Consider the following 108,035-nt stretch of genomic DNA (forward strand, 5'->3'; position numbering starts at 1 on the left):
AACGTGAGGTGGCCTGAAGTTTCTGGACACAGATCCTATTCGGTCTCTGCCCGGAACCTCAGGGCACCTCAGATGAGGTTCAAGCTATAAGCAGGCGGAGGCCGAGGTCTGCCGCGTCGAGGTCGGCGAGGTCGCTGTTGCGCTCGGCCCACCGGCCGGAGTCGAGGTCGTCGCTGAGGCTTCGTACCGCCCGCTGCTCGGCCTCCGGCCCAACTCTCGTCCACACCGACATCGCACGGCGCACGTGATCCTCCAGATACGCCGCCGGTCGGCGCCAGTACGCCTCGAACAGGCCGTCAGCGCAGTCCCACGGGATGGGCACCGGCTCAGCGCGGGCGCCGATCGCGTCGGCCATCCTGGCAAGCGAGGGAAATTCTGCGAGGACGGCGGCGAACTCGGGCAGGTAGTCGCGGGTAAGCCAGAACCGGTCCTGCCATCCGGGCTCGTCGGTGTCGAACGTGAGCACCACCACGCGGCGGGCAACGCGCCGCATCTCGCGCAGCCCCGCTATCGCGTCCCCCCAGTGGTGCACGGTGGAGACTGCCATCGCGACGTCGAAGGAGTGGTCCTCGAACGGCAGGTTCTCCGCGGCAGCGGCCACGCACGGCGCCGAGCCGGGAGGCCGATGCCGGCGCATGACCGCCGATGGCTCCACCGCGGTCACCTCGCGATCAGCTGGCTCGTAGGAGCCGGTGCCGGCCCCGACATTCAGCACCGTCCGCGCGTCCCCGAGCGCGTTCCAGATCTGTGCAGCGATCCGCGGTTCGGTATGCCGTGTCGCGGTGTAGGCGCCGCCGATCGCGTCGTACAGCCGTGCACCGAGCATTTCCAGTTGCTCCTCTGGTGTCACCTTCAGTCCCTTCGCCCGGGCCTCAAGTTCCCTGTCGATGGCCGCCACCATGGCGTCAGCACGATCACGCCGCTCCAGTAGCAGGCCACGCAGTCGGCGCAGGTGCGCGCCTGCGTCGGTGGACGGGTCGCCGACCAGTTCCGCAACCTCCCGCAGCCCGAAGCCCAGCCGCCGGTAGGCCAGCACCTCCCGCAGCCGCTCCACGTCGCCCGCCGAATAGGCCCGGTACCCACCCGCGGTCCGCGCCGACGGACGCACGAGCCCGATCTCGTCGTAGTGATGCAGTGTGCGGACGCTCACGTCGGCCAGATCGGCCACGCGTCCCACGGTCCAGTGATCCTCCACGGCACCGACTATGCAGCCTGACGCCACGTGAGGGTCAAGGGCCTCACTCACGGCAGCAAGAGCCGAACGCGAAGCAGCGGTCCGAGGCGACTCCTACGAGCCAGAGCGATGGTCTGGTTCAGAGAAGCAGGCGTTGTCGGTGGCGCCTGTCATCCTGTCCGGCGTGTACTACGCGCAGTTTCGCGGTGCTTCTGCCTCATCTCTCCGGTGCCGTGGTGGAGTTGGTCGAGCGATCGGTCGGCCGGATCACGATGCATGCCCGTGTCCGTGCGGCCGACGCGCCGTGCCCGCATTGCCGGAGCACATCGGGACGGGTGCACGGCCGGTACTTGCGACGGCTGTCTGACGCGGCGATCAGCGGCACCCGGGTGGTGATCGAGCTGCTGATACGCCGGTTCTGGTGCCTCAACGCCGCCTGCGCAGCCGTGACGTTCGCCGAGCAGGTCCCGGCTTGACCAGCCCGCATGCCCACTACACTCCACACTCCGCTGACGCGCCGGGCGCTGCCCTCGATCGCGCTGGCGTTGGCCGGGCGGGCTGAAGTTCGACTCGCGGTCGCGCTGGGGGTCCCGGTGGCGAAGGACACCCTGTTACGCCTGCTCAGAGCCCTCCCCGAGGAGCCAGTCGGGCAGGTCCGGGTGCTGGGCGACGACAATTTCGCCCTACGGAAGGGCCACTCGGACGCCGCCGTCCCGGTCGACCTGGAGCGGCGACGCCCCGTCGACGTGTTACCGGGACGCGAGGCGGAACCGCTGGCCGCCTGGCTCCGTAACCAGCCTGAGGTGGAGGTGATCTGCCGGGAACGGGCCGGCTCCTACGCGAAAGGTGTCCGCACTGGTGCCCCGCAAGCGGTGCAGGTAGCCGATGCGTGGCACCTGCGGAAGAACGTCGGCGAGACGGTGCAGAAGACGGTCGGTGCTCATTTCGCCTGCGTGCGGACCGTGTTGGAGAAACCGCCAGCCCCCGGCCCCACCGACGCGCCCACTGATGACGAAGGCCCGGTGGCGGCACCGGTCGGGACAGTCGGCACCCTGGACGTCTGCGAACGCGAGCGCCGCCTGGTGGTCCGGACCCGAGGACGGTTCACCTTCGCCCAGGACCTGCCGGGCCAGGCGCCTCGCTGGAGTCGATCTGCCACCGGCTCCAGCTGGACCGTTCCACCGTCCGCCGCTTCGCCCGCGCGACCAGCGTCAACGAGCTCGTGGTCAAGGCGGTCAACCGGCCAACGATCCTGGACGAGTACCGGCCCTACCCTCACCAGCGGCGGAACGAGGGCTGCCACGACACCGCCCAACTGCACCGCGACAGCACCGACCTTGGTTTCACCGGAAGCATCCAGGCCGTCCGCCGCTACCTGCGAACCTTCACGCCCTCGGCTTCCGCGCCGGCGCCCAGGCCCGCGCCACGGCCCGCCGTCGTCCGGTGGACCATGACCAATCCAGGCAACCTCACCGACGAGGGCGCCTTCACCCTCAAGGAGATCCGCGCCGGCTGCCCCGCGCTCGACGCGGTGACCGACCACATCCGCGACTTCGCCGAGATAGTGCGCGACCTACACGGCGACCAGCTGCCCGGCTGGATTGAGGACGTCGAGCAAGACCCCCTGCGCGCGTTGCACTCCCTGGTCAACGGACCTCGCCGGGACCAGGACGCCGTCATCGCCGGACTGTCCACTCCCTGGAGCGCCGGCCAGGTCGAGGGACAGAACATGAGAGCCAAGCTCGTCAAGCGGACCGGATTCGGCCGCGCCAACATCGACCTTCTACGCAAGCGGATCTTGTACCGGACCTGACCGCCGATCACAAGATCAGCGGCAGAGCCGAATTACGTGACCGTCCACAGGCAGCGTGCAGATGGCTACACCTGCTCCTGGTGGACCGTGATTTGCGTGGGCTTCAGCATGCCGATCGCGGCCCACACGGGCTGGTTCCTGACTGCCTGGGCCCACCTCTCCAGGGAGTCGTTGGAGTCGTGGAAGTACCAGGAACTCCAGTTCCCCAGGGTTTGCAGGGCAGGGAGGGGCCGGTAGCGCAGCTCGCAGTGCACCTGCATGTAGTGATCATGATCTCCGTCGCTTTCGACGGCCTCGAACTGCCGGGCGAAGTCCAGGGTGAACGTCGCGGGGCTGTCGAAGGCGTAGATCCCGTACTGCACAAGCAAACCGTCCGCGTCGGGCGTATCAGCTGTATTGAAGCGGAGCCGGCCGAAGCGCAGGAAAGCACGCCAGACATCTTCCGCGTCGAGAACGGAGCTCGTCTCTCGCCCTGCAGTGCGCAATTCGCGCTCCAGCAGCCTCAACGCTTGGCCCGTCGCGGGCCCTGCCGTCATCAACGCCCCCTCACTCGCCACCGTGTGCGCTCAGCGTACGCATCCCGGCCGACGCCTCCGGCCAGAGAACCGGCCGACGGTGACGGGATGGCGCCTACCACCTGGCCAGCAGTCGTCAGGCCCACGATTTCGACGAGGTCCTCGGCTTTGCCGACGCCCCAGAGCTCTTCGACGAGACAGGTCCGGCATCCAGCCCACCTCCACAAGATGGTCAGGCAGCGGCATGGAAGGTCTCGGAAGACCGAGCCCCTGCGAGGATGCCGTCATGGACGACGCGGATCTTCTTGAAGTGCCTCTGAACTCTCTGGTCGGCGAAACGAATGTGTACGCACGCTGGTGCTGGAGTTCCGGAAGCAACCTTGCCCACCACGTCCACGCCCTCGCGAAGGCCGCCGAGGCCGGACTGGGCCCATGGACCTCCTGGGCGAGCTCTGCAACACCACTGCCATGACCATCAGCCGCGCAGCGAAAGACGTTCGCCCTCCTGGAAGCCCGTGGCGTTCACATCCGTGCATCGACCGCTCGTTTCCGCACATCAGCTGACATCGCGAGGTTCCTCGACACTGACAACACCAAGATCAAAGCGGCGTGTTGGTTCCCGGCGGGCCCTTAGAGGTGCTAACAAAAGTGCCGTTGGCGCGACTATCGGTCTGGGTGCTCATTGGTCTGGCCATGAGGATGAGGGAGTCTCGTCCGTGAGTGGTTCGAACGAACCGTGCTCAAAATTCGACCGTTCGGCTCAATGGGGAAACGATCCTTTGGGTGCCTGGGCTGCTGCGATGGCTGGAGTGTGAGGCCACCCTGCGAGTCTGGAAGAACGGGCCCGGGAACCGTCCGCATCGGTGATCTGTTGCGCGCGGGGCTGGGTGAGCTGAAGCGCGAGTCGACCCGCTCTCACCACGCTGCCCGAGCGCCGGCATCAGAAGGTCGTCGGGGGTGCGCGAGGGTGGCTTCGAGTGCGTCGAGTTCGGCGAGCCAGCGGGTGGGTAGTGCGTTGAAGCCGGGCAGGCTGGGATCAGCGACGGCGGCCAGGTGCGCGGTTCCGGCGTATTCGCCCAGGCAGACCGACAGGTGATGTCCTGCGGGCAGGAACATCAGCGGCAACAAGGTACGGATGCTGTGACCGTGGAGTTCGAGGGGACGTGCGGGACCGGGGACATGGGTGGCCACCATGGTGGTGCGCCGCGGATGTAGAACCCGCGTCAGGGCCCTGCCATGCCAGCGGGTGGGCAGGACCTCGAAGAGGACGTCTGCGTTGGGATCGCGGCGGCCGTTCCGGATGTTCGCGGTGGCCAGGTGCGTGGCGGCCAGCCGCTCGGCGGCGGTGGGCAGGTGACAGGGCAGGACGACGGGGACGCCACGGTGGAAGTTGCCCAACGCGGTGCTGTTGCCGCCGCGAGTGCTGAGGGGGACCATCGCCCGCACGGTGCCTGTGGCACGGTCGGGCACCCCGGGCCGCAGGGCGCCCGCAAGGGCGGCCAGGTAGACGTCGTTGAGGCTGGCCCCGCCCGCCCGCGCGATGGCCTTCATACGAGGCAGAGGCGTGTCGACCCACATGCGTCGCGGTGGGCCGGTCGGGGCCTGGACGCGACCGGGGCCGAGGCTGATTGCGTTCGCGGGCAGCGCGATGCCGGCGACCGCTCGCATCAGGGCGCGCACGCGAGCGGTCGTCCAGGAAGGTGGGGGCACCGGGGGTGTGCGGCGGCGCGCGAGGCGGGGTGCGCCCAGCGCGGCGAGCGTGATACCGATCAGGGACATGCCGTCCAGGAGGCCGTGATGGGCGCGAAGGAGCAGGGCGAACTCGTTGTCACGGTGGCCGTGGAGCAGGGTCATGCCCCAGGTGACGTCCGTAAGCGGCCGGCGGCACACACGCTCGATTCCTGCGTGCAGTGCGACGTCACCGCCGTGCACGGGCAGCACGACCTCCTCGAAGTGGTCGGACGGCTCGGGCGGGCCTGCCGCATTCACGCCCCGTGGGCGGGCCCGGTCGAGCAGCGGCGGGTGGGCCGCACGGACCAAGTCGATCAACGCGTGTAGTTCGACGGTCGAAGGGGCGGGGCCGGCGACCACGGCTACCCCTCCGATCTCCATGTTCGTGTGCGGGTGTGCCGCCGCGTAGTCGAACCAGCGTTCGCCCGCTGCGCTCGCGTCGTCATGGTCGTGCACGGTGTTCTCCGCTCCATGTCGTTCGCGTGGCGAGATGGGGATGTGCGCTTGTGTCCACGAGGCGTGTCATGACCTGGGGCTTGCTCACGTCTCCGGTCCGCGGCCTCCCGGGGGCGTGGTGTCATACGGATGCGTTCTCGGTTACCGGGCGCCTACCGAGGTCGTCGGCGACGTTTCGGATGACGCGGGCCGGTCGTCGGGGACCGCGGCGGCGATCTCGCGCACCAGCGCCCAGGCGTTGCGTACGGAGGCCTGGGACGCCAGGCGTGAGCCGAGGGCCGCGCGCAGGATGTATCGGCCGTCGACGGTGGTGGGTGTCACGAGGATCTGGTGGGTAGCGTCGAGTTTGGCACGCAGGCGCTCGGTGCGGGCGTTGTCACCCGTGAGGCGGAAACACACCAGTCCGAGTGAGTGTGAGACCAATTCGAAACCGGGGCTGTCCCGGACCAGGTCGGCGAGCAGCTCGGCGTGGGAGAGCTGCTCGCGGATGTGCGCGCGCAGGCCCTCGACGCCGTGGGTGCGCAGGACGAACCACAGTTTCAGGGCGCGGAAGGGGTGCATGAGCGGCACCTGCCAGTCGCGGAAGTCGGTGACGTCGCCTGAGTCGCTGGCCTGGTTGCGCAGGAATGGCGGGCGGATGTCCATGGCGGCGGTGAGGCTGTTCCGGTCGGCTACCCACATGGCGTCGCAAGGCGGCCCGGTGAGCAGCCACTTGTGGCAGTTCACGGCGTAGGAGTCGGCGTGCTCGACGCCCTCGTTGATCCAGCGGTTCTCTGGGCAGACGGCGGCCGAGCCGGCGTAGGCGGCGTCCACGTGCAGCCAGACCCCGAACTCGCGGCACACTGCGGCGACGGCGGCGACAGGGTCGATGGCGCATGTGCCGGTGGTACCGACGGAGGTGACTACGATCGCGGGCACCAGGTCGGCTGCGCGATCGGCTGCCAGTTGCTCGTGCAGGGCGCGCGGGTCCATCTCGCAGGTGCCTGGCAGGGTGGGGATCTGGGTCGGTTCCCCCAGGCCGGCGATGCGTGAGGCTTTGGGGATGCAGGAGTTCGCCTGGCCGGTGCAGTACAGGCGGTAGCGCCCCTCGGTGCCGCGCTCGCGCCAGCGTCCCCCTGAGGCGCGGTACAGGGCGGCGGCTACGGCCACCAGGACCGCTGAGGACGCGGAGTCCTGGAGGACCCCGCCGCCGTCCCCGGTGCTGAGAAATCGCTCCGGCAGGCCCAGCGCGACCGCGAGGTGGTCCAGGACCGCCTCCTCGAGTTCGGTGGCGGCCGGGCCCGTCGACCACATCATGTGTTGGACCGCCAGGCCGGAGGCCAACAGCTCGCCGACCACCGACGCGGGGCTGGTCTGGGTCGGGTAGTAGCCGAGGAACGAAGGGTGCTGCCAGTGGACGAGCCCGGGGATCACCACCCGCCGTACATCGGCAAGGACCTCCCGGATCGGCTCGCCGTGCTCCGGTACGCCGTCCGGCAGCATCGCGCGTACGTCCCCGGGGCGAAGGTCCGGCGTCACTGGTAGGCGTTCCTCGCGCAGGTCCTCCCAGTAGTCCTCGATGATCGAGGCGACCTCGTCGATTGCGCTGCGAAACGAATCATCACCAAGAGTCACTGACATGTCGGGTAACGTACCGCATAAAAACTAGTGAAACGGCCCAGATGACACGCGAATCCGTGCTGTGGCTCGCCCCGCCCCAGCACCTGCCCCACGGCCTGGGGGCCCTGCGCGAGGCCGCGGACCGACCCGACCGTCCCCACACACCCCCAGACCACCGCCGGCTCCCCGAACGCGACCCCCGCGAAGCCGCGTTCGACGAATACTTCGCGGTCGCACGATGCGCCTGCGCCCCCGCGCCCCTGTTGATCGACGCCCTCGACGACACCCTCGCCACAGTGCGGGCCTTCTCCCGTCACCCAGACGGATCTTTGACGGAGCCCGACCTCGATCTCGCCGCGCACGCGGCCGGCCTGACTGCGAAAACCGGCCTCTACGAGCCCCGGACGCAGGCCACGGTGCGCCAACGCTGGATTCAGGGGCACCGGCTGTTCTTCGCCCTCACCCAGGCGACCGTGGTCGCCCTGCGGCACGCCCTTCGCGCTCCCTCGCCCGCAGGCTCCGCCCGCGGCTTGGAGAGCGCCGCTCACTTCCTGCGCGCCAGCGCGTCCGCCCTGCGCATCACCGCGTCTTTCGACGCGCAGGACTATCACGACACTGTCCGGCCCTCGATGGCACCACCGCAGGCTCCCCGTGGATTCTCCGGCCTGTGGTCGGCCGATCACCGCGTCCTCGTGCAGAGTCTGCGCGAATGGGGGCTTGCCGCACCGGCGAAGTCCTCCAGCTTGCGCCCCGCCCACCATCAGCTGGTCGAAGTCCTGACAGATGTTCACCACGCCCACGTGGGCGTCTGCTCGCGCTTCGTCCCCTCCGGACCCTCCCTGCTCCGCGGCGCGGAACCGGGGGTGCAGGTCCTGGACCGCCTGTGCCAGCGGCGCCGCACCGCTCTGGACGCCGCGCCCGCCAGCACGCCGTCCCAACTGCCCGACGCCCGCAATGAAAACCTCACCATGCGCCCGTGACCCCGCACGTGACGCGCCGTGGGCGGGCGGGGGAAGCAGCCCGGCCCGACCGCTGAGTGGTCTTCCCACCAGCAGCAACATCACTTGTGTGCGCCTTGATCGTTAGTGCTGGTATGCCAGTACACAGCGAGGACGGGACAGGGCGGGGTGCATGGTCGGCTTCCCGAGCCTGGAGGGTGGTGGTGTGCGCGGCGGTTGCCCTGGCCGCCGCGCTCCTGAGCCTCCCAGCAGTGTCCGGCGCTTTCGGCGCAGGAGGGACCATCGCCACAGGCACCGAGTCAACCAGGGCTCAGACTCAGGCTGAGGTACTAGGGGTCGGCACCCCGGACCTGGTGCTTGCCGTGACGGTGCGCGACGGGGGCGCACGGCCGGCGATTGCAGCCGGTGCCGGTGCCGGTGTCGTTGCCCGTGTGCTGGCAGGCGAGCCGGCTGTGCGTACGGTGCAGTCGGCCGCCACGGGAGATCCGTGGCTGATGTCGCGGGACGGACGCACCGGCCTGGTGACGGTCTCGTTGTCGGGCAGCGACGCGGACCGCAAGGAAGCGGCATTGCGTCTCGTGCCCAAGGCGCGGGCGGCGGTGCCGGGGATGCGGGTGGACGCGAGCGGCGTCTCATGGGCGACGGCCGAGATCGACCAACAGGCCAAGGCCGATCTGCTGAAGGCGGAACTCTGGGCTGCGCCGCTCATCATGCTTCTCCTGCTGCTGACCTACGGTTCGTGGGCTGCGGCCGCGCTGCCCCTCGTGGTTGCGATGCTGGCCGTCGTCTGCTGTGTACCGCTGCTGGGTCTGCTGGGCCACGTGAGTGATGTGTCAGCGTTCGCCGTCAACGCGGCCGCGGCTATCGGCTTCGGTCTGTCGATCGACTTCACCTTGTTCGTCCTGGCCCGCTACCGCGAGGAGCACGCGAAGGGAAGGCCGCGCGCCCGGGCACTGGACGTGGCGCTCAATACATCTGGTCGCTGCGTGTTCTGTTCGGCTGTGGTGATCTCGTCATGCCTGGTGGCGGTGGCCTTCATCCCCGTCCCGCTGCTGCGCGCGCTGGCTCTTGCGGGTGTGGCGGTGACGTTGCTGGCGGCGCTGGCCGCGTTGACGGTGCTGCCGGCCGCGTTGACGCTGCTGGGTGATCGCGTCGATGGCGCCGACCCGCTGCGCAGACTGCGCCGGGCTCCGGTCGCAGGAGCCAGCCGGTTCTGGCGGGAGCTCGCCCGTCGTGTCATTGCCCGGCCCGTGGCGGCAGGCCTGGGGACGCTCGCGGTGCTGGTCGTGGTGGCTTGGCCCGCAACGGGTCTGCGGCTGGGCGCGATCGACGAACAGACGCTGCCGTCGGCGGCCTCGGCCGCCACTGCGGCCGCGGACCTGCGCGGGCGCTTCGACGTATCTCCGGAACGCGTCCAGGTGGTGGTCCTTGAACGGCCGGGCGCGAGTCTTGGAAACTACACGGCCGCCGTGGCCCGGCTGCCGCATGTCGGTGCGGTGCGCATTGTGCCCAACACTGCGGCGGATCGGCCCGGACAGGCGGCGCAGCAACAGCGCCCGACAGTGGTGCTGGTGGCGGCAACGGTGGGACCTGACACGCCCCAGGCGGAGCGCCTGGTCGATGGACTGCGCAAGACTCCCGCGCCGGGCCCGGTCCTGGTAGGCGGCCGTGCCGCGCAGATCACCGACACCACAGACGCGGTGCGTGGCGCGCTGCCCTGGGTGGCAGTGGCGATGTGTGTGTTCCTGCTGGCCGCGCTCACCGTGTTCACCCGCAGTGCAATGGCCCCTCTGAAAGCGCTCGCGGTGGCCGTCATCAGCTTGGCTGCCGTTACCGGGTTGATCGTGTGGACCTTCCAGTACGGACACGGGGCGGACGTGCTGGGCGGGTTCACGGTCACCGGCACCCTCGACGCAAGTCTGCTGCTGTTCACCCTGGCCGTCGCGTTCGGCCTGTCCATCGACTACGAGGTCTTCCTCCTCGGCAGGATCAGGGAGGAGTTCGACCGCGGCCTGGACAACCAGGCGGCCATCATCAAGGGCATCTCCCGCACCGGACGGCTGATGACCTCCGCCGCAGCTGCCCTCGCCATCTCCACCGCTGCCATCACGACTTCCCACGTCACCATCCTCAAGCTCATGGGCGCGGGCATCGCATCGGCAGCGATCCTCGACGCCGTCCTGGTCCGCGGAATCCTCGTCCCCTCAGTCATGGCACTTCTCGGTCCCGCCAACTGGTGGAGGCCGGCACACGTCGGCCGACGGCGTGGTGGCGGCCCGCGCCCCGCACAAAGTGAACCCGCGAAGGGCTGACCGCCCGGCTGCCAGGTCACCACCCGCACCCCACCGCCTGGGTCACGGGGAACGGTGACGGCAACAGGCTGGTGCGCGGGTGGCTCCAGAACAAGCCCGGCATCCGAGACGGTCTGATACCGCGAACGGCAACCGCATCGGGGCTGTGGAGGGACATTACGAGGGGAGTGTGTACCTGCGCCCCGACCACCACACGTGGCCGCGAGAGCAGGCGTTGGGGTGAGTGTCAGGAGCATGGCGCGGGGTGTGGTGTACCGGTTGCTGCGTCACCCGGACAGCGAGGTGACGATGACGGCTCGCTGTATGTCGGGGGAGGGGTGCTGGTGGGAGCTGGCCGCGACCACGGACCTGGACGCGGCGGGTGTCGAGATCCTGGCGCACACCGCCGCGACGGGGCACGGGATCTTCACGCGCAGGGTCGAGGACATGGCCGCCGTTGTCCTGACGAACCGTGAGGAGCAGGCCCGGCGGGTGGAGGTCCGCCGCCTGGAGCACGCCGCGCGGGAGCGGAACGCCGACCCTGCGCTGCCCCGCCCCGCTGTGCTGGCGGCTGGTGTACGTCGACAGCCGCGACTGCCCAGCCGTCCATGACTGGATCTACCGCCCGTACGGCTTGTGCGGTCTGTCCGGCGTGCGCGTCATCGGTCACGCCCGTACCGACTCCCGCTTCCTGGTGAGGTCACGCCGCATGGGTGCGTGATCTGTCCCGACCAGGGAACGGGGCAAGAACCCCCGTTCCGGTCACGGTTGGAAACCTGTTCCTGAGCCGCTCATGACAGTCACGGCAAGATGCTGATGGGGCGTCTCACTCAAACGGGTGAAGTTCGCCATGGTCGTGGCTGCCACGATGTCCATGATCAGGAGGCGGGCTCGGGCCGACCTGCAACGTCAAGGTGAGGACGTGCACATGCCGGACGACGCGGTCGTTACGTACCAGTGCCAGGTGGAGCTGGGCGGACTTCGAGTGGAGACGCTCAAGAGCGTCTCGCCCATCACGGCGGACCAGGAGTACATCGACGTGGTGTCGATGACCCCGGACGGGAAGGCCCTGTGGGATTATGTGCACGGGCTTCCGGGCTGGAAGAACGTGACGCTGACCCGCGGCTCGGACAAGAGCGAAGCGTTCACGCAGTGGATCCAGGAGGCCAGGGATCCCGCCTCGAACGGCGCGGAGCAGGACCTCATCCTGGTGCTCGTCAACGCGGTGGCCGCCTCCATCCCAACTGATTCTGCGTTTGGTCGGCTCCGCGGTTCACCGGGGCTGTCCGCAGAGCCGATGTGTGTTGCATCCATTTGCTGCGGCCCTGCGTCTGCTGGGTGTCGTCCGTCCATGTTTACGATCAAGGTGCTTTCACGGATGTGGAGGCGGCCTCCCGGAGCAGGTTGACGTACCGGAGATTTTTGAGAGGCCCAGGTCTCCGCCGGGTCGTGTGGAGCGGGCACGGAGCGAGGAGTGCGGGCGTGTACGAGCGGCAGGAGCCGGGGCGGCGGACGGTGCTGGGAGCCGCGGCCCTGAGCACCGGAGCGGTGGTCCTGGCCGGTTCGGGTCAGGCGAACGCGGTAGGTCGGACGTCGTCGGACCGGGCTGCCCGGCCGGCGGCGGCCGGTGGGTACGCGATGCTGCCCGCACCGTTCGTGATCGGCCACCGAGGTGCCAGCGGCTACCGTCCGGAGCACACCTTCGGCGCCTACCAGCTCGCCCTCGACATGGGCGCGGACATTATCGAGGCCGGTGACCTCGTCCCTACCAGGGACGGGCACCTGGTGTGCCGGCACGAGCCCGACATCTCCACCACCACTGACGTCGCCGACCACCGCCAGTTCGCCGGACGCAAGACCACCAGGACCGTGGACGGGGAGAAAGTCACCGGCTGGTTCACCGAGGACTTCACGCTCGCCGAGCTCAAGACCCTGCGCGCCAAGGAGCGCATCCCCCACATCCGCCAGCACAACACCTTGTACAACGGCTGCTGGGAGGTACCCACCTTTGCGGAGGTCCTTCAGTGGGCGGAGCGTGAGGGACGCCGCCGTGGGCGTCCTTTGTGGATCTGCCCCGAGATCAAGCACCCCACCCACTTCCGCAAACTGGGCCTGGCCATCGAGGAGCCGCTCGCCAGGCTGCTGCACCGCTACGGCCGGCACACCGCGCACGCGCCGAACCTCGTGCAGTCCTTCGAGCCCAGCAGTCTCGAGCGCCTCAACGAGCTGGGTGTGCAGTGCCCGAAGGTTCTCCTGCTCGACGAGCCGTCCATCCGGCCCGCGGACTTCGTCGAGTCCGGCGATCCGCGGACCACGGCCGACCTCCTCAAGCCCAAGGGGCTCAGGTGGATCGCCGGCTTCGCCCAGGGCATCGGCCCCTCGCTGACGCAGATCATCACGCAGGACGCCAAGGGCAGACTCGGCAAGCCCACCACACTCGTCCGCGACGCACACGCCGCGGGACTGTTCGTCGCCCCGTATACCTTGCGGAACGAGAACAGCTTCCTGCCGCTGGACTTTAGAGTCGGCAAGAACCCCGGCGACTACGGCAGGTCGCTCGCCTACTGCAAGGCGCTCTTCGCGACCGGCATCGACGGCCTGTTCTCCGACGACCCCGATACCGCGCTGCTGGCCGCCGAGGAATTCCGCCGGCACTGACCCGCCCGCCCCCGGCCAGCACCCGGATTCCATCCGCCCGGCTGAGGTGGAGATGCCCGTGCGGCCCTCCAGGCGGAGCTGGTCCAGGTGGAAGGCTCCGGCGAACCGGCAGTCGCTCAAGTCGATATCGGTCAGCACCAGATGGGCGGCGGTCCACGCCGTGTACCGACGACACCTTGACCCGTGCCTGCCGACCCGACAACAGCACTTCGTCCATCAGGCCCGGCGGGCGGTCGGGGCAAAGGGAGCAGGGAAGGCGGGGGAGGTGGTGACAGCCACAGGGGCCGACCACAGCGCGTCGCTCAGGTCGACGGTGGCGTAACGCAAACGCAAGATCGCGGTCGCCTCCCACCGCGTCCGCCAACACAGCACCGCAGCCGCCGCGATCTCCAAGGTCACAGCTTCCTCGAACGCACAACCGGAAAGGCCGAGCGTCCCGGAGCACACCAGCGGCCCCACCTTCGATGCCCGGGAGAACGTCGCACCGCCATAGGCAGCCGCGGTGCCGTGGAAGGTCGCACCACCGAACGAGACGACCCCGGCGAACGTCACCGCGACGAACACACTGGAACCCCATCAGGACGGCCCGCCGGTCGGGACGGATGGGTCATCGACAACGCCGAGCTCACCCCCCGACGGTGGCCGAAAGGCTGGCGACCGCAGCGGCGTGAATGCTTCAGCCGGCAGTCAGGAAGCCGGCCTCGGCCTCTCACCGCTGGGCGCGGCCAGGTGCTGCCGTCGCAGCCGGAAGGCTGAAGCCGTGGAAGAGGTCGTCCAGGGCACGTTGCAGAGCTTGGGGGGCGGCGACCTCGCCTGCCGTCGGCTCGGGGACAGGCTCACGGTTGGTCGACCCCCTGAACGTGCTGTCGCGCTAGGTTGGTGCCAAGCCGACTGGCACTCCTGCGGAACAGCCCTGATATGCGGCGACCGTTTCAACCGGAGTAGTAGACAGCGCCGTCTGGGCGGCGCCGGCATGCTGCCTGTCGCGGCGCTCCGCCCGGGCCGCGCATTCGGCGCCGGGGTGCGGTGCTGGGCACCGGTGTGAGCCGCCGAAAGAATGTGGGCGGCGGTGTCGATTCCGGCGGGCTCTGTTCGACGTAGGGGTAAGAGAAGAGCAACCACACGAGAGGTGAGGCCATGCCCAAGGTCCGCGTACACAACGTGACGATCTCCCTCGACGGCTTCGTCGCCGGCGTGAACCAGCGACTGGACGCCCCGTTCGGCGACGGCGTCGGCTGGGGTGAGGACCTGCACAGCTGGTTTGTGTCCGCGTCGGAGGATTCGGCCGCAGGCAGGACCGGAATCGACGTCGACTACTTCGTCCGGGGCGAGCTGAATATCGGCGCCACGATCATGGGGCGAAACATGTTCGGACCGCAGCGCGGGCCGTGGGAGGACGAGTCCTGGAAGGGCTGGTGGGGCGACAACCCGCCCTACCACCACGACGTTTTCGTGCACACCCACCATCTACGCCCGGCGCTGGAGATGGCCGGCGGCACAACCTTCCACTTCACCGACGAACCGCTGGAGACGGTGCTGCAGCGCGCCTTCGACGCCGCGGGCGGCAAAGACGTCCGGATCGGCGGCGGCGCAGCGGTCATCCAGCAGTATCTGCGCGCCAGGCTGATCGACCAGCTCCACCTGGTAATCGCGCCGATGCTCATCGGGCGTGGAGAGCGGCTGCTCGACAATCTGGCGGACGGAATCGACGGCTACCGGGTCTCTGAGCTGGTCGGCTCGCCGACCGTCACACACGCGGTGCTGGTCCGCCGCTGATGCGCGGGTTCAGGGTTCGCCGCGTCGTGTGTGCTGCTGCGCACGCTCCGGTGGTTCGTCATCGTAGGCGTGCTCTCGTGCCAGCTCACATCAGAGCATGGCAACGTCCGCGAGGCAGTCCCCGCCCAGCGCGCCAGGACGTCGCGCGAGATGCGCGGTGCATACACAATGGCCTGGACGGAGCCTGCCCCCCGGGTGCCTGCGAGGAGTGGCGTGTCGCCGTATCGGGATGAACCTGGGGGGCGCAGGTTCTCACCTAGGCGTGGGGGACGGTGAAGTCCCGCCCACCTTTCTGCCTTGACCGCCCCTCCTGCGGCAGTGACCGGTCTGCTGCCCGACCTGCCCCGCCCGGAGGCACTAGTGGCCTGGCACGCCAGGCGGGTCGGCCTCCGCGAGAGCGCATCACGGCCGGGCGTGAGCGGGAGGCGGCGAAGTGCCGCGCCCAGGAGCGGCGCCCGCCCCCGGACTGCATCGCCTGGTACGGCATTGGCACAGGCCCGCCCGATTCACACGACACTGAGAACACCGCCGCGCAGCGCTGGGCTCGCGTTGGCACAGCCGCGCTGCGCACCGCCCCTCCCGGTGGCGGGGCCCCGCGGCGAGCGGCCCGCGCCCTCATATCGAGCCTGTCCTCAGGCGACCCCCCGTGCGTAAACACCTGCACCTGCCGCTTCTTTTGCGGCGCTGGTGGCATGGTCTCCAGCGCCGCAAACGGCCAGGCGTTCGAATGGAGGGGGCGCGTCCGCCAGGGTGGGCAGTTCGCCTGGCGGACACGCGCGGTCGTCCCTGATGTCAGGTGACGTACCCGCCGTCGTGCATGGTCCTGCCCGCGCGCACGGCGCCCGTCTGGCAGAGGTGGGCGGTGACAGCTGTACTCCTGCCTGAGCCGTAACCCGCGCACCCTGAACCCGGGGAGTTGCTACTGCTCCTTGTGTACCGCCGCGCAGGGATGGTTGAGGAGCCTCGTTCTGGTCAGACTGCGGCTGGCAGGCGGCAGTCAGGGCGCGGTCGGGCCCTTGGGCGACAGGGGCGGCGTGATGGCCGGGACGGCGGTGGGCCTGGCGTTTAGCTGAGTTCAGCCCGCCGGGGTCTACCCTGAGCATCATCTGGCAGGCGGCGTAGGGCGGTACTGGCGGCTGCCGGTAGTCGCCAATCGGCACCGTGAATGCGGGTCGACGGGAGTGACGGGCCCCTTCACGCTCCGCATCCATTCCGCTACCGTCCGGCGTGAGTGTGGTCAGGCAGCGGCCAGTTCCGGACTGTGTGCCGTCTGGAGACGAGGGTGTCCTTTTCGCCGCTGACGTACCGGCCGACCGGAAGCCAGGATCATGAGGGTCTACGAGATCCTGAGCATCGCCAACGTCCGCCGTGCCGGAGGCGAGCTGCTGGTTCTCGCGAGGAGTCGCTGCGGCCCTGGTGTGCTGGGGGCCTCTTGCCGGCCGTCTGACGACCGCTGGCGTCGGGGTCCTGGAAGTCCACCCCGACCTGCCCAGGCTCTATGCCGTAGTTGGAAGCCGTAGTCTCCCGGTCGGCGTCCCGCGGCGGACTCCCGCCTGCCGCGCGGGCACAGGGCCGGGTCCGAGTGGGGCGGCGCGGAGGGGAGCCGCGCGGCCCCGCACCCTACAGCCACCGCTTCAACGGCAGCGGTGAAGGCTTCGTCGCACCGTCGACGGCCACGAATGAGAGCGTTGGTCATCAACTCAGCAGCGCTGTGCCTACCTCATGCCTTGTGCGGCAGGACGGGACTAGCAGACCGAACACCGGGCAACCGCTGGCTCGGGGGTGACCTCATCCGCCCTGCCCTGCGCGAACTCCGGACCGCCCTGCGCCTCTACCGCGACGGCACCCACGACCAGGACGTGGGACGCGAGCTGTTGCTGCAGATCGGCGAGTTGGCCCAGAACGCGGGGTGGATCGCCAGCGACGCCGGGCGGAGGCGTGGGGTTCAGTGTTGGCTGTTGAGGAAGCCGATGGTGACGGCGCCCCACCAGGCGCCTTGTGAGACGGCGGCTGTCATGGTGCTGCGGATCAGCAGGGGGCGGCTGGGTTCGCCGCTGGTGGCGGCCAGCCGGCGGTGCAGGGCGGATGCCTGGATGCCGTTGAGAGCGAGGACGAGGACCAGGACGAGCTTGACGCAGGTCAGCGGTGAGGTGAGGTCGGGTTTCAGGAAGGCACCGCTGAAGAGCAGGCCCGCGAGGCCCAGCCACACGGGCGTATGCAGGGGTGCGGTGAAGTCGAGGACCTCGCGCAGCGTCTTGCGGCCTGTGAGCCACAGGGCGCCGTAGTAGTCGATGGCGAGGACCGCGCCGAAGCCCAGGACGAGGCAGGCGAGGTGGGTAAACAGGGCCGCGGTGTGCAGGGTGGCGTCGGCTTTGAGGTGCTGGGCGATCCATATCGTCGCGGCCCAGCCCGCACAGACCGCGAGGGATGCCGCCGCCGTCTGGCACCAGCGGGGGAGCTGGAGCAGGTCCGTGTCCTGGCCGGGTCTGTGCGGGTTTGCGGTGGCGTCGGCGGCGGACATGGCTGCTCCAGGATCGTTCTGCAAGTCGGGGGCACACTCCGACGAGGGGCGGGCGAGGTAAGGCTCGCCTAAGTAGTGATGGCCGTCAAGGTGACCGTCCGCACAGTGGTCCCCTTGACCGGTGCGTCCTTTTTGTGCATCCGGAGCGGGAGGCCTTCCCTTCTCCCTGGGCACGCCTGGTCTCTCCGGGTGCGGGGCAAAACGGAGCCGGCCTCGGCTCGTAGTGGGTGCCGCCAGCGGGAAGCTGACCGTTTGAGGGGTTCGCGTCGTCATGCGAGGCCGTCCGCCGGTCCTGGACCCGTCCGGCTGCGGTCACGTAGCCGAAGGCGCGCGTCCAGCCCGCAGAGCACCCGCGCAAGCCGCGGCGGCCGAGGGCTGCGGTCGGTGCTCGCCCCCGCTGCCTGCGGAAGGTCGGCATGCTAGAGCCGCTGCGGCGACCACAGCGGTCTAGTCTCCTTGTGCGCTCACCCCTCAACCCCCACCCCCGGATTCAGGGACATGGAACACATTGCTCCGGAACCCGACGCCACAGGCTGCAACGACATCGCGACCGCACCGCTAGCCGCAGGATGGCGGCCCTTCGGCGTACGGGGACAGCCTGCCAGGGGCCGCGTACCAGTGCCTGTCCGCTGACGGCCGCCGTGGTGGTGCAGTCCAGTCCGTAACCCGCAGGACGACCGCGTCGCGCTGCTGCTCGCTTGCAACCCAGGGATACCTGAACGCTACGCCGCATCGAGCCATCAGTCCGCACCGGCGTCGACCGTTACTCCATCCCCTTTTTCTTCGGCCCACACCTGGACACGGTCGTCACTCCGATTCCGCTGCCGACCGAGCTGGCCGCACGGCGGACGGACCACCGACGGTGCCGACGGCCCGCACCTGACCGCATTCGGCGAAAGCGCACTCGAACGCTGGATGCAGGCCCACCCGCAGGTCGCCGAACGCTGGTGCGCAGATGTCCTGGAAAAACGGAAGGCCGCTCAGTAGCTGGCGTTCCTCGCACCGCACGTCACCTTAGCCCGGAGAGCAAGGCCAACGTGCAGGGCTTGCCGATAGAGAAGCAGCGGGACCTCGCATTGAGGTGGGCGTCGGGCGAGGGAATGCTCTATGGGGAGGGCACAGAGCATGGTGACGTGGCAAGGGCCGACGTGGGCACCCGCGCGAACCGGCCCGTCTCACAGCAGCGCCTCGCAGCGGCGGCAACCTGACTGCGATACCCGGAGTCCTCGGGCTCACTGATCCTACGAATGGCCAGCGTAGGCACGAGCCAAACAGGACAAGCTCAGAGCCTGTCTTTGACCCCTGTTACGACCGGGTCGGCAGGGACCCTGGGAACTTGGGGAGCTCAACCCCGGGGATGTCGGGCAGCTTGATCTCGGGCAGCTTGATCTCGGGGATCTGGGGGAGGGGTTCCGGGGGAAGTGGCTCGGCGTGGGCCGCGGTGGGGCCGAAAAGACTCAGAGCACTGGCCAGGGTGATGACGGTGATAGCAGTGCGCATACGCGTGACATACCTCCGGTAGCAGGGAAGGGGCGTCTTCAGCACACCTGCGCAGGCGCCCACGTGCATGCCCTGTTAAGCCGGTCGTGGGACGAAAGGGATGGGCCCTGCGGGCGCACGGCGGGGTAAAAAGACAGGTACTCAGGGCAGGTGCCGCTTGTCGTCGACCGGTGGCCGACCTCTGCCCTTCTCGCGACGGAACTGTCTGGATGGACCTGCATCGGAGGCCCTGAGCGATGCCCTGTCGGGTCCGTGCCGAGCCTGTGGCGCACTTCTCGGCAGTGGCGGAAGCGTAGAGCTGGGAGCGTCACCGCCTGAGCGGAGGCCTCCCCGCCGTGACCAAGTGAAGGCTTCCAGACCGGTAGTCCTATTTATGAGTTTATGTCCACCTTACGGGTAGGTGGGAGTCAACCACTCCTTCTCTGGAGGCCATCATGACGTCAACCCACCGCACGCCCATCGAGGAGCACCCCGACCTGATGGAACTGCGTGCCCGGCACGACCGCGCGGCCGCCACCCCACGTGCTCAGATGGTCGAGGCCCTGGCTCTGCTCACCGGCCTCTTCCTCGCCGCTTCCCCGTGGATCGTCGGCTTCAACGGCTTCACCACCCTCGCCGTCACCAACCTCATCGCAGGTATCGCCTACATGCTTCTCCTGGGAGGGCTGGGCAACTCCTACGAGCGCACCCATTCCATGGCCTGGGCGGCGGCCGCCATAGGAATCTGGACCTGCGTGGCCCCATGGGTCGTCGCGGGCGACGTGGCGCATACCCGCTCGATCACCAGCAACCTCATCACCGGCGCCCTCGCCACCCTCCTCGCCCTGGCCGCCGCGTCCGCCGCCCGCGACAACACCAGCCGCCGCGGTTCCGGTACACACCGCCCCATGCCCGGAGCCTGACAGGGGCCGGAAACCGGCACGTCCCGTTGCCGCCCCGGCCTGGCCTGGGGCGGCAGTCCTACGGGCCCGTGCTGCCGTCGCTCCTGGGTGGCGGTTGCTCGAGCCCTCGGACCAAACGCTGCGAAGAGGGCTCGATTATCCTCACGCCGAACAACGCATTCAGCAAAGGAACTTCGATGCCTTTGCTGAATGCCCCAGCGGCGGCACCGGGCACCCCGACGTCGACGAATAGCGTGGACGGCCTCGACCACACGATTACCTGCCGTCCGCAGCCCCCCACAGAAGCGATCCGCCGCGCGCGCCTGCCCTGGACCCTCCACCTCCACCCCAATGAAGGCGGTCCAGAAATCGTCCGGACGTTCTTCGGCGCCGTGACAGCTCGCCGATGGGCTTCCTTCGCCACTCGCACGGAGAAGGCCTCCGAGCTTGCACCGGCCTCCTAAGGGCCGACAGCCGCCGCCCCTCAGGAACGCGCGAGGTGGGGCTGGCTACCAGCTGTCGAGCTCGCTAGTCTGTTCGGCATCACGGTGAAGGGCCTCTGCGCCTTGGCCGGCAGCAGTGCGCCGCGCGGGTCGGCAGACCTTCCGGCGCAGTGAGCCCTACAACGCCCTTAACAGCCACAGCGGCAGGGCGAATCGGAGGGGTTGTTTCTTCGAGAACGGTCGCTGGACCAAGGGCAGCCAGTGGGGGATCACCGAACAGAGGTTGAGCCTCAACGACCGGGCCGACTGCATCAGCGTCGGCACCTTCGCCAGCACCGGCGCGCTGCGCCCCCGCGTCGACGCGGGAGTGTGAGAGCTGACATCCCGGCGGAGTGCGGTCGGAATCCGGCCGGTCGCCCTGGTCCTGCTGTGCGGCAAAACCCGGCGGCCTCTCCTGGGCACCGGTGCAGGTCCTCGTTGACTCGGCCGGTGCAACAGCACGAAGGCTTCGGTGGCGTCGACATTGGCCAGCTGCTGGAGCAGGGCATTGATTGCCGGATCGTCACCCGCTCGTACGGCCTCGCCGATCCGCTCGATCAGCTGGACGGCGTCCGGCAGTGTTGCTGCCGGACCGGCCGGGGCCCAGCCACGGCCATGTGGTCTGGCACCAGGGGATGCAACCTCAGGACGGCTAGTGAGGCTCACGAGTTCAACGCTCCCGCTCAGACCCAGTCACCCGGTCGCCGTTCCGCCCCGCCGCGCGCGGCATGCCGCCAGGTCCGCTTGCGGACGAGCGTGACTGCGCCCCGGGCGATGTCCTCCTCGTGTCCAGGCCTGCCAGGGTCCTGAAGCACGGACGGCACGGTCCTGCCCAAGGTGCTCAGTCCGTCCGCTCCGGCAACTGGACCGGAGGATGCCTGATCGTGCTCGTTGCCGACGTGTAACTGCTGGACGTCTTCACCTTTCACGATGGCCAGCCCTGACCATGGGCGGCGCCCCTGCGCTGGCAGCCTCTTACAAGGTTCTATACCAAGACAGCTGCAACTGCGGCGGCCACGGTGACTGCGGCGACAGCGACCATGAGGGTCCGGCCGGCGGGAAACGGCCGCAGCCCCGTGCCGCCCTCACACTCCTTCACACGGTGCTGATCACCGGACTCAGATTCCAGTCCCAGCCAGTAGGCCCCCAGCAGGGCCGCAAAAGGCACAGCGTCGTCACCACGATCATCCACGACCGGGATAACGACTGATCAAGGAATCAGCAACAGCGCCGCTCAGCCTGTGGGACCCCTAGAGGACCTTGGCTTGGGGGTCATTGCCGCTTCGCCCGGGATCTGGATCAGCGCGCGGGGCCGGGGGCCTGATGGTGGGAGGCGACCGCTGCGGACAGCGCGGTTTCGATGCTTTCCAAAGCCCGCAGGGCTTCCCCGCATTGGTGCGGGCTCAAGCCGGTGGTGGAGAGTCTTTCCAGCCGGCCCCGTAGGTCCTCAACTTCGCGGCGCAGCGCGTGGCTCGCGGGTGTGGGCTCGATGATGGCCGCCCGCTTGTCGGTCGGGCAGGGTCTTCGACGCACGAAGCCGGAGGTCTCCAGGTGGCGGACGGTGCGGGGCATGGTGGCTGCGTCGGAGTCCAGGAGGCGGACGAGATCGGCCTGGCGCTGCGGCCCGAGTTCCCATAGTTGCATCATCACCAGTTCCTGGCCCGGGTGCAGGCCGACGTGGCGCAGCAGCTGGCCGGCAAGCATGCGGTGCAGTCGGGCGACGCGGAAGATCGCGTGGCCTCGGTAGCGGCCCGCACGGCGGGCAGGAGGAGGGTGCAGGTGGTGCGGGCGGGGCAGAGCGTGGTGGCTTTACGGGCCTGTTGTTGCCTTGGGGGCTGGGGTGGGGGGCAGGGCGCCGGGGTTGAGGTGGGTGACCAGGCGGTGGAGGAGGCGGTGGACGTCAGCTTGTTCCTGGGGTTCGAGGATGGCCAGGGCCTCTTCGTTGATGTGCCGGACGACAGCGCTGGCCTGTGTGAGCAGGCGGGAGCCGTCGGGGGTGATGTGCAGGCACAGGACGCGGCGGTTGGTGGGGTGGGGTGAGCGCGTGATCAGGCCGCGTTCGGTGAGGCTGCCCACGGCGGAGCCCATGGACTGGGCGGTGATGCCTGCGTGGCGGGCGGCGTCCGCGCTGGAGATGCCGGGTTGGCTATCGGCGTGCTGGAGGGCGTTGTACTGCGCGAGGTTGAGCTCGAGTGCGCGCAGTTCCTTCTCCAGGCGGGCGCCCATGGCCTGGGCGAAGTGCCAGGCCAGGTAGCCGGTGTGGATGGGCTTGTCGTTCACGTGGCTCCCCGGCTTGTAAGGCAACTTATGTTTTACTGCTGTTGTTATCAGGCAGCTTACAACTTCTGGACGGTCCCCCCTCATGCCAGCCCCGACCCCACTCCGCCCGACCGACGTCTTGCCGGACACACACGGCGACATAACCGACCCCGCCCCGGAGCCCCATCCTCGTTCCGGTCTCAAAGGCGTGCTGCTTCCCGTCGCAGTGGTGCTCGCCATCGGGACGATCTTCGTAAGCGTGTACCTCGCCGCGTTTCACGCCCCCCGCCCGCATGACCTGCCCGTTGCGGTGGTCGGTACCACCGCCGAGGCGCACCGGCTGGAAGCCGGCCTGGAACATGCCATATCTGGCGGTTTCGACGTGCGGCCCTACGGCGACGAGGCAGCGGCCCGCGAGGCGGTCGAGCGCCGTGAGGTCTACGCCGCCTACGTTCCCGACCGCGGCGCGGGGAGGGGGAAGCTGCTGTACGCCGGCGCCAACGGCCCTTCTGTGACCGCCACCCTCACCGCCGCCTTCGCCCAAGCCGGCCCCGAGGTGGGCCCGCCCCCGGCCGCCCAGGACATCCTCGCGGTGTCCACCGGCGACACCCGTGGCCTGTCGGTCTTCTACGCCGCGTTCGGCCTGGTCCTGGCCGGCTACCTGTTCGGCATGATGACCTACCAGGCCGCACCGGCCCTGCGTTTTCGCCAGCGCATCGCCAGTCTCACCCTTTTCGGGGCCCTCGGGGGCATCATCGTTGCCCTCCTGGCCGGCGACACCGGCTTCGGCGCCCTTCCCGGCCCCTTCGCCGGCACAGCTGTGGTGACCGCCCTGATGGCCATGGCGGCGGGCGGCGCGACCATGGCCATCGTGAAATGGACCGGATCCGCCGGCGCCGCCATCGCCTCGGTCGTTCTGCTCATCCTCGGCAACGCCACCAGCGGCGGGGTCATGCCCGCCTCCTACCTGCCCGACTGGCTGCACCCGCTCTCCGGCGTGCTTCCCGTCGGCGCGGGGGTGCGCGCCCTGCAGGGGATGTCCTACTTCCACAATGACGGCCTGTGGTCCGGCCTCGCCGTCCTGGCCGCGTGGTTCCTCGCCTGCGTGGCCCTGCTCTACCTGCGCGATCTGCGGAGCGCCCGCAAGGATCGGCCGCACACCCCGTAAAGAATCCTGCCGGTCCTCCCTCGGCGGCCCCGCGATCCTGCTGATGCTCGCGGGGCTGCTCACGCTCCCGGGGCAGGATGGGAGGGCGCGGGACGGCCACCAGGACCGCTCCGGCCACGTCCACTGCCGGCGGATCGGCCTCGGAGGACTCCGGCACGAAAACGAGCGTGCCGAGGAACGCTGCCAGTGCGAGTGCGACGTTGAGCAGGAACACCGCACGCCAGGACCACAGTTGCAGAGGGCTCCTTGTGGCGAGCAGTCAAGCAGGTCGGGGCCCTACTCCTGCGGCAGGGTGAGGCACTTGACCTACGGTCTGTCGGTCAGGGGGAGAGTGCTGAGCGTGCGGCGGGGACGACTTCGTGGGCGAAGAGGGCCAGCTGGCGTTCGTGGTCCTCGCTGGGCCAGTACACGAAGCCGTTCATCCCCCGCTGTGTGGCCAGGGAGATGGTCTGGTCGATCCACTGGCCTGCGGGGCCGTGGAAGTCGCCGCGCTTGGTGGGAGTGATCAGGCCGCCGAGATTGTAGACCTTGCGGATGTGGCCGGGGTCGCGTCCGGCGCCGTGGGCGGCGTCGTCGATTCTGGCGGTCGCGTCCGCAGGGGCTTCCAGGCCCAGGTAGGCCAGGGAAGGCAGCCAGCCCTCGGCCTTGGCGCCGGTCAGTGCCAGCATGCGAGGGCCGTAGGAGCCCAGCCAGATATCCAGCGTCGGCGACGGCGTGGGGCCCGGGTGCACTCCCGCGACGCGGTAATGGGCGCCGCCCGCTCTGGCCGACCGCTGCCCGCTCCACATCGCACGGATGACATCGATGGCCTCCGCGAGAGCGTCGACGGCCTCCCTCTTGCCCCGACGGGGTCCGCCCATTGCCTCGATCGCCTCCCAGAAGGCCCCTGCCCCCAGTCCCAGCCGCAGGCGGCCCCCGGAGAGGACGTCGAAACTCGCGGCAGCCTTGGCCAGCATCGCTGGCGGCCGCAGCGGCAGATTCGCCACCGTGGGGACGAGTGTCACCCGCTCGGTGGCCGCCGCGAGGACATAAGGGTCCAGTTGTCGTAGTGGGCGCTCTGGTACGGATGGTCCTGGACGGTGATCAGGTCCAGGCCGTCACGCTCCGCTTGCGTCGCCAGCCGAAGCGGCCGGCCCGCCTCGGCCCACAAGGGGTCGACGTTGGCGCCGAACAAGACAGGCAGTGCCATCGGGTTGCACCCTTCCTCTGCATCCCAGCCCGGCACGCCCGGCAGGGACTTTCCATGGGTCGGCACAGCACATGAGGAGCCGCAGGGACTCCGCCGCGTATTTGACACGTCAGACGGCGAGGGTGGGGTAGTCGGTGTAGCCGCGCTCGTCGCCGCCGTAGAAGGTGGCGGGGTCGGGGGTGTTGTAGGGGCCGCTCACGGCGAGGCGGGCCGGCAGGTCGGGGTTGGCCAGGAACAGCGCGCCGAAGGCGATCATGTCTGCCGTGCCGTCCTCGATCAGTTCCAGCGCGTTGGGGCCGGTGGTGTCGGGATGGGTGAAAGGGTTGAGGATGAAGGCGGCCTGCCATTCCTTGCGCAGCTGGAGCGTGAGGTCGCGGTGTGGGCCTTCGAGCATGTGCAGGTAGGCCAGGTCCAGCGGGGCCAGCTGCTTGACCAGCGCCGCGTAGGTCACGGCGAAGTTGTCCTCGGCGATGTCGTTGTAGGGGTTGCCGGGCGAGACGCGGAAGCCGACCCTTCCGCCTCCGATCGCCTCGGCCACGGCGGCGGCGACCTCGACTGCGAAACGGATGCGGCCCTCGACGGAGCCGCCCCAGCCATCGGCACGCTGGTTGGTGTTGGGGGCGAGGAACTGGTGGATCAGGTATCCGTTCGCACCGTGGATCTCCACTCCGTCGAAGCCCGCAGCTATCGCATTGCGTGCCGCGGCTGCGAAGTCGGCGATGGTTGCGCTGATCTCTGCCTCGCTGAGTTCCTTGGGTGTGACGAAGTCCTTGGGGCCCTCGTGGGTGAACACCTGCCCCTTGGCTGCCACCGGCGAAGGCGCCACGGGGTGCAGTCCGCCGGGCAGCAGGGCGGGGTGGCTGATGCGGCCGGTGTGCATCAGCTGGGCGAAGATCACGCCGTCCTCACGGTGGACTGCTTCGGTCACCTTGCGCCAGGCCGCCACCTGCTCCTCGGAGTGCAGGCCCGGAGTGTCGGGGTAGCCCTGACCGACCGCGGAGGGCTGGGTGCCCTCGGTGATGATCAGCCCGGCGGCCGCGCGCTGCGCGTAGTAGGTCGCCATCGCGGGCGTCGCGCTCGCACCGGGGCCGTAGGCCCGGCTGCGGGTCATCGGCGCCATGGCGACCCGGTTGGCCAGTCGCACGGATCCCAGGTCGATCGGGTCGAATGCAGTAGTCATGTCGTTCCTTCACCAGCGGGGGCGCCCGGGCCGTTCCACGGTCCCCGACGCGTTTACTGTCCGAACAACTAAAGCATGGAGGAGCGGATTCCCTGAGGTTGTAGTGACCCGCATCACAGTGTAAATCTACAGGTGAAGCAAGGTTTCGAAGAAGGCTGGGCTCTGTCATGGCAGACTGGGCCTGTCACTGCTCGGGCAAGTTTCTTTGGGAAGAGTGCGTAGTCATGACACATCCGCCTTCGGGTGAGGCCGACGCCCGGGCGGCAGGTGCGGCGGCGGTGAGCGCGGCGACCGTGCCGGTGCCGGCATCCGCCCACGCGGGCCCGATCAGCCACGCCGTCTTCCGCGTGGCCCGCCTGCACCGCATGATCGCCGGGCAGCTTCTGCGCCGCGTCGGGCTGTATCCGGGCCAGGAACTGGTGATGATGCAGCTGTGGGAACTCGGCCCCCAGCGCCAGGCCGACCTCGTACGTCTGATCGACTCCGACGCCGCCACCATGACCCGCACCGTCCAGCGCCTTGAGAATGCTGGCTTTGTACGCCGCAGCCCCTCGCCCACCGACAAGCGAGCCGTCATCGTCGAACCCACCCCTGCCAGCCTCGCCCTGCGCCGGGAAGTCGAACGGACCTGGTCGGAACTCGAAGCCGCCGCTACCGGCGACCTCAGCGCCGACGAGCGCACTGCAACCCTGGAGGTGCTGCAGCGACTGGAGCACAACCTGGCCCTGAGCGCGGCCGCGCTGGAGGAGTAGACAGCGCACGGACAACTGCCGACTTCAGGCCGCACGCCAACGGCTACGGACAAGCGACCAGGCCCAAAGCAGGCACGAGTGTGCCGATGGGGCAACAGGTGGCGGTGCTGCCGGACTAGGACGGCATACGCGTGATCGTGTGCACGGGAGAGTTTGACCAGGACACCCTGCCTGGACTCGACTCGCCAGGCGCCCGCGTGATCCTGACCGCCGCACCCACGCTGGCCGATGCCGCCAAGAGTCGGCCAGGAAGCGGGGGGGGGGCGACCCGCCGGCCGCCTCCTCTGGGCGGGGACCGAGACGAGGGGCCATAGGTACGCCGATCGGATCGACAAGGACAAGGAACAGCGGCAGTCTGCGGTCGCCGACCCGAACCCGGCGACGCCGATGCGGGAGACCGGTAGCGGGGTCGCGGAGGGCATCGAGAAGGGGTTGGGTAAAGGAGGTGCCGCGGTGGTCGATGTCAGTGCCGGGGCCCAGCCCGTACCGATGTTCCCGAGGTCGAGCCAGGCCCAAGGCGGGCGGCACCCCGCCCTTCCGGCCTGTGTCTTGATTGCGTGCGAGGGCGTTGCTGGCGTGGTGTGGATCGGGTCGGGGAGCCTGAGGTTGTGCACACGGAGCTCTCGGGTGCGTACTCGCTGGAGAGTTCGTGGCATGAGTCGCCAGGTGGATGCTGGTGCGGATCTGGGGTCGGCGGCGTCGCGCTGGGAGAGGCTGCGGTTGGTGATGACGGGCTTGGCCGTGGGAGCGATCGTGGCGGCAGTGGCCTCACACCATGGGGAAGATTGACCTGCGCACTGCGGGGCTGAGCTACCAGGCGGGGGTGGGGCGCGAGGCGGTGTTCCGTCACCGGCCACACACCAGTCGCCCGCCCCGCGCCCGGGTCGCCCTATTGACCACTGCGACCATCGCGGCTTGGCCTGTCAGGTGCTACAGCTTTTGCGCGCGATGGATGATCACGGGGCCGGCGCCGCGCGTGGGCTTTTGGTCAGTTCTGGACCTGGGCGGGGTCCATCCACATGTACTCCCAGGTGTGGCCGTCCAGGTCGTCGAAGGCGCGGCCGTACATCGTGCCGTAGTCCTGGACCTTGCCGGGCGTGGCGCCGGCGGCGATCGCCTTGTCGAGGATCTCGTCGACCTTCTCGCGGCTTTCGGCGCTGAGGCACAGCATCGTCTCGCTGGTCTTGGCGGAGTCCGCGATCTCCTTCTGCGTGAACTGGGCGTAGTGCTGCTTGCTCAGCATCATCACGGTGATGGTGTCGCTGATGACCACGCACGCGCTCTCGTCGCCGGAGAACTGCGGATTGAGGCTGTAGCCGAGACTGGTGAAGAATTTCTTCGACGCCGCGACGTCGTTCACGGCGAGGTTCACGAAGATCATCTGCTGGTACATGGGCGTCTCTCCCGGTGAGTTGAGTGCAGCGCGTCCGTCGTACGCGTGTGCCGTACGGAGGGTTAGACGGCGGCCCGGCACCGAACTCATCGCTCCTCGGGCCTTTTCTCGCACATTTTTTCAACGGGCGAGCGGGAGCGTCGCCGGCTTCGCGACGCCCAGGTCAGCGGGGTCAAGACAGCCGTCAGCGCGCCTGCCCCCAGCGCCGCCGAGCCGCGCAACACGGTCGCGGGCGCCCCCGACCACAGCGGCGCCGCCGTGGTGTCGGCGCGGGACTGCCGGGCTTCGACGGCCGCCGTGAGAAGGGTCAGCACGGCACAGCCTGCCACGAGCAACTCGCCGAGACCGGCGAGCGGACCGATGCCGGGACGCGGCCCCGCGTACAGCAAAGCAGAGGTGTACGCGCCTGACGTCACCGCGCACAGAACTGTGTGAGCGCACACGGCGGCATAGGCTGGCTTGATCTCACCAACGGGACAGTAAGCGCCTGCCGACCACAAGCGCCATCTCATCGTTCCACCCGTGAGCAGGTGCGCCAGGACCGGGTTGGCCGCGACGAGCCCCACGGCCTGGCAGGCGCCCCCGGCCGATCTCCGCGGCCGTGACCAGACGCCAGCGCGCGGCGGTTGGCCTGCCTCGCCAGTTTGACCGTCAGCGCGATCAGCCGGGGCAGCCGCACGATCATGGCCGGCAGATTCAGCTCCAGGAACGCCTGGTCATGCTTGTTCCAGCCCAGGTCATAGCGCAGCGACCCGCCGAACAGGGTCTCTTCGGAGGCAGGTACCGGTGGAGCGAGTCGGCGGCTTGGGGCTTGCGGGGGAGTCCACGGGCGGACACCTCCCGCCGGCGTGGTGTTGGGTGGCAGTTCTTCCAGGTAGACCCGCGCCACAGCGGCATCGGCGGCTGCGCGGACGGCCGCCACCAGCCGCCGCGCGTTCGTCGCTCCCGCTGCCTCGGCCGGATTCCACCAGTCCCAGCCAAGCAATTTCCGCTCGGGCACGGTCAAGTGGACCCCGGCCCTCACAACGGGCCTGGAGACCTCGGCGGCCAACCTGCCGGTGTCGCTGGCGACGACGACAGGTGCGGGCGTGCTCAAGTAGCAACCGAGACACGCGAGGGCCGGGAGACCACAAGCCCCCGGCCCTCGCGTATGCGTGCCGCGCGGTTCGCCGCGCCACGGACTGTGAGGGGGCGCCTACGGCCGCAGCTGGGCCGCGAGTGTCTCGGCGACCTTCCTGAGCGACTCGCCGGCCAGGGCCGGGTCCGCCTTGGTGACGGGCCATCCCTGGGAGACCACGAGCGCCAGGTCGCCCTTGCCCGCCACCGCCACCCGTGCGACGGCGACCGCGCCCCGGCCCGGGGTGACTCTGGTCTGGCCGATCGCGGGCTTGTCCTTGGAGAACGCCATCACCTCGTCGGAGCGCAGGGCGCCGAGGCGGGCGATCTGCGGCAGCGCCAGGTTCACCGCCACACCGCCCATGGACGTGGCCACGAGCTCGATCTCCAGCGGGGCTTGCGAAGCCGTGAAGCTGCAGACGACGGACGCGTGCGGCGGGACGGCGGGGTTGGAGGGGAGCCCGAACGGCGGCGTGGGCTGGCCGCTGGGCCAGGCCTCAGCCGGGCGGCCCGGGTCGACGGTCCCCTGCGCCGCGGGGTGGCCGCCGGACGCCGCCGGGGTGACGGTCCGTTGGGCACCGGCCGCCTTCAGCGCCGCCGCCGGGTCGAGGCCGAACGGGCAGGCCGACGTACCCGTCAGCTGCTTCGCCGTCGAGGCGACCCGGCCATAGGACAGCCTCTCACCGCCCGAGGCTGCCGCGCCGGAACTCCCGGACGAGGAGCAGGCGCTCCCGGCAAGGGCGATCCCGGCCGCGCCGGCCAGGGCGAGGATGCGGCGGTGCCTGGCTGCTGTGCGATCAGCTGTCATCCGGTCAGCCTAACCCTGCAACCGCATCCGACGTGGCGGAGGTGACCCGGAGGCGGCCAACTCACGGTAGCCGCAGCGGCCTTGGCGCGAAGGTGCGTCGGCCGAACCGTCCCGTGGCCGGACGACGACGAGGGCGGCTGGCGGCCTGCCGCCCCGGCCCACACCGACCAGGAGCCGACGGTCGCCGTCGATAATGAAGCAAGGCGGGTGAATTCATCCCGCGATGAGGCAGCTTTACCGGGTGTGACATGCCGTAAGTAGGTAAGGAGGGGGGAACGAGAGGAAGACTGGAGTGCGGTCTTCGGCTGACCAGCGACAGAGGAGGTCCCCGTGTTCGAGGTGGAGGACATCAGGGAGTGGCGCGGCCATGATGTGGTCGACCACGAGAGGCACAAGATCGGCGTTCTGGAGGCGGTCTACGTCGACACCGCCACGGACGAGCCGGCGTTCGCGACGGTCACGGTCGGTCTGCCCACCCGGCACCGGCTGGTGTTCGTCCCCTTGACCGGCGCGACCGTCGGTCCGGGGTATCTGAAGGTTGTCTACGGCAAGAAGCAGGTCAAGGACGCGCCGTCGATCGACACGGACGGCGAACTGCTCGCGGAGGCCGAGAAGGCCGTCTTCGCGCACTACGAGCTGGCCTACCGAACGGGTGCGAGCGGCGAACGCCGTCTCGCCCGCCGCTGATCCTTACCAACTTCCCCACCACGAGGTGACAAGCATGGCTCTCTTTCTCCTGCTGGTCATTGTGGCCATCGTGCTCGGCATTGTCGGTGTGGTGGCGAAGGGCCTGTTCTATCTGCTGGTTATCGGCGTACTGGTGCTGGTCGCCGACCTCGTGCTCCTCGGCCTGCGCCTGGGCCGCCGCCGCAGGCACCTTCCCCGGTGACCCGGTTACCCGGAGCAGACACCCGCCGTGGCTGCCCGAGCTCCGCTGATGAGGGTCGCTGTCTGCTCGCGTCAGCGCTGCGGAATGGCCGGTCCTGCCCCTGAGGGTGCGGAGGCGTCGGCGAGGTCGGCGCCGTTGTCGGCGTCCCGCTGGGATTGGCCGACGCCGTGCCAGTCCAGACACATGACGGTCGCGTCGTCCTGGAGGTGGCCCTCGCTGGCGTCGACGATCGCCGCGATGAGGGTGCGGGCGGCCTCGCGGGGATGCAGCGCGCGGGTGCGCACGATCAGATCCGACAGGTCGAGGCTGTTGGCGTTGCGCTCCAGCATGCCGTCCGCCACCATCACCAGCCGGTCGCCCGGCCGCAGGTCCAGGGACTGGACCTGATAGCCGTGAGGGGCGCTGAAGCCGAACGGCATATCGACCTTCGGAGCGACGAACGCGTCCGGGTGTTCAGGCGTTCAGCGAGGCTGTCTCATATGCCGATGATCAGGCGGCTGACGACCCGGGCCTTCGCCGGTACGGCCGAGGAGGTGGCGCAGGTACCGCCCTCGTGCTCCCACGTCTCGTTCGGGTCGGCCGGCCGGTGGGCCGTGGAGACAGCGTATCCGGCCCGGTCCGCGGCGAGGAGCAGGCTCGCGGTCAGCGCGGGACCGTCGTAGTCGGACGCGGCCGCCATCAGACGGGCCGCCGACTCCGCATCGGTCTCGGGCGGTATGACCAGCAGATCCCAGCGCCCGGTGCCGTAGGAGAGCAGCAGCAGTTTGTGCGGGTCCATCTCGGGCGTGAACCAACCGGTCTTCACCACGTGGCCGTTGACGGGCACTTTGTGCGGGATGATCGGCCAGTGCTCGGGGTTGACGGCGATACGGGTGATGCGGCCCCAGACGGTGTCCAACACATCGGTCAGCGCGGGCAGTTCGCGCAGCAGGTCACGTGAGCGGGGCCACCAGGCACCGTCGAGGAGTCCACGGGAGGGACCGTCCGGCTTCAGGGTGAGACGGGCGGGAGGGGCTGCGACGGGTGTGGGCCGCGGCAGAGTGGCTTGGAAGGTCGCGGTCATGATGCGGACCCGTCTCCGGGCCGTCCTTGTGAGTAACGGCCCGGGTTTCATCGCTCACCGGGGACGACCCGGCGGGGAAGCCGGTGTGCGAGATGCCCTCGGTCTGTCCAGTCTACTCCCGTGCCCCTTGCCGCGGGGGCCATCGCACCACGGAAGGAACGCGGGAGCGGCCGTTTCGGGCAGCCACAGGAGTACGCTGACAACTCGAGGGTGCGCCGTACGCCGGTGTTGGGGCCGGTGGTCTCGTCCTTGCTGCGGCCCTTGGGAACGGGGACGCGACCGCATCCCGCGATGGGCTCCTCACGCGTCATCGGTACGCTCGGCTCCAGGGGGCGCGCGATGATCGTCCGCCCCGGGCGGGACCGCGCAGCGGTCCACCGCCCACGCTCCACGTCCTGTCCAGTTTCCTCCATCCGCTCTCCGTGCGACTCGCATCCGCTCCCGGCGATGCCGTCCGCACGCACGTCGAAAACTCGCAGCCCAAGACCCCGGCCGCACTGTCGTCACCGAGGTCAAGGACCGCGTATGTCTCTTCAGCTCTCCCCTCACGTCTCCCGCTCCGCTTCCGCCGTCCCGCCGGACGGCACCCGGCCGCTCCCGGAGTACAACGGAAATGCGGCCTTTCCGCGTGAAGGAACGGCCGGCGAGCGCACCGGCAGCGAGCGGTTGTCCCTGGCCATCACAACGTTGATCGTCTTCCTCCCGTTCCTGGCACTCGGTCTGGCCTTCTGGTTGCTGTGGGGGCGCCTGATCCATCCCGCGGATGTCCTGCTCGCCGCGGTGCTCTATGTCGTCACGGCCCTCGGCGTCACGGTCGGCTTTCACCGTGGCCTGACCCACAACAGCTACCGGGCCGTCCGGCTGCTGCGCACCGTGCTCGCGGTGGCCGGGTCGATGAGCTTCCAGGACGACGTGATCGGCTGGGTCGCCACCCACCGCCGCCATCACGCTTTCACCGACCGGCCGGGCGATCCGCACTCCCCGTACCGCTACGGCACGTCTGTGTCGGGACAGCTGCGCGGACTGGTGGATGCTCATGTCGGCTGGCTGTTCCGCAACGACTCCACGTCCGCTGCGCGTTACGCTCCCGATCTGCTGGCCGACCGTGACATCCGGACCGTTTCCCGCGCCTTCCCGGCCCTGTGTGGACTCAGCGCCCGTTCCGTACCCGCCGCCACGACCGCGCCACCAACCTCTGGCTCCTGGCGCTGCTCTCGTTCGGCGAGAGCTGGCACAACCTGCACCACGCCGATCCCACCTGCGCCCGGCACGGCGTCGACCGTGGACAGCTGGACCCGTCCGCCGCCGTGATCCGTCTCTTCGAACGTCTCGGCTGGGTCGGGGACGTGCGCTGGCCTCGTCCGGACCGTATCGCCGCCCGCCGCAGGTGAATCCGAGCGACCCGGTCCCGTACAGGAGTTGCCATGACCCTCGCCCCGCCTCCGCCCCCGCCCGTGCCGCCGCCGGTACCTCCGCCCCCGTCGCCTCCGCTCGCCCCGTCATTCGCCGTCCGCCTGCGCCTGGTGTCCCAGCCGGAAAAAGCCCACGTGCCCCGGCGTATCGACGGTGCCTGGTGGCCCCGCTCGTCCGATCTGGTGGCCGAGCTGCCCAGGCTGCTGAGTGCACTGCCGCACGCATGGGGACAGGTCACCAGCGCGCTCGTGGACGCGGCCGTGTGGTCCCCGTTCCCGGGTCGGTTGCTCGTCGCCAACCAGGCGGTACGCCTGCGCCGGACAACCACCCAGCGGTCCCCGTCCACCATCTGCCTGCTGGCGCCCGGCCGCGGGCGGTGGGACCTGCTGGTGGTGCCGCCCACGGCCACAGATGCGGAGGCCGGGCGGATCATGGAGATTGTGGCCAGCACTTTTAAGAACAGCGAGGACAGCAGGGACAACAACGAAAGCGCGGATTCGGGAGGCGCAGCCAGTCCGCCGGGGGTGGCCTTCGGACGACGCCCGGACCCCGCCCCCTGACCACGGAAACCAGGAAACTTCAGGAGACTCCTGGAAGTTTGCTCACCGGACTCGTCCGGGGCAGGCGTCATGGGACCGGCTCTGGGCCTGCAGGTGACGGCCTGCCGCCCGCTGACCGAACGAAGTGAGCGCGAGGGGGAGCCTGTTGGTGTCGATGCGACGCGGGCACTCGCCGGGACGTCCGGTGGCAGCGCCCGAAGGCATCCGTGGCCCTGTCGCAGGAGTGCCAGAACCCTCCGGAATTACGGGATCACGAGAAACCGATGTCCACGTAGGCAACGCCGGACCTCCAGATCGCGGAGAGAGTTACTGCTTTCCGCGGGGTCCGGGCGAAGTGGGAAGGTCATGTCTCGCCCCGTGGGTCCGGAGTGGCATGGCCCTGCACCGTGCTGCCACTCAACGCCTGCCGGCGTCTGTTGTCAACGTCCTCCACAGGCACACGGGTTCGGGGTGCGGTCGGGCCCGCACGGGACCGTGTGGATCGGCGGTCCGTGGCGAGGTATACGCGGTCGGTGCATAGGGCTACGCTATGGATGAGGCCCCGGTCCCTGGCAGCGATGTCCCATTCCGCTCTGGGAGGCCCGCGTGTTCGTGCTGGTGTTCATTCTCCTCGTAACCCTCTTCGGCCTCGGCTTCCTCAACGCCTTGTGGTGGTGGGCCGCGGCCGCGTTGGTCTTCGCCCTCGTCCACTACGGCCGAGGCGGCACCGGGGGCTGGCTGCGCGGGAACGACGCGGGGTACGGGGAGTATCGGGACTACCGGGATCGGCAGGACCGGTGGGACCGCCGCTACCGTCATCAGCGCCGGGGGCGATGGATGCGCCAGGACCGCCGGGATCATGAACATCGCAGGTGACCCGCGCAGTTGCCTGTCCAGGCACCCCGGAGCGGCACAAGCCGAGCCGGGGCGGAGGATCTCGGTGAGAGAGGCTTGCCATGCAGCGGACGACCACGATCCAAAAGGAGCGGTGGAATCTGAGGGTCCAAGCCGCGTGGGGCGGCGTGTCCCCCGCGCCGGACGTTGCCGCGTTGCGAAACGAGATCGACCAGCTGCGCCGGATGATGGCCGGCCGCGCAGTCGTCGACCAGGCATGCGGCATGGTGATGGTGCTGACCCCGTGTCGTCGGGCGGCAGCACGGGGAATGCTGGTGGATGTCGCACGGCGATGCGATCTCAGGCTGCGAGAGGTGGCTACCGCCCTGGTCGCCACTACGGAGGGGGAGCCGCTTCCCGGGCAGATGCAGTGCGCCTTGCGCCGCGCGCTGCGGCGCCTCCATGCGGCGGCCCGGCGTTGAGCGTCGCGCAGAACCCACTGCGTTGTGAGGTAGACGCCATGCATCGAGCGATCACATCCTGCGAGGAGCCGAGACTCTTGGCGGCTGAGGATTCAGCAAGAAATGTGGATCTTGTGTCCGAAATCCTCGAACTACGTTCGGAAAACGTCGAGTTGAGCAGGGCACTGTCGAGCCGAGCGGTGATCGACCAGGCGCTTGGCATGGTAATGGCCCTGGGACCGTGCTCCAGCGCGCGGGCCTGGGGCCTGCTGGTGGAGGTGTCGCAGCACTGCAACGTCAAGCTCCGGGACGTGGCTGCGGCCCTGGTCGCCACTACGGAGGACGAGCCGCTTCCCGGGCAGATACGAGGGGAGCTGCGCCGCGCGCTGAGGCGACTCAAAGACCGCCGATGAGGGCGTGTGCGTGCTGAGGCCGGCACCAGGAGCGGTGTTCCCCGCTCGCCGGTGCCGCTGACGGCTCGGATCACCGCCCCGCAGGCAGGTAGACGGTGAGGGCCCGGGCCCTCTTGTCGAGGATGAGGGTGTCGGAGGCGGCGCTGACCTCTCCGTCGCGGGTGTAGTCGCCCGCCATTCCCGCGCAGTCGATCCGCAGGCGGACGGCGGTGGTCTCCTGGTAGACGCGGGAGCGGGCCAGGGTGCCGCTGAGGAAGGCGACGACGAGACGGGTACGGGCGAAGGGCTGCTTGCCGTCGACGATGCGCACGTCGAGGAGACCGTCGTCGAGGCTCGGGCGGCAGGAGGGGGCGAAACCGGGGGGATCGTAGCGGCTGTTACCGACGAAGAGCAGCCACAGCCGTCGGGGCTGCCCGTCGAGGGCGACATCGATGGGGGTGCCGTCGGCGAGGACCCGGAGCAGACCGAGGGCCAGGGCGGGCCATTTGCCCAGCGAGGTCTCGCGGGCTTCGCGGGCCCGGACGAGTTCGGGATAGACGCCGATACTGAAGGTGTTGAGGAAGTACGTACAGTCGCCGTCGCCGTTGACGCGACCGAGGTCGACGGTTCCGCCCCGACCCGCTTCCACGGCCTCCGCGGTGTCCTTCACGGTCGGCAGTCCGAGGTCGGCGGCGAAGTGGTTGAGAGTGCCGCCGGGGAACACCGCGAGCGGCACATGGCTCTCAACGGCCAGCGCGGCCGCCGCGTTGACGGTGCCGTCACCGCCCACGACTCCGAGTGCGCCGCCACGCGCCCATACGTATGCGGCGGCTTCCTGGAGCACGGTGTGCAGATCCTCGCCCGCCTCGCACAGCCGTAGGTCTGCCTTCGGCAGGAGGGCGCGCAGCTCGACTTGGGCGGCGGTTTCGCTGCCCGCGTCGGTGTTGACGACCACCACCAGCCCCTCGCCGGACGGAAGAGCGGGAACCGGGAGCCTGGGCCGGGCGCTGTCGGCGGGCTCGTCGTGGCGCCGCGGCCACCAGTGACAGGTCGCAGCCGCCACCCCCGCCCCGAGCGCGATGTCGCCCAGGACGCGGGTGGGCGAGTGCGTGCCCGAGAGAGCGCGGGCGAGGGCGACACCGGCTACGGCGGGGACAAGGACGACCCCCAGCGCGGGAGCCTCCAGGGTGACGGCCGTCGCGAAGGCGGCAGCACCGGCCGTGCGGTGGGACGGCGACGTCCCGCTCGGTGGAGGCCGCAGCGGTCGGCGGCGATCGAGGGCCTTGGTGGCGACCTGGATGGCGGCAGAAGTGAGGACGAGCGAGCCGGTGCCGCGCAAGGCGGACCGGCGAGCGCTGCGGCCGCGGGTCCGGCCCTTCGCGGCCGCGAGGGACCTCGTGGGTGCACCGGGTGGCGGTTGATGGGTTCGCATGGCGGCCGAGTACCCCTGCCGGTGGTGAACAGGCCGGTGCCCGCCCGGCGCTTCCGGTCTTCGCGCGGGGGTACTCGGGGGCAGGGTCGCGCACCGCGCGCACCACGCCGTGGGGAGGGTCTTGTGACGTCGTCTCAAGCACGGGAAGGGGGCCGGAAGGGCGCTGCACCGCTTCTACCGCCCCGGAGCCGCCTACGAGGCGCAGGGCTTTCAGCGCCGCCAGGCGCATCTCCAGCTCGTCGAGCACGATCGCGGCCAGGTCCGCGAGGGTGGCGGTGTCGGTCTCGGTGATCCGGCGGGGCTTGAAAGAGCTGCCGCTTCTTCCTGCGGCATAGGACACTGACGGTGTTTCAGCGCGAACCCGAGGGTGTGTTCCCTTGATTCTGGGGGAACGGACCAGTGGGTTCGTGGTCAGCTCACGCGGTGGCTTCGGCGGTTTGCTCACAGGTTCACCCGCCAGGCGATCACCTTGACGGCGACAGTGTGCACGTGAGGGGGCGAGAGTCATGTACCGGGTACGGGCAGCTCGCCGGCCGTGTCCCGGTCGTAGTCCATGCGGGCTGTCTGGACTTCCTCGATATGGCACTCGGCCCACGCCTTGATCGAGGCCATCACCGGCAGCAGGCTGCGACCGAGAGGGGTGAGCTGGTAGTCCACCCGGACCGGCACCGATGGGGTGACCGTGCGGGTGAGCAGGCCGTCACGTTCCAAGGCGCGCAGCGTCTGGGTGAGCATCTTCTGGCTCACCCCGGCGATGATCCGGTTCAGGTCGCGGTACCGCAGTGGCCCGTCTGCCAGCGCGTTGAGCGCCAGGCTCACCCATTTGTTGCTGATCCGGTCCAGCAGTTGTCGGGCCGGGCAGGTGGCGAGGTAGGCGTCGTAGGCGGCGCGCTCGTCGGCGCGGCGCTGGGCGGCGGTGCGGGTGGCCATGGCACTCCCGGGTCAGGTACGCACCCTCAAGTGCGTACTTCCCCATGGAGAGTAACACTCCGTAGGTTTGTGTACATGAAAGCTGTGATCGTTCGTTCCTTCGGTGGCCCGGAAGTCCTTGAGGTGGCGGAGGTCCCGACACCTGAACCTGGTCCCGGCCAGGTCCGCATCCGGGTCGCCGCCGCGGCCGTCAACCCCGTGGATGTCCAGACCCGCACCGGCGCGCTCACCGCGGGCGGCCTGCTCCCAAAACGGGAGGTCATCGGCATCGGTTGGGACGTCGCCGGCGTCATCGACGAGGTCGGGTCCCAGGTGGCCGGCTTCCGGCGCGGCGACACGGTCATCGGGCTGTCCGACCGGCTGGCGCTGCCGCTCAAGACGCAGGCCGAGCACGTGGTACTGGACGCGGACGCGGTCGCTGCGGTGTCGGCCGACACCGACCTGGTGGCCGCGGCGACCCTGCCGCTGGGTGGGCTCACCGCCGCGCAGGCACTCGACATCGCCGCGGCCAAGCCCGGCGATACGCTGCTGGTCACCGGAGCGGCCGGAGCGGTGGGCGGCTACACGGTTCAGCTCGCAGCGCTGGCCGGTGTGCGGGTGGTTGCCGTCGCGGGCGCCGACGACGAGGAACTGGTGCGCGGTCTCGGCGCGGAGTTCTTCGTGCCGCGGAGCGCGGACCTGCCCGCTGCGGTGCGCGACCTGGTGCCCGGCGGCGTGCACACCGCAGTCGACGCGGCATCGGTGGGCATGCTCGCACTGGACGGGGTGCGCAGCGGGGGTTCGCTGGTCAGCGTGCTGGGCAACGCGCCGATGCCGCTACGCGGCATCCGAGTGAGTAACGTGTGGATCCGCGCGGACGGTCCCCGGCTCACTGAGTTGGCCGCCGTCGGGCTGCGCTGCAGGGTCGCCGACGTCCTGCCGCTGGACGAGGTCGCCGAGGCGCACCGTAGGCTGGAGGCGGGTGGGCTGCGCGGTCGGCTGGTGCTGGTGCCCTGATTCTGGAAGACAGACCGTGGAACCCGTGTGTCCACGGTCAACGCGCTGGACCAGCACGCGTTGTGCACCCATCCCGCGTCGGTCCTCACCCGGTACCAGGCTCTTGAGTGCCCCTCGGCGCGTACTCCGTCGTGCGGCTCCAGCAGGCCGAAGCTCGCATAACGTGTCCCGGGGCCGGACCGCAGATGTATCGCTCCGGTGGGGTAGTAGCCACACGGGTTGCCGCCGAGGGTCAGTGCTGCGGCCGTGGGAACGGCGCCGGCGGTGAGGCCAGGCAAGAGGGGTGACGAGGGGGCCGATGAGGAGGCTGGTGGAGCCGAGCACGGTGGAGGCGCCTCGGGGCGTGGCTGGTGCGTTGGCCTGCCGGGGTGGTGCGCGGGCTGTATGCCTGGTGCGTCGGGAGGCCGGTGGTCCGGGCCTGCTGTGCTGGCGGGCCCGGCGGGGGAGGGGGGCTCAGTGCGGGCGGTTGACCCGCTGTTCGATGTCGAGGGTGAGGCGGAGCGCGTCGAGTGGGGTGCCGGGTCCGATCTGGTTCTCGGTCTCGTCGCGCAGTACGGCCATGACGTGTTCGATCATGGCGGTGTACTGGTCGGCCGGTTGCAGGCCGAGTTCGCGTGGTCCCTCGGCGGGTTTTCAACCGGGACGTCCTCTCAGGGCCACTTTGATCGGGCAGGCGTAGCGCACCGCGCCCCACTCCGGGCTTCTCCTCAGCCGTGGGGACGGCGGCAGCCGACTGCCTTCGAGTTGCCGCTTGAGAGCGCGGGGCCGGACGTTCAGCACGGCCGCGAGCGCAGCGAAGTTGCCGCCGAACTGGACGAAGAGGAAGCCTGCCTGCGCGCTTGGGTGCCCACGGGCATCACCCGGCCGCAGGCGTACGCCGTCACCCCCCGCCGTCCCGTACCACCACGCTCCCGCCCCACCCCCGGCGAGCCCGACCGCCGGCTCGTCCCCTTTCCCGCGGCCTCCGTCCGTGGCCGGGATGCGGCTGTTTCTGCTCCGGATGCACGTGTGTTCCGGCCAAACGCGGGGTCCGGCACATGTCGTCGGTGACCGCGGGGCTGGACGTGGCCACACTGGTTGCGGAGAGGCAGCAACCCCACCCGGCCCAGGAGAGATCACGATGCGAGTCGCTCGTACGGTCGCAGTGCTGACAGCCACCACCGCCGCGCTCGGGCTGAGCCTGGCGACCGCCGGCTCCGCCTCGGCTGCCGCCGGCAGTTGGAAGGCGTACGGCAACACGAACCCGATCACCTCCAGCTCCGCCACGTGGGGCTGCCACGGGAGCGTGACGATCGCGAGCAGCGTGCTCGCGCAGGTCTGCGCGATCAGGTCGGCGGGCGGAGGCGCAGTGCAGGCGGCGGTGATCGTGCGCAACAACCGATCCACCCTCTTCAGCGTGTCGGCCAAGGCCGACCTGTGGACCAGCGCCGGTCCGCTCGGCGACTGGGCGTGCTCGTCCTCCGGGGTCGGGGCGAACTCCTGGTCCGTGTGCTTCGGGAAGACCCTCGCCGAGAGCGCCCGGGTGAACTCGGTGGGCACGGCCAACGGCGTGACCCTCGGCCAGTCGTCGCCCGTCTGAACCGGAGCCGCCCCCGGGGCGGGCCAGGCACGCCCGCATCCGGGCCGCTACCAATGGCGTTGATTCGATGACCGGCAGCGGGCCGTCGTGGTCGAGCCAGGCGGCCCGCTGGGTCAGCCGCGGGTGCTTCGACGCCTGGCGCGCGTCCGCCTGCCACCCCTGCCAGGAACCATGCGGAGGCGTTCGCCCGGCTTGTAGCAGACCAGAGCGGCGATAGAGAAACGGCGCCGGGAGCGTCCCCGCACCCGGATGACCGGGGTTTGTCCGCGCCGGCCCAGGTGCGGGCGGTGGGCGGCGTCATCGAGAATCCGGCCTCGTGCTCGAAGCACAGCCAGGCCCCGAGCGCCGCCACGGCGTTTCCACCAGCGGCCAGGTCTCCTTCACCCAGCCGGTGACGACTTCGTCGTTGCGCTCCACCGCGCGGCGGGCGGGGACCTGGTGGCTGAAGCCGTGCCGGTGCAGCATCTGCGCAACAGCGGACAGCGTCAACCGCCCCGTTGCCGTCTCCCTGGGCGTAACTCGGCCGCCTGCATCCGGATGTGCCCGCGAAACGCACGTCGCCCCGCGGTCAGCCCGCCCTTTGCGGATACCTCATATGTCCGGCCTACTGCCAAACCCGTCACCTGTCAGCCTCGCGACATCACACCAGCGAGGTCAGTAACGAGTGGCTTTGCCCGCGGTCTCACGTAGCGGGATCCACGTTCCACGCCGCGGGCAGATCGCTCTCCCACAGAAGACGCAGACGAAGTCGTCCTCACGCACGACGTTGTCTCGGCACCAGCCCGGGACCCCGGTCTCTGCTTCCTCCCCCCAGGGCTGCGGCAGCCCTGGGGCCTACCCCGTCCATGCATGTCCCGGCCCGTGCCGCCCGACTACGCCGAAGCTTCGGCCCCTGCGCTGGGGGCGAACCCACTCCCCTCCTCCGCAAACACCTTGATCGCGGAGCCCAGGAAATCCACCATCCCAGGGTGGTAGGAATTGTGGAACGCCCTCATGGCCTCGTCCTCCGCGTAGAAGAGCGACATGCCGACGTAAGCCTCCCTGGAGGGGGTGTAGAACCGGCAGGCGATGTCGAAGTGCCTGCGGACGAGCTCCTGGATCTCCTGGTCCCCTGGCAGGGAGCCGCCGTCCAGAAAAGCCGTGATCTCCTGGTACAGGACGTCCCAGTCCTGGTGGACCCGCTCCCTGTCCACATGTTCCCAGTTGTTGGTCTCGGCAAGGCTCTTCGCCTGCTCTGCGGCCAACGACCGGCGACACTCGTCCTCGTAATTGTTCCCCACGACACCGCTTCCCATCGTTTCGTCACCTCTCCAGTGGATCCTCGGGAGGCCGCAACATTGTCGACATCGACCGGGCCGCCGATGATCAACTGCCGGTCCAGGACGAACGGTGACACACAGCCACCGGGTCGGCAAACCCTTTCTTGGACTCTCCGGCGCTCCGTCCCGGTCAGCCAGCGGCGGAAAAGCGCAGCTCCAACGGCGAGCCGTCGGGCGGGGGGCCCAGCTGCTCGACCGCGCGTCCCAGATTCCCGCGGTTACCTTGCGCGGTAGGAAGAGCTCGGCCGGCGCCGGTCCGGTTCCATGACGGCCGGTCGACCGGTCTCCACGACGGAACCCGGTTCGGAATCGGAACCGTATGCCGTCGGCCAACTGCCGCCGAGGCCACATGGGCGGCCGCCCGCCCTCGTACCCTTCGGCAACAACGGCTCCAGCACTTGAGGAGCGATTGGCCTGAAGGGGGCCCGTTCGCCTGGCTCGGTGGACCGGCGCGCATGAGATCTTTCTCTTCATGAGTACACCACCGGACGGATTGCCTATCTACCGAGTCTTGACCGGCCCGGACGACGCCGCGTTCTGCCATCGTGTGAGCGAAGCGATAGCTCTTGGCTACCAACTGCATGAAGGCCCTGCGGTCACTTTCAATGGTGAGAGGGCCATCGTCGCGCAAGCGGTGGTATGGCCAGCACAGTCGTAGAACTTGCGGTCGCGGCCTGCCCGTGACACGAGAAGGGGCCGCACGGGTTGGGCCAGTTGTGACGCTTGCCTGGGCCCGCACGGCCTGTTCCCATCCTGCCCTGTCCGGGGTCTCGCGTGCACACTTCGGCGAGCTGCTCGAAGAGCTTGCTCCGCGTTGGGAGGCTGCCCGTGAGCCGGCGCTGCGCCAGCAGCGGCGCGGCCAGGACCGGCGTCGGGCGGCAGGTGCCAGACCGAAGCTGTGGTTGGTCTTCGTGGACCGCCTGCTGGTTACGCTGGTGTACCTGCGGCCTGGGTTGCCGCATGCCGCGCTCGCCGGGCTGTATGTGGTGGACCGCTCCACCTCTCGAACGCGGTCCGTGAGATCCGGCCGCTGTGGGCAGTCCGCGGCTTCGCCGTCCCCGACCGCCCCGGTATCCGGTCGCGCACGCTGGATGACCTGTTCGCCTACGCCGACGCCGAGGGCGTCGAGCTCCGGATCGACGGCGCCGGGGTCCAGGTCCGCCACCCGACAGCAGGTCGTCCGGGCCGCAGGGCCTTCGTGTCCGGCAAGACGAAGCAGAACACGATCAAGACCACGGCCTTCAGCGACGGTCAGGGCCGCACCCTGTTCACCGGTGTGGTCCGGCCCCGGCCGCATGCCCGACCAGACCGCCGCGCGCGGCGAGGGCATCGCCGAACAGCTCCGTCAGTGCCCCGATGTCAAGGCCAAGCTCGACGAGGGCTACCGCAGGCTGGCCAGCGAGTTTCCTGACCAGGTCGACGCCCCACAGAAAACGCCCAAGGGCGACGCCCCAGTGGGTGAGCACCACGCCTGGCGCGAGCGACGTCGCCGGCAGGCGCCTCGGCACGGATTCATGTCGAGGACACCAAGCCCAGTACAAGCAGTGGCGGCTGCTGCAGCGGTTCACCGGCCGCCGAGAGACCTACACGCAGACCCGTCCCGCTATCGTCGGACTGCTCTTTGACCGCTCTGCCCGCAGGCCCACGCGACGCAAGCCCGGCACCGAACTCGTCCTCGCGCGGAAGGCCTGCGGCGCATGATCGAGTCAGGCACCTGGTAGGCGCCGACCATCTCGACGAGCCGCTGGTCGTGGCGGAGCACGGCTAGCACGATCAAGGCGACGCCTCCCGGCGACAGCTTGCGCCACCGGGAACCGATTCCCCTCAGAAGGGAGGGGCGCGACCATGCGCTTGGGCGGCCTGGGCGCAAGCTAGGTCCGGTAGCGGGGAGCGTGGGAAGCGCGCACCGCGCGTGGCTGGAGCCGATGCGTGTGCAGTACCGGGGGAGCGGGCTGGCGCTGAGCGAGCTCAGTGTGCGGTCTGCCTGTCGAGTTGAAGATCTCCGAGCCGAGCTGCTGCGGGGGGTCGGCCTCTATCTTGTGCTGGGAGATCGTGCTGGGCATCTTCCGGGAACTGGACTTGCCGGACTGGGATTTGTACCGGCTGTGGAAGCAGGGTGCGTTGGAGGTCGACAAGTCCCGCGAGTGGGTGGAGGGCTGCAGCTCCCGTTGGACGCGTCAGATCTCCGTCCAACTCACTCTTGTCGGGGGCAGTGGCTGGGCGGACGATAGGGCCGTGGACCGCGAACTGACGCCCGATGAGGTCATTTCATTAGCAGAACGGTCGCTGAGCGCGGGCGGCGGGTTCCGTGCCCGTCGAGCTGCCGCGAAGCTGTGCCGGGCGGAGACGGTCAGCCTGTCGCGCACCCCCTCCCACGTGGAGCATCTCGTCCGGCTCTTGCAGTCCGCGCCCGATCCGGCCATGGCCGACCAGGCCGCCCGGACCCTGGCCGATCCTCGGGTCAGCGGTGACCCGATGCTTCTTGCCTGGGCCGTCGGTGCCCTCACCGATCACCCGCACTCGTACTTCGGCTTCGACGGCGAGCTGAGCGGCCGCGTGCTGGACCTCCTCCTGGGCCCGGAGCCGGGCCCCAGCCGCTTGGAGACATGCCTGGCCGGCAGCGGCCTTCCACGAGGTGCCGCGGCCTTGGTGGGACTCTGGTTCATCAAGGCTGCCTGCGTGACGGAGGACGACGAGGTACGGGAACGCGCAGGAGCGTTCTTGAGCAGGACCGGCCAACCACACCTGCTGCGAGCGTTGGAGGAGACGGTGCTTGCTGCCATCGGACACCGATTCCACCTGTGGTCCTCGGACGCCGTGAACGAAGTCTGGAAAGAGCGACCTGCCTTGTGGGACGACGACGGCGAGCCCTCGCCGTTGCTCCGTCTCCACTTCACCAACCCTCACCTGCCCCTCTGCCCAGGAGAGGAGAACCCGCTGCCCGACCGCCTCCAGGCCTACAAAGGACCACTGCTGGCCGTCCTTGCGCAGCGCGAGGACCTGATTGCCAGCTATCTGGCCGTCCACAACCCGGAGGTGACGGTGGACGCTCTTTTCGAAGGGGCCGCGCGGCGTGACAGCCCGGACAGTTTCGCCGCCGCATGCCGCGGCGCCCTGCGTACGCTTCCCATCGGCCCCGCCCGGGAGAGGCTGTGCCAGAAGGCGGTGCTTGACTACCGCGACGCGGGGCGAGTGATAGTGAGGGAGACCGGTTGGATCTGGGACGGTGACGAGGCCGCGTTCTGCTGGTTCACCGAGCAGTGGGAACGATACGACGCCCTCGACGCGGACAGCGCCCGTCTGCGGGCCTACGGCCGGGCTCATCGAGACGACGACGAATTGTTCTACCGTGCCGAGGAGATCGCGCGGAAGACCAGCCGTACGAATCCGCTCCCTCCGCGCCCCGATCCCGACCGCACGCCAGCCTCCCCCGGCAAACACGGCCCCCTCGGCAGCTGGCCGACCAGTTACGGCGTGGGCGGTTTCAGCACCCACTGAGACGGGCCAAGTGCGAAGCTTCCCAGGGCAAGAAGACCGGTCGCTGCGAGGGCTGCGATGAACCGGCGAACAGTACTCATGACGGGTGTCCGGTGCAGTCGGAGGCTGCGCCACCGGGTTGGGGTGACCAGCGTGGCGAAGAGTGTGTCTGCAGATCATGCGCCGATGTTGTGAAGTCCTATCTAGCGTTTTCGGCGGGTAATAGTTCGGCCCGGCCGCCTTACCGGCTCCCGTACCCGTGGCTGTCCGCAAGGTCGGGTGTTGGACAGGATGTGAGGCTTCACCCCTCGTGGCTGTGTACGGGGAGGGCACGAGGCGGCGGCACCGGGGCGGCGTTGCGGGCCCCGGGGCAGAGTGGTCTGTTCTCCGCTCCGGGGGCTAGAGGTTCGGTGCGGGCAAGCGCGTGGCGCTGGCCGTCCCGGCATCGCGGCGGTGTTGCTCAGCCGGCTGCGGATTCGTGCAGTGCGTGCCAGCGGAATCGGGGCTGGTTCGCCAGGACGGTCAGCACTGCGGTCGTCCAGCGATCACTGCGCTCTCCGTTGAGGTGGTGGCGCTCCATGCAGCGGATCCCCCTGACGTCGCCCTCGGCGAACAGCACCTCGAAGTCGGTGATCTCGATGCGGAGGCCGGGCTGGGAGTTGCGTTTTTGCCGTAGTCCGTCCAGCAGCTGGGACTTGGTGACGGGGACGCGGTCGATGCTCAGCATCGTGAACGTCTCGGACTGGGTCGCGGCGACGCGGTCGAGGATCTCCGGGTCTGCGTCGTCGGTTCCGAACCAGGCCGCGAGGAGCTGGTTGGCAGCGACGACCTCAGCTTCCAGTTCTGCTGCGTGGGTGTCGTTCATGCCCCGCAGGCTATGCGAAGCGCAGCGTCGTCGCAGTTCAGGATGGATGCGGCCCCGGCCGGGTGTCAGTGGTGCGTGGCAGACTCAGGGCCATGATGCCCAGGTCGAGATTCACACCGCGCCCGAACGTACGGCAGGAGTACACCGAGCCCTTCCCCCCGCCGTCCGAAAGCCGTACGGGGCGGGCAGCCGGGGGCTTCGGCGTGACCGTGAGCGGGGGATGAGATGGCCGATTTCAAGGATGAGCTCTCTCCGGATCTCATCAGGCGTCTCGCGGGCGACCTCGCGATGGTCTCGGCCTCCTTCGACCGGATGGCGTTCGAGCAGCGGGCATGTACCGGCCTCGGTGACCTGGAGCTGAAGGCCCGGATCGACTGGATCGCCCAGGCCCTCGCGGCGACGCTGCCGGCCGGGCCCGAGGAGGCTGACCGGCTGATCCGTGCCGCCCTCGACCGAGGGGGGCTGAGGGGGTGGGCGTCCATGCCCGTCAACGCCTACGTCGCCTCGGTCATGCTGGAGCGGCCCGATGTCGCGCTGCCGCTGCTGGCCGCGCTCACCTCCCACTACACCGCCGAGTTCGCGATCCGCCCGTTCGTCGACGCCCACTACGAGCACACGATGAACCAGCTCAGGACCTGGACCAACGACCCGGACGAACACGTTCGCAGGCTCGTCTCGGAGGGCACACGGCCCCGGCTGCCCTGGGCACAGAGAATCCCGCGGTTCATCGCCGACCCGGCTCCCGCTCTGGCGCTCCTGGAGCCCCTCGCCGACGACGAGTCTCTCTACGTGCGCCGGTCCGTGGCCAACCACCTCAACGACATCAGCAAGGACCACCCCGAAGTAGTCCTGGAGACCGCCCGGCGGTGGTCTGGCAGCAGCACGCACGGTGACTTCGTCGTGCGCCACGGTCTGAGGACCCTCGTTAAACGAGGACACCCACAGGCGCTCGCGATCCTCGGATTCGATCACCAGGCTCCGATCGAGATCACCGACCTCGCCTGCTCACCTTCCACCATCTCCGTCGGGGAAGCGACCACCATCACCTTCACGCTGCACGCCACCGACACGGCAACCGCGGCGATCGACTACCTGGTCCACTACCAAGGGGTGCGCGGTCCCAAGGCGGGAAAGGTGTTCAAGCTGACCGTCCGCAACCTCCCCGCGGGCCAGGCGGTCCACTTCTCACGCCAGCACCGCTTCGCGAACCTCTCGGTCCGCACGATCCGCCCCGGACCGCACCGTATCGAGATCCAGGCCAACGGGCGCATTCTCGGCGCGACCGAGGTCCACATCACCGCCACCCGACCACCACAGGGATCGACCTGACAATGACATGGCGTTCGCAGATCCGGATGATGCGGTGGGTGCGGGCCGCGGTCAGGTCATGGCTGCGACCGGGCAGCGCGGGTGAGACCCACAGCAGCTTGCCGGTGGGGCCGGCGACGACCTGCACGTTCACGCCGTGACGGCGATGCTTGTGGGAAAGGTCGGCCCGGCTGTCGCCGACACGGTCGCACTCGACGAGCGTCCCGTCGAGCAGAATGTGATCAGGATCGGTTTCCCGCAGGATCCGCAGCAGTCCGGGCGCCCGCGGGGAGAGGTGGCCGACGACGGCCGTGACGTAGGCGTGGGCGGTGCCGACGGATATTTCCCGAAGCTGGCGGCGATCTGCGCGAGCGTGTCATGCCGGCGCAGGTAGACCAGGCCGACGAGCGCACGCTGGTGAGGTCGGAGCTTGCAGCGGCGGTCACCCTCACGGGTGATGATGAGCATGGATACCCACTCGACCAGGGCGTGAGGCAGGTCGAGTGCGGCAGGATAGGGAACCAACGAGGCTCCTGTGCTACTGAGTTGAGACGTCGAACACCTCTCTCAACGGCACAGGAGCCTCGTGCGTTGCGGGACACCGGCCGTCACCCGATCAGAGGCCACTCTGAAAAAGCTCACTGCACCCTTATCGGATTCGGCAGGGCGAGGACTCGCTGCCCTCGCCCTACCTGCCTGGCTGCCGGGCGGGCCGCCCAGGTGTGTCAGGGCGCCATGCCGGTGTTCTTCAGGCCGGACAGCCAGAAGACCTCGTGGTAGCCGTTGCCGTCGGAGTCATCGGCGTAGAAGAGGTCGAACGTACCGTCCGGCCGCATCCCGAGACCCGGGCGGTCCTGATCGCCGAACGCGAGCGGGGAGACTCGTGCGTCGGGGAAGCGGCCGGACGTCGAGCCGTCCGCGTTGAAGCCGCGGGCGTAGATGTCGGTGCCGTACACACCTCCGTGGACGTCGTTCCAGGCCACCAGGAACGACCCGTCGGCCGAGACGGCCAGCGACGGCCGGCCCTGGACCTGACCGGCCTCGGCGCCGGCCCCGCCGTCGACCGTGCGTTCGGTGAACCGGCTGCCGAGGGAGGTGTCGAACCCGCCGACGCTGATCTGCCACTTTCCGGTGGCCTCGCCCTGCCACGCGACGACCGCGCGGCCTTGGCCGTCGAGGGAGACCACCGGCCTCTCCTGCTGCCCGTCCACCTTCGTGTTGAGCGTGCGCGGCGAGACCAGGAGTGTCCCGGCACGGGCGTACTTGACGCCGGCGATGTTGTAGGAGCCGTTCGCGTCGGCGTCCTCCTGCCATACGACGAAGATATTGCCGGCCGGGTCCAGAGCGACGTCCGGGACGCCATTGGTGCCGGTGGACGCGCCGACCCGGCGCGAGGCCGGCTGTGCTGTCTGCGTGATCGAGGAGAACTCGCGCAGGCGCACGCCGGTGGTCCCGTTGGGGTCGTTCTGCCACGCGACGACGAAGGAACCGTCGTCACGGGTGGCGACGGCGGGCTCGATCTGGGCGCCCGTCCAGTCGTCGTCGTTGGCCCAACGGGTTCCCTGGAGCTGCCCCGTGGGAGCGTAGCGCCGGACGGCGATATTGCCCTGGCCGTTGCCGTCGGCGTCCTCGGTCCAGACGACGACGGCGTTGCCGTTCGCGTCGATGTCGACGTCCGGGTCGACGTGGCTGCCGTCCGCGTTCTCGGTGTCCATGGACACGCGCGTCTCATACTGGCTGACACCGTCCTTGTAGACGCGGAGCCAGACATGGGTCGGGTGGCCCGCGCCGAGCGTTGCCCGGCTCTCCCAGACGGCCGCCGTCCAGCCGTTGCGGGCCGCGACCGCGGGTGCCCGCTGGTCACCGACGGAGTCGGAGTTGACGCCGGCGGTCAGGGCCGCGTCCGGGAAGCGCTCGGGCAGGAACTTGACGGTGGAGTCGCGCAGGATCTGCCAGTCCGCCGCGTAGGCGTCGTAGATCGCCGCGTTCGCGATGTGCAGCGAGGACTCGTCGGTCTTGGTGAGCGTGGGGCCGTAGAGGTTGGCCGAGCCGGTGTAGACGTGCCGCTCGGGTACGCCGTTAGCTCCTGTCCACTCCAGCAGGACGTACTTCGAGTGCAGGTAGTTGGAGCACTGGCGTCCCGGGCTGCCGTCCAGCTTCGGAGCCTGCGGGTCGCGGCCGCACCCGCCGTCCGGCAGGACGTAGACCGGCACTCCGAGCGGCGGCAGGAACTTCGCGCCGTCCTCGGCACCCGCGCTGATGACGGCTTCGATGCGGCAACCGCTCTGGGCGCGCTCACGCAGCGCCGTCTCGACGAGCGGGCGGTCGGTCCTCCAACTGGCCATCGCGATGCGGATGCGGCCGCCCGAGGCGCATGGGACCGCCGCGATGCGGGCCGCGAGCATGTCGTCCTCGGCGGAGGCCCGCGGGTAGAACCACGCCTCAACGGTGCCGCCGTGCCCGCTCTGATGCCCGCCGTTGGCGTCCGTCCAGGTTTCGTCACCGCCCGCCGCCTCGACCTGCCACATGCGGTTCCACGCCCCGAGATAGGCCTGGTAGATCGCACTGTCGCCGGCGCTGACGAGCATGTCGTTATGCAGTGCGTAGCTGCTCTCGACCATGTTGTACGAGGACTGGGCAACCACGTTGGTCCGACCGTCACTGAGGGCGCTGAACAGCCAGAACTTGTCGTGGTTCTCGACTTGGGTGCGCATGCAGCCCTTCAGGCACCACGTCGTCCGGTCGGTACCGAGACGGTTGTCCAGGTCCTTCTGGACAGGCAGCAGCTCGGAGTCCGCCTCGGGGCAGATCCAGGCGGTCGCCCCCTGGTGGCAGCGTTCCCCGATGACCCGTACGTCGACACCGCGTTCCTTCGCGGCGACGAGGGCGTCGGCGACGGGCTGGCGGTCGATGGCGTAGATCGAGACCCGTACGTCCGAGCCGGGCTTCGCGGCGTCGATCAGACGGAGAGTGTTCACTTCGATCGAGTTGTCGAAGGAGTTGACCGTCGGCCGGCTGAAGAAGGCCTGGAGCGTTCCCGTCGGCGTCGTCACCGCCGGGGACGCCGCACCGGTTGTACTCACCGGTGACGTCGTACCGGTCGCGACCGCCGACGTCGCCGTACCGCTCGTGGAAACCGCTGCCGTCGCCTCAGATCCTGACGTGGACCGGGCCGAGGCCGTGGTCGGACCGAGAGTCGCCAGCATCGTGGTGAGGGCCGCGAGCACGAGCCACGCTCGTGATATCCGCATGCGCCTTCCCCCCATTTTCTTCTGTGGACACAGTGGACCGGGGGAGACTATCCGGCGCCCTGGGGGCAACGGGCCGTCGGACCCGGGAAAAGGGCCTGGTGGGCGGCCTCGAGGCCCGGGCGGACGAACGGCTCGACACCGACCCGTGGCCGATATCTGCACCAGGCAGGTCGATCTGCTTGGCAGATCGCCGTTGCGGCATGCGCCTTCGGACGGGACCTCGGCGTTCTCGGCGCAGGGTTGGGCAAGAGATCCGGGTGAAAGACCCACTCAGCTGAGCCCCATGTGGAAGGCCCTGCTCCGCTCCGTTGTGCACATGGGTCGCCTCGCCGAGGCGGGGATCGAGGGTGCCGCTGAGGGCGTCGTCGAGGCCGAGGCCGAGCTCACCGTGGAACTGCGCACAGGCCCGGCTCACAGCGGACGGAACCGAGAACGCCCGGTCCCTCGATGTGGCCGGGCGTTCTCGGGTGGGGCGGGGGCCGAGGCCGTCGCATGGACCAGGAGGTACCGAGCGGGGTCCACAAAGGAGTTCAGCGAGCTCATGGTCCGCAGGCTTTGGCGCAAAACCGGGGTCGGCAGGCAACCGCACGACCCGATCTCCTGATGCTGTTGGCGTCGGAGCTCCTGGTCAGGCCCTCTCGGCTGTGTGCTGCCGGATCATATGCGCCAGCCCTGATAACCCGCCTTGTAAGACTCGAAGTTGCACTGGTGCAGACGCAGACCATAGTTGGCGCTCATGTCGATGCAATCGCCGGGGACGGCGTCATTCGACCACTGGTACCCATCCCAACCTGTGGACGCCGTCCACCTCTGGTAGCCGTTGTTGTAGGCCTCGGAGCTGCACGTGTGGGTGCGGAGGCCCTGACCGGAGCTGCCGTCAAGGCACCGGCCCGTCGCGACGTTCCTGAGCCTGATACCGCCGCTGGGGTATTGGGTCGCCGTCCACCGCTGGTAGCCGTTCTGGTAGCTCGCGGTGCTGCACGTGTGCACCCGGAGCCCGTTGCTGGAGCTGTCGTCCAGGCAGGAGCCCGGGTACGCGACGTTGATCATCCACTGATCCCACTCGCCGGTCGCGCCGCTGGACGCCGCTGCGGCGCCGGGCGCGGTCGCGAGCGCCCCGATCATGCCGATCACGGCGGCCAGCAGGGCAAAGGTTCTACGCATGGGGAAACGCTCCTTGGTGCGGTGCATTGGAAAGGACTTCGCCGCGCCCCACCCGGTGGTACGTGGCAGTGATCATGATGAGGCCCACGGGCCCCGTCGTCCATCCTCAATTTCCTTGGCTGCTCACCAGTGCATACCGCCTTGAACTGCGCCTTTGCCTCGGGGGACGATGTACACGGTCCACACAACACCGGCCAAGCGACAACGAGGTGTTGTGTCCCCCCAGGGGGGCGCAACACGCGCGAAACGCACCGACGCCGCGCGGTCCCAGCACTGCCCCAGCGCCCCGGCGAGCCTTCCCGGTCACAGCACTAGGACTTGGTGACGTTCTTGACAGACAGCTGTGCCACGGCAGCGGGCACAGCGATGTGGGAGCGTTCGGGCATGGGCTCTTCCTGAGGATGCGACGGGTCTACGGGCAGCAGAAATGGCAGCGGCGGCCGTGCCCGGACTCAGAGAAAGAAGTCGGAACGCACACCCCCAAGACTAGCAAGACGATACGTCTCGCCTCAATGCGTTTCGAAGGACGTCACGAGGCGCCCCCCACCCCACCGCTCTGCCCGCGCTTAGCCCGGCTGTGGCTGCGGCCGCAGAGTGCCACGGGGTGATCGGGCGCCATCACGAGATTCGGTCGCGGTGCGACGAACCCCCCAGGACAGTTTGCGGCAGATACGCCGGGGCCACACGGGGTGATGGGGGAGCGCCGTGACCTCATCGGGGGGACGGCCACGGCATCAACGGAGAAACGCGCACATGGGACAGCCGCCAGCGCGAGAGCGGGCTGGGGGCGACCAGGACCGGGCCTGGTGGGCATACGCAGAAACGAGGACACCGCCGAAGACGGGAAGACCCCCGTCTGAAGCGGCTACATGGCCGATGAAGGAACCCGATGCCCCCCACCGCCAGCACGATCACCGACCCTTATCTCGACCAGCTGTACGAGACGCTGCGTCTGTACCGGCACGGTGCGTTCGGTGTGGCGTGCCCGGAGTGCCGGGCACAGCCGGGGCAGTTGTGCCGGGCTCGGCGCAGCGTGCACCGGGCCCGCCGTGATCACTACAAGGTGTCTCTCGGGGCTTGCGAGGTTGTGCTGGACGTGAGGGGCGCAGCAGGCCGGCCCGTGCTCAGCGGGCAGCCCGTAGCGTCCGCCAGCCGGTGAGCGTAGGCACCGTCCTTCCGCGACCAGGGGTCCTGACCGGTTCGGTGGCTCGGGCGTGCATGAGGGTGGTGGGGGCGAGGCCGTCTGCAGCAGGACCTGAGGTCCGTCGCATGGAGCGTCATCCTCCGATGCTCTGGCACGTCTATGAATGAAGGCAGGCGAAGCCTTATGGGCCCCAGGGGGCAAGGGATGCCCCAGCCTCCCGGGAGCACGGACAGGGACACGTTGATGACCACGGCTGCTCTCCCCTGCGCGCCCCCGTCATGGTCGGCCCCGCCCCGATGATCGGAGAACTGAACACACGCGCTGCCCAAGGCCCCCAAGGCCCCCAAGGCCCCCAAGGCCCCCAAGGCCTCCTGGTCGCCGTCACGCCCCGTGTGGCGGCGCCTTGTGAAGCTGAGCGGCCACAGCCGCAGCCTGCGGGACTGCGCTGTCGATGAATCGGCGCGGGAAATCGCTGCCGGGGGAGTGGCTCCACCACGGCGAGAGGCTCAAGCTGTCCGATCAAGGGCGGGTCCTGGGACGGCCGGCCGCTTTGACGTCGTCGTGCGCGAACAGCCCGGTCGTGACGTTCGTGGTGCTGGGGCTGCCCTTCAGAGGCAGGCCACTACGGAGCTGCCGCCTCAGACGCAGGCCGCCGTGGACGCGGCATGCTGCGCGCCGAAGCCCACGCCCTCGTCCCCGCCTTGGGAGGCAAGGCCCATCGTGTCGTGTTGGGCTCGATCGTGTGCCGGGTCGGGGAGATGGGCGACCGGTAACCTGTGCGAGTGCGGACATCGGGCTGTGGGGGGGGCACGGTGCTGCACCGCTGGCCCCTGTGGCATACGCCCCGACTGGACTGATTCCGGGCATGGGATGACCGGCATCAGCACGGTGAGTGAGGTGGGTCGGTCACCGGTCCGGACTGGGTGCTTTGGCGGGCGCCGTGCAGCCGCTCTCGCGTTCGGCACCCCGGTTCCCTGTCAGTGCCTGCCCGTTCTGGCATGAGAGTGGCATGACCGAAGGCCGCGACGCGTCCCTGTTGTCTTGTCGCATCAGGGTTCTACAAGCTGGTCGGGCCGGACGTCGAACTCGCTCTGGTCGCCTTCGGTGGCTACCGGCCGTCCGCCCGTAGAGATCGTGACGATCTCGTTGCCGTCCGGATCTGAGGTGTGGCTCACGATCTCGCAGATCATCGTGACGGCGATGGGGTACGCCGCTTCGGGGGTCAGGGCATCCCAGTCATCGAAGATCGGCGGCTTATCGAAGAATATCCACTGCCGGCCGTGCGCGTCGGTCAGACGCACCTCGACAAACCCGGGATAGGTACCGTCGTCATACTCAACCGCCCAGCGAGTGGCTTCGCACCGCAACGAGGTCATTCCGCCCTCTTCTCCAATTGACATGTGGCTTCATCCTTATCTGAGCAGCCAACGCTGACTAGCCCCTTTGGCGGGAGCACGGTTCCCCGCTGACGCCGGGCTTGAGGTCCCGTTCGCGGAGCGGCCGCGGTGACCGTCCCGCGAACGGATTCCCAAAGCGCAGTCGATGCCGACACCGGGGTGCCGGGCGGGGGCTCGGCTGGTGTAGCCGTAGACGCGGGCGATCTCCGCGTGCTGGCTGTTGGTGAGGTTCGCGACGAGGTAGTCCTCCGCGGCACGCGCGGTGGTCTTTCCGTCCTGGTAGAGGGCGGGGACCGGCACTGCGGGGAGGGGCCTGTCCGGTGACGGGGACGTCGTCGTCATCCATGCGGGCCCCGGGGGCCAGAGCGCACCTGATCACGCCGCCTCGATGCCCTCCCCCATGCCTCCGACATCACCGCCGCAGAGCGGTGGAGTGACTGACTGATGCACCACAGCTGTGACTGGCGTCCCGCCCGCGGTGCCTCCGAGGAACAGACCGTCGGCTTGTCCACGGCCCCGGCCACTACGAGGGCTGCCGCCAGCTCCGTTTCGGCGGCAGCCCGACTACCCACCGGGTGGGCCTGCGTGGGCAGTGCGCGGATCACAGCATGGCGATCGGCGAGCTGCTGGCGAAGGTGAAGGTTCTCCATCGTGGCCTGGTGTAGGGCACCGACCAGTGCCTCGACGTCGGCCTTTAACCGGGCGCGCGACGCCGGCTCGCAGGCAGCTGCCCGCTGTCTGTATCTGCTGTACCTGACACGCGCCGAGGTCCGAACCGCCCAGCACTGGAAGCAGCAGATGCAGACCATGCCGCCCGAGCCCGGGCTGCCCGACCTGCCGCGCCTGCCCGACCACCTGGAGGAGGCACTGGGAGCCTGGTTGATCTGCGCTTCTCCTCCCCTTGCCACCCAGAACCTCGCGTTGCTGCGGGCCATCTGCAAAGGACAGCCCCAGCCTGGAAGGCAGGAGCGGCCGGCTCTGCCCCGCCCGCTCCAGCGGGCGGTAGCCGCCCTGGTCGCCGAGGAGGACTGTGATCTGGGGGAAGTACTGCGGCCCAGCCCTGAGCTGACGGCCGAGCTCAACAGCTTCCACGGTCGGATCCCCCCACCCGGCTGCCATCGCCCCGCCACCGCTGCCCCGTCTGGCCCAGATGTTTGGCGGGAAGCAGTGACACCCGTCGGCACCAGCGCCCCCGCCCGCAGATATCACTGACGGAGCCAGTCCTCCCGCGACCTGCGGTACGCCGAACGGAGCTTGCGGCCCCCGGTCAGAACGAGGGCCGTGGCGGCCAGAACGAACAGCGCCACCGCGCAGCTCACATGCGGCGTTGACTCTCCGTGGGAAAGGGTCAGGATGCCCCCGCCGACGGCGCCCAGGGCCATGCCCACCGCCGGCGGCCAGCGGTCGGTGACCAGGCCCATGATCACCACCACCATGGTCGGCACCCCCAGCAAGAAGAACGCGACGGCCGACGTCCAGTGGAAGGTGTCCGTCATGCAACCGCCGTGCCATCCCCGCACACAGTCGTCCGTGATCCCCACCGTCACGGGATCGATCCAGAAGTCCACCACGGCCCAGGCCATGGCGAACGTGACGGCCGCACCGACCACGATCCACCACGGCTGCCGCCAGGTGTCCTCGATGTCCCCGCCCCCGGACGGACCCTGACCGCTCATCCTGCCTCCCCCGTACGAGCCGATACCGCGACTATACGAGGGCGCGCTCCCGCTCCAGTGCCACCCCCGCGGCCGCTTCGTAGCCGCCCCCGTGAGGGTCAGCTCGTTTGCCCCGCGGGTATGACGATGACGAGGGGGATCTCGCGGGCGGACCACGCACGCGGTGATGCCGCCGGCCATGGCGGTGCCGATGGTGACGACCTCGTTCGCGGTCGTCTGCGAGCTCTGCGCCGCTGTCCTCTGACATCGAGGCTGGAGGCGCTGGAGCCGGCCGAACTCCGGCGCTTGGCCCTCGCTGCCGTCAACCCGTACACCGACCGCGACGTCCTCGCCCGGCAGGTCGCCCGCGAGGAGAGCAACGCCGCGTCCCGGCCGCCTTCCTGACGGCTGGGACGCGGCGGGCGCGGAGCACCGACGTAGCGCTGGACGTGCGGCCGCAAGCTCAGGCGGGTGCGGGCGCAGGGAGGCGAGCGATGGGCGCCGGCCCTTCTCCACCGTGCACTGCTCCCAATCGGCCTCGGGGTGTTCGGAGGGCACCGCGTCGACGGACGCCGTGGTGTAGAGCGCGACGTCGGCGGTTCCGGCCCGGCTGGTGCCGCATGTCCGCCTGCTGCATGCCGCCGTGGGCAAGGCCCGCCGATGGGTATCGGCGGGCCTTCTCGCTTCACTCCCGGTCAGTTGGGGGCGTGCTGGCGCTGCGCGGCGCCCTCGGTGGTGGCGTTTTCGGCGGGCGGGTTCTGTGGCTTGCCGTGCATGAGGGCGAGGGAGGCGAGGGCGCCTGCGGCGGCGATGGCGGCGGCGGCGAGGAATGCTGCGCTGAATCCGTCGGTGAGGGCGGGCAGGTCGCCGACGGCTCCGGCGCCCTGGGAGGTGGCGAGGGCGGTCAGGGCGGCGAGGCCGAGGGCGGAGCCGACTTGGTAGGTGGTGTTGACGATGCCGGAGGCGAGGCCGGCCTGTTCCGGCGGGGCGGCGGACATTGCCGCCATCAGGGTCGGGATGTAGGCGAGCGCCATGCCCAGGGCTGCCACCAGCGAGGCGGGCAGGACGTCGATGAGGAAGGAGCCGGTCGGGCGGGCCGCCGACAGCCACACCAGGCCCGCGGCCAGGACCAGCAGGCCGGCGGTGATGAGCGGCTTGGGGCCGAAGCGGCCGAGCAGGCGGGCGCTGGCGGTGGTCATGACGAGCATCAGCAGGCCGGTCATGGGCAGTAGCGCCGCTCCGGAGGCGAACGCGCCGTAGCCCAGGACCTGCTGGAGGTAGAGGTTGAGGAAGTACCACATCGGGATCCAGGCCGCTCCCAGCAGCGCCATGGCCAGGTTGGAGACGCCGAGGCCCGGGGTGCGCCAGATGCCGAGCGGCATCAGCGGCGACCGCGCGGACCGCTGGATGAGGACGAACACGGCCAGCAGGGCGACCCCGGCGAACAGCTGGAGGACGGTCTGCGCGCTCGCCCAGCCGGTCTCGGGGGCGCGCACCACAGTGAAGACGATGAGTGCGAGCCCGGCGGTGACGGCTGCCGCTCCCAGAACGTCCACCCCGCCGCCACGGCGGGCGGTCACGGCCGGCAGCAGGCCAGTGGCGAGCAGTGTAGCGATGCCGATCGGGATGTAGATGATGAACACCCAAGGCCAGCTGGCCCATTGGGTGAAGACGCCGCCGAGGAACACTCCTGCCGTGCCACCGGCCGGGGCGGCCGCGCCGTACAGGGCCAGGGCCTTGCCGAGCTCCTTGGGGCTGTGGCCGAAGAGCATCATCAGCAAAGTCATCGAGGCCGGTGCGATCAGCGCGCCGCCCACTCCCTGCACGGCGCGGCCCGCGACCTCCACCCACGCGCTCTGGGCGGCCGCGGCCACGACGGAGCCGGCGATCAGGACGCTCCAGCCGGCCACGAACACCTTCCGGGCTCCCAGCAGGTCGGACAGGCGGCCGCCCAGCAGGAGCAGTCCGCCGAAGGCGATGACGTAGGCGTTGAACACCCACTGCAGGTCTCCCTGGGAGAACCCCAAATCGCGCTGCATCTCGGGCAGCGCCACGCCGATGATCGACGTGTCCATGATCACCATGAACTGTGCGGCGGCGAGCACCCCGAGGGCCCACCAGCGGCGCGGATTGACGGCTTGCATGACCGCTCCCAAAGAGAGAAAACCTCCTTATACCCCCAGGGGGTATGACTTCGACGGCTCGAACGCTATACCCCCCGAGGGTATTTCTCAACGGGTAAGCCACCAGGCCCCTCACTTCGCTGGCCAGGAAGGGGCGGGCTACTGACGATGCGGACACCTGCCGCCACGTGAAGGACGCAATGAAGCCTTCGGGGCTGCGCGCGTACCTGCTCCTGGCCGAGATCAAGAAGCTGGCGGGCCGAGGCCAGAAGTCCGAGGGCGCCTACCAGCCCGCCAAGGGGATGGCCCAGGCGGTCATCACTTGCCAGAACGCCGAGAAACCCGCTGGACTCGCCTCGGCAACGCCAGCTACGACAACACGGGTTCACCGTCCGCCACCCCATGGTCGCCAACGTCCGCGGCTCGTTCGCCGAGCACGAGGCACACGCCCCGGCACGGGGAGCCGGCAACGGCTGCCTGCACCGAGCCGCCCAACCCTTCTCTGCCTCGGTCGTTGTCGAAGCTGCACGAGGCAACCGCTTGCGCATACCCCTGTCTACGGCCAGTGCAAGCAAGTCCGGCGGTGCCGGTCCCACAACCGGGCAGGTATCTCGCAACCTCGGTATAAACCCAGCCGACGACGCTCCGTACGCCGCGGGACGCCTCGGTGTCTTCCGCCTCACCCCGCTCCGTAGGGATCGCCGGTCGCTACCGGGCCACGGCAGGCTTCACCGTCACCCGCCTGCGCCCCTTCCTCGCCCGCGGGCACCCCTCACCGTCCCGGCGCCCACTGCGCACCGGGCAATCCACACCGGCACAGGACACCGGCCGGGCCGGAGCCGCTTCAAGGCCTCTCCCGGCGCGGGTCCTGCGGGGGCCCGCGCCGGGCCCTGGTGCTGCGCCGGGGTTACGTCAGGGGCAGTTGGGGGCGCCGCGGAGCACGACGGCGAGCAGCCGTCGGATGGTCGCCTTCGCGTTCTCGCCCCCTGCAGGCGGGCGTGTCATCAGCAGGTGGTGAGTGGTGCCGACGAGCGCGAGCGCGATCGTGGCGGTGTCGGCGTCGGCGGGTAGCCGGCCGCCGCGCTGCTCCGCCTGGAGGTAGGCGGTGAAGGCGTGCTGGATGGCATCGAACGCCGGGGCGCCGGCCTGGAAGCCCTGCCGGGTGTGCAGCGCGGCCGCCGGGCGGGTCATGGCCAGCCCCACCACGGCCGGAGGCAGGGCCTGAAGCAGGACCAGGATGACTTCTTGCAGGTTGTCGGCGACGGTGGCCGTCCCGGCTTTCGCCTTCAGCGCCTGGGCCTGGCGGGCGCTGCGCGCGAACCGGTCGAGGACCAGCTCGGCGACGAACTCGTCGAGGCCGGCGAAGTGCGTGTGCAGGACGCCTTTGGCGCAGTCCGCCTCGGCCGTGACCGCGCGGCTGGTCAAAGCGGCGGCGCCGTCGCGGGCCACCACCCGCTCGGCCGCCGCGAACAGCCGCTCCCGCAAGTCCGGGATCGCCACACCGCGAGGTGACACAACTGCCCCTTTCCTTCAGCCCCATTGCAAGTATGGGCATTCGCCCATACTGTTTGGGCACTTGCCCATTCTAGGGGCCGGGTAGCGTGCTGCGCCCCGCCTCGAGGGAGTTCACCCATGGACCAACTCATCAACACCGCGCAGGCCGAGGCGTGGAACGGCTACGAGGGCGAACAGTGGGCCCGCAGCCAGGACCGCTGGGATGCGGTCAACGACGGCTTCAACCAGCCCCTCCTGGACGCTGCGGCTCTCACGGAGACCGACCGCGTGCTGGACATCGGCTGCGGGGCCGGCCGCACGACCCGCCTCGCGGCCCGGCGTGCCTACCGGGGAGAGGCGGTCGGCCTGGATCTGTCCGCCCCGATGCTCACCCGGGCCCGGGCGAGCGCCCAGCGGGAAGGAGTGGAGAACGTCTCGTTCGTCCAGGGCGACGCCCAGGCCCACGCCTTCGACGCCGAGGGGTTCGATGCGGTGATCAGCCGCTACGGCATGACCTTCTTCACCGACCCCGTCGCCGCGTTCGCCAACCTCCACTGCGCACTGCGCCCCGGGGGCCGGCTGGCCTTCATCTGCGCGGCCGAGGCCGAGGCCAACGAGTGGCTCGCGGCCCTGGCCTCGCTGGAAGGCATTCTGCCGCTCGGCGGCTTCGCGGAGTCCGCCGGCCCCGGCATGTTCGCGCTCACTGATCCCGACCGCATCCGCGCCCTGACCACCGCGGGCGGGTTCGCCGCAGTCGAGGTGCGGCGAAGCGAGGTCCCGGGGAAGTGGGGCGCCGACGCGGCGGACGCCGCGGCGTTCCTGCTGGACTCCGGCCCCGGACGCCACCTTCTCGACCAGGTCGGCCCCCGGGAACAGGCCCGGGCACGGCAGGCGCTGACAGCCGCGCTGCGCCGCCATGAGGCCGATGGCGCAGTGTGGCTGCGCAGCAGTTCCTGGCTGGTCACCGCCGTACGCCGTGAGGCCGCGCAGGCCTGACGCTCGCTGCGGCCGGCCGCAGCTCAGGAGCGGCCTGGCGCTCCCGCTCCTGCGCGCGCTGGATGATCCGTCGCCCCAGCTCCTCACCCTCGGCGGGGGTGTGGTCCCGCTCGATGACGACGGCCGCCCTGAGCACGCCATCGGCCCCGAGGGCGGTGGTGAGCCTCGGCTCGCTGGTAGTGGTCCGGGTCGTCACCCCGCGAGTCCGGGGGAGCTGTGCAGGCGGCTTGTGTGCGTCGATACTGACGATGCACTGCTGGCGGCCAGTGACGGAAGTTGGGGCAAGCGCGATCGGTGACGCGCACGTCGGGCAGGTCGCACAGGCTTACTCGGCTGCTGCCCCGCTCAGCAGGGGAGCGTGACGGCCGGGCTGTGAGCGTTGTACTGGATGAGGTCGCTGTCCCAGCCGTGCGTAGCGACTTGGTAGGTGTGGCTGCCGCCGATGCAGGCGACGCCGGTGGCGAAGGTGAGATCGAAGGGCCCCTTCTGCCAGAATTCCGCCTGCTTCACCAGTGCACCGTCCCGGAGAATCTTCAGATAGATTTTCGCGCCGCCGTCCGCAGGCAGAGTGGAACAGGTCCAGGGCGCATAGGCCCAGATGTAGTTCCCGGCATGCGCGGGGTTGCGGACACTCACCGTGCACTGCCCCAGGGGCCCGGCGTTCTCCGCGGCCGCCGGCGCCGTACTGATCCCTGGCACTACAGAGGCCAGGGCCACGAGGGCGAAAACGCGCTTGGCGGCTGAAACCAGGAACATCGCAGACCCCCGAGTCTCGGTCGGCCGCCGGGCAAATCCCGGAGCGGCGGACTCTCCACCCGGCACGAATCGTAACGTCATGGATGCGTAAGGTAACTCGGCTGGATGGGTGACGCCGCCGCCAGCCTCGTCGCCCGTGTCGGTCGAACCGACGAGAGCAGTGAGGAGCTCTTGGAGGAACTTGAGATCCGAGTCGCTCGGGGTGGGCATGGGGTGCGGGGCGGACATGCTTGGCCTTGGCGCCGCCGTGGAGAGGGTTCATTCGTGATGACCACCATGGATGCTCTGCCTGGCCGAGCCGTGCGCTCGCTGCCGTTGATGTGATTGGCCTGGGCGGAGCGGAGTTCCGGCTGCCGCTACTCAACGGCGTCTTCGGGTTCACGGCCCTGTCGGCGGTCATTCTCAACAAGGCGATGAGCCTGATCGTGGTGCCGGCCACGCTGCCCGCCCGGTTGACTTCGGTGCCCTTCTCCGACCTGGGCGCGCACTGGCCGACCGTGGTCAACCTGCTGGCCGGGAGCCTGCTCGGCGCCTGGGTGGGGGCGTCGTGGGTGGTCCGGATGCGGACCGCCACCCTCTACCGGGTGCCGCCACCCTTTACCGGGTGCTCCCTGTACTGATGGTCTTCATGGTCGCCGCCTTCGTGGCCGCCCATACCTTGGAACTGGCCAGTGCGGGGCTCAGTGGAGGGGTGCGCATCGCGACTGGGGCGGTGGCCGGGTTCGGGATCGGCATGTTCGCCGCGATCATGGGTGTGCCCGGGGGTGAGCTGCTCGGAGCTGGGCTCCCAGCCTCCTGCATAGGGGACAGCCTGCGGGCGCCAGAATTTCGTGAGACGTGTTGACCACTGACAGAGGTTTTCGAGTGCGACGGCGTCCTATCCAGCTGCTGAATGACTCTCCTTGGACGGGCAGTGGTACGAGAGCCTTCCGCCCGGGCGCCTCCAGCAACTGAACAGGGTTGACACAACGGTAAAGCGTGCTAGCCCATCGCGTCGCCGTGATCAGGTGGACTGCAGGTTCTCTACGGTCTGGGCCGGGGGCTCCGGCTGCCGTGCCTCTTGTTGGCGTTGGGCCCAGCGGACGGCGAGAAGTGCGGCCATGCCTGTGACGGCGAACAGCGCACCTAAGACGTACCACCCGGGGCGCCCCCAGGTGATGCAGAGCGAGATGACCAAGGTCGGCCCGACGGCTTCGGACAGTCCGACACCCAGGCCGAAGACCCCGAGGTACTGGCCGGTGGCGCGTTCCGGGGCCAGAGCGAAGGACACTTCGAAGCCTGCAGCGGCGTGCCACAGTTCGCCCACTGTATGGACCACTACCCCGGTCAACAGCAGTGTGACCGCGGCCCAGGTCGGCACACCCGCGGACAGGGAGATCAGCGAGCAGGAGACGAGGAAGGCTACGCCCGCTCGCCGGTAGGCGCGCGCGCCGGCAGAGGCGGAAACGATGTTGCGGCTGGCGCGGACCTGGAACGCGATAACGAGGAGGGTGTTGGCGAGCATGGTGCCGGAGATCAGCCAGGGCGGTGCGGTGGTTGCGGTGACCAGCCAGAGCGGGATGGCCACGGTGAGGACCTTGAACTGGATCGCCATGATGCCGTCAAGGCTGGTGATCAGGAGGTAGGGCCGGTCGCGAAGGGCGATCCAGCGTGGGCCGCTGACGGCGGGCCTGGGGGCGATGGAGGGCAGGATGATGAGGACGGCTGCGGCGGCTGCGAAGGAGACGGCGTTGGCGACGACCAGGATTTGGTAGGCGGACTGCGTGCCGACTTGGACGGCCCAGCCCGCCAGCAGCGCTCCGAGGGAGATGCCGATGTTGGAGATGGCGCGGAGGTAGCCGCGGAACTCCTGCGGCCTGTCTCCTCCGTAGTGTCGGATCAGGGGGGAGCGTGCGGCGAGGCCGGCTGCTTTGGCGCTGGTGGCAGTGGCAACGGCAAGGACGAACGGCCAGAAGCTGTCCGCCAGAACGAAGGCGGCCGTACCTAGCGCCTGGACAACCAGCGTGGTCGCATACACGCCGCGTGCGCCGTATCGGTCGGCAAGGTGGCCGACGCCGATGCCTACGCCGAGCGAGACGAATCCGGCGATGGCGAGCCCGAGTCCGACCTGGGTTGCCGGGAGGTGCGCCGCCTGCGTGAAATACAGCACCCCCGCGGTCAGGAAGAGGCCGCTACCAACGGTGTACACGAAGTTGGAGGCGGCGAGGACGCGTTGTGGTCTGGTGTCCGGTATCAGGTGGGGCATGGCGTAGCTCCGCATCCTAGGCACGCGGTAAGGGTCACTGACGCTCTGGATATGTTACAGACCCGGCGCGAATCACGGTCGCTTACCGGTCAAAGAGGCGGCATTGAAGGGTGCTGAGAGGTGGCGACCCGTCAGCGGTGGCTGCCCGTCGACGCTGCCGCGCGGAGCCGCAAGGCGTGTGGGGAGCCACCGCCTCACGACCTGGTGGCCGCTTGCTGGCTTAGGGCTCGAAGAGAATCAACATGCTGATTTGATCTCTGCTGGGTGGGTGTTCGCGAGGAACGCGGTGAGGTCAGCAGGCGTGTGGAACCTGGCTGTCGACGGTGGAATGGTGTAACCATGCTCGGCCAGGAGGGGCTGGACTTGGTGAACGGCCCTGGTCAGGGTGCTGCCGTTGACTCCGAAGAGCTGGGCGAGCAGGTCTCGGGTGCCGATCCTGCGGAGGTAGAGCACGGTGGCCAGGACTCTGTCGGCGGTGGTCAGCCTGTCCTTCGCCCCTGCGCCGCGAGCGCGGATGCGCTCACCTCCTCGTTGCTGAAGCCGTTCCTGCTCACGTAACCCATCGATTTTCGTGAGCAGTTGGTCGACGAGTTCGTCCAGTGCCGGTTCGGGCATGCCGGTCAGCTCCGGGTTGCGCAGACACCCAGTGCCGGGCGACAGGGGTGGGCTAGCCGATCGCGGGCTCCTGGCTGAACCGGCCGCGCTGGTGGTGTCGGGAGGCTGAGGGTGGAGGGTGTAGTTCCAGTCGCCGTGGAAACGGTGCCGGTCCATCGGCAGGGCGCCGATGTCGCTGTCGGTGACCTTGATGTTGGTGTCGTAGGTGCCCGGGTCGAGTTCGGCGTGGACCTTCAGCCCGGTGCGGGTGGTGGTCGCCTCGATGCTGTTCACGATGACGTCGTGGCTGGTCAGCGGTCGGCCTCGCCAGTTCATGGAGATGTGGGAGAACAGCCGGTGCTCGATCTTGTTCCATTTCGAAGTGCCCGGCGGCATGTGGCAGACCGTGATGTCCAGGCCCGTCTCGGTGGCCAGTGCTGCGAGTTCAGTCTTCCAGGCACGGGTCCGGTAGCCGGTGGAGCCGCTTGCGTCCGCGGTGATCATCAGACGGGTGGCGGCCGGGTAGTCGTGCCGACCGCGGGCCTGCCACCAACGGCGGATGGAGGCGACAGCGAACGCGGCGGTGTCGTGATCGGTGCCGACGCTGACCCAGCCGGTATTCGCGGCGATGTCGTAGATCCCGTACGGGATCGCCTTGCCTGGTCCCCGACGGTCCAGGAATTCGTGCGCACCGGCCAAGCGCTGACGTTCCACTGCTCCATCAGCTCCACGACTTCCTTGAACGTGGAGCCGCGCGCCGAGGCAGCGCGGGCGGCCGACCCACCGGCTTCGACCACACGACGTACAGGCGCCGCAACGAAGTCGAGCGAACTATCAATGCCCTCAAGGCCACAGGGCCGTAGCCACACGCTTTGACAAGCGAGCGTGTATCTTCCATGGCACCGTCACTGTTGCTGCCGTGCGCCTCTGGCTCCGCTCGTGACTCGCTGAACAACCCGTCCAACGGCCGGGCGACGCAGTTACCGCCCCAGCACAGCACCGCCGTTGCTGTTGAGGAACTCGCCTGTGATGTAGCCGGCTTCGGGGGAGGCCAGGAAGGCGACGGCCGCGGCGATGTCCGCAGGCTCTCCCACTCTGCCCACCAGGGTCTGGTCCCGGCGCCTGGCAAGTTCCTCCTCGTCGGCTGGTGTGTCGAAGAAATCGGTGCCGGCGACGAACCCGGGCATCACGACATTGGCCGTCGCACCATGCGGCCCCAGCTGCTGCGCGAGCGTATGGTTCCACGCCAGCAGGGCCGCCTTGGCGGCTCCATAGGCTCCGTTGCCCCGCAGGGCGGCAACGGAGCCGATGGTCACCACCCGGCCGCCAGGCTGTGCCAGACGCGGCAGCAATGCCTCGGTGAGCAGTACCGCCGACAGGACGTTGCTGTCGAAGACCCGCCGCCACCGCTCGGCAACCTGCGTCAGGCTTCCGTCCTGCGCGGGCCCACCCTGGCCACCCGCGTTGTTCACCAGCACATTGACGTCCGCCGGAAGGTCGTCCAGCGCCCGCTCGACCTCCTCCGGCACGGACAGGTCTACCGCAACGGCCCGCACGGGGTGAGCACTCTCGATCTCCCGCGCTGCCGCACGCAGGACCTCCGCCCGCCGCCCCAGAATAGTGACCTTGTCGCCCTGCCGAGCGAACCGCCCGGCGATGGCCCGGCCGATGCCGGTGCCGCCACCGCTGACCACTACGACGCGTCCCGCCCCATCATCCATCAGCCCCTCCACACTCCTTTTCCGACGAACCTGCCACCAAGATCCCCACCTTGTCACGGACACCCGTCGGCCTCGGCCGGGAATGCGAAGTACCGCAGTGACCTCCGACACCGCCCCTGGCTCGATGGCGCACACGGACACCTTGAGCAGACGCTGCATCGTGCGACGCCGGTCGTCGTTGATGTGCTCAAACGCTTCCCGGCGGCGCCGAGTGGCGGCGGACGGGTTGGTGAGTTGATCCGCATGCTGGACGCTGATCTTCGGTCGCTCACCCTCGCTGAGTAACTGGCCCTGACAAAGGTGTTGGACGTGGCGGTGGGTGATGAGGCAGACGGCGAGGCCGAGGAAGGCTTCGTGGATGTCGTCGCGTCGTTCCCAGCGGATCCGCGGGCGGCGGAAGCCATCCAGCCAGCAGATGGTGCGCTCGACGACCCACCGGATGGCGCCCAGGCCGGTGCCGTGCGGCTGGCCCCGCTCGGCGATCACCGGCCGGATCCCGCGTTTCCACAGAAGTCGGCGGTATGTGTCGTGGCCGTAGCCGCGGTCGGCAGACAGAAGGTGGGGGGCGCCTGCGTGGCTGGCCGACAGTATCGGCAACGGGGGGGATCCTCTCCAGCAGCGGCAGCAGTTGTGTGATGTCGTTGCGGTTTCGGCCGGTCAGCCCTGGCCATCGGTGGTGATGTGGTGCTTGCTGCCCGGGTGTGCGCGGTCGGCCGGACTGGGTCCGCTTTGGGGCCCATGCGAGCGGCCCCGATGCGGGAGGAGTCGATCACCGCCCGGGACCAGTCGAGCTGGTTTCTGATAGGTCTCGCTAGGATCTCCTGATGATGGACGTGATGATGGGGAACGAGATGATCGCCATCCCGCCGGGGCAGGTGACGCTGTCGGACCGGCGGACGCGGCGCAGTTGGTCAGTCGCTTGCGCCTTACGAACTCGCGGCATGGCCGGTTACCCAGGGGTTGTACGCACAGATCACAGGCCGGAAGCCGAGTACCACCCGTGGGGACCAGCTGCCCGTCGAGGGCGTCGCCTGGTGGGACGCGGTGAGGTTCTGCAACGCCCTCTCCCAGTGCGCCGGCCTCACGCCCGCGTACCACTTCCGTGCCGAGGCCGACGACGTAAGGTGGGACGCGTCCGCCGACGGGTTCCGGTTGCCGACCGAAGCCGAGTGGGAGCACGCCTGCCGTGCCGGTACTGCAGGACCGCGTTACGGGGAGCTCGACGAGATCGGCTGGTACCGCGGTAACTCGCACGAGCGCATCCATGAGGTGGGCGGCAAGCGCCCCAACTCGTGGGGTCTTTACGACATGCTCGGCAACGTCTGGGACTGGTGCTGGGATGTCTACGACGCCGAGGTCTATGGCGCCTACCGGGTGCTGCGTGGCGGTGGCTGGTTCGATGAGCACTGGAGTTGCCGGGCCTCCGCGCGGCGCCGCAGCCACCCGACTTTCCAGGTCGACGACGTGGGGTTCCGCGTCGCGCGTTCCGTCGTGAGCTGATCCACGTCGTGTGCAGCTCGGCGCGCGCGGGGTTGGTCGGGCGTTAGCGTGATCCTCATGACGGATGAAGACGAGGCGCTGACTGGCGGCATGGCGAACGCGGGGGCGGTTTTCCGCCGGCGGGAGTTGGTGGAGCGACCGGCACCCCGCAACGCGCGCGACCTGCATGCCTATCTCCTTGTGCTGAAGGAGCACGGCTTCGACGCGGCGCCGGTCCCTGTCGGTCTCACTGCGGACGGCCGTGAGCAGCTGACTTTCCTTCCTGGTGACGTGGCTCTGCCGCCGTTGCCGGACTGGGCGATGACAAGTTCCGCCCTCGAATCGGTGGGGAGTTTGCTGCGGCGTCTGCATGAGACCAGTGCGGTCGTCGCGGTCGACACCGGTGCCGAGTGGCCCCCGGACCTTGCCGACCCGGAGGGAGGAACGATGTTGTGCCACAACGATCTGTGCCCGGAGAACGTCGTCTTTCGTGACGGTCGTGCCGCAGCCGTGATCGATTTCGACATGGCGGCCCCGGGCCGTGCCCTCTGGGACGTCGCCATGACTGCCCGCTATTGGGTGCCCATGCTCGATCCCGGGTCTGCGGCCGCTCTCTATCCCCCTGGACTGGATGCGCCCGCACGGCTGCGGATGCTTGCCGACAGTTACGGCCTCTCGGCGGGGGATCGCGCCGAGTTGCCCGGCGTCATCGAGCAGGCCACGGAGGTCTGCCGGGCCTTCGTCGCCCGCCGTGCGGCTGGCGGAGATCCTGTCTATCTCCAGGCGCTGGCCGAGCATGGTGGATGGGAACGCTGGGACCGCATGCAGAGCTGGCTGGTGGACCACCGCAAGACGTTCACGACTGCCCTGCTGGACTGACCGGCCCGGACGTTCGTGGACAGACTCACCGGGCGTTCTTGGTTCCGCGTTCGTCCTCGGTGGCCCATGAGAGACGCCCCCGTCGCAGTCGCCGAGGAACACTGCCAGTTGCCTCATGACCGACGCGAGGGAGTAGTTGTCTGATGGTCGAGAGCGACTGCGGGTGGAATCGGGGGCGGGGTGCACGAGGGGTCCTGTTCCAGGGCCTTCTGCTGCTCGGCTACAGCATTAATCCTGCCCTCCAGGGCTGACTCGTTCTTGGTGATCCAGACGCGGCGGAGTCGATGTTGGGCTGCCGTCTGGTGTCGGCGTAGACCTGGGCGCGGACGCCGGACTCGCCGGGGACGTGTGATGTGTGGGTGGTGCCGGAGGTCGCCTACTGCTGTTGACGCTGTTCCATCACGGCTGGGACGGTTTTCTCGTCGGCGCCCGTGACGTCCACGACGACCAGGCCTGGCCCGGAGATGTGCACCTCCTCGATCGGCATGCTCCCGAGGACGGCTCCGTCCGGCTGCGGCGTTGTCTGGCCGGGACAGATACATCCGTGCGAGGGAACACATCGCACTGACGTGCCCGGTCCAGTCGCGCGGACTGGGACGGGGCCGTAGACAGGGAAGGGGCAGCCGCGTCCGCTGGCAGGCTGGCCCGGTCTGCTCCCTTGGGGGGAGCCGTGACAGCCCCGAGCGTCACGGCGGCCTGCCCAGAGCAGGTCCTCACGGTGCTGTGGCTGCGAAGAGGCAGGCGCGGCCGATTCCTCGTAGCCAAGTCGCCGCGATGTGCACACGTCCGATGCAAAGGTGGCGCTATGCGCTGGGCGCAGGCCGCGACAAGCGGCTGACGGTCGCTCCAATCCAGGCGCCCTGGCTGTCGTTTCCCAGACGACCGGGGGCTGATGGACTCACACCATGACGACACTGCTGTCCCGCATCATGCGAGCACTTGACCAATTTCATGCAACCCGCATGTGCCGCCTGGCCCCTACGACGTGGTCACATGTGTCGCCACCATCCACCACATGCCGTTCAGTGAGGCCCTCACCTGCTTGCGCCAGCACCTGGCGTCCGGCGGAACCCTGGTCGTCGTTGGCGTCTACCGCCCGCGGTCTCGGAGCGATTACCTGATCGATGCCGCGGCCATTCCGGTGAACGTCGCCATGGCCTGGGTCAAGAACAAGGACGGCCGGCTGGCCGGAGTCGTCTCCCAGGCGGGCCTCCTGTGCAAGGAGGAGTTCCCTCAGGACGGTCCGGGTCTGATCGAGCAGGCGGGAGCCGCTCGGAGAGACCCCCAAGGCCGTCGCGACACGGGCTGGTCTGATCACGGCGTCGGAGCCGTCCTCCTGGTCGTGGCGAGCCGCACCGACCCCTACCGGACTGCTCTGAACGCACCGGGTGCCCGGCGGTCCGATGGTGCTGTCGGTATCCAGTTGGCGCCACTCACCGCAGGCCCGGCTGCCGACAACCTGCGCAGCGGTCTTCCCCATGCCGAACGATGGGATGCGGTGGTCGCCCGTCTGGGCAGCGACCCCCCCTCGGTCATACGTTGAGTACGCCGCTGGGGCTGTTCCTCGCGCGCGCCATCAGAGGCACGGAGCGTGTTGTGCCAGGCAAACAGGAAGCACTAGTCATCCCGGAATGGCACGCCCGGGCCCTGAATCTGACATGCCCCTCGCATAGATGGCCGCTCCAACTCGTGCAGCGGCTTCGGGAACAGCGAGTGGATCTGCCCGTGTCCCTGGGTGCTGGTGTGCTGAAGCGCCGGGGACATGGCCAGCCTGCGGTTTCTTGTGACCGAGCCCAGCGAGTGCCTGAGGAGGGGAAGGTCGCAGAGGTGGCCCGCAGGGGACCTGCCCTGCAGATCTTCCTCTGGTCCGCACGGTGATCCACACGAACCCCCCTGGCTTGAGCAGACGAGTTAGTTGGTTTTCTTCCATGTTTTGCAGCCGCTGGTGCGGAAGGCTTTGTCTGTGGCTGCGATGGTGACGGTTTCTGCTCCCTTGGATGCGTCGCCGCTGATGATGTCTTTGCCTTCGCCGCCGGTCCCGCTCAGCCGTGCCCAGGCGCAGTAGATGATGGGTTCGCCCTGGGGGCCTTCGCTGCGGTACGTGCCGGGTTTGATGTCGCGTCCGACGAGGAAGACGCCATCCCCGGGAATTTGTTCGGCTTCGGCTGGGCCCGCTTTTTCGGAGGGTGCCGTGGTGGCCGGTGAGGGCGGTACGGCGGTTTGGGCGGGTGTGGGTGCCACCGTCGCGCTGGGGGAGGCGCCCTCGCCAGGGGCCGGGTGCCCTGCCGAAGCGGCCAGCGCTCCGATCAGCAGCCCCACCGCGGCCGCGGCCGTATGCGTCAGCCACGGCCGGATCCACCTGCCCGTGGGCTGCTTGTCCGTGCTGCCGGGCGGCTGCATCGGGCCATGCGGTGGCCCTTGAGGGACTCGCCACTCCCTCCCGACAGAGTGAACCCGGCATGCCGTCCGCGCACGCCAACACGCCGCGTCGACCCCACTGCCAATTCACCGATGGCTCCGTACGCACCCAGGGGGCCGAGGTCGCATGACGTGATGGCTGCCTGCCCTACCGGCAGGGCACCGCGGGCGCAGCCCCCGCTGCGGGGCAGGTCAGCGACCCTCCCCATCTCTGGCAGGGCCTCTCCCGCCGCGTCCAGGACATCGCCTCCGCCCACGGCGGCTGCCCGCCCGCAGCCCTGCCCCCCCGGCCGGCGAGAACGATCCCGCACCGGCCGGGGAGACCGCCAGGAGCACCGCGGAAGACAATCGGGCAGCACGCCATGCCCGCAGGCTGTTCGAGGCCGTTCAGGCCGTGACCCGCACCGGCCGGAGCCACAGTTCCATGGCCCGCGAGCTCGGCCTGGACCGCCGCACGGTCGGCAAAATACGCCCGGGCACGGACCTGGAATGAGGTATTGCGCCGCGGACATGCGCAACTCCTTGGTTCTGCACGGGGCATGCGGGTGCGCGGGTGGAGCTGCGCGGTCCTTAGCTGCGCACGATGCGCCACCGGTTGTCCGTCGTGCCGTCGTCCGGGGCCTGCACGGCGAACGCGCCCACAGCGGTGGAGTTGTCCGCGAGGGCGAGCAACTTGCCGCTGTGCACGTTGCGGATCTTGTAGGTCCCGTCCCCCTGGTCGAGCAGCGTCCACCGGTGGTCGGCGGTGCCGTTGTCCGACCACTGCAGGACCGTCGCGCCGTCGTCCGTGGACATGTTCAGGACGCCGAGCACCTTGCCGCTGTGGGCGTTGCGGAAGCGGACCGCGCTTCCGTCAGCGACCATCTCCCAGTCGTGGTCGGCCGTGCCCGAGTCATGCCACTGCAGCGCGCGGCCGCCGTCGGCCGTCGACATGTTCTGGATGCCTAGGACCAGAGCGCTGCCCGCGTTGGCGAGCCGTACGGTGGCGCCGGTGTTCCAGTAGACGGCGTAGTTGTGCCCGTGCGCGTCGTGGAACGGGCCCAGGCTGACGGTGGATCCGTCGGCAGTGGCGGTGAAGGCGAGCGAACTGCTGCTGGTCCGTCTGATGGAGGAAGTGGTCAGGGAGGGCAGAGCGCTCAGGGCCGAGTCGCCGTAGTTGCCGGACAGGACGACCGGGCCGTACGTGATCGCCGCGACGTTGGGGTTGTCGTCGGCCGCCCGCATGATGATCCGCATGGGCAGGCGGACGGTGACGGTGTCGCCGGAGGCCCACGAGCGGCTCAGGGTGGCGTAGCTGCCGGGGGTGGCGGTGAGGGGTTGCGCGACACCGTTGACGCTGACGGTGGCGCCGCTCGTCCAGCTCGGGATGCGGATGCACATGGCCCAGGTTCCGCCGACGTTACCGGTGACCTGCAGGGTCGTGGTGTCACTGGCCGGGTACGAGGTGGTCTGGGTGAGGGTGATTCCACGTTCTGTCCAGGTGAGTACCGAGGGCACGAACAGGTTCACGATCAGCGTGTTGTCACGGTGGAAGTAGATGGAGTCCATCAGCCGGGTGTGCATCTCCAGGCCCGTGCCCTGGCAGCACCAGAACGTCCCGTAGTCGGTGCTCCATGTGCCCCCGCCCCAGGCCGGCCCGACGCCGCGTCGGCTTCCGGGACTGAGCGGGGTGAAGTACGTGACGTGGCCGTGGTCGTCGGCCGGGTTCTGCTGGCCGATCATCTGGTTGAGCCATGCCCGCTCGTAATAGTCGAACAGCGCGGTCCGGTTGGGGTCCAGTTCGAAGAGTTCCCGGGTGAGGGTGAGCATGTTGACGGTGTTGCAGCTCTCGCACGTGTCCTTGTTCAGGTATCCGGCGATGGCGTTCGGTGCGCGGAAGTGCTCCGCCTGACTGTTGCCGCCAATGGCGTAGGTGTGCGAGCCGACACAGATGTCCCAGGCGTTGGTGGCGATGTCCCGGTAGCGGGCCGTGCCGGTGGCCTTGAACTCCAGCGCGGCGCCTATCCACTTGGGTACCTGGGTGTTGGCGTGCAGCCCGTTGAGCTTGTCCTGGCCGGCCGTGAGAGGGTCGAACACCGCGGCGTGGTCCAACCGCTGGGCGACAGCGAGCCACCGCGCGTCACCGGTCTCCGAAGAGAGATCGGTCAGCACGGCGTTCATGCCACCGAACTCGGTCTCCAGCATGGCCTGCATCTGCTGGCTGCTCAGCCTGCTGGTGCGCCGGTCGACCCATACCGCCAGGGCGAGCAGCACGTCCCTGGCCTGCGTACTGCCGATGTGGCGCCATACGTCGAGGAGTCCGGCGAGGGTCTTGTGGACGGTGTAGTACGGCACGTTGCCGTTGGTCAGGGTCCGCTGCTCCAGGGCGGTGAAGTCGGACTCGGGGTAACCGGAGAGGTATCCGGGGTTGAAGCCGGCGGCGTTGTTGTTGGCCTGGCACTTGGCCAGCTCCGCGACCATGTACGTCGCCTTGTCGCGGCAGACCGTGTCCCCGGTCACGGCGTACAGCTGCGCCCACGCGGTGAGGAAGTGCCCTTGGACGTGGGTGCGGAAGGGGAACGTCGGCGCGTCCCAACCGCCCGTGGGGGCTGCTCCGCCGGTGGACAGCCTGTGGTTGGCGCGGAAGTTGTACAACAGGCGGTCGACATCGACGAACCGGAGATAGTTCCCTGTACGGTTCTGGTTGTCCAGCCACCGGCTTGCGGTGAGCCGGACTTGGCCAAGTGCGAAGGGCCGTGCCAAGACTCCGGTGGCGGCCCGCGTGGAGGGGATCGCGGCTCGGGCGGGAGAACTGCCGATGACGAACCCCTCGGCAGAGGCCGCAGCGGCAGCCCCGGCTATTTGCAGAAGTCTCCGTCTGCTGACTATGGACGACATCGTGCACCTTTCGATGACGAGAGAGTGCTTGTTCGGTCGTTGCGGCGCCGGGGCGCGGTGGTCGAGATGGCCCCCGAGCCGCAGGGGCTGGCCGGGGGCGCGCTGGAACGTCCCTCGCTGGTTGGAGCTGTCGACGTCGAGGCGCTGGAGCCATGGGCATGTTGCGTCCGGAAGGTTCGGCATATCGAACGGCTATCGAAGTGTCGGACGTAATGGCGCCGAACGTAAGGGGGGCCCAGTGCGGAAGTCAACGCCCGTGACAATAATTGGCACCTAAGCTCCGTACGCTGTCCGGGATTTCGAATAAACAGGCACTACCCCCACACGCGCCGCAGGATCCCGCGCCGGTAGTCCGCCACCCCCGTGATGCACCCCCGCCGCATCAACGGCCGTCTCGCCGGGAATGCATCGGCCTCGCCGCGAGGTTGACCGGGGCAGACACCCACCGACGGCGACAGGGGACAGCAAGGTGACACAGCTGCGGGAGCTTTACCTGAGTGTGGGGGACACAGCGGCGAAGCTGTTGGCCGCACCGGAGGTGGCCGACGGCTGGCACCAGCCCTCCGCACTGGCGAAGCTCAGCGTCCAGGGGCTGGCGGGCCACCTGGCCGGGCAGGTCTTCTTCATCCCTACGGTGCTGGCAGAGCCGGTACCGACCGAACCCGCCATCTCTATCCACGAGTACTACGCGCGAGTCAGCTGGATCGGCTCGGACCTTGACACTCCGTTCAACCAGGCCATTCGATCAGGCGGCGAGGAAGAGGCGGCCGACGGCCCGGGCGCACTGGCCGCGCGAGTCGCCGCATGCGTCGAGGAACTGCGCGGCATCCTGCCCAACGCGCCGGATCGCCTGGTACGTCGGCCCACGTGGGGGCCCTGGTCGATCAGTCTCGACGACTTCATCGCCAGCCGTATGCTGGAGCTTGCTGTTCACTGCGACGACCTTGCGCACAGTGTCGGGCTGCCGACCCCACAGTTCCCGGCCCCTGCCGTCGAGACCGTCGTGGACTTGCTGTCACGGATCGCCCTACGCCGGCACGGCGCCACCAACGTCCTGCGCGCACTGAGCCGCAGCGAACGCGCACCGGCTTCCATCTCGGCGCTCTGATACACGCAACGGAACGGGTCGAAAGCTGACGAAGCGTTCCCGAACGCGTACGGGATCACCCCCGGCGAACGCCCCCTGGGCGGCTGGCCAGCTCCGGGCAATCCCGGCGGCGGGACAGCGCCCGCATCCGGCTGAAGCAGATGGCGGTCATCCGCGAGCGGCCCGACTCGCTGCCGCCGGCCAGCACCACGTCGCACGTTGATCGATGCCGTGAACAATCAGCGCCTGGCCGGGCGAACCTGGGCGCAACGTATGGGCTGGACCGCGATGAGGTGTACCGCACTGCGCTACGGACCCGGCTGATGGAGACCTTCGCGCAGGGTGCATCGAACCAGGATCCGCACCAGTGCCTTGCCGGATTGCACGAGTTGGAGGATGAGGCGTCCGTACCGGGGACTATGCGGCTTTCGACGGTGCCCCGGGACCTGTTCACCGGGTTGCAGCCCGGGACCTGGCGCTGGTGACGTCGAACGGTGAGCACCGGGTGCGTGGCTGATCTGCACGCATCCAGCGCGGACCGGACCACAGTCCGAGGTGCCGACAGCGCGGGTCACTGCGGGGCCCGGCCGCGCGTCGCCCGCCGGGCGGCGGCTGACAGGCGGGGCCTTTGCGCCGTTCGGCCGCGATTGGGGTCACTGTGTCGGGGCATGCGGGCTCCGACGCGGTGGATGATCTGTCCTGCGGACGGCCGCAGGGAAAGGAGGCCCACGATGGCCGAGCTGTCGTCGCCGGAGCGACAGTCACGACCGGTGGGAGACGGCCGCGTGCCCGCGACCCCACGCCGGCCCGGCGGCGCACCCGCATCACCTCGGCCCGACGGCGCGCCGGTGCCGTCCGCCCCGTCCGAGACCGCGTCCACGCCTCCGCTGCGGCCCGCGGCCTACGATCCCGCCGACTACGTGGAATGCGTGGTGCGCGGCGCCGCCGAGGCGCGGGTGTCGCCCCTGCTGGTCATGACAGTGCTGTACAACGAGGCGTACAAGCCGCACCACCCGCTGTGGGAACGGCTGTGGCAGTGGTGGAAGCCGGGCGCGTCCTTCGGGGTGGCCAACATGCACAAGGCCACCTTCGAGGCGGTGCGCCGCGCGCACGGCCTGGCGCAGCGATGGCAGGATCTGCGCGACGACCCCGCCTTCGCCATCCGCGCGGCTGCCCTGCATCTGAGCGACCTCGACGCGTGCCTGCCCGCACGGCACGCGCGGCGCTACACCCGCGACGAGCTCCTCGCCCTCGGCTACAACGCGGGCGAACGCAATATGCGTGCCTTCGCCCGGGGCGTGCCTCCCGGCCCGATGGCCCGGTCCTATCTGCGCCGGTACCGCACCTACCAGGGCCGAGCTGCTGCCACGCTGAGGGGATTCGAACAAGAGGCGTCAGGGGAAGGGTAGTTGGGGGCCGCGATCGCAGGGGCCGGGCCGACTGGAGTACCGTATTGACGGCGGTCTCCACCGGATCGGTCCGGTCTCTTACGTCACCGGCGAGGGGAGGCCGACTACCGCCGGCGCATCCGGGAAGATGTCCGTACGCACGGCCGTCGACGACCTGCGCGAAGAAGTCCGCCGAGCAGCGGAAGAACGAGGTCGGATCGTCGCGATGCACCTGCTACGGCAGCGCGTCCCAGGCCTGGCTCACGCCGAAGTCATCGAGTACGTAACTGCCTTGCACTGCCTTGCAGACCGGTCCCGCGCCGGATGATCTCGTTGCCGTCGACACCAGAGCCCTCGTTCCTCCTCTCGACCCGGTCCTCATGGTCGAGACGATCAAGCCGGGGCGGATCTCTGAGGGCTGTCGTACGCCCGCCCCGTCTCCCTGCTGGGTGCGTCCTCGCCTCTGCCCGTATCGTGCGGGTGCGGGCAGAGGCGAGGCCGGGCGGGGGCGGCTGGGTGATGGTGGTGCCGGGCCGCGCCCCTGTTTACAGGGTGCCGGTCAGGCGGTCGGTGAGCAGGCGGGTGAAGCGGGCCGGATCGGGCAGGTCGCCGCCTTCGGCGAGCAGCGCGCTGCCGTAGATCAGCTCGGCGGTGTCCGCCAGCTTGGGGTCGTCGGCGTTCGCGGCGTGTGCCGTGCGCAGTGCGGTGATCAGCGGATGCGTGGGGTTGAGTTCCAGGATCCGCTTGACGGTCGGCAGTTCCTGTCCCATCGCCCGGTACATCTTCTCCAGGGTCGGTGTGACGTCGTGGGCGTCGCCGACGATGCACGCCGCCGAGGTCGTCAGACGTGACGACAGGCGGACCTGCTTGACCTGCTCGGACAGGGTGGTGGTCAGCCAGGGCAGCAGGGCGGCGAAGTCCTGCTCGCGCTGGGCCTTGTCGGCGTCGGTCTCCTGGCTGTCCTCGGCGGATCCTTCGAGGTCGACCTGGCCCTTGGCGATGGACTGGAGCGGGTGGCCGTCGAAGGACCGGACCTGGTCGACCCAGACCTCGTCGACGGGGTCGGTGAGGATCAGGACCTCGTACCCCTTGGCGGTGAAGGCCTCCATGTGCGGGGAGTTCTCCACCATGGCGCGGGTCTCACCGGTGAGGTAGTAGATGGTCTCCTGGCCGTCCTTCATGCGCTCGACGTACTGGCGCAGTGTGGTGGGCTTCTCCGGGTCGTGGGTGGAGGCGGCCGAGACCAGCTCCAGGAGGGCGTCGGTGTTGTCCGTGTCCTCCAGCAGACCCTCCTTCAGGGCACGACCGAACTGCGACCACACCTTGGCGTAGCGCTCGGCGTCCTTGGTCTGCATGGTCTTGATGGCGCCGAGGACCTTCTTGACCAGGCGTCGGCGCACGCCGCGGATCTGGCGGTCGTGCTGGAGGATCTCGCGGGAGACGTTCAGGGACAGGTCGTGGGCGTCGACGACACCCTTGACGAAGCGGAGGTAGTGGGGCATGAGCGCTTCGCAGTCGTCCATGATGAACACCCGCTTGACGTACAGCTGCACGCCGCGCTTGGTCTCGCGGGAGAACAGGTCGAAGGGCGCCTGCGAGGGGATGAACAGCAGCGCCTCGTACTCGAAGGTGCCCTCGGCGCGCATGTGGATCGTCTCGGCCGGGGGCAGCCAGTCGTGGCTGATCTGCTGGTAGAACTCGTTGTACTCGTCCTCGGTCACCTCGCTGCGCGACCGGGCCCACAGCGCCTTCATCGAGTTGAGCGTGTCGACTTCGCGGGAGGACGCGCCGTCGGTGCCGGTGCGCTCGGTGGCCATCCGGATCGGCCAGCGGATGAAGTCGGAGTACTGCTTGACGATCTGACGGATCTTCGACTCGGACAGGTAGTCGGCCAGCCCGTCCTCGCTGTCGGCGGGCTTGAGGTGCAGGGTGACGGCGGTACCCACCGGCAGGCCGTCGACTTCCTCGATGGTGTAGACGCCCTCGCCGCTGGACCGCCACTGGGTGCCCGAGTCGGTGCCGGCCCGCCGGGTGTGCACGGTGACTTCGTCGGCGACCATGAACGCCGAGTAGAAACCGACGCCGAACTGGCCGATCAGGTTCTCGGCGGTGGCGGCGTCCTTGGACTCCTTGATCTTCTCCAGCAGCTCGGCGGTGCCGGACTTGGCGATGGTGCCGATCAGCTCCACGAGATCGTCCCGGCTCATGCCGATGCCGTTGTCACGGACGGTCAGCGTACGGGCGTCCCGGTCGACCTCCAACGAGATGTGCAGGTCGGTGGTGTCGATCTCGCCGAGGCTGGAGTCCGTCAGCGATTCCAGCCGGAGTTTGTCCAGCGCGTCGGAGGCGTTCGAGATCAGCTCGCGCAGGAAGATGTCCTTGTTCGAGTAGATCGAGTGGATCACCAGTCGGAGCAACTGGCGTGTCTCGGCCTGGAATTCCCGTGTCTCGGCGCTGCTGCCCATGCGGGTCTCTTTCTGTGTGAACGTCATGACGGTCATGAAGGTCATGAACGGTACGGACGGTGTGAGCGGTCGGGCTGGGCCGAGAGGGACCGTGGTCGCCTTGGCACGGTCGGGTCGGACCGGCCCGCCGCCGATTCATGTGGTCGTGGACAGTGCGGGAGGCATCGTCACCTCCCGTCGCCGTGGGTCAGCCGGTCATCCAGACGGGCCAGACGGGTGACGAGGTCGGTGTGGCGGGTGTCGAGGTGCGGGCGCATGGCGATCAACGGCGCGATGAGCTCGGCCGCGTCGGTGGCGCCGAGGGCGGTGTCCAGGGCGGCCTGGGCCGAGCGTGCCTCGGGTGCGAGGTGAGTGAGGGAGGAGATCTGTCCGGCGAGGCGGCGCAGGTCGGCGGCGTTGCGGCGGGCCCAGGCGGCGGTGGTGCGGTCGGCGGCACGGGCCTGGCGGGTGGCTGTCACACGCTGTTCGCCGGTGGTCCCGGCCGGGCCGGGGCGGCCGCGCAGGTAGCGGCGCTCGGCTGCCTGGCGGCTGGCGACGCCGAGAGGCGGGGCGAGGTCGGCCCAGCTGGCGCCCGCGTCGCGGGCGGTTTCGATCAGACCGCTCTCCCATCCGGCGAGCTGCTCGCGCACCTGCCGCAGCAGCATCAGGGAGGCCAGCGCCTGCTCGGGCTCCGGTCCGGCAGGGTCGGGGGACTCATGACGGGCGTCGCGCAGGGCGTCGTCTATGGCAGCCAGGGCAGCGGCGGCGGCGAGAAAGGACGCCGGGCTGTGGGCGTCGGAGCCGGTCGTGGACGGCTGGTCGGCTGCGGTCATGGGCACCTCCCTCGGGCTGTCATCTCATCGATGACATTGTATGTGTCGTCTTTAGGATGACATGCCCAACGGTAGCAGTGAAGCACTGGCGGCAAGCGCTGATCCTGCTAGGGGTGATTTCACCGCGTTGACGCGGACCGACATCTTCCGTGGATGGAGCTGTCCGAGCGGCCACTGGAGGTCTTCTCCCGCCAGATCGTGCCCGCCGACGCCCACGATTTCGAGCACATCAACGCCGATTGCGACGCGGGCGTGCTCACCCGGCCAGTGCCCTGTATCCCCCGAAGTGGCCGTCTGCCGCCTGCTGGGAATCGGATCGCCGTCAGCGGGGTTGGTGGGGGACAAGCCGTTATTGGAGGGGTCATGAGAGCGATTCAGGTGTACGAAGTGGGCGGTCCCGAGGTGCTGCAGGAGGCCGAGGTGGACCATCCGCGGCCGGGTCCGGGCGAGGCGGTCGTGGAGGTCGCCGCATCCGGGGTCAACTTCCTCGACGTCTACCACCGCGAAGGTCGGTACAGCCTCCCGCTGCCCTTCGCCCCGGGCGCTGAGGGCGCCGGCACGGTCGTCGAAGTGGGACCCGGCGTCGCTGACGTCGCAGTCGGGGACCGGGTCGGTTGGGTGGAGATTCCCGGCACGTATGCCGAGCGGGCCGTCGTGGACGCCTCCCGGCTGGTGCCGCTGCCCGACGATATGCCCTTCGAGACAGCCGCCGCCGTGCTCCTCCAAGGCATGACCGCGCACTATCTCGTCAAGGACGCCTACCCGGTTCAGGGGGGCGACACGGTGCTCGTGCATGCGGCCGCCGGTGGCATGGGGCTGCTTTTGACCCAGCTCATCGCCTATCTCGGCGGCAGGGTGATCGGCACGACGTCGACCACGGCGAAGGCCGAACTGGCCAAGCGTGCCGGGGCCGCTGAGGTGATCCTTTCTTCCGCAGTCGACGATCTAGCGGCCGAGGTGAGGCGGCTCAACGGCGGTCAGGGACTGCCGGTTGTCTTCGACGGCGTCGGCGCGCACACCTTCGATGCGAGCCTCGCCAGCCTGCGCACCCGCGGCCATCTCGTGCTCTTCGGCGCCGCAAGCGGTGCCGTGCCGCCGTTTGATCCGATTCGGCTCGCCGACGGCGGTTCGCTGACCCTGATCCGGCCCAGCCTCGGGCACTTCATCACCGACCGGTCCGAACTGCTCCGACGGGCCGCCGATGTGTTCGAGTGGGTGCGCTCCAAGGCGCTTGAGGTCACAATAACGGGCCGCTACGCATTGTCCGAGGCCGCCCAGGCCCACAGCGATCTGGAGGCTCGACGTACCACTGGCAAGCTGCTCGTCATACCCGATGCGGCCGCTCTTGGACGCCGCGAGGAGACGCAGAATTGATCGCGGGTGACGAGGTCGGGGATCTTGGAGACTGCGATGTCTAGGGCATAGCCGACCGTCATCGCCAAGATCCCCGACAGCGGCAGGAACTCAGCAGACCAAGATCAAGTTTTGGCGGGTTTCTGGCGTATCCCGGTCATACCCCTTCAAGATCCCTCAGCCGAGACCCCGCTCATCCGTCCACAACGCTCCAGGGCAGAACACATGCTGAGTTTCTCGTTGGTTCTGTGGGTGCTGGGTCTGCACGAAAGTGGGCCGGGCCCGGCGTATGCGAGCGGTCAAGCTGTTGGAGCATCGACGTGCTGATTTCGGGGTCACGTGGATGGTGGGAATTCACCCCGAGAGCGTGCGCCGGCTGGAAACGCCTGTGGGAGCAGGGCGGGGCCCGGGCACTGCGGCGACGGCCGGCCACCGGACGGCCGCCCAAACTGGACGACAACCAAGTCGAGGCGGTGCGGGCCGCGTTGGAATAGGGCGCGCAGGCCCACTCGGGTTCGAAGCCGAGCTGTGGGCCCTGGAACGGGCTGGCGTCGTGGTTGAGCGGCTGACCGGGGTGGAGGATTCGGTGCCCGACGCCATCCGGTCGAGCGCGACGGGAAGGCGAGCGCGACCGCCAGGTGCTCAATGGCAGCCCTACGGCGTGCTGGAACTACCGGTCCTTCGTGCAGCGACTCACCGTGTACGCGAAGCTCCGCGCCTGTCGGCGCCCGCCTGGCGGCCGTCCGGACCGGCCGGATGTGGGGCTGTCAGGCAGGGGCGCTGAGCGGTGGGTGGTCGAGTACGCGGGGCCTGTACTCGACCAGTTGGATGCGGCCGTCGAAGGTGCGGTGCTCGATCATTTCGAGGGTGACGTCGGGATAGCCGTCGTAGATGCGTTCTTCGCCTGTGGCCCCGGTGATCACGGGGAACATGACGACGCGGAAGCGGTCGACGAGTCCGGCTTGGATCAGGGACCGGCACAGGCTGAGGCTGCCGATGGTGCTGAGGAGCCCCGTGTCACCCGCCTTCATGGAGCGGACCGCCTCGACGGCGTCGTCGCGGACGAGCGTGGAGTTGGCCCACGTCAGGGGTTCCTGGAGTGTGGAGGAGAACACCACCTTGGGTGCTTGCGTGAGCTCGTCCAAGGAGGCCTCTTCTTCGGGCCTGAACTCGTCTTGGCCCTGGGGGACCTCGCCTGCGGCGAAGCCGGACATCAGGCGGTAGGTGTTGGCTCCCATCAGGTAGGTGACCTTGGGTTGCTCGCCGAGCCAGGCGAGATACTCCGGGCCCTCCAGACCCCAGAACCCGGGCCATCCCTCTCCCGAGGCGTAGCCGTCGAGGGACGTGATGAAGTCGACGAGAAGCTCCGACATGGTGGGGTCCTTTCCTAGGTGTCACGAGCATGGACCGGCCGGGAGCCACAAACTCATCGGCCACGCTGTGCAGTAACGAGAAAACCCAGAGGTGCGCCAGCCCCGACACGAACCTGATCACCTTCATCGAGTCAGGCCAGCTCAAGGCCAAACGACGCGACCAGCTCAACGCCGCCCACATCGAGCAGATCCAAGGCATCATCGCCGCCGCCAGCGCCAACTCCGCCCTGGCCTACCGATCCGCGTACGACGCCGCCAAGGCAGCAGAGACGGCGCAAGGCCACGCAGACCTGGCAGCCGGCCATGCCCAGACCGCCGCCGACTATGCCAAGAAGGCAGACGGGTACGCCACCCAGGCAAGCCAGGCCGCCAACCGGGCAAGCAGCTCCGCCAGCGCTGCCACCGCCTCTGCGGTGGCCGCGCGCAAGGCCGATGTCCAGGCCCAGAACAGCGCCCGCAGGGCGTCGAACGCAGCGGCGTCGGCCGAGGCGAGCTACAGCGCCGCGCAGGGCTACGCCGCGAGCGCCTTCCAGGCTGCGGAACAGGCACGGCAGTCGTCAGTGAACGCAGGGGAAAGCGCAAGCCAGGCAGTCGCCAAGGCCAAGGCCGCAGTGACGCGCTATCAGACTGAGCGCTACACCCAGGAAATGCAGGCGCGTCTCGAGAAGGAGACCGCCATCCGTGAAGCCGACATCTTGTCGGACCTGCAATCTGCCGAATCCGCGCAGACCTGGGCGCTCATCAAAGCCATTGCTGGCAACGAGGTTCCGCCCGGTATGAGCTTGATGGAGTACATCCATCTCAAGCTCGACATCTTGGGTCTGGTGCCGGGGATCGGTGAGCCCGCGGACGGCGTGAACTGTATTGCCTACGCCATCGAAGCCAACCTGGCGGATAAATACCCCTACCTGGGTGTCGGGGATGATAATTCTGCGACAGATGCCGCCCTCTCCTGTGCCGCCATGATTCCGGTGGGCGGATGGATTGCCTCCGCCCTGAAGGGCAGCCGGTGGGCCTCCAAGTTCGGAGCGAGCGCCGGGGCTGTCCTTGAAGGCATCGGTAAATTCTTCAAGCGCAGCCCTTGCGGCCCCAATAGTTTCCCGGCCGGCACCCGTGTCCTCATGGGGGACGGATCGACCCGCGCAATTGAAAAGATCAGAGCCGGAGATGAGGTCCAGTCGGCCGATCCGGTTTCCGGGCGCTCCGGGGCGCGACGTGTCGTGGGGACGATCTACACCCCGGACGACCGTGACTTCAGTGGCATAACAGTCGTCGGTTCCGGCTCCTCAAGTGAACTGATCGCCACGGACCACCACCCGTTCTGGAATCTGAAGTCCAAGAAATGGACCGACGCGGCGCAGCTCGCGCCCGGCGACCGGCTCCAGGCCGCAAACGGCTCCGCGGTCGAAATCGCCCGGATCCGGCATTGGAACCGACTCCAGTCGGCATACAATCTGACCGTTGCCGAACTGCACACGTATTTCGTGCTCGCAGGGAACGTACCGGTACTCGTTCACAACTCAACAACAAGCTGCCCGCTCCTGTCGGAGGGTGTACGCAAGTACATCGAGAGCAAACACTCGGTGAACGGGTCCATCCGTACGAGCGACAAGTCCTACTGGACGATCCCCTCCTCCGACTGGAACCGAGCCATCAACGAAGTGCTGAAGCGCGACCCTCACGGCATCCCTAACACCGACAGCCGAACAGGTACGATTCACAGGGCGCCCATGCCGGAGGATATCGGCGACGGAGGATGGGTCGGGAAGGCCGGAAAAGATCGCGGGGAATACGAGTTGGACTACGTCGAGGTTATCCTGAATCCGGATGGAACTATCCGCGACGCCTATCCATGGGCGCCTGGACTCCCGAGTGCAGCCGAGTGAACCGCACGGCAGGTCTCGAGTATCAAATCGGATCGCATCGTCAAGGTGAGTATTCGCTCACGCCGATAGAGATTCTGCAGGCGGAGGAATGGAGAGTCCGCGAGCGATGGTTCACGGGTTCACTTCGGCTACGAATCGGGGACGTACATGTGGAGTGCAAGGACATCCCGCTCCTGGATTTCGCCCTGGCGCTTCGCTTCTCGGTAAACCTGCTCGCCGCAGACGGTACCGCCAGGATGCATCCGCCCGGCGGTCCAGTCCTTCGGTTTATGGAGAAAAAGGGTGCCGTGCAAGCTCGGATCGACGATCTGGATGTCATCGGGGTGAGCGAATTCATTGATCTCGCCCATGTTTCCAGCGTCTTCACGCGAGACCTGCTGGGGAAATTAGTTGAGATTCGGCCTGAATTTCTCCTGAATGACATCATCGAGAGAACCTACCGCGAGTCCGCGGTCCGGGAATCGAGCCGTAAAATGTTTTTGGTTCATACTCAGATGATGCGAATGCGTAGCGCGATGATTCGAGACGACAACTCGTAATCATGTGGACGGGCCCCCTTCCGCGCGCAGGGGGCTCATCCAGGCGCATGAGCCACAGGCTAGTGGCCACGTCACGCTGCTGCTGGCGTGCCGGACGCGCGTGTCCACGGTGCGCCGGTGGGAAACGGGCAAGCGCAGCGCGCAAGTGGCTGCTGGCTATCGCCCCCGCGATCGCCGCGTCTCCCGATGCTCGTCAACGAACTCGTCGAAGCCGCCGCCCAGAGGCTGCTGACCAAGACCATCGTCCGCCGCGGCTGTGTTGCCCTACTCTGCCTTCATGAGCTCGGCTACATGAGCCGCGGCGTCGAACGCCTGTTGCAGGCTCTGCCAGCGTGCCCATCGCCTCAAACGAGTTGTTCTCCGGCTGGGCCAGGACTCTCACTGGCCCCCGCCTTGGTGCGGCCGTCGACCGCCTCACCTTCGGCTGGATAGACCTCGCCTGGATCGAGCAGGGGTGGTTTCCCCAGTCTGTTGGTGACGCGTTTCGGCTCTTTTGGGGTGGATTTCTTGCGGGTGATGGCCGTGTTCCGGTTGGGTGCAGGTGCCCGCACGCTGGCCCCGTTGGCTGGGTACCGCTGTCTTGCTCTTCACCGTCATGAGGAGTTCACCGTGACGTACGAGACGAACATGCGGCTCGTCGATTTATAGACCATTTCGTTTGGCGTGATTGCGGGATGCTGGCTGTATGGCAACTCGGATTGTTGAGCGGATGGCGCCGGACGGTTTGTGGGAGTTGTTTCAGCAGGTGGTGCCGTCCGCGCCTGTCCGCCCGCAGGGGGGCGGCGCCGTTCGCTTGGGGATCGTGAAGTTCTGGCCGCGATCGTGTTCGTGGCCACGTCAGGTTGTACGTGGAACCAGTTGCCGCCCGGGTTCGGGCCGTCGGGTGTGACTGCGTTCTGGCGGTTCACCGAGTGGTCCGAGGCCCGCGTGTGGGCCAAGCTGCACCGGCTGGTCCTCGATGAACTGGGTGCTCAGGGAGAGCTGAACTGGTCGCGGTGCGCGATCGACTCCGTCAGTGACCGGAACGGGCTGCCGATCTCCCTCGGCATCTCCGCGGCCAACCTGCACGACAGTCAGGCGTTCGAGCCTCTGGTTCGTGGCATCCCGCCGATCCGCTCCCGCAAGGGGCCCCGCAGGCGGCGGCCGGACAAGCTCCACGGCGACAAGGGCTACGACTATCCCCACCTGCGGAAATGGTTACGATGCCGGGGCATCACACCCCGCATCGCTCGCCGCGGCGTCGAGAACTCCGAACGCCTGGGCCGACACCGGTGGGTCGTCGAACGCACCATCGCCTGGTTTGGCGGATGCCGACGACTCAACCGCCGGTACGAGCGCAAGCCCGAACACTTCCTCGCCTTCACCTCCCTCGCCGCCACTCTCATCTGTTACCGCCGACTGCCCAAATGAAATGCCTTGTGAGGCCACTGGGTGGCTGTACCTGTACCAACTGGGACGGATCTTGCCAATCCGTACGTCGAGCTGTCGTACGTGGAGGCTGCACGCGAGCGTCGGCGGGGTCCGCCGCAGGACTGCGTGACGACTCGGTTCGAGGACGTGGCTCCGGTGTGTCCGTTTCGCTGGTCGAAGGGGGAGCTTCAGACTGATAAATCGATCAGCCTTGAAATCAACTGCGTGAGGCGGCTTACGGCTACAAGAACGGCACCGACGCCTCCCGTCCCAACAGTCAAAGCCACCAGAAGGGTGCGGATGACAGTTCGGTTTGGTTGCGGTTGCGAGAGCTGGTTCTCCAGCTCTTCCGCAATCTCGCGCAGTTGGGCACCGTCACTCAGCGACGCTTCATACGTCACCAGAAGCTGTTTGAGTTCGTCCAGGCGCCGAGATAGTTCCTCACGTTCCTCTCCGGTACCCACGACCGTGTTTTGGCTGAACACACCGCCAGTCCGTGTGATGTTCCCCCACACGTTGGCAGCAAAACTGTGATCATGGGGCATCTGCGGAGCCTCCTTCTGGCAAGGCAGTGGGGACTGCACTGGATGATGCTGGAGCGGCGTTGCTCGGAGCTGGGGCGGGAGCGATTCCGTCCTGAGACGCGGGCGACCTCTCCGTGGACTTAGGCGTCCCCTGAAGAGCAAGCTGTTCAAGAACCTTTGGCGCAGCAACACCGATGGCGACGAAACCGACCGCTCCAGACACCTGCCCTGTCTGCGCGAATGCAGCGCCCAAACCGGCACCCAAACCCATACGGATGACCACCGAAACGAGGTACTCGGCCAATGTGAGAGGTTCCTTTCCCTTCCAAGGGAACCCCTTCGCTTGACGAATCACGGTATGTAGGTCCCAGGCCTCCACAGAACCAGCGCCCACTAACCCCCAAAGACACGCCTGCCAAAGCACCATGTGACCCGCCCCCCTTGGTCGCGCTGGGTCGCACCCGGTACCGAGTCAGCATGCCAGTAGCAGACTTCCTGGGCCAGATTGCCGCTAGGGCCTCTTCCCGGGGGCAACGGCGCACCCCCAGCCTCCCGCGCCGCCAGCTCCTCGATCAGCGACCGCACTCCTTCATGAGATTCTGCGATGACGCTGCCCCTTGCCGCCGTCCGCGGGGCAACCTCTGGGAACCAGACTCAGTTCGTTGAGACAGCGACTGAATTCACTGAGAACGGACAGGTGCTGCCGACGCGATCTCAGTGGGCAGCCAGAAGCCGTCGATCTGCCTCCAGCTGCCTGCGGATATGCACCGTTTTAGGCTGGTTGCCTGTGTAGGGTCTCGCCGGTCGTGGCATAGGTAGTGGCCCGCCGACCAGCAGCTCTTCCGCGGTCTTGGGTCGATGGCACGGCCGCTCAGTCTCACGAACGTGGAACTTCCTTGTGGTGTCCGCTTACCGGGTGTTCTTCAACCCTGGACCCTCGCGCTCCAAGAGGGGCTCAGATCTGTTGGTCGTTGCTGTGGCGGCCGAGGCTGCGGCCGAAGCGTTCGGAGATGGCCGGCATCAGGCTCTGGCCTTCGCCGGGCCGGTCCAGGCCGAAGACGTGGCCGGGGAAGTCGAGCTCTTTTTGCACTTCCCAGATCCCGTTGTGGTCTTCCGGCGGGAGGATGCGCGCTGGGTCGCCGACGGCGACCCAGCCGATCGGTACCGTCGAGTCGGCGGGCAGGACCGTGCGCAGGTGCACGATGCCGTTGATCCGTACCTCGGAGCGGGTCCCGATCCGTGCTCCGTTGAAGACGCGGCTGCCGGTGGCCAGGAAGACCTCGTCCTCGACCCGGCAGCCGGTCAGGTAGGAGGTGGGGCCCACCAGGACCTGCCGCCCCAGGACTAGCGGATCCCGTCGGGTGCCACGCAGGACCGCGTTCTCCATGACGATGCAGCCTTCGCCCAGTTCCACCGGCCCGTTCTCGGCGGTGAGCACGGCGCCGAACAGCACCCGGCACCCGGCTCCCACGCGCACGTCCCCGCACAGCGTGGCATTCGGAGCGACATAGGCGGTGGGGTGGATGGAGGGCGAACGACCCTCGTGAGTGAGAAGCATGGCCGCGATCAGCCGTCCTTTCGTATGCCTGCCAGTGTCTGCGCTATACGGTTATGAGGGCCGGGCGCCGGTCAGCGCGTCGACCAGCCGGGCGAACACGGCGCGCTGCCGGGCGGTCAGCGTGGCGTAGAGCGGCGCCTGCAGCTCGTCCGTGAGCCGCTCGGCGCGCTGCCATCGGGGGATCAGGGCGGCGGCGGCCGGACCCGGCTCGCGCCAGCCGTAGTGGGTCGCCTGCTCGACGCCGAGGTTGACGACCATCGCTTCCCGGGCGCTCAGCCCGGACAGGCGTACCGCCACGAGGTGGCAGGCGCCGCGGTGTTCGCGCAGGACGTGGATGCGCTGCATCGCCGCCCCGACCGGATCGTCGCCGGGCACGGCCTGCGCGCGCCAGCCTGCGAACAGGGGCAGCGCGTCGGCGTCGGCGGCTTCGATCAGCTGCTGCGCCAGGCAGTTGAAGTGCTCCACATCGGCGCCGGCGGGAATATGGGCGCGCCCCCACGTCCGGACAGCCTCTGCGTAACAGGCGGCGGCCTCCTCCGTCGGCATAACGGGCCGGCCGTCCCGCCAGCCGGTGGCGACGAGATCAGGGCCGAGGAACCCCTGCACCGCTTGGACGACGGCGGCCGGCGCCTCGCCGAGCACCCCGAACCGGCCGCGGCAGTAGAAGCCGCGCCCCGGGGAGAACCCAGCGCGCAGGCCGATGGCGGCGGTCGCGTCGTCGGACATGAACTCGTCACCGAAGTCGTGGACCGGCCTGGCCACGGCGGCGATGCAGTCGAAGATCTCCATGCACAGAAGGTCGCTCACCCCAACTCGGCAGGTCAAGGGGATGATTACTGATGAAATCCTTTAGGTAATCTATCGAGTCATGCTGGATATCCGCCGTCTGCACATGCTCAGGACCGTCGCTGCCCGTGGCTCCATCACCGCGGCCGCCCAGTCGCTGGCGCTGTCCGCCGGTGCCGTGTCCCAGCAGCTGGCCGCGCTGAGACACGACGTCGGGGTTGATCTCCTGCGTCCTGACGGGCGGACCGTCGCGCTCACGGAGGCGGGACGCGTCCTCCTCGAACACGCCGACCGGATCCTCGCCGCCATGGAGGAAGCCGAATGCGCCGTCGCGGCGGTCAAGGGCACGGTCGGCACCACCGCCACGCTCGCCGCGCTGCCGTCGACCATCGCCAGGATCGTGGCCCCCGCGCTTACCGCGCTGGGCACGGACCATCCGCAGCTCGCTGTGACCTGCCTCGTCACCGACCAGGCACAACTGCGCGAACTCACACTCGGCACCGTCGACATGGTGCTGGGGCAGCACTACCCCCACATGCCGCAGACCACGCCCAAGAGCATCGCGGTCTCACCGCTGCTCGACGACCCGCTGCTCGTCGTCACCGCCACCGACGGAGCCGTCAGCAGATCCGACGGACGGCCCGTCGGCCTACGTGAACTGGCCACGGACCACCTCGTCGTGCCACCGCCGACCACGGACTGCGGACAGGCCATCCTGCAAGCCTGCCAGCAGGCCGGCTTCACACCCACGCCCCGCTACGTCACCGCTGACATCGCCGCCCAGCTCACCCTCGCCCGGTCCGGCCTCGCCACCGCGCTCGCCCCCCGGACGGCCATCGACCCGGCCACGCCAGGAATCCGCGCGGCCCCCATCGAGGACAACCCGATCCAGCGCCTCCTGTTCGCCGCGACCCGCCACACCGAAACGACCAACCCGACGACCACAGCCGTCATCGCGGCGCTCCGCACAGTAGCGCGGCAGGACCGCACCACGCACCTCCCGCCGACCTGAAAACAGGACCGGACGCAACGGGCGAACAGGGCCAGGACCCCCGCCCATCGCGTCCTTGGCAGCCGCCCTGAAGACCACGGCACCAGCGCGGCGACCGCGACGGTGCCAGCCTCGCGCAGCGTCACCCAGCAGGCGAGGCACCCGCCCCGCGAATCTCGGATGGATGGCACAAGCGCCAAAGCGGCGCCATTGCGGCTGAGACTGTGCCGGGAATTTTAAGACCCGACAGTAGGTGGCCGCCCCCTGGGGGTCTGGGACGCCGTATGCCCCTCCCTGTCTGGTCCGGAGCGATCTCGTTCAGCCTGGTCACTTCTGTGAACTAGCCCTTCCCCTGCAGTGGCGTGGGCCGGCCGTGCGACAAGTTCGCCATCGCCTACCAAGGCTGCCCTCCTCCTTTCCGCCCTCTTCATCTGCATCCACGAATGACCGCGGCTCCAGACCTTGAGTTCGGTCACCACCTGTATTTGGGCCGCCTGTGCACGACCTTGTGCCCCAGGTGTCAGAGTCACTTGGCAAGATCGCGGGTATGACGAGTACCCCGACCACTCCGCCGCGGCCGTTCGACGTGACCGCTGTATTCCCTCAACTGGCTCCGCTGGCCCGCACAGCAACCCGGTTGCACCCCCGCCCCGGGTCGCCATCGCCGCAGGACAGTTCCATCGGCGGACCTCTGCTGTGGCCCACCGACGAGCCGTGGCCGCACTGCGACGGTCCTCATGTCGTGGACGGAATGAACCTGGCCCTGTCCCCAGCGGACGTGAGGCTGGAACGACTGATGCGTGCCGCCTCGCGCGGCAGAGTCTTGACCTTGCAGGAACGAGAGACCCTTGAGCGAATCCGCCCCCCGCAGGAGCTTCCGCTCCAGCTGGCTGTCGCCCCGTATGAGGGCTCCATAGCGATGCTCCCAGTCGCGCAACTGTACGCGCGGGACATCCCCGACCCGCAGACGCCCGAAGGAGCCGACCTGCTCCAGGTGCTGTGGTGCCCCTTCGACCACCCGATCATGCCCAGGACCGCGCTGTTCTGGCGGGCGGCCGCCACAGTCACCGCCATCCTCACCGCGCCCCCGGAACCACCCGCTATGCAGTTCGACGGCTATCTGCCCGAGCCGTGCCTGCTCAACCCGGAGCAGGTCACCGAATACCCCGACCACCTGGAGCTGAGCGAGGAACTCCAGGAGCAGCTCGGAAACTGGAGCGTGTGGCAGGCGGCCGACACGGGGGTGAACAGCGCCTACGCGTCATATCCGCAGGAGTTCTACGACGACGAGCTGGCCGGTGCACCCGGTTGGAAAGTCGGCGGATGGCCTCGCTGGGGCGCCACCGACCCCACCCCACGGCTCTGCCCCACCTGCAACAGCGACATGGATGCCCTCTTGACCATCGCCACGTTCGAAGCCGCCAACAACAGCAGCTGGCTCCCACACGAGGAACCCGCCGACAAACCATCCATCGGCTTCAACCACACCGCGATTCAGATAGGCAGCGGCTACGACCAGCAGCTCTACGTCTGCCCGAAGGCACCGGAGCATCCCCACGCCGAGCTGATGCACTAGCTAGTACGCAGGCCATTGTGGGTTCGGTGTGCCGTCGTCGCTCATGTGCGCCCGCTGCCAGATCTCGTTCCAGTGGAACGGGGTCTCTGGCACGAACCGGTGCCGCTGCCCGCACGGACATGGCGCCAGCACCCACGCGCATGCACGGCACAGCTCGGCCCAACCGTGCCCCGTCGAGCTCAGAAGTGGCAGGCGCTCATCCCCGCAAGCCGGGCAGCCAGGCGGCTCGGCGCCGTCCAGAATCGCGTTCTGCCGTCGGACGTACACGGGCAGCCGCAGCGGCGGGTGGCGCAACGGGTATTCGAACCAGGCACGGTTCGGGTTTTCCCACCAGCTCCGCAGCCACCACGGTCGCGGCTCTGGTACGGCCCGCCGCCCGGCCCGCTTCTCTGCCCGGCGTTGCGCGGCGTACTCCTTTGCTCGCGCGAGCCACAGCACCCGCGCTTCGTGCAGTTCCTCCACTGCCCGCACCAGCGCCTCCGGGTCCGCCTCCAGCTGCCGGGGGATCGCGGCGCTGAGCGTGAGGTGGTGGTACGTCGCCCGCAGACCGTAAGGCGCAAAAACGGTGAGGCAGGTCCGCAGCGCGCTGTGCCGCCGGAAGAGGGGGAGGTTGTCGTCGTGCACACGCGTTCGGTGGGTCAGAAAGCTGGTCATGATGCGGGCACCAGGTCCACTGCCCGTGCCAGGGCGGCGGTGACGGCGCCGGCGTGGGCCGGCAGGTGTTGTTCAGCCCAGGTCCCGGCAAGGCTGAGGAAGTCCTGCAAATCCTGCTGGGCGCCGACGAGGAGCCTGCGTACCTGGTCTACCGAAAGCTCGGTCACCAGGCTGCTGTCGTCCGTCCTGTGGGCATCGAGCGTAAGCCGGACAATGTCGTTGACGCGTTGGGCCACTGAGGATGGATCGTGCCCGAAGGAGGCGCAGCCGGTACGGTCGAGCACCTCCAGCCAGTCTCGCCAGCCCTCCAGGCCGTTACAGCAGCCAGGCTCGACGAAGACGGTGTCGGTGGCGTTGTCGGTCACCCGGAACCCGCCGGAGGCGAACAGATCAGGCAGGGGGAGCAGCCCGTGCAGGGACATGCCGAGTGGGTCGGTCGGGCACGGCCCGTGCTCGTCCTCCGGCTCGAAGTCGTTGCAGTCGGCGATCCGCATAACGGCCGTGCCGACCTCCGCCGGAGTCAGCTCCCCGTTCAGCACGAGGTAGCCACATGACTTGCGCTCGGCCACCGGGCAGAGCGCGAAGCCGTCGGCTGCGGATATCTCCAGAACGGGCTGCATCACCATCACACGGGGATGATGCCGGACCCACTACTTCGTCGCCACGGGCTTTTGGTACCGGGTGCACCGCTGGGAGGTCACCGACGACGCACCCATGGATCGGGGGACTCACCGAGGTAGCGGTCCCGGGCGGAGGGCCCGGACAGCAGCAGCTCCCCGGCGGCGTCGGTCTTGGCCGCTACTCCGGGGAGGAGCGCGCCGACCAGGTCGCCCGCGCGGGTGAAGGCGGTCTTCTCCGCCTGTTCGACAGCTGCGGCGGGGAACAGCTCGGTCAGCGCGTAGACGCCCCACGCCTCGTCGGCTCCCGCTTGCTTGACGCGGGTGAGCAGCTGGGCGCTCGCGGGGGCCGACCCGGTCCACACCCGCCCGCTGAAGCGGGCGCCCTGTGTCAGCAGCCGCCTCAGCTGCGGTGGCGTCAGATACGTGGCCTGCGGGGAGAGGCGGCGCAGTTGGCGGGACAGTACGCGTGTGGAGCGGGCGGGCAGCGCGACCGGCGCTCCGCTCGCCAGGAAGGGCAGGAGAACGAAGAAGGTGCGCCTTGACCGTCCTGCGGGCCCGCGAACTCGACACGGACAAAGCAGAAACGGATCCTCCGACCTCATCCACCTCAGCCTCGCCGAGATCAGACGCCTGACCAACCGCCTCACCCACCGCCGGCCCGTCTCCGTCGAGTACATCCTGCTGGTCCCACTGGCGCCGGAGAAGGCAATACCAAGCCCGCCTCAGCCACTACAAACGACGCGGCCACACCCCACCCGAAACTGCCCAACCGTCACACTAAAGACCGTTGCAGTACTAGGCCGGGTCGGCTGGTTACGCCGGGGACATCGAGGTGTACCACCCGGCGACGAAACCGGCCCGGCACAAGCCGTTCTACCGGATGGTAGCTCGCAACCGGGTGTGGGTCGCGCGCCGCCGCCTGCCGGCTCCGCTCATCCCCGTCTACCTGGCCGCCTGGATCCTGATCAGCATCTGGCGGTTCCGGTCCTCGGGAAATCTCGGGGTGTGGATCCGGGGGTTCGCCGAGGGGCTGCTCATGGACGCCGGGGAACGGCGGGCGATGTCGTGGCGCACGGTGTGGCGGCTGACGCGTGCCGGCCGCCCACCGATCGTCTGACCCCGGCCGGGCCCCGTCGGGTCGCGTCAGCCGACCCCTGCGATCCGTTCCCGAAGATCCCGTACCGGCGGCAAGGTCTTGTGCGAGGCCATGGTGGCGAGGAAATCCTAGAACGTCGCACGAGGACGACCGCGGCGGATCGGCGGCTGCACCAGCGACGCCAGGCTCAGGACGAGGCGCATCAGGCCGCGGTGCCTGACGCCGAAAAGCAGCACCACGCGCAGCTGCCCCGCCCCTCCTGCACCGGCATCCGATGACTCGCGGCGGTGAAGCAGGCGCCCGTGGCCGCTTTGCGTGCAGCGAGGGTCAGGGCGCGGCCGTTGGAGCAGGACACCCCTGCGCTGATCCGGCACCCCGGGTGGTACCCGGCCTGTTCGAGTAGCCAGCCGGCGCTCGCGCGCAAACAGCCGTCCGGGCCACGGTGAACGGGCCCGCCGAATCACAGGGCAGCGGCCGCTTGCGCTGGGGTGACAGTCGGTTGGGGAACACCGACCCCACCTGGCGGGAGTCTGGCACGTCGTTGGGAAGGGTGAGCCCGCGGCGATGGCATCGCCGAGGACGGCCTGAGCCGCTCAGCGGGCGGTGGCCGGGGGTGGGAGAGGGCCAGCGCGCCCGCGAGGTCCAAGTCGAGGGCGGTGACTCCCGAGTGGTTCGGGCGTCCTTGGTGACCGGCCTCGTCCCGACGGGCGCCTTCCGAGCGAGCGCGGTGGTGCCGCCACACAAACCTGACCGACCTGCCACAGCCCAGGCTCCCCAAGACGCACGTCGGCTCGTGTTCAGCCGACGTCGTGGAGCGTTAGCTGTTCATGAAGTCTTGGTCCTGCCAGCAATAATAGGGAGCAGCCCTACTCTGGCAGTAATTATGGGGGCTGCCATGATGGCGCTAGGCTGAGCATCGGCGACGAGCGCGATCCCTAAAGATATGCTCACTAAGGCGAAGAATAGCATTACGTTACCCAGGTTCCGCGCAATTTTGCGCTTCCGTGGCCCATTTTTGTTACTTCCTTTTCCCACCCCAGCCGTACCATCGCCCAATCATGATCATGATAATCACGACAGACAGCGACCCCAGGAATACAGGAATCTCCCAGCCGTCGGGGATATGCGATCCCCTTCCCGCCAGCTGCTGCATCTCTCTTCCTGCCTCTCTTGAGGGCGGGCGGCAATCCACCCGCCCCGACCAGTTCTCTTATGGCCAGGCGTCCGTGGTCGTGTCTTCTGCGAACTTACCTGCCGCGTCTCCGCCTATGGCACTCGGAGCCGCAGCCGCTGCGCCTATTGCTCCGCCACGCCAAACGCATTCGGCCCGTCGGCCGCGACACCGCTCGCCAGGCCCTAGCCGACGGCCCTGCTCGCCCTATACAAGCTCTGGTCAATTCATAGGTCGACGCCTTGGGTCGCGAACCATCAGAAGGAATGTCAGTGTTGCAGCTGATAGGAGGCCCGCGCTCCCAAGAACGATGGGGATCGCCTCTTTTGTTCGACCGCCGTTAATTACGGCAAAGAGTGATACGCCAAATACAATGACAGCGAATGCTTTGAGCTTGACCTTGTCTTTCATCCCGGCCTTCCTGGATTTACGGACATACGCCCATTATGGGATGGGAGCACGTGATCACACGGTCTCTATGATGGATGTTGTGTGACCACGTAAAACCCTCCCCTGCGGTGGCGCTTCGAGCACCACCGCAGGGAAAGCGATGCAGGTATTCTCCAGTTAGGGCCCCGGAGCGCTTGGCGCGGGGTTCTGTCCGTAGGTGAGTAGGCCTGTGTTGTAGTAACCGACTACTCCGCCTACAGCGCAGCCGCCGACACTTGCGGCACCGGTTCCCCAGGGCCCCGAACGTGCTGGCAGCTGTCGTGACTCCACTTTCCGACGCGGCACCAATACCGCCTATGCAACCCGTGGCGGCCCCCCAGATATCGTTAGCGGAGTCAACGAAATCCCCGACCTTCGAAAGAAAGGAAAGGCCCTGCGGGTCGATGCGGTTGACGGGGTCGCCATCGGCGTAGAGGCAGGGGTTCTTCTCCTGGCCGGAGGGGTCGGGCTGCGTGAAGCGGCCCAGGGCCGGGTCGTAGTAGCGGCCGCCGAGGTGGTAGAGGCCGGTGGGGTCCTTGTAGCCAGCGGCGAAGCGGTAGGGCTGGGGGATCTTCTCCGTGGTTGTGCGGTCGGCGCCTCGGGGGGTGTAGGTGTAGCTGTTGACCTTCGTGCCGGTGTCGTCGGTGAGCGCGATGACGGAGCCGAGCGCGTCGGTGAGGTAGTAGTACGAACTGGCCCCGTTCGTCATGGAGTTGAGGGTGCCCTGGGGTTCGCGGTTGAATCCCGTGTCCACGCCGCCGGTGTTGGTGCCGGCCAGGCCCAGGGGTCCGTTGTGGAAGTAGGTGTCGCCCAGGCGGATGCGCTCGCTCTGGTCGGTGGACCTCGGTCTACCCCGGAGCTCAGACGGCTCGCGAATATCGAGAGGTCACGTGCAGTGGGCTCGTCCCACCAACACCCACGAGGGATCAGTACGAGGGTGTTGACGCTCGATGGCCCCGGACACCGCCGCTCTAGCACAAGGCCTCGCAGCCGGATCTAGCAAAGGCATCCGTCCGGAACCGGCGCACGCCAACACCCCCGGCGATGGGGGCACGAAGACGTCGGGCGCCGCCTTGCTAGCCGAAGGCCTCTAGAGCACGGCGCCTACCAGACATCCGCCCTGCGTCCACGCGACCACCACCACGCACGAGCACCCGGACCGCCTGCCGCTCTGATGCAAGGCGTCGATCGCCATGCAGCGTTCAGGCATTACGGTGCGGTACTCGAACAGCACGAAGGGACTGAGGGTCTCCACTCGGTGCCGCTACAAAGGAATCAGGCAACGTTTGCCTTGTCGACGACGGCCTTCCCGGCCCGGTCCGCCGCGCAGGGAAGTGCCCACGCGGCAGACGGTCACGAGGTAAACATTGTCAGCGCGCGGGTCAGTGCGGCGTCGTATTGATCGGCGTCGAAGTGAAAAGTCGGAGGGCGCGCCTCATTGAAGGGCACCTGCCAGTCGGACCACTCCACGATCCCGCCGTGACGCTGCACGAACACGGACAGGTAGCCACAGCATCCACCCGTGCACTCGGGCGCACCCAGCTCTACACGTCGACCCTCACCGGTTGCCCACAGGGAATCATGGCCATCGACCGGCAATACCTTCTCGGCAAACGGGCCACGGCCTCCCTCTCCGATCGCGGCTGCCAGCACTTCCTCGCCATCGATCCGCAAAGACAGCTGGGCAGCCCATCGGGGGCATGGGGGCAACACGCTGATCTCAAGCCAATTGAACACCCGAGCACCCTACGGGAGTACTCGCCACCACAGTTCCGCTCCCATGGCCACAGGATGTGGCCCTCTGGCTCTCGACAGTCGACCCCAGAGGAGGCGAACGTTGCCTGACGAGGCACTAGCTCGGGTGACGCGCCCACGATCAGGTCATCGTGGCGTGTGATGATCGGGTCGCGTGGGCCAGCGCGGTCTGCGTCCGTAGAGACAAGGAGGGGCCGGGGGTGACCACCGGGGAGCAGCGCGGCTGCTGCTGAGCAGCGGCGGTGAGGCGGCGTTGGAGCTGACTGTGGAGCCCTGGGCGGATACGCATCAGATTCTCCCGAACCAGACGTGGGTCATGGTCACCCACTCGCCTGCGTTGGATGGTTCCTGGTCCGGGACTCTGCGCGTGGACGAGCCATTCCAGGTCGACCATCGGCCCGAGTCGGTCACGGTGTGGGTCAATGGTGACTGCTTCCACCTCAGCGATGCGGAGGGGAAGACGATCGACTCGGCCGACTGGAATTGCCCTGCCCAGGGTTCTTCCTCCTGACTTGGCGTCTTCAGGAGCCCCGTCAGTACGGCCTGGATGCGGGAGTCGTCGTTTATAAGGCCGCAGAAGTCCGTTGAGCTGGTCGAACTCCTCGTCGTCCACCAACGCATACTTCAGCCGGGACAGGGGAGCGGTACCCGTGCGCCTGTCGCTGAGAATCACGTCGCCAGTTCCACGGTGCTGGATGCTGATCACCTACGACGGCCCTAGGGTCGGGTGATGACCAAGCAGGCAGACGGAGCGGGGCCGTTGAGCGATCAGGAGTTCGAGCAGTTTCGTGACCTGCTGCGCCGCTACCTGGCACACGAACTGGACCAGTGGGAGCTGTTGCGGAGCGACACCCCGTACGGGACCGCCTACCTCCACATGACACGCGCACTGCCGCCCGGCACCACCGAGGAAATGTACCGTCCCATCTGACACATCACGTCCCTTCGGCCTCTCCCGCTCTGGGGCCGTCCTGCCCCTGTATAAATCCCAGGTCGCACTGTGGGCCGCCCCGCTCCTTCAGGTACTGGCCAACCGGCGGGCCCCGCGGCTTTGCTGCTTCTGGGGCGCCGGGAGCCCGCGGGGGACGCGTCGGCGTTAGGGACATCGGACAGCCCATTCCTGCATGCCCGGTAGTGGCGCCCTTTCGACTGGAGCCGCCGACCCCCGCTACGATCCCGGCACGCAGAGCGAGGCGGGGGAGTCGCCCGGTGGGCAAGTACGGTGGCAAGCCTGATCCGTCGGAGAGTGACGGGCACAAGCCCGGAGTTCGGGAGGCTGTCCGTGAGGACCGCCGGCCCGGGAATCAGCCGTGCCCGGCGAGCCGTTCGAGCTGGACCCCGAGCTGGCCTGGGGGGAGGAGGGCCGGTTCCTCGAATGGAGAGATGCGCTCGGCCGAGAGCTCTTCCCTCTCGGCGAGCTCGATGGCAGCCGATTCATTCTCGGTATCGGCGAGAACAGTGAGATCTACCTAGAGGTTGTCCCGTAACTGTTGGGGTGGTTGGTGCGTTGGTTGGGCATGGGTGGGGTAATTTCAGCTGATGATCCGAAGTGGATCGAGCCGTTCTCCGGGCTGACCGAGGCACAGTTCACGATGCTGGTGGCGCTGGTGCGACGCCGTGGTGGTGACGTTCAGCATGGTCGGCCGTGGCGGCTGCCGCTGGCCGACCGGATCCTGCTGGTGGCGACTTACTGGCGGACCAACCTGACGTTGCGGCAGGTGGCGCCGCTGTTCGGGATCTCCAAGTCGGCGGCCGACCGGGTCCTGGATCACCTCGCGCCTCTGCTGGCCCTCTCGCCGGCCCGCCGACCGCGCAAGGACACCGTCTACATCATCGACGGCACCCTGGTCCCCACCCGGGACCGCAGCATCGCGGCCTCCAGCAAGAACTATCGCTACTCGACCAACCTGCAGGTCGTCATCGATGCCAACAGCCGCCTGGTCGTGGCGATTGGCCTCCCGCTGCCGGGCAGCCGCAACGACTGCCGGGCGTTCACCGAGTCCGGCGTCGACCGGGCCTGCCGCGGTGCACCGGTCATCGCCGACGGCGGCTACCAGGGCACCGGCCTGCTCATCCCGCACCGCAGACGACGAGGTCAGAAGGAACTCAGCCTTCAGCAGGAAGCGGAGAACGCCGTGCACCGACAGGCCCGGGCCCGGGTGGAACACGCCCTGTCCCGACTCAAGAACTGGAAGATCCTCCGCGACTGCCGACTCAAAGGCAACGGCGTCCACCAAGCCATGCTCGGCATCGCCCGCCTGCACAACCTCGCCCTCAGTCAATAACTCCAACCCCATACGGGACAACCTCTAGTTGAGACGTGGGTCGCCAGCTTCGGAGTCATGCCGCACGCCCTGGAGAATCTGATCCTCGGTGTGGTGCCCCGCCAGATCGACGACGGACACGGGCGTCCTGACCGAGCGCCCTGCCGGTTCGCGCGAGGCGCTGACGGGTTGCCGCCCCGCTCCCCGCCATGGCCCAGGCGCGGCCTCAGCGACGTGCATGCCGGGGGAGGGGACCGGAACTTGACTGCGAGCTCCCAGATCGCCGCGCTGGAGCACGGGCCAGTTACCCGCCCAAGACCTTGAAGGCGTCCAAGAAGCCGCCGTCCCCCTTCCCGCCCGACACCACCATCGCACCCAAGCCAGCTCTCCGCGGCGCCCGGGCGGGTGTGACGCGGCGAACCGCCGCTGCGTGCACTGGCCGCTGGAATCCGCCCCATGGACCGCCACCACCGCGCAGCGCCGCATCGTCCACCAGCTCTGGGGATAGGGCTACCGCCCAGACCCGGCCGCGGTAGAGCACGTGATAACCGCCCTCGTCGCGCCAGCGGTGGCGGATGCGGGGCAGCGGGCAGCGTGCACCTGGCGGACGAACAGGGCCAGGCCTGCACCCTTGTTCTCAGTCACCAGCACACCCCAGCTACGCCCACCGAGCAGTCCCCGACAACGGTCGCCGACCTCCCCTTGGTCGCTACATGCGGCACTGACCACACCCGCCAACGGGACACGCCTACGGGCCGTCATTGACCTGACTGCGCCTGTGAAGCGCCCAGGCCGCAAACTCCCCTGAGGGTGCGCACAGTTGAGGGCCGGTGTCCGCTTCCCCTGCGAGATGTTGGTGCGGTACTGTCCATGGCCGTCTCATGCCCGCGGGGGGGGGGGGCAGTTCGGTTTTCCCCGTCTGTGGCCGCTGGGTGCTCCCCGCCGGCGATGGGTGAGCGGAGGCTGCCGGTCCCTGCCGGGCTGGGTCCTCGCGCCTGCGCTCCGGTCGCGCGCGCCCATATCGAGTCGCCCCGGTGGTGAAGACCGCCGTCGCCCAGGCGTAGGTGTTGCTGGCCGGTGCGCTGCAGCAGGCATACAGGCCAGCGCCCTGCACGTCCAGCCGCTGAGGGCTCCGTACGTCACCCGCATCCGCAGCTGGCCGTGGGCGAGCGTGGAGCGGTCTCAGTCGCGTTGGCAGGATGGTGTGGCGCGTAGCAGGGGCGGGTTGAGTACCCATGCCTGTCCGCGGCGGTAGAGGGCGGCTGGACGGCCGGTGGGAGGCAGCCACTGGTCACCCGTCGGTTGCACGAATCCTGGGGTGTTGAGGATTCTGCGGCGGAAGTTGCTGGGGTCCAGTTGCTGGCCCCAGATGACCTGGTACACCGTGCGCAGGTCGGTGAGGGTGAATGTCTCGCCGCAGAAGGCGGTCGCCGCTGCGGTGTACTCGATCTTCCGGCGGACCTCTTCCAGGGCTTCGGTCAGGATTGCCTGATGGTCGAACGCCAGGGTGAGCGTGCCGTCTTCCACGTGTGCCGCGGGTGCCCAGAATGCGCGTGCGGCGTCGGTTCCGCCGACGGGGACCGGCAGGTCGGGACCGAGTGCGAGGTAGGCGACCGTCACCACTCTGCCTCGCGGGTCGCGTCCTGGGTCGGCGTAGGCGCCGAGCTGCTCCAGGTGCAGTCGGCTGCCGTCGATGCCGGCCTCTTCCGCCAGCTCGCGCAGAGCGCCCTCGTGCAGGGTCTCGTTCTTTTGTACGTAGCCTCCGGGCATCGCGGGCATGCCCTGGAAGGGGTCCAGGCCGCGCTCGATGAGGAGCACCATCAGCTGGTCGTCTCTCAGGGTGAAGATCGCGAGGTCTACGGTCAGCCAGGAGGGTCCGACCTCGTCCGAGTCTTTCAGCCAGTCGTCCACCGCACCCCTAAAGGTCTCATTGACTTAAAGTCCGCCGACACTTATGGTCGCATCAACCATAACTGTAGGAGCCGGGGGTAGGACATGACCACGTCCGACGCGCCACCTGCACAGGAGACAACGCCCGAACTCACGGCCGCCACACGTCATCTGTGTGCCGGCGTGTATGTGGACGAACGCTTCCGCGACCTGGTGATCGACGAAGTCTGCACCGCGCCGCACCGCAGGGTCGCTCCGTCCTACGGTTTCGACATCGTCCCGGTCATGCATCACGCATGGCGGGCCGCTGCGCTCAGGGCCTTCCCCCGTGTCACGGTCCTCGCCGCGATAGCCGGTCCCCTGCTCACCGGGAGCACTCCCGTGGCCGTCCTCATCGCCAGTGGTTTCGGCCTGCTCTTGCTGCTGCGTCTGGCGGTAGTGCTGCGAGGCGTCGACAGCCAGTCGATGGCGGGCAGCAGGTCCCGGCGTCGCGTTCCGGACCCCTTACGGGCTCACCGTTTTCTCCTCAAATTTCTCCTCCCGCGTTTGACCACGCCCAAAGCGCGCGTAGTCAAACGGGTCACCGCGGCCGCGATATGGCTGGTCCTGACCATCCTGACCACCAGCTTCCTGTATCCCCGCCAGGCACTGGCGGCCCTCTGGCTGGCCGGGGCGCTCACGCTGGTCTACCTGGCCGTCGGAGCCGTACGCCAGCTGATCCTCAACCGCATACTGCGCACCCCTGTCCTGCGCCCCTCCCGCCTGTCCGGCCGCCAGCGGGCAGCCGACCGCCAGCAGCATCACATGTGCGCCGTGTACCGCCGCTCCCGGCATGCCGACGACGAGGACGATGACCTGACCATGTTCACGCTCTTCGGGGATGAATCACCGTTCATCGGAGCCGGCGAACTCGTCTACCAGTGGAACCCGCCGATGAGCATCCAGCTGCTGCGGGCAGAATCCGACGACGAGCCACTGCAGGAGCGTGAGCACGCGGTGCCGCCCTTCAGGGCGCACGAACTCGTCGAATACTTAAGCGAAGCAGTGCTGCCGCTGAACGCCGACAGCCACGACGTCCGGCTGCCCGCCGAGGTCCGCGACCGTGTCTACGTCGCCGAGACCGATGTCGCCGCCGATCGGTCGCTGCTTCCCCATCACTTCACGCGCAGTGAACTGCGCTCCATCATCGACACGCCGGAATCGAAGCAGCACCACTTCCTCGAGATCATCACGCCCGCCGACGGTTCCGAATTCGTTGCGACCGTCCTGCTGCACATCAGCCTGCAGGGACGCACCCTGTCTCTGTCGACGGCAGCATGCGTACTCGCCCACACACCGCGCTCATTCCAGCGTGCCGAAGAGTTCGGCCATCACGGCGCTGCGGCCGTCATCTGGTCAGCCTTAAACGAACTGAGCGCGCTGCCTGCCGACATCCAGCACTCATGGCGAGTCCTGCGGTACCTCTACACCCTGGCCAAGGCCGCCATCCTGCCCCGCGACCTCACCACGACTCCCATCCGCAACGTCCTGATTGGCAGCCGCGTGAGCATACGGCAAGAATCGTCCCAGACCTGGACCAAGGTCCAACTGGAAAAGAGCGACATCCTCGGACGTCTGAAAACCATAGAGCAGCGCCTTCTCAGCGCGGCCAGCGACTTCCTGCAGAGCCGGGACGTCGACACATCCGTGTTCAACGACCGCGCCCTCAAGATCATCAACAGTGGAATCTTCAACTTCGGCGACAACAACAGCTTCACCAACAACGCCGTGGGAGACGCAGCTCAGGTCAGCGTCCCCGCGAACCAGCCCGCACCGGCCGACAACGGAGCAGCCACATGACCACCAACAAAGGCCTCATCAACCGCGGCAACAACAACACCTACAACACCATCGCCATCGGAGAGAAGGCCCACGCCTCTACGACCAGCGCCCTGCCGTCCGCCGAGCCCGCCCTCGAGGCAGACGTCCCGTACGACCTCGGGATCGTCACCATCCTCAGCGAGGAACTCCGCTCCGTCAGCGACGCGTTAACACTCCACCGCCACAAGACACCCAGCGGCCTCTACTTCTACCGGGGCGAACGCACCGTCTCCGACGCCACGTTGCGCATCGTGGCCATACAGACCCAAAGTCAGGGCCAACGTTCCACCATGGCCGCCCTGGAACACCTGCGCCGCCACTACAACCCCCGGCTGTGGGCCCTCGTCGGCATCGCTGGAGGCATCCACGACGACCACGCCCGCATCGGCAACGTCATCGTCTCCACCGACGTCGTCTACTACGAAAACCGCAAGATCAATCCGCAGGGAGACATCCGCCGCCGCGGAGAACACCGGCAGGCGCCGGCGCACATCGTCCACGCCGTGAACGCCTACTTCACCGACCACGGCACCCCGGCACACATCAACGGCCAGATGACCGCACACGCCGACGAGCATTACGCGGTCTACCCCGGAGTCATCGGATCCGGCGAGGCCGTCATCGCCGACCGGACCAGCGACATCCGCACCTACCTCACCACCTACCACGAAAAGGTCCTCGCCGTGGACATGGAAGCCGGCGGCCTCAGCCAGTACTGGCAGGAGAACTCCGTCCACGGCACAACCAACCCCGGCTGGATCGTCATCCGCGGCATATCCGATAACGCAGACCAACACAAGGGCCACAGTCACCACGAACTCGCGAGCCGCAACGCCGCCCACGTCCTCAGCCGCCTGCTCCCTTACCTCTGCTGACCCAGACCCAACCACCGGCACCACCACAAGGAGCACTCCCACGACCGGAGCCTCATCATGAACGCCTTCCTGCTCGGCATCCTCAGCTCCCTGGCCACCAGCACCCTCCTCCTCACCCTCAGCCTCCTGCGCGCCGCACGCCCCCTGTGGTGGCTCACCGCCGCCTGTTCCTGGTTCACCGGCACAGGCCTTCACCGCGTCTACCGACGCCAAGCCTCCGCAGAACACGCCATGAGCCAGGACCTCCTCCACGCCCAGTGGATCAAAGTCATGGCAGGACGCGGCAACATCCTCACCCGCGAAACCTTCGCCCCCCTGTGGTCCGGCACAACCTCACCGGCCTCCGTCCAGATCCTGCTCCCTGACCCCGACACCCCACACGATTCCTGGCTCGACCGCCGCTCCCACCATGTCGCCCACTTCGACCCAGGCTTCACCGCTGACCTCCTCAGAAGCCAGGTCCGGGCCAACATCGACTACCTCACCCAAGCCGCGCACACGCAACCCGGCATCCGGCTGCGCCGCTACAACCTCCCCCACACCTGCCGCGTCATCGCCACCGACAAGGCTGCCTACCTCACCTTCTACAGCGACAACGCCCACGGCAGGAACTCGCCCTGCCTGTATGCACGGGCACCAGGCCTCCTCTACACCATCGCCCTCCAGCAATTCGACACCACATGGGCAAACAGCACCGAAGCACGTGTGTAGATAGAACCGTCCGATGTCAATTACGCAGCCCGGTAAAGGGCTTGGCGCCGTGCCGGATTTCTGCCTGCACGCCTTCTTACGGGTGGTGTGTGACAGCGGGCGAAAACAGGCTTGTTTGATCCCGGCGGGATCCGGCTCCCGGCGCACCATGAACGCACTCAGCCTGACGCACCGCCTCGTCGAGGCCACCGGCACGAAAGCGCCCGAGGCCTTGAGCTGGATCGAGAAGGCTCGCCCATGGCTCTGAAGCAGTACACCCATGCCGACGCAACAGACGTCCGCACCCTGCTCCTCGATCTGCACGACGAGGTGTACGCGGCCGACCCGGACTCGCTCCACTCGCGTGAGCGCTTCGCGTACTTCGTGGACCTGTGGGCGGCGCGCGCGGACTGACTGTGTGTCTCACGGTGGGAAGACGGGGGCCGTCGGGTACGCCTACGGCTCACCGCTTCAAGCCAGGTGGCTGGTGGAAGGGGGCGGGCGGGCGGCGCCAGGGGGTACGCGGCCGGATTTTCGCCCTGTTGGAGCTGATGGTTCTGCCCGTCTGGCAGGGCACCGTCCGGGCCCGGCAGATCCACGACGCACTCATCCGGTCGGTCGACGTGGACTTCGTGCCGCTCCTCGTGGACACCACCCATCCCAAGGTGCAGGCCCTGTACGAGTCATGGGGTTATGCGAAACGGGACGAAGCAAAGCCGTCCGAGGACTCCCCGGTGTGCGCGGTCATGGTAGGGGCCGCGTGCAGGGCGCGTCCCGAGATGCAGGCCTCTGTGAGCTCGCCGGGGAGATCCGGTCAGCCGGCGTCGCCGTCACCCTCGTCGATGCTGCGAGACACGGCGAGCAGACGACCTGACCACTCAAGATCATCACGTGGCCCTTCAATGCACTGATCCGCCTTCGGTGAACCAGCGCTGACCCAGGCGGGCACGGGCTGCGCCAGCTGCCGGCCCGCATACCGCGTTGGCTGCTGTCGGCGTACTGCTGCGAGTGGCTCCACCAAGTGCGGAGATACGTGGGCCAGCAGGGAGGCTGTGGGGCAGTCGCGTCATCGTGTGGGCATGGCGGTGGCAGGAGGGTGAACCTCCAGGATGACAGCGGTGCCGGCGACGGTTCGGTCCTCGTGCATGGTGATCTGCTGGCCAGTCTGGACGTGCGTCCAGTGGGCGGGAGTGAGAGGCACGAGGCGAACCGTGGCTCGTCCGCCGGGCTCCAGAATGGGCACGTTCTCAATCCAGAGGAAGGCCATGCTGACCGCACGTGCACCGTTGGGTGAGAGGTGTCCGATGTCCCACATCGGTCGCAGAACACCGGAGTGGATAGGCGTCGTGCGTCGCGTCTCGGCGGGAGCACGGAGCGTCAGATCCGCCCGGATCAAACCGTTACGGATCTCGGAGCACCGCCAATGGCACCAGGCCGCGCTCCGCTCCATCCGGAGCTGCTCAGCCGCTTCGGCGAGCTTCTCCCAGAACGCCAGAGGGAGCGCGCGAGCGTCCCCGAGTTCCTCCAGCAGGCCAAGGGCGATCTCCCACTCGTCGTGGACGAGGTAGTCCCAGATGTCTCGCACCGTGATGTCGTTCTCGGTGGCGGTATCTTCCGGAACCAGCAGGGAAGCTGATTCGAGCAGCTCAGGGACGTCCATGCCCTCATTGTCGACCAGATGAACGATGTGTCTGCACCTTCCTGGTCGTATTCGATGGCGGCGCGCCGGTCCTTGAGCCGATAGCGGGTGGGGTTGGCCGGTCTGATGGCCAGCGCCGAGCTCAGGCCGCGAACGCCCACGCGCCGTTCCTGTGTCGAGCACGGCGAAGCGCGCACCGGGCTCGCCGCAGTCATCTCCAGGTTTCCCTCGACTCCGCCCGGGCCAGCGGGGGGATCAAGGCCCGCGTGAGGATCCTGGCTTCCCCGTCGCCCGTTCACCCGGCGGACCACGCCGGGTGCGCGGGGTGCCTCGTCTCCGGCCTCATGACGTCCACGAGGACTCGGCCGCTGTGCCTAGCCCGTCTCAGCAGCACTGCCCGGCTCGGCTGGCTCAATGGCGGACTCGCCGGTGGGCATGACTGTCTTCACTGGGGTCGCTGGCCGCAGGGAGGCGACTGCTGATTCCTCTGCTCCGGAAAGGATCCGCTTTACCCGGCCTCCTCCCCATGGCGGTACAAAAAAGTACCACTACGATGTGGAGGACCGACAGGAGGGCATGGACGACAATGGAGCTCCTGCGGATGAGCGACCAGACAACGGCGATGGAGCAAGACATGGCGCGCGAGATCATCCCGCGTGATCACCTGGCTTCCGGGACCTGGCCGACCGGACCGCTGACCGCCGACGCCCCACCCGGCGCCCGCCTTGGACACGCGATCTCGGGGGCTCTCGCCACAGCCATGCAGGAGCAGGGCGTCAGCAGCCGGGAACTCGCGCGCCGCGCCGGGCTCACCCACCCGACGGTGGTCCGTGTCCTGGAGGTGCAGCGCCTTCCGTCCACGCATACGCTTTTGCTGCTGGAGACGGCGCTGGGCACTCCGTTGTGGCCCGCTACCCTCTACCGGGACAGCCCCGGCAACTGACCTGCCCTGGCCCCCATACAGCAGAGCAGACCAACAGCGAGCCCCGGCTGCGGGAACCTGCCACGAGCGGACGCACCCACGGCAGCGGTCCTGCGCTGCGTCTTGGCGCGCAGCGTGAACGGGCAGGGCCGCCACGACGAGGCACTGGCCCAGGTCCGACACCTCACCTCGCCGGACAGCGCCAGCATCGAAGCGGTGGACATCCATGCAGCCGAAGCCCTGCACAGCCCGGGCCGCCGCGCCGAAGCGAAAGCCACCGCCCGCCAAGCGCTCACCACCTGCGAACGGTCCCTCCAACCAGCCCACCCCCGCACCCAGGACGCCCGCAGACCGCTCACCCGGATCACGACCGAAGACCCAGAAGGATCACCTGCCTCCCCGGACCAGCGGCCTTACGGGCGCATCCAGTCGGGCAGTGCGGTCATGGCTTCGCCGTAGCGGCGCGTCGGGTCCGGAAGGCGGCGCGCGGCGGGGCTGTCCTACTCGGCCG

96 protein-coding genes and 9 pseudogenes are annotated in these 108,035 nt (G+C 68.5%); 50 read left to right on the plus strand and 55 right to left on the minus strand.

Features of this window, described 5'->3' with window-relative positions; all coding sequences use genetic code 11:
- Positions 1-79: 79 nt before the first annotated feature.
- Positions 80-1,177, minus strand: a complete 1,098-nt coding sequence (locus AC069K_RS30310) for a MerR family transcriptional regulator (RefSeq protein WP_478621802.1) — start codon at positions 1,175-1,177, stop codon at positions 80-82.
- A 269-nt stretch (positions 1,178-1,446) separates the two neighbouring features.
- Between AC069K_RS30310 and AC069K_RS30315 the strand changes: the two genes are divergently transcribed.
- Genes AC069K_RS30315 through AC069K_RS30325 form a run of 3 tightly spaced genes read left to right on the plus strand, consistent with a single transcriptional unit; the run spans position 1,447 to position 2,987 of the window.
- Entirely contained in the window at positions 1,447-1,650 is a 204-nt protein-coding gene (locus AC069K_RS30315) for a transposase family protein (protein ID WP_478621804.1), read from the plus strand.
- A gap of 9 nt (positions 1,651-1,659) precedes the next feature.
- Positions 1,660-2,628, plus strand: a complete 969-nt coding sequence (locus AC069K_RS30320) for a transposase (RefSeq protein ID WP_478621655.1) — start codon at positions 1,660-1,662, stop codon at positions 2,626-2,628.
- Positions 2,625-2,987: a transposase gene (locus AC069K_RS30325; protein ID WP_478621656.1), complete on the plus strand. Its 363-nt coding sequence runs from the start codon at positions 2,625-2,627 to the stop codon at positions 2,985-2,987. The genes AC069K_RS30320 and AC069K_RS30325 overlap by 4 nt, the downstream gene beginning before the upstream one ends.
- 65 nt (positions 2,988-3,052) lie before the next feature.
- Here the strand turns inward: AC069K_RS30325 and AC069K_RS30330 are convergent, their stop codons facing one another.
- Positions 3,053-3,349, minus strand: coding sequence for a hypothetical protein (locus AC069K_RS30330; RefSeq protein ID WP_478621658.1), 297 nt, complete (start codon positions 3,347-3,349; stop codon positions 3,053-3,055).
- A 585-nt stretch (positions 3,350-3,934) separates the two neighbouring features.
- Between AC069K_RS30330 and AC069K_RS30335 the strand changes: the two are divergent.
- Positions 3,935-4,136 (plus strand): annotated as a pseudogene (locus tag AC069K_RS30335) (ISAzo13 family transposase); the annotation flags it as partial.
- Positions 4,137-4,417: 281 nt separating this feature from the next.
- Here AC069K_RS30335 and AC069K_RS30340 read toward each other — a convergent pair.
- Both AC069K_RS30340 and AC069K_RS30345 read right to left on the minus strand, forming a co-directional pair.
- Positions 4,418-5,689: a WS/DGAT domain-containing protein gene (locus AC069K_RS30340; RefSeq protein WP_478621660.1), complete on the minus strand. Its 1,272-nt coding sequence runs from the start codon at positions 5,687-5,689 to the stop codon at positions 4,418-4,420.
- A gap of 141 nt (positions 5,690-5,830) precedes the next feature.
- Positions 5,831-7,309, minus strand: coding sequence for a pyridoxal phosphate-dependent decarboxylase family protein (locus tag AC069K_RS30345; protein WP_478621662.1), 1,479 nt, complete (start codon positions 7,307-7,309; stop codon positions 5,831-5,833).
- Positions 7,310-7,350: 41 nt separating this feature from the next.
- On the opposite strand from AC069K_RS30345, the gene AC069K_RS30350 reads away from it, so the two are divergent.
- The 5 genes from AC069K_RS30350 to AC069K_RS30370 all read left to right on the plus strand — a co-directional run bounded on the left by AC069K_RS30350 (position 7,351) and on the right by AC069K_RS30370 (position 13,196).
- Complete coding sequence (locus AC069K_RS30350; RefSeq protein WP_478621663.1) at positions 7,351-8,268, plus strand: hypothetical protein; 918 nt, start codon at positions 7,351-7,353, stop codon at positions 8,266-8,268.
- Between the two features lie 113 nt (positions 8,269-8,381).
- Positions 8,382-10,559, plus strand: coding sequence for an MMPL family transporter (locus AC069K_RS30355; protein WP_478621665.1), 2,178 nt, complete (start codon positions 8,382-8,384; stop codon positions 10,557-10,559).
- 219 nt (positions 10,560-10,778) lie between these two features.
- On the plus strand, positions 10,779-11,150 hold the full coding sequence (locus AC069K_RS30360; protein ID WP_478621667.1) for a hypothetical protein: 372 nt from the start codon (positions 10,779-10,781) through the stop codon (positions 11,148-11,150).
- Between the two features lie 226 nt (positions 11,151-11,376).
- Entirely contained in the window at positions 11,377-11,946 is a 570-nt protein-coding gene (locus tag AC069K_RS30365; RefSeq protein WP_478621669.1) for a hypothetical protein, read from the plus strand.
- A gap of 74 nt (positions 11,947-12,020) precedes the next feature.
- Entirely contained in the window at positions 12,021-13,196 is a 1,176-nt protein-coding gene (locus AC069K_RS30370; RefSeq protein WP_478621670.1) for a glycerophosphodiester phosphodiesterase, read from the plus strand.
- Between the two features lie 216 nt (positions 13,197-13,412).
- On the opposite strand, the gene AC069K_RS30375 is transcribed toward AC069K_RS30370, so the two are convergent.
- Positions 13,413-13,760: a hypothetical protein gene (locus AC069K_RS30375; RefSeq protein ID WP_478621672.1), complete on the minus strand. Its 348-nt coding sequence runs from the start codon at positions 13,758-13,760 to the stop codon at positions 13,413-13,415.
- Between the two features lie 573 nt (positions 13,761-14,333).
- Between AC069K_RS30375 and AC069K_RS30380 the strand changes: the two genes are divergently transcribed.
- Positions 14,334-14,972 (plus strand): dihydrofolate reductase family protein, encoded by a 639-nt coding sequence (locus tag AC069K_RS30380; protein ID WP_365112290.1) that lies wholly within the window; start codon positions 14,334-14,336, stop codon positions 14,970-14,972.
- 1,945 nt (positions 14,973-16,917) lie between these two features.
- Here the strand turns inward: AC069K_RS30380 and AC069K_RS30385 are convergent.
- Complete coding sequence (locus tag AC069K_RS30385) at positions 16,918-17,493, minus strand: hypothetical protein (RefSeq protein WP_365112287.1); 576 nt, start codon at positions 17,491-17,493, stop codon at positions 16,918-16,920.
- 1,305 nt (positions 17,494-18,798) lie between these two features.
- The gene (locus tag AC069K_RS30390; RefSeq protein ID WP_478621675.1) at positions 18,799-18,993 is read right to left on the minus strand and encodes a hypothetical protein; all 195 of its coding nucleotides are present in this window, start codon (positions 18,991-18,993) and stop codon (positions 18,799-18,801) included.
- A gap of 434 nt (positions 18,994-19,427) precedes the next feature.
- Between AC069K_RS30390 and AC069K_RS30395 the strand changes: the two genes are divergently transcribed.
- Positions 19,428-19,895: an SPW repeat protein gene (locus AC069K_RS30395; protein WP_478621677.1), complete on the plus strand. Its 468-nt coding sequence runs from the start codon at positions 19,428-19,430 to the stop codon at positions 19,893-19,895.
- A gap of 1,760 nt (positions 19,896-21,655) precedes the next feature.
- On the opposite strand, the gene AC069K_RS30400 is transcribed toward AC069K_RS30395, so the two are convergent.
- Together AC069K_RS30400 and AC069K_RS30405 are read right to left on the minus strand one after the other, a co-directional pair.
- Positions 21,656-22,060, minus strand: a complete 405-nt coding sequence (locus tag AC069K_RS30400) for a MarR family winged helix-turn-helix transcriptional regulator (protein ID WP_478621679.1) — start codon at positions 22,058-22,060, stop codon at positions 21,656-21,658.
- Between the two features lie 105 nt (positions 22,061-22,165).
- Entirely contained in the window at positions 22,166-22,636 is a 471-nt protein-coding gene (locus tag AC069K_RS30405; protein ID WP_365114474.1) for a MarR family winged helix-turn-helix transcriptional regulator, read from the minus strand.
- A gap of 187 nt (positions 22,637-22,823) precedes the next feature.
- Between AC069K_RS30405 and AC069K_RS30410 the strand changes: the two genes are divergently transcribed.
- On the plus strand, positions 22,824-23,783 hold the full coding sequence (locus tag AC069K_RS30410; protein WP_478621681.1) for an ABC transporter permease: 960 nt from the start codon (positions 22,824-22,826) through the stop codon (positions 23,781-23,783).
- A gap of 320 nt (positions 23,784-24,103) precedes the next feature.
- Here the strand turns inward: AC069K_RS30410 and AC069K_RS30415 are convergent, their stop codons facing one another.
- From AC069K_RS30415 to AC069K_RS30425, 3 genes are all read right to left on the minus strand, one after another.
- Positions 24,104-24,787, minus strand: a complete 684-nt coding sequence (locus AC069K_RS30415; RefSeq protein WP_478621683.1) for an LLM class flavin-dependent oxidoreductase — start codon at positions 24,785-24,787, stop codon at positions 24,104-24,106.
- The gene (locus AC069K_RS30420) at positions 24,784-24,972 is read right to left on the minus strand and encodes a hypothetical protein (RefSeq protein ID WP_478621685.1); all 189 of its coding nucleotides are present in this window, start codon (positions 24,970-24,972) and stop codon (positions 24,784-24,786) included. The genes AC069K_RS30415 and AC069K_RS30420 overlap by 4 nt, the downstream gene beginning before the upstream one ends.
- Before the next feature lie 109 nt (positions 24,973-25,081).
- On the minus strand, positions 25,082-26,152 hold the full coding sequence (locus AC069K_RS30425; protein ID WP_478621686.1) for an alkene reductase: 1,071 nt from the start codon (positions 26,150-26,152) through the stop codon (positions 25,082-25,084).
- Between the two features lie 224 nt (positions 26,153-26,376).
- Here AC069K_RS30425 and AC069K_RS30430 point away from each other — a divergent pair, with 224 nt between their 5' ends.
- Positions 26,377-26,904: a MarR family winged helix-turn-helix transcriptional regulator gene (locus AC069K_RS30430; protein ID WP_365114482.1), complete on the plus strand. Its 528-nt coding sequence runs from the start codon at positions 26,377-26,379 to the stop codon at positions 26,902-26,904.
- A gap of 988 nt (positions 26,905-27,892) precedes the next feature.
- On the opposite strand, the gene AC069K_RS30435 is transcribed toward AC069K_RS30430, so the two are convergent.
- The 3 genes from AC069K_RS30435 to AC069K_RS30445 form a co-directional block, all read right to left on the minus strand.
- The gene (locus AC069K_RS30435) at positions 27,893-28,297 is read right to left on the minus strand and encodes a VOC family protein (RefSeq protein WP_478621689.1); all 405 of its coding nucleotides are present in this window, start codon (positions 28,295-28,297) and stop codon (positions 27,893-27,895) included.
- Between the two features lie 508 nt (positions 28,298-28,805).
- On the minus strand, positions 28,806-29,303 hold the full coding sequence (locus tag AC069K_RS30440; protein WP_478621691.1) for a hypothetical protein: 498 nt from the start codon (positions 29,301-29,303) through the stop codon (positions 28,806-28,808).
- Positions 29,304-29,492: 189 nt separating this feature from the next.
- Entirely contained in the window at positions 29,493-30,221 is a 729-nt protein-coding gene (locus tag AC069K_RS30445; RefSeq protein ID WP_478621693.1) for a hypothetical protein, read from the minus strand.
- Between the two features lie 330 nt (positions 30,222-30,551).
- Between AC069K_RS30445 and AC069K_RS30450 the strand changes: the two genes are divergently transcribed.
- Positions 30,552-30,908: a PRC-barrel domain-containing protein gene (locus AC069K_RS30450; RefSeq protein ID WP_478621695.1), complete on the plus strand. Its 357-nt coding sequence runs from the start codon at positions 30,552-30,554 to the stop codon at positions 30,906-30,908.
- 34 nt (positions 30,909-30,942) lie between these two features.
- Positions 30,943-31,110 carry a hypothetical protein gene (locus AC069K_RS30455; RefSeq protein WP_478621697.1) on the plus strand — a complete coding sequence of 56 codons (168 nt, stop codon included), beginning with the start codon at positions 30,943-30,945 and terminating at the stop codon, positions 31,108-31,110.
- Positions 31,111-31,181: 71 nt separating this feature from the next.
- On the opposite strand, the pseudogene AC069K_RS30460 reads toward AC069K_RS30455, so the two are convergent.
- Both AC069K_RS30460 and AC069K_RS30465 read right to left on the minus strand, forming a co-directional pair.
- Positions 31,182-31,547 (minus strand): annotated as a pseudogene (locus tag AC069K_RS30460) (SpoIIE family protein phosphatase); the annotation flags it as partial.
- Positions 31,548-31,585: 38 nt separating this feature from the next.
- Positions 31,586-32,173: a DUF5994 family protein gene (locus AC069K_RS30465; protein ID WP_478621699.1), complete on the minus strand. Its 588-nt coding sequence runs from the start codon at positions 32,171-32,173 to the stop codon at positions 31,586-31,588.
- A gap of 525 nt (positions 32,174-32,698) precedes the next feature.
- On the opposite strand from AC069K_RS30465, the gene AC069K_RS30470 reads away from it, so the two are divergent.
- The 5 genes from AC069K_RS30470 (at position 32,699) to AC069K_RS30490 (ending at position 35,833) form a co-directional block, all read left to right on the plus strand.
- The gene (locus AC069K_RS30470) at positions 32,699-33,484 is read left to right on the plus strand and encodes a fatty acid desaturase (RefSeq protein ID WP_478621701.1); all 786 of its coding nucleotides are present in this window, start codon (positions 32,699-32,701) and stop codon (positions 33,482-33,484) included.
- 113 nt (positions 33,485-33,597) lie between these two features.
- The gene (locus AC069K_RS30475; protein WP_478621703.1) at positions 33,598-34,146 is read left to right on the plus strand and encodes a DUF5994 family protein; all 549 of its coding nucleotides are present in this window, start codon (positions 33,598-33,600) and stop codon (positions 34,144-34,146) included.
- A gap of 585 nt (positions 34,147-34,731) precedes the next feature.
- Complete coding sequence (locus AC069K_RS30480; RefSeq protein WP_365109677.1) at positions 34,732-35,001, plus strand: hypothetical protein; 270 nt, start codon at positions 34,732-34,734, stop codon at positions 34,999-35,001.
- Between the two features lie 80 nt (positions 35,002-35,081).
- On the plus strand, positions 35,082-35,441 hold the full coding sequence (locus tag AC069K_RS30485; RefSeq protein WP_478621706.1) for an ANTAR domain-containing protein: 360 nt from the start codon (positions 35,082-35,084) through the stop codon (positions 35,439-35,441).
- A 104-nt stretch (positions 35,442-35,545) separates the two neighbouring features.
- The gene (locus AC069K_RS30490) at positions 35,546-35,833 is read left to right on the plus strand and encodes an ANTAR domain-containing protein (RefSeq protein ID WP_478621708.1); all 288 of its coding nucleotides are present in this window, start codon (positions 35,546-35,548) and stop codon (positions 35,831-35,833) included.
- A 70-nt stretch (positions 35,834-35,903) separates the two neighbouring features.
- Here the strand turns inward: AC069K_RS30490 and AC069K_RS30495 are convergent, their stop codons facing one another.
- Both AC069K_RS30495 and AC069K_RS30500 read right to left on the minus strand, forming a co-directional pair.
- Positions 35,904-37,151 carry a diacylglycerol/lipid kinase family protein gene (locus AC069K_RS30495; RefSeq protein WP_478621710.1) on the minus strand — a complete coding sequence of 416 codons (1,248 nt, stop codon included), beginning with the start codon at positions 37,149-37,151 and terminating at the stop codon, positions 35,904-35,906.
- 597 nt (positions 37,152-37,748) lie between these two features.
- Positions 37,749-38,174, minus strand: a complete 426-nt coding sequence (locus AC069K_RS30500) for a winged helix-turn-helix transcriptional regulator (RefSeq protein WP_478621711.1) — start codon at positions 38,172-38,174, stop codon at positions 37,749-37,751.
- Positions 38,175-38,249: 75 nt separating this feature from the next.
- Between AC069K_RS30500 and AC069K_RS30505 the strand changes: the two genes are divergently transcribed.
- A complete protein-coding gene (locus tag AC069K_RS30505) occupies positions 38,250-39,170 on the plus strand; it encodes an NADP-dependent oxidoreductase (RefSeq protein WP_365109688.1) in 921 nt (306 codons plus the stop codon).
- 453 nt (positions 39,171-39,623) lie between these two features.
- Here the strand turns inward: AC069K_RS30505 and AC069K_RS30510 are convergent, their stop codons facing one another.
- On the minus strand, positions 39,624-39,746 hold the full coding sequence (locus tag AC069K_RS30510) for a hypothetical protein (protein WP_365109691.1): 123 nt from the start codon (positions 39,744-39,746) through the stop codon (positions 39,624-39,626).
- Between the two features lie 544 nt (positions 39,747-40,290).
- Between AC069K_RS30510 and AC069K_RS30515 the strand changes: the two genes are divergently transcribed.
- The gene (locus AC069K_RS30515; RefSeq protein ID WP_365109694.1) at positions 40,291-40,749 is read left to right on the plus strand and encodes a hypothetical protein; all 459 of its coding nucleotides are present in this window, start codon (positions 40,291-40,293) and stop codon (positions 40,747-40,749) included.
- A gap of 167 nt (positions 40,750-40,916) precedes the next feature.
- Here AC069K_RS30515 and AC069K_RS30520 read toward each other — a convergent pair.
- Positions 40,917-41,214 (minus strand): annotated as a pseudogene (locus AC069K_RS30520) (winged helix-turn-helix domain-containing protein); the annotation flags it as partial.
- A gap of 407 nt (positions 41,215-41,621) precedes the next feature.
- Complete coding sequence (locus AC069K_RS30525; RefSeq protein ID WP_478621713.1) at positions 41,622-42,044, minus strand: TipAS antibiotic-recognition domain-containing protein; 423 nt, start codon at positions 42,042-42,044, stop codon at positions 41,622-41,624.
- A gap of 496 nt (positions 42,045-42,540) precedes the next feature.
- On the opposite strand from AC069K_RS30525, the gene AC069K_RS30530 reads away from it, so the two are divergent.
- Positions 42,541-42,726 carry a DUF1737 domain-containing protein gene (locus tag AC069K_RS30530; RefSeq protein WP_468907162.1) on the plus strand — a complete coding sequence of 62 codons (186 nt, stop codon included), beginning with the start codon at positions 42,541-42,543 and terminating at the stop codon, positions 42,724-42,726.
- Between the two features lie 610 nt (positions 42,727-43,336).
- Here the strand turns inward: AC069K_RS30530 and AC069K_RS30535 are convergent.
- Positions 43,337-43,576: a hypothetical protein gene (locus AC069K_RS30535; protein WP_478621716.1), complete on the minus strand. Its 240-nt coding sequence runs from the start codon at positions 43,574-43,576 to the stop codon at positions 43,337-43,339.
- A gap of 727 nt (positions 43,577-44,303) precedes the next feature.
- Here AC069K_RS30535 and AC069K_RS30540 point away from each other — a divergent pair.
- The gene (locus AC069K_RS30540; protein WP_478621718.1) at positions 44,304-45,566 is read left to right on the plus strand and encodes a hypothetical protein; all 1,263 of its coding nucleotides are present in this window, start codon (positions 44,304-44,306) and stop codon (positions 45,564-45,566) included.
- Positions 45,567-46,005: 439 nt separating this feature from the next.
- Here the strand turns inward: AC069K_RS30540 and AC069K_RS30545 are convergent, their stop codons facing one another.
- Positions 46,006-46,410: a hypothetical protein gene (locus AC069K_RS30545; protein ID WP_478621720.1), complete on the minus strand. Its 405-nt coding sequence runs from the start codon at positions 46,408-46,410 to the stop codon at positions 46,006-46,008.
- 225 nt (positions 46,411-46,635) lie between these two features.
- Between AC069K_RS30545 and AC069K_RS30550 the strand changes: the two genes are divergently transcribed.
- Entirely contained in the window at positions 46,636-47,739 is a 1,104-nt protein-coding gene (locus AC069K_RS30550; protein WP_478621722.1) for a DNA alkylation repair protein, read from the plus strand.
- Here the strand turns inward: AC069K_RS30550 and AC069K_RS30555 are convergent.
- From AC069K_RS30555 to AC069K_RS30565, 3 genes and pseudogenes are all read right to left on the minus strand, one after another.
- Positions 47,720-48,243, minus strand: a pseudogene (locus AC069K_RS30555) (transposase family protein); the annotation flags it as partial. The gene AC069K_RS30550 and the pseudogene AC069K_RS30555 sit on opposite strands and share 20 nt — an antisense overlap.
- Before the next feature lie 200 nt (positions 48,244-48,443).
- Positions 48,444-50,801 (minus strand): phospholipase D-like domain-containing protein, encoded by a 2,358-nt coding sequence (locus tag AC069K_RS30560; RefSeq protein WP_478621723.1) that lies wholly within the window; start codon positions 50,799-50,801, stop codon positions 48,444-48,446.
- An 825-nt stretch (positions 50,802-51,626) separates the two neighbouring features.
- Positions 51,627-52,133 carry an RICIN domain-containing protein gene (locus AC069K_RS30565; RefSeq protein WP_365109702.1) on the minus strand — a complete coding sequence of 169 codons (507 nt, stop codon included), beginning with the start codon at positions 52,131-52,133 and terminating at the stop codon, positions 51,627-51,629.
- An 889-nt stretch (positions 52,134-53,022) separates the two neighbouring features.
- Between AC069K_RS30565 and AC069K_RS30570 the strand changes: the two genes are divergently transcribed.
- Positions 53,023-53,292 (plus strand): zinc finger domain-containing protein, encoded by a 270-nt coding sequence (locus AC069K_RS30570; RefSeq protein ID WP_467883665.1) that lies wholly within the window; start codon positions 53,023-53,025, stop codon positions 53,290-53,292.
- A 1,034-nt stretch (positions 53,293-54,326) separates the two neighbouring features.
- Here AC069K_RS30570 and AC069K_RS30575 read toward each other — a convergent pair.
- The 4 genes from AC069K_RS30575 to AC069K_RS30590 form a co-directional block, all read right to left on the minus strand.
- Complete coding sequence (locus AC069K_RS30575) at positions 54,327-54,677, minus strand: hypothetical protein (protein WP_358832949.1); 351 nt, start codon at positions 54,675-54,677, stop codon at positions 54,327-54,329.
- Between the two features lie 1,202 nt (positions 54,678-55,879).
- Entirely contained in the window at positions 55,880-56,350 is a 471-nt protein-coding gene (locus tag AC069K_RS30580) for a hypothetical protein (RefSeq protein ID WP_478621727.1), read from the minus strand.
- Between the two features lie 674 nt (positions 56,351-57,024).
- Entirely contained in the window at positions 57,025-58,473 is a 1,449-nt protein-coding gene (locus AC069K_RS30585) for an MFS transporter (RefSeq protein WP_478621728.1), read from the minus strand.
- A gap of 891 nt (positions 58,474-59,364) precedes the next feature.
- The gene (locus AC069K_RS30590; RefSeq protein ID WP_478621730.1) at positions 59,365-59,967 is read right to left on the minus strand and encodes a TetR family transcriptional regulator; all 603 of its coding nucleotides are present in this window, start codon (positions 59,965-59,967) and stop codon (positions 59,365-59,367) included.
- A 117-nt stretch (positions 59,968-60,084) separates the two neighbouring features.
- Between AC069K_RS30590 and AC069K_RS30595 the strand changes: the two genes are divergently transcribed.
- Positions 60,085-60,942, plus strand: coding sequence for a class I SAM-dependent methyltransferase (locus tag AC069K_RS30595; RefSeq protein ID WP_478621732.1), 858 nt, complete (start codon positions 60,085-60,087; stop codon positions 60,940-60,942).
- On the opposite strand, the gene AC069K_RS30600 is transcribed toward AC069K_RS30595, so the two are convergent.
- Positions 60,908-61,138, minus strand: a complete 231-nt coding sequence (locus AC069K_RS30600; RefSeq protein ID WP_478621734.1) for a hypothetical protein — start codon at positions 61,136-61,138, stop codon at positions 60,908-60,910. The two genes, AC069K_RS30595 and AC069K_RS30600, sit on opposite strands and share 35 nt — an antisense overlap.
- Positions 61,139-61,287: 149 nt before the next feature.
- Positions 61,288-61,779 carry a hypothetical protein gene (locus AC069K_RS30605; RefSeq protein WP_478621736.1) on the minus strand — a complete coding sequence of 164 codons (492 nt, stop codon included), beginning with the start codon at positions 61,777-61,779 and terminating at the stop codon, positions 61,288-61,290.
- Between the two features lie 239 nt (positions 61,780-62,018).
- On the opposite strand from AC069K_RS30605, the gene AC069K_RS30610 reads away from it, so the two are divergent.
- Positions 62,019-62,318 (plus strand): hypothetical protein, encoded by a 300-nt coding sequence (locus tag AC069K_RS30610; protein ID WP_478621738.1) that lies wholly within the window; start codon positions 62,019-62,021, stop codon positions 62,316-62,318.
- A gap of 383 nt (positions 62,319-62,701) precedes the next feature.
- Here the strand turns inward: AC069K_RS30610 and AC069K_RS30615 are convergent, their stop codons facing one another.
- Positions 62,702-63,943, minus strand: coding sequence for an MFS transporter (locus AC069K_RS30615; RefSeq protein ID WP_365109729.1), 1,242 nt, complete (start codon positions 63,941-63,943; stop codon positions 62,702-62,704).
- Positions 63,944-64,180: 237 nt separating this feature from the next.
- A pseudogene (locus AC069K_RS30620) lies at positions 64,181-65,227 on the minus strand (ISAzo13 family transposase); the annotation flags it as partial.
- A 65-nt stretch (positions 65,228-65,292) separates the two neighbouring features.
- Between AC069K_RS30620 and AC069K_RS30625 the strand changes: the two are divergent.
- Positions 65,293-65,480: pseudogene (locus tag AC069K_RS30625) on the plus strand (IS5/IS1182 family transposase); the annotation flags it as partial.
- Positions 65,481-65,517: 37 nt separating this feature from the next.
- On the opposite strand, the gene AC069K_RS30630 reads toward AC069K_RS30625, so the two are convergent.
- Together AC069K_RS30630 and AC069K_RS30635 are read right to left on the minus strand one after the other, a co-directional pair.
- Positions 65,518-66,417 (minus strand): SDR family NAD(P)-dependent oxidoreductase, encoded by a 900-nt coding sequence (locus tag AC069K_RS30630; RefSeq protein WP_478621806.1) that lies wholly within the window; start codon positions 66,415-66,417, stop codon positions 65,518-65,520.
- A 138-nt stretch (positions 66,418-66,555) separates the two neighbouring features.
- Positions 66,556-67,052, minus strand: a pseudogene (locus tag AC069K_RS30635) (transposase); the annotation flags it as partial.
- 33 nt (positions 67,053-67,085) lie between these two features.
- Here AC069K_RS30635 and AC069K_RS30640 point away from each other — a divergent pair.
- Together AC069K_RS30640 and AC069K_RS30645 are read left to right on the plus strand one after the other, a co-directional pair.
- A pseudogene (locus tag AC069K_RS30640) lies at positions 67,086-67,758 on the plus strand (formylglycine-generating enzyme family protein).
- 57 nt (positions 67,759-67,815) lie between these two features.
- Positions 67,816-68,616: an aminoglycoside phosphotransferase family protein gene (locus AC069K_RS30645; RefSeq protein WP_478621740.1), complete on the plus strand. Its 801-nt coding sequence runs from the start codon at positions 67,816-67,818 to the stop codon at positions 68,614-68,616.
- A gap of 376 nt (positions 68,617-68,992) precedes the next feature.
- Here the strand turns inward: AC069K_RS30645 and AC069K_RS30650 are convergent, their stop codons facing one another.
- Positions 68,993-69,103, minus strand: coding sequence for a DUF6207 family protein (locus AC069K_RS30650; RefSeq protein WP_478621742.1), 111 nt, complete (start codon positions 69,101-69,103; stop codon positions 68,993-68,995).
- Positions 69,104-69,631: 528 nt separating this feature from the next.
- Here AC069K_RS30650 and AC069K_RS30655 point away from each other — a divergent pair.
- On the plus strand, positions 69,632-70,159 hold the full coding sequence (locus tag AC069K_RS30655) for a hypothetical protein (RefSeq protein WP_478621744.1): 528 nt from the start codon (positions 69,632-69,634) through the stop codon (positions 70,157-70,159).
- 368 nt (positions 70,160-70,527) lie between these two features.
- Here the strand turns inward: AC069K_RS30655 and AC069K_RS30660 are convergent, their stop codons facing one another.
- Both AC069K_RS30660 and AC069K_RS30665 read right to left on the minus strand, forming a co-directional pair.
- Positions 70,528-71,016 (minus strand): hypothetical protein, encoded by a 489-nt coding sequence (locus tag AC069K_RS30660; protein WP_478621745.1) that lies wholly within the window; start codon positions 71,014-71,016, stop codon positions 70,528-70,530.
- Between the two features lie 588 nt (positions 71,017-71,604).
- Positions 71,605-73,911, minus strand: a complete 2,307-nt coding sequence (locus tag AC069K_RS30665) for a beta-L-arabinofuranosidase domain-containing protein (RefSeq protein WP_478621746.1) — start codon at positions 73,909-73,911, stop codon at positions 71,605-71,607.
- Between the two features lie 469 nt (positions 73,912-74,380).
- On the opposite strand from AC069K_RS30665, the gene AC069K_RS30670 reads away from it, so the two are divergent.
- Both AC069K_RS30670 and AC069K_RS30675 read left to right on the plus strand, forming a co-directional pair.
- The gene (locus AC069K_RS30670) at positions 74,381-75,019 is read left to right on the plus strand and encodes a maleylpyruvate isomerase N-terminal domain-containing protein (RefSeq protein WP_478621748.1); all 639 of its coding nucleotides are present in this window, start codon (positions 74,381-74,383) and stop codon (positions 75,017-75,019) included.
- Positions 75,020-75,783: 764 nt separating this feature from the next.
- On the plus strand, positions 75,784-76,407 hold the full coding sequence (locus tag AC069K_RS30675) for a lysozyme family protein (protein WP_478621749.1): 624 nt from the start codon (positions 75,784-75,786) through the stop codon (positions 76,405-76,407).
- A gap of 524 nt (positions 76,408-76,931) precedes the next feature.
- On the opposite strand, the gene htpG is transcribed toward AC069K_RS30675, so the two are convergent.
- Both htpG and AC069K_RS30685 read right to left on the minus strand, forming a co-directional pair.
- On the minus strand, positions 76,932-78,851 hold the full coding sequence (gene htpG / locus AC069K_RS30680) for a molecular chaperone HtpG (protein ID WP_478621808.1): 1,920 nt from the start codon (positions 78,849-78,851) through the stop codon (positions 76,932-76,934).
- A gap of 167 nt (positions 78,852-79,018) precedes the next feature.
- Positions 79,019-79,663, minus strand: a complete 645-nt coding sequence (locus AC069K_RS30685) for a type III effector protein (protein WP_478621751.1) — start codon at positions 79,661-79,663, stop codon at positions 79,019-79,021.
- A gap of 153 nt (positions 79,664-79,816) precedes the next feature.
- Between AC069K_RS30685 and AC069K_RS30690 the strand changes: the two genes are divergently transcribed.
- Positions 79,817-81,037: a quinone oxidoreductase family protein gene (locus AC069K_RS30690; RefSeq protein ID WP_478621753.1), complete on the plus strand. Its 1,221-nt coding sequence runs from the start codon at positions 79,817-79,819 to the stop codon at positions 81,035-81,037.
- Positions 81,038-81,783: 746 nt separating this feature from the next.
- Here the strand turns inward: AC069K_RS30690 and AC069K_RS30695 are convergent.
- On the minus strand, positions 81,784-82,389 hold the full coding sequence (locus AC069K_RS30695; protein WP_478621755.1) for a dihydrofolate reductase family protein: 606 nt from the start codon (positions 82,387-82,389) through the stop codon (positions 81,784-81,786).
- Between the two features lie 29 nt (positions 82,390-82,418).
- On the opposite strand from AC069K_RS30695, the gene AC069K_RS30700 reads away from it, so the two are divergent.
- Entirely contained in the window at positions 82,419-84,275 is a 1,857-nt protein-coding gene (locus AC069K_RS30700; protein ID WP_478621757.1) for a polymorphic toxin-type HINT domain-containing protein, read from the plus strand.
- Between the two features lie 128 nt (positions 84,276-84,403).
- Here the strand turns inward: AC069K_RS30700 and AC069K_RS30705 are convergent, their stop codons facing one another.
- The gene (locus AC069K_RS30705; RefSeq protein WP_478621759.1) at positions 84,404-84,625 is read right to left on the minus strand and encodes a hypothetical protein; all 222 of its coding nucleotides are present in this window, start codon (positions 84,623-84,625) and stop codon (positions 84,404-84,406) included.
- A 378-nt stretch (positions 84,626-85,003) separates the two neighbouring features.
- Here AC069K_RS30705 and AC069K_RS30710 point away from each other — a divergent pair.
- Positions 85,004-85,239, plus strand: a pseudogene (locus AC069K_RS30710) (IS21-like element helper ATPase IstB); the annotation flags it as partial.
- A 260-nt stretch (positions 85,240-85,499) separates the two neighbouring features.
- A protein-coding gene (locus AC069K_RS30715; protein WP_478621761.1) for an IS5 family transposase occupies positions 85,500-86,224 on the plus strand; the annotation gives its coding sequence in 2 pieces (ribosomal slippage) (positions 85,500-85,599 and positions 85,599-86,224; 726 coding nt in all).
- Between the two features lie 188 nt (positions 86,225-86,412).
- On the opposite strand, the gene AC069K_RS30720 is transcribed toward AC069K_RS30715, so the two are convergent.
- The 3 genes from AC069K_RS30720 to AC069K_RS30730 form a co-directional block, all read right to left on the minus strand.
- Positions 86,413-86,769: a hypothetical protein gene (locus tag AC069K_RS30720; RefSeq protein ID WP_478621763.1), complete on the minus strand. Its 357-nt coding sequence runs from the start codon at positions 86,767-86,769 to the stop codon at positions 86,413-86,415.
- A gap of 934 nt (positions 86,770-87,703) precedes the next feature.
- Positions 87,704-88,306 carry a gamma carbonic anhydrase family protein gene (locus tag AC069K_RS30725; RefSeq protein WP_478621764.1) on the minus strand — a complete coding sequence of 201 codons (603 nt, stop codon included), beginning with the start codon at positions 88,304-88,306 and terminating at the stop codon, positions 87,704-87,706.
- A gap of 51 nt (positions 88,307-88,357) precedes the next feature.
- Positions 88,358-89,095 carry an SCO6745 family protein gene (locus AC069K_RS30730; protein WP_478621766.1) on the minus strand — a complete coding sequence of 246 codons (738 nt, stop codon included), beginning with the start codon at positions 89,093-89,095 and terminating at the stop codon, positions 88,358-88,360.
- A gap of 79 nt (positions 89,096-89,174) precedes the next feature.
- Here AC069K_RS30730 and AC069K_RS30735 point away from each other — a divergent pair, with 79 nt between their 5' ends.
- Complete coding sequence (locus tag AC069K_RS30735; protein ID WP_478621768.1) at positions 89,175-90,104, plus strand: LysR substrate-binding domain-containing protein; 930 nt, start codon at positions 89,175-89,177, stop codon at positions 90,102-90,104.
- Between the two features lie 898 nt (positions 90,105-91,002).
- The gene (locus AC069K_RS30740; RefSeq protein ID WP_478621770.1) at positions 91,003-91,659 is read left to right on the plus strand and encodes a non-ribosomal peptide synthetase; all 657 of its coding nucleotides are present in this window, start codon (positions 91,003-91,005) and stop codon (positions 91,657-91,659) included.
- Here the strand turns inward: AC069K_RS30740 and AC069K_RS30745 are convergent, their stop codons facing one another.
- The 3 genes from AC069K_RS30745 to AC069K_RS30755 all read right to left on the minus strand — a co-directional run bounded on the left by AC069K_RS30745 (position 91,660) and on the right by AC069K_RS30755 (position 93,514).
- Positions 91,660-92,313: a hypothetical protein gene (locus AC069K_RS30745; protein WP_478621772.1), complete on the minus strand. Its 654-nt coding sequence runs from the start codon at positions 92,311-92,313 to the stop codon at positions 91,660-91,662.
- Positions 92,310-92,939 carry a hypothetical protein gene (locus AC069K_RS30750; protein ID WP_478621810.1) on the minus strand — a complete coding sequence of 210 codons (630 nt, stop codon included), beginning with the start codon at positions 92,937-92,939 and terminating at the stop codon, positions 92,310-92,312. Before AC069K_RS30750 ends, AC069K_RS30745 begins: the two co-directional genes overlap by 4 nt.
- Before the next feature lie 71 nt (positions 92,940-93,010).
- On the minus strand, positions 93,011-93,514 hold the full coding sequence (locus AC069K_RS30755; RefSeq protein ID WP_478621812.1) for an AMP-binding protein: 504 nt from the start codon (positions 93,512-93,514) through the stop codon (positions 93,011-93,013).
- Between the two features lie 299 nt (positions 93,515-93,813).
- Between AC069K_RS30755 and AC069K_RS30760 the strand changes: the two genes are divergently transcribed.
- On the plus strand, positions 93,814-94,050 hold the full coding sequence (locus AC069K_RS30760) for a hypothetical protein (protein WP_478621774.1): 237 nt from the start codon (positions 93,814-93,816) through the stop codon (positions 94,048-94,050).
- 1,372 nt (positions 94,051-95,422) lie between these two features.
- Here AC069K_RS30760 and AC069K_RS30765 read toward each other — a convergent pair.
- From AC069K_RS30765 to AC069K_RS30775, 3 genes are all read right to left on the minus strand, one after another.
- Complete coding sequence (locus AC069K_RS30765) at positions 95,423-95,611, minus strand: hypothetical protein (protein ID WP_478621776.1); 189 nt, start codon at positions 95,609-95,611, stop codon at positions 95,423-95,425.
- Positions 95,612-95,627: 16 nt separating this feature from the next.
- Positions 95,628-96,383 (minus strand): RHS repeat-associated core domain-containing protein, encoded by a 756-nt coding sequence (locus AC069K_RS30770; protein ID WP_478621778.1) that lies wholly within the window; start codon positions 96,381-96,383, stop codon positions 95,628-95,630.
- Positions 96,384-96,982: 599 nt separating this feature from the next.
- On the minus strand, positions 96,983-97,366 hold the full coding sequence (locus AC069K_RS30775) for a hypothetical protein (protein WP_478621780.1): 384 nt from the start codon (positions 97,364-97,366) through the stop codon (positions 96,983-96,985).
- A 748-nt stretch (positions 97,367-98,114) separates the two neighbouring features.
- On the opposite strand from AC069K_RS30775, the gene AC069K_RS30780 reads away from it, so the two are divergent.
- From AC069K_RS30780 to AC069K_RS30790, 3 genes are all read left to right on the plus strand, one after another.
- The gene (locus tag AC069K_RS30780) at positions 98,115-98,315 is read left to right on the plus strand and encodes a hypothetical protein (RefSeq protein WP_358833906.1); all 201 of its coding nucleotides are present in this window, start codon (positions 98,115-98,117) and stop codon (positions 98,313-98,315) included.
- A 379-nt stretch (positions 98,316-98,694) separates the two neighbouring features.
- A complete protein-coding gene (locus tag AC069K_RS30785; protein ID WP_478621782.1) occupies positions 98,695-98,871 on the plus strand; it encodes a hypothetical protein in 177 nt (58 codons plus the stop codon).
- Positions 98,872-98,901: 30 nt separating this feature from the next.
- On the plus strand, positions 98,902-99,669 hold the full coding sequence (locus tag AC069K_RS30790; protein WP_478621784.1) for a transposase: 768 nt from the start codon (positions 98,902-98,904) through the stop codon (positions 99,667-99,669).
- 1,161 nt (positions 99,670-100,830) lie between these two features.
- On the opposite strand, the gene AC069K_RS30795 is transcribed toward AC069K_RS30790, so the two are convergent.
- Complete coding sequence (locus tag AC069K_RS30795) at positions 100,831-101,559, minus strand: NUDIX hydrolase (RefSeq protein ID WP_478621786.1); 729 nt, start codon at positions 101,557-101,559, stop codon at positions 100,831-100,833.
- Positions 101,560-101,643: 84 nt separating this feature from the next.
- Here AC069K_RS30795 and AC069K_RS30800 point away from each other — a divergent pair, with 84 nt between their 5' ends.
- From AC069K_RS30800 to AC069K_RS30820, 5 genes are read left to right on the plus strand one after another with little or no spacing between them, the layout of a single operon-like run.
- Positions 101,644-103,377, plus strand: coding sequence for a hypothetical protein (locus AC069K_RS30800; protein ID WP_478621788.1), 1,734 nt, complete (start codon positions 101,644-101,646; stop codon positions 103,375-103,377).
- Positions 103,374-104,273 carry a 5'-methylthioadenosine/S-adenosylhomocysteine nucleosidase family protein gene (locus AC069K_RS30805; RefSeq protein ID WP_478621790.1) on the plus strand — a complete coding sequence of 300 codons (900 nt, stop codon included), beginning with the start codon at positions 103,374-103,376 and terminating at the stop codon, positions 104,271-104,273. The genes AC069K_RS30800 and AC069K_RS30805 overlap by 4 nt, the downstream gene beginning before the upstream one ends.
- A 57-nt stretch (positions 104,274-104,330) precedes the next feature.
- Complete coding sequence (locus AC069K_RS30810) at positions 104,331-104,984, plus strand: hypothetical protein (RefSeq protein WP_478621792.1); 654 nt, start codon at positions 104,331-104,333, stop codon at positions 104,982-104,984.
- A 13-nt stretch (positions 104,985-104,997) separates the two neighbouring features.
- Positions 104,998-105,231, plus strand: coding sequence for a hypothetical protein (locus AC069K_RS30815; RefSeq protein ID WP_478621794.1), 234 nt, complete (start codon positions 104,998-105,000; stop codon positions 105,229-105,231).
- Entirely contained in the window at positions 105,222-105,377 is a 156-nt protein-coding gene (locus tag AC069K_RS30820; RefSeq protein WP_478621796.1) for a hypothetical protein, read from the plus strand. Before AC069K_RS30815 ends, AC069K_RS30820 begins: the two co-directional genes overlap by 10 nt.
- Before the next feature lie 652 nt (positions 105,378-106,029).
- On the opposite strand, the gene AC069K_RS30825 is transcribed toward AC069K_RS30820, so the two are convergent.
- Positions 106,030-106,623 carry a hypothetical protein gene (locus AC069K_RS30825; protein ID WP_478621798.1) on the minus strand — a complete coding sequence of 198 codons (594 nt, stop codon included), beginning with the start codon at positions 106,621-106,623 and terminating at the stop codon, positions 106,030-106,032.
- Positions 106,624-107,203: 580 nt separating this feature from the next.
- On the opposite strand from AC069K_RS30825, the gene AC069K_RS30830 reads away from it, so the two are divergent.
- On the plus strand, positions 107,204-107,545 hold the full coding sequence (locus AC069K_RS30830) for a helix-turn-helix domain-containing protein (protein ID WP_478621800.1): 342 nt from the start codon (positions 107,204-107,206) through the stop codon (positions 107,543-107,545).
- The last annotated feature ends 490 nt before the right edge of the window (positions 107,546-108,035 follow it).

This window comes from Streptomyces sp. NPDC043908, assembly GCF_056435525.1.

Coding starts and splice junctions, on each gene's coding strand:
- AC069K_RS30765 (WP_478621776.1), bottom strand. CDS start 95,611: ATGAAAGACAAGGTCAAGCTCAAAGCATTCGCTGTCATTGTATTTGGC.
- AC069K_RS30470 (WP_478621701.1), top strand. CDS start 32,699: ATGTCTCTTCAGCTCTCCCCTCACGTCTCCCGCTCCGCTTCCGCCGTC.
- AC069K_RS30735 (WP_478621768.1), top strand. CDS start 89,175: ATGCTGGATATCCGCCGTCTGCACATGCTCAGGACCGTCGCTGCCCGT.
- AC069K_RS30825 (WP_478621798.1), bottom strand. CDS start 106,623: ATGGACGTCCCTGAGCTGCTCGAATCAGCTTCCCTGCTGGTTCCGGAA.
- AC069K_RS30475 (WP_478621703.1), top strand. CDS start 33,598: ATGACCCTCGCCCCGCCTCCGCCCCCGCCCGTGCCGCCGCCGGTACCT.
- AC069K_RS30485 (WP_478621706.1), top strand. CDS start 35,082: ATGCAGCGGACGACCACGATCCAAAAGGAGCGGTGGAATCTGAGGGTC.
- AC069K_RS30630 (WP_478621806.1), bottom strand. CDS start 66,417: ATGCAGCGTCTGCTCAAGGTGTCCGTGTGCGCCATCGAGCCAGGGGCG.
- AC069K_RS30445 (WP_478621693.1), bottom strand. CDS start 30,221: ATGACAGCTGATCGCACAGCAGCCAGGCACCGCCGCATCCTCGCCCTG.
- AC069K_RS30800 (WP_478621788.1), top strand. CDS start 101,644: ATGACCACGTCCGACGCGCCACCTGCACAGGAGACAACGCCCGAACTC.
- AC069K_RS30345 (WP_478621662.1), bottom strand. CDS start 7,309: ATGTCAGTGACTCTTGGTGATGATTCGTTTCGCAGCGCAATCGACGAG.
- AC069K_RS30385 (WP_365112287.1), bottom strand. CDS start 17,493: ATGTCCGCCGCCGACGCCACCGCAAACCCGCACAGACCCGGCCAGGAC.
- AC069K_RS30515 (WP_365109694.1), top strand. CDS start 40,291: ATGCGAGTCGCTCGTACGGTCGCAGTGCTGACAGCCACCACCGCCGCG.
- AC069K_RS30660 (WP_478621745.1), bottom strand. CDS start 71,016: ATGCAGCCGCCCGGCAGCACGGACAAGCAGCCCACGGGCAGGTGGATC.
- AC069K_RS30400 (WP_478621679.1), bottom strand. CDS start 22,060: ATGCTTGCCGGCCAGCTGCTGCGCCACGTCGGCCTGCACCCGGGCCAG.
- AC069K_RS30820 (WP_478621796.1), top strand. CDS start 105,222: ATGGCTCTGAAGCAGTACACCCATGCCGACGCAACAGACGTCCGCACC.
- AC069K_RS30510 (WP_365109691.1), bottom strand. CDS start 39,746: ATGATCGAACACGTCATGGCCGTACTGCGCGACGAGACCGAGAACCAG.
- AC069K_RS30750 (WP_478621810.1), bottom strand. CDS start 92,939: ATGGTGATGCAGCCCGTTCTGGAGATATCCGCAGCCGACGGCTTCGCG.
- AC069K_RS30665 (WP_478621746.1), bottom strand. CDS start 73,911: ATGTCGTCCATAGTCAGCAGACGGAGACTTCTGCAAATAGCCGGGGCT.
- AC069K_RS30605 (WP_478621736.1), bottom strand. CDS start 61,779: ATGACGTTACGATTCGTGCCGGGTGGAGAGTCCGCCGCTCCGGGATTT.
- AC069K_RS30585 (WP_478621728.1), bottom strand. CDS start 58,473: ATGCAAGCCGTCAATCCGCGCCGCTGGTGGGCCCTCGGGGTGCTCGCC.
- AC069K_RS30455 (WP_478621697.1), top strand. CDS start 30,943: ATGGCTCTCTTTCTCCTGCTGGTCATTGTGGCCATCGTGCTCGGCATT.
- AC069K_RS30730 (WP_478621766.1), bottom strand. CDS start 89,095: ATGGAGATCTTCGACTGCATCGCCGCCGTGGCCAGGCCGGTCCACGAC.
- AC069K_RS30595 (WP_478621732.1), top strand. CDS start 60,085: ATGGACCAACTCATCAACACCGCGCAGGCCGAGGCGTGGAACGGCTAC.
- AC069K_RS30395 (WP_478621677.1), top strand. CDS start 19,428: ATGACGTCAACCCACCGCACGCCCATCGAGGAGCACCCCGACCTGATG.
- AC069K_RS30565 (WP_365109702.1), bottom strand. CDS start 52,133: ATGCGTAGAACCTTTGCCCTGCTGGCCGCCGTGATCGGCATGATCGGG.
- AC069K_RS30390 (WP_478621675.1), bottom strand. CDS start 18,993: ATGCGCACTGCTATCACCGTCATCACCCTGGCCAGTGCTCTGAGTCTT.
- AC069K_RS30790 (WP_478621784.1), top strand. CDS start 98,902: ATGGGTGGGGTAATTTCAGCTGATGATCCGAAGTGGATCGAGCCGTTC.
- AC069K_RS30810 (WP_478621792.1), top strand. CDS start 104,331: ATGAACGCCTTCCTGCTCGGCATCCTCAGCTCCCTGGCCACCAGCACC.
- AC069K_RS30355 (WP_478621665.1), top strand. CDS start 8,382: ATGCCAGTACACAGCGAGGACGGGACAGGGCGGGGTGCATGGTCGGCT.
- AC069K_RS30325 (WP_478621656.1), top strand. CDS start 2,625: ATGACCAATCCAGGCAACCTCACCGACGAGGGCGCCTTCACCCTCAAG.
- AC069K_RS30725 (WP_478621764.1), bottom strand. CDS start 88,306: ATGCTTCTCACTCACGAGGGTCGTTCGCCCTCCATCCACCCCACCGCC.
- AC069K_RS30420 (WP_478621685.1), bottom strand. CDS start 24,972: ATGGCACTGCCTGTCTTGTTCGGCGCCAACGTCGACCCCTTGTGGGCC.
- AC069K_RS30830 (WP_478621800.1), top strand. CDS start 107,204: ATGAGCGACCAGACAACGGCGATGGAGCAAGACATGGCGCGCGAGATC.
- AC069K_RS30320 (WP_478621655.1), top strand. CDS start 1,660: ATGCCCACTACACTCCACACTCCGCTGACGCGCCGGGCGCTGCCCTCG.
- AC069K_RS30425 (WP_478621686.1), bottom strand. CDS start 26,152: ATGACTACTGCATTCGACCCGATCGACCTGGGATCCGTGCGACTGGCC.
- AC069K_RS30700 (WP_478621757.1), top strand. CDS start 82,419: ATGGACCGGCCGGGAGCCACAAACTCATCGGCCACGCTGTGCAGTAAC.
- AC069K_RS30805 (WP_478621790.1), top strand. CDS start 103,374: ATGACCACCAACAAAGGCCTCATCAACCGCGGCAACAACAACACCTAC.
- AC069K_RS30525 (WP_478621713.1), bottom strand. CDS start 42,044: ATGGGAAGCGGTGTCGTGGGGAACAATTACGAGGACGAGTGTCGCCGG.
- AC069K_RS30315 (WP_478621804.1), top strand. CDS start 1,447: ATGCATGCCCGTGTCCGTGCGGCCGACGCGCCGTGCCCGCATTGCCGG.
- AC069K_RS30815 (WP_478621794.1), top strand. CDS start 104,998: ATGTCAATTACGCAGCCCGGTAAAGGGCTTGGCGCCGTGCCGGATTTC.
- AC069K_RS30685 (WP_478621751.1), bottom strand. CDS start 79,663: ATGACCGCAGCCGACCAGCCGTCCACGACCGGCTCCGACGCCCACAGC.
- AC069K_RS30690 (WP_478621753.1), top strand. CDS start 79,817: ATGGAGCTGTCCGAGCGGCCACTGGAGGTCTTCTCCCGCCAGATCGTG.
- AC069K_RS30505 (WP_365109688.1), top strand. CDS start 38,250: ATGAAAGCTGTGATCGTTCGTTCCTTCGGTGGCCCGGAAGTCCTTGAG.
- AC069K_RS30655 (WP_478621744.1), top strand. CDS start 69,632: ATGCCGTTCAGTGAGGCCCTCACCTGCTTGCGCCAGCACCTGGCGTCC.
- htpG (WP_478621808.1), bottom strand. CDS start 78,851: ATGGGCAGCAGCGCCGAGACACGGGAATTCCAGGCCGAGACACGCCAG.
- AC069K_RS30435 (WP_478621689.1), bottom strand. CDS start 28,297: ATGTACCAGCAGATGATCTTCGTGAACCTCGCCGTGAACGACGTCGCG.
- AC069K_RS30465 (WP_478621699.1), bottom strand. CDS start 32,173: ATGACCGCGACCTTCCAAGCCACTCTGCCGCGGCCCACACCCGTCGCA.
- AC069K_RS30760 (WP_478621774.1), top strand. CDS start 93,814: ATGGTAGCTCGCAACCGGGTGTGGGTCGCGCGCCGCCGCCTGCCGGCT.
- AC069K_RS30650 (WP_478621742.1), bottom strand. CDS start 69,103: ATGCCGATCGAGGAGGTGCACATCTCCGGGCCAGGCCTGGTCGTCGTG.
- AC069K_RS30530 (WP_468907162.1), top strand. CDS start 42,541: ATGAGTACACCACCGGACGGATTGCCTATCTACCGAGTCTTGACCGGC.
- AC069K_RS30740 (WP_478621770.1), top strand. CDS start 91,003: ATGCTCCCAGTCGCGCAACTGTACGCGCGGGACATCCCCGACCCGCAG.
- AC069K_RS30570 (WP_467883665.1), top strand. CDS start 53,023: ATGCCCCCCACCGCCAGCACGATCACCGACCCTTATCTCGACCAGCTG.
- AC069K_RS30705 (WP_478621759.1), bottom strand. CDS start 84,625: ATGGGCGAGATCAATGAATTCGCTCACCCCGATGACATCCAGATCGTC.
- AC069K_RS30745 (WP_478621772.1), bottom strand. CDS start 92,313: ATGACCAGCTTTCTGACCCACCGAACGCGTGTGCACGACGACAACCTC.
- AC069K_RS30645 (WP_478621740.1), top strand. CDS start 67,816: ATGACGGATGAAGACGAGGCGCTGACTGGCGGCATGGCGAACGCGGGG.
- AC069K_RS30430 (WP_365114482.1), top strand. CDS start 26,377: ATGACACATCCGCCTTCGGGTGAGGCCGACGCCCGGGCGGCAGGTGCG.
- AC069K_RS30500 (WP_478621711.1), bottom strand. CDS start 38,174: ATGGCCACCCGCACCGCCGCCCAGCGCCGCGCCGACGAGCGCGCCGCC.
- AC069K_RS30615 (WP_365109729.1), bottom strand. CDS start 63,943: ATGCCCCACCTGATACCGGACACCAGACCACAACGCGTCCTCGCCGCC.
- AC069K_RS30580 (WP_478621727.1), bottom strand. CDS start 56,350: ATGAGCGGTCAGGGTCCGTCCGGGGGCGGGGACATCGAGGACACCTGG.
- AC069K_RS30545 (WP_478621720.1), bottom strand. CDS start 46,410: ATGAACGACACCCACGCAGCAGAACTGGAAGCTGAGGTCGTCGCTGCC.
- AC069K_RS30575 (WP_358832949.1), bottom strand. CDS start 54,677: ATGTCAATTGGAGAAGAGGGCGGAATGACCTCGTTGCGGTGCGAAGCC.
- AC069K_RS30350 (WP_478621663.1), top strand. CDS start 7,351: ATGACACGCGAATCCGTGCTGTGGCTCGCCCCGCCCCAGCACCTGCCC.
- AC069K_RS30780 (WP_358833906.1), top strand. CDS start 98,115: ATGACCAAGCAGGCAGACGGAGCGGGGCCGTTGAGCGATCAGGAGTTC.
- AC069K_RS30695 (WP_478621755.1), bottom strand. CDS start 82,389: ATGTCGGAGCTTCTCGTCGACTTCATCACGTCCCTCGACGGCTACGCC.
- AC069K_RS30550 (WP_478621722.1), top strand. CDS start 46,636: ATGGCCGATTTCAAGGATGAGCTCTCTCCGGATCTCATCAGGCGTCTC.
- AC069K_RS30720 (WP_478621763.1), bottom strand. CDS start 86,769: ATGCCCCATGATCACAGTTTTGCTGCCAACGTGTGGGGGAACATCACA.
- AC069K_RS30380 (WP_365112290.1), top strand. CDS start 14,334: ATGCCCAAGGTCCGCGTACACAACGTGACGATCTCCCTCGACGGCTTC.